Below are 113415 nucleotides of genomic sequence, written 5' to 3' on the forward strand. Positions count from 1 at the left end.
ACCAGTCGATGTCCTTGGTCTTGCCCAGATTGAGGAAGAAACGGCCCGGGGTGGAGCCCCCGCTGACGGCGATGGCGGCCTCGCCCCGCTCGGCGATCGCAGTGCGAATGCGGTCGGCCACGGCCTCGGCCAGTTCCATGGCCAGGGTGGGCTTGTCGGCAAAGCTGCGGCGCTCGAGCACGGGCTGGGTCATCAGTCTTCGCCTTCGTACCAAGTGCGGCCGTCGCGTTCGATCAGGGCATAGGAGCCGCTGGGGCCCCAGGTGCCGGCGACATAGGACTGTGGCGGCTCGGAAGCACGCTCCCAGGCCTCGCGGATCGGATCTACCCACTTCCAGGCGGCCTCGAGCTCGTCGCGGCGCATGAACAGGGTCTGGCTGCCACGGATGACGTCGAGCAGCAGGCGCTCATAGGCTTCGGGCGTGCGCTCGGTAAAGGTATCGGCAAAGCTCAGGTTGAGCGGGACTTCGCGCAGGCGCATGCCGCCCGGGCCCGGATCCTTGATCATCATCATCATCTTGACGCCCTCGCCGGGCTGCAGGCGGATGATCAGCTTGTTGGCCTTGGGCGCGCCCTCGGCATGATCGAAGATGGAATGGGGGATCGGCTTGAACTGGATGCAGATTTCCGACACGCGGCTGGCCATGCGCTTGCCGGTGCGGAAATAGAAGGGTACGCCGGCCCAGCGCCAGTTCTCGATCTCGACCTTGAGGGCGACGAAGGTCTCGGTGCGGCTGCCCTTCTTGTCGGCGGGCAGTTCGTCCTGGTAGCTGGCCACCGAGGTGGTCTCCGAGCTGACCCCCTTGTACTGGCCGCGCACGGTGTTCTTGGCGACGTCGCCATTGGTGATGGGCTTGAGCGAGCGCAGCACCTTGAGCTTTTCGTCGCGCAGCGCATCGGCATCGTCGCTGGCCGGCGGCTCCATGGCCACCAGGCACAGCAACTGCAGCATGTGATTCTGGATCATGTCGCGCAGGGCGCCGGATTCGTCGTAATAGCCGCGCGTGCCGGCGCCGACGCTTTCGGCGACGGTGAGCTGGACGTGGTCGATATGGGCGGAGTTCCAGATCGGCTCGAACATGGTGTTGGCAAAGCGCAGCGCCAAAAGGTTCTGCACCGTCTCTTTGCCGAGATAGTGGTCGATGCGGTAGACCTGATCTTCCTTGAAGATCTTGGCCACGCCATCGTTGATTTCCATCGACGAGGCCAGGTCATGGCCAAGCGGCTTTTCGATCACCACGCGGGAATCGCGCCGATAGACCTTGGTCTTGGAGAGCTGCTCGGCAATGGGCTCGAACAGGTCGGGCGCCACGGCCAGGTAGAAGGCGCGGATGATCTTGGGATCGTCGCGTAAGGCCTTCTTGATATCGCCCCAGCCGGCCGGATTGCTGACGTCGTTGACGATGTAGGAGAAGATCTTGACGAAGCGGTCAACGGTCCCCTTGTGGTGATATTCCTCTTCGACGAACTCTGTGACGGCATCGCGCGCCAGTTCCTGGAATTCGGCGTCGCTCAGCTTGGTGCGCGAGACGCCGATGATGCGGCTGGTCTCGTCGAACTGGCCATCCAGGAAGCGGTGATAAAGCGCCGGGATCAGCTTGCGCTTGGTCAGGTCGCCGGTGGCGCCAAAGACCACATAGTCGAAGGGCTGGACGGGGATGATGCGGCTGGACACTGGAATAAGTCCCTGGTTTGACGGTCGGGTCACGAGAAATTCTGCCTGGCAAGGATCACCGCGCCATGCAGCGGCTCGAAGCGCGGCAACATGACGAAGTCGCCATAGCGCTGCTGCAGGAGGGGAAAGAGCCGCTGGCCGAAGCCGCCGACAATGGCCATGACCCTGGCATTGCGCGCCTTGAACCATTGCACATAGGTTTCAATATAGCCCAGCTGCAGCTCGAGCAGTTTCTGGGCAACCGGATCGCCCTGCTCGAGGTGCTCGATGAACAGCGGCATCAGCTTTCCGAACTCCGCCGGGGCGCGGCCGATCAACACGTCGTCGCAGCCCTCCGAGCCGTCGCGGCTGATGATCTTGAGGTCCATGTCGGTGGCGAAGGACCAGGTCATGACGCCTTGGTTGCTGCCGCCGAGCGCGGCGATTACCGCCTTCGTCAGCGGCGAGGCCGCGACCAGACCGTCCTCGGCCTCCACCGCATAGCGCACCAGTTCGCGGCCGAGGATGGCGCCGCTCATCTGGTCACCGACCTGGAAGCCCCAGCCGCCAGCCTGGTGGCGCTGGCCATCGACCACGGCCATGGCCGCCGAACCGGTGCCGACAATGATGACCGCGCCCTCTTCGCCACCCAGGGCGCCAGCATGGGCGATATCGATATCGTCATAGACCTTGACCCCGGCAAAGGGCCAGGCGCGGGCGGCAAATTCATCGCGGGCGCTGTCCATGCGGCCACCGGCCATGCCGAAGCAGGCGTAGGTATTGGCGGTTTCAGCATAATCGAGCCCGGCGGCCGCGAAAGCGTCGCGCGTTCCATCAAGAATGGCCTTGTAGGCCGGCTCGCCATCGTCGATCTGCAGATTGGAGCGGCCGTTCTTGACCTCGGCCAGGGTCACCAGATTTTCATCGGCCAGACGCACGCGGCAATTGGTACCGCCGCCATCAACGCCAAGATAGTATCTGGTCACGCTCACAGTCTCCGACTTCAGCAAGGGGATTCTAGGGGGTCGTTTCGGCGCGGACCATAGTGCGAAAGCTGCTAAGACGAAAGTAGGATAAGCCACAAAATCGCCCTGCCAAGGGCTCAGGCCGCATGGCTTGCCTGCACGCGGCAGACAGGCGGTACGGTCCGGACGGTTTTGGTGCATTATCGCACCGATGAACAGATGGAGGCCGAAGATGACTCGACATGTGCTGGTGCTGGGTGGTGCCCGATCAGGCAAGACCGCCTTTGCCGAAAGCTTGGCGCTGCGCAGCGGCAACACGCCGGTCTATCTGGCTACCGCCGAGGTGCTCGATGGCGAGATGCGCGACCGGGTGGCGAGCCACCAGGCCGGGCGCGCCGGGCAGTTCGCCACCATCGAGGAGCCGCTGGCGCTGTCGCGGACCCTGGTCAAGGCAGCCAAAAGCCATGACGTCATCCTGGTCGATTGCCTGACCCTATGGATCACCAACCTGCTGATCGCAGGCGAAAATGTGTCCCACCAGGTCGAGAAGCTGGGCGAGACGCTGGGCCAGCTGCAGCAGACCCGGATCATCATGGTCAGCAATGAGGTTGGGCTGGGCATCGTGCCGGACAACGCCATGGCCCGCACCTTCCGCGACCTGGCGGGCAGCGCGCATCAGCGCCTGGCCGAGATCTGCGACGATGTCTATTTCGTCATTGCCGGGCTGCCGATGACGCTCAAGGGCGAGCCGCCGATCCCCACAATGGGGCTGACACAGTAGGCGCGCTAACCCAGCGCCATGCCGAGGGCAACGAGCAGGCTCACCACCGCCAGCACGGTCAGGGTCATGCGGTAGAGGTCGAGCGCGCGAGCGATGTGATAGGGACCAAGCACAGACTCGCCCTGCCCCATGGTCGGCAGGTCGATGACCTCGCCGTCATAGCTTCTGGGTCCGCCCAGCGACAGGCCGAGGGCGCCGGCAAAGGCGGCCTCCGGCCAACCCGAATTGGGCGAGCGGTGCTTGCCCGCATCGCGCAGCGCTGCCTGCCAGGCCTTGCTGGGACTGGCGCCGGGAACGAAGAAGCAGGCCATGGTGACCAGCACGGCGGTCAGCCGTGCCGGCAGCAGATTGACCAGATCGTCGAGCCGGGCGGCGGCCCAGCCGAAGTCGACATAGCGCTCGTTCTTGTGGCCGATCATCGAGTCGGCGGTGTTGATGGCCTTGTAGATCGCGATGCCCGGCAGGCCGAGCAGGACCAGCCAGAACCAGGGGGCCACCACGCCGTCGGAGGTGCTTTCGGCCAGGGTTTCGATGGCGGCACGGGAGACGCCGGCCGTATCGAGCTGCTGGGGATCGCGGCCGACAATGTGGCTGACCATGCCGCGACCGGCGTCAAGCGAGGTCAGCAGGGCATCGGCCACCGCCTGCACGGCGCGGCCGAGTTCCTTTTGCGCCAGAAAGGCCGTGGCCAGCACGGCTTCAAGCACAAAGCCCAGGGGAATGAGGCGCAGGATCTGCTGAGTGACGACCGCGATCACCAGAGTCAGGCCGGTCAGCAGCAGCATGGCCACCACGCCGCGCAGCCGCCGCTGCTGCGGGGTCTGGCCGACGCGGTAGAGGCGCGCCTCAAGCCAGCTGAGCAGGTTGCCCATCCACATTACCGGATGACCGATGCGGGCGAGGATAGCGGGGGGATAACCCAGCCAGCGCTCGAGCAGCAGAGCGAGGGGGGCGATAAAGGCGTGCATCACGGTAACCTGACCGGTTGGGCGAGCCCGAGCAGGGCGTCGAGATCGAGATGGCGTTCGAGATGGGCGGCGAGAGCGTCGAGCGTGGTGTCGATACTGGCCTCATAGGCGAAGTCGGGCGCGGCGACATTGCCCAGCATCGCCCGGCGGAACGCGTCGGCGGCAAACAGGCCATGCAGGTAGGTCCCGGACACGCGTCCGTTGCTACTGACCGCACCCTCATTATGTTCACCAATTCGGGCAAACGGTCGTGACACATCGAATCCCATGCTCATGCCCATATGCATGTGATAGCCGGCAATAGCGGTGCCCGAAGCCAGGTGAATGGCCTGTTCCACGCGCAGCTGCTTGACGGGGGTCAGCACGGTTTCGATGTCCAGGAGACCCAGGCCCTCGCTGGTGCCCGGCGCGCCCTCTATCCCCTCGGGGTCGGCTATCGAGCGGCCCAGCATCTGGTAGCCGCCGCAAATGCCCAGAATCTTGCCCCCGGCCCGGTGATGGGCGGCGATGTCGATGTCCCAACCATTCTCGCGCAGGGCTGCGAGGTCACTGCGGGTCGCCTTGGAGCCGGGCAGGATGACGAGATCGGCGTGACGCGGGATGGCCTCACCCGGTTGCACCAGCACCAGCCTTACCCCCGGCTCGGCCCGCAGCGGATCGAGATCGTCGAAATTGGCGATGCGCGGCAGTTGCGGCACGGCGATGGTGAAGGTGCCGGACCCGCCGGTGCCATAGTCGACCAGCGCCAGCACGTCCTCGGCGGGGAGCCTGGTCGCGTCGGCGAACCAGGGCACGGGGCCCAAGCACGGCACGCCGGTGCGCGCGGCGATGAACGCTATCCCCGTAGCAAAGAGGGTCGGATCACCCTGGAACTTGTTGATCAGGCTGGCGCGGATCAGGACCGCATCGGCCGGATCGATGACCGCAAAAGTGCCGACCACCGAGGCGATGACGCCGCCGCGATTGATGTCCCCCACCAGCACGACCGGCACGCCGGCGGCCTGGGCAAAACCGAAATTGGCAATGTCATTGGCGCGCAGATTGACCTCGGAGGCGCTGCCGGCGCCCTCGACGATGACGATGTCCACGTCGGAAGCCAGCTCGCGGAAAGCTGACAATACCTCGGGCATCAGCTTGCCGCGCTCGGCCCAGTAGGAGCGCGCGGTCATGGAGGCGCGGCGCTGGCCGCGCACCACGACCTGGGCACCGGTTTCCTGCTCGGGCTTGAGCAGGACCGGATTCATGGCGGTGAGCGGTTGGCGACGGGCAGCCCGGGCCTGCAGCGCCTGGGCCCGGCCGATCTCGCCGCCATCCATGGTGACGGCGGCATTGTTGCTCATGTTCTGTGGCTTGAACGGGGCGACCCTGAGGCCCCGATTGGCCAGTGCCCGACACAGGCCCGCCACCAGCAGCGACTTGCCGACATCCGAGCCGGTTCCCATGAACATCAGCGCCTTGGCCATGTTATCCCCGATCCACCACATGGGCATATGATCCCATCACGCGACCAATGACGGCGCCCATGGGGGGCATGGCATCGCCGCGGGCATCGGTGGCGGTGAACAAAGGAGGCAAACGCGACTGTTTGGCGGAGGAATAGTGGAATTCGTGACCGTTCAGATGTGATGGCCAGGGCAGATCGCCCGATTGCACCAGGCGCCGGTAGCCAAGAATGCGCTTGGGGCGATCGATGCGGGTGGTGACCGGCAAAAGGCCTGCCATGGCGTGGCTGGTACCCGACTTGTCGACCAAAGCCTCGCCCAGCACCATGAAGCCACCGCACTCGCCATAGATCAGCGCGTTGCGGTCGCGGGTGGCCAGCAGGCCCGCTTTGAAGGCGCTGGCAGCAGCGAGGGTGGCGCCATGCAGCTCGGGATAGCCACCGGGCAGAAAGACCGCATCGGCATCGGCGGCGGGCGCCTCGTCGGCCAAAGGCGAGAAGAAGCTTAGCTCGGCCCCCATGGCGCGCCAGCCGTCGAGCAGGTGCGGATAGGCAAAGGCGAAGGCATCGTCGCGGGCAATGGCGATGCGCTGGCCGAGCGGGGCGAGGCCGGTTGTGCCGGTCTCGCTGTCAGCGAGCGGGGCGGCGATGGCCCGGAACCTGGCCAGATCGACATAGTCACCCAAGGCCGTGGCTGCCTCGTCGAGAAAACCCGAAAAGGCGGAGACCTCACCGGGCAGGACCAGGCCGAGATGGCGCTCGGGCAGGACCAGAGCCGGGTTGCGCGGAATGGCGCCGAGGCAGGGGATGCCGGTGGCGGCCAGGGCATCGACCAGCATGCGCTCATGCTTGGTGGAGGCGACGCGGTTGAGGATGACGCCGGCGACGCGGACGCCAACGCGCCAATTGGCAAAGCCGGCCACCAGCGGCGCGACCGACTGGCTCTGGCGGTCCGCATCGACGACCATGACCACGGGGAGCTCGAGCAATTCCGCAAGGTCGGCGGTGGAGCCGAAGCCATCGGCGGCGCCATCAAACAGGCCCATGACGCCCTCGACCAGCAGCAAATCGGCGCCGGTGGCCTGCATGGCCGCCAACTGCTTGATGCGGCGGGGCGCCATCGACCAGGGGTCGAGATTGACCGCATCGCGCAAAGCGGCGCGACCGAGAAAGGTCGGATCAATATAGTCTGGCCCGGTCTTGGCGGGTGCCACGACGACCCCCTGGCGGCGCAGGGCGGCGAGCAGGCCGAGCGTGACCACGGTCTTGCCCGAGCCGGAGCGCGGCGCGGCGATGACGATGCCCTTAGCCAAAGATGTGTCCCCGCATTTCCCCGACATACCAGTCGAGCGAGTCGCGATACTGGCTGACGGGGCCGAGCACGACAATGGCCGGGGTCGGCACGTCGCGCAGGCTGGCCGCCTCGGCCAAGGTGGTTTCGATGACGCTCTGCTGCGGCGTGGCGGCATGGGAGACGATGGCGAGGCGCTCATCGCCAGGGCGGCCGGCGGCCAGCAGTTTTTCGGCAATCGGGCCGAGATGCTTGACCGCCATGAACATGACGATGACGGGCGCCGCCCCGGCAACGGCGGGCCAGTTGACGCCATGCGGCACGGCGCCGGTTTCGTCATGGCCGGTAAGGAAGAGCACCGCCTGGTTGGTATCGCGATGAGTGACCGGAATGCCGGCATAGGCGAGCCCGCCAAGCCCGGCGGAGATGCCCGGCACGATGCGGAAGGGGACGCCCGCCGCGGCCAGCGCACCGGCCTCCTCGCCGCCGCGGCCGAACATATAGGGGTCGCCCCCCTTGAGGCGCAGCACGCGCCTATTGGCCTGGGCCAGGGCGATGAGCTGCAGCGATATGTCGGTCTGCTTAGGCGACGGCCTGCCACCGCGCTTGCCGGCAAAGATGCGCTCGACATGGGTCGGAGCCATGGCAAGCAGGTCGGGCGAGACCAGCGCATCATGGACGATGACATCGGCCTGGCCCAGGGCGTGATAGGCCAGTAGCGAGACCAGGCCCGGGCCGCCGGGACCGGCGCCGACCAGCCAGACCGTACCAGGCTGCAGCGGCGGAAAGTCAGCATGGTCGAGCGCGGCGAAGTGGGCGGCGCGGCGCCGTTTGCGGATCCAGCCGAACATCAGAACGTGACCTCTTGAGACGGCCATGGCATGGGGGCACAATGACGCCGAAGCGAGACCGCGAGAGCATGAACATCCTGATCCTGGGCGGCACGTCGGAGGCGCGCGACCTGGCCAGTCGTCTGGTGGCGCTGGGCCATGCCGTGACCAGTTCGCTGGCCGGGCGCACGCAGGCGCCGATCCTGCCTGCAGGCGCGGTGCGGGTCGGCGGCTTTGGCGGCGCCAGTGGCCTTGGCGCTTTTCTGCGCAGCGCCGGGATCGAACGGCTGGTGGATGCCACCCATCCCTATGCCGGGACGATTTCCCGCAATGCCGTGGCGGCGGCGCAGGAGAGCGGCGTGCCCCTGGTGCGGCTGATGCGGCCGGCATGGGAGCAGTCCGAGGGCGCCGACTGGACCATTGTCGAGAGTGCCGCCGAAGCTGCCGCCATAGTGCCCGACGGCACCAACGTGCTGCTGACGACGGGCCATACCGGCCTTGAGGCATTTTTCGAGCGCAGCGATTGCCGCTTCGTCGTGCGGCTGATCGAGGCCCCGGCCCTGCCCGTCCCGGCGTATGCCAAGCTGCTGCAGCGCCGCCCGCCGTATGGGCTGGAGGACGAAATAGACCTGCTTGAGCGCGAGAGGATCACTCATCTGGTCAGCAAGAATTCGGGTGGCGCACAGACCGTGGCCAAGCTGGAAGCGGCCCGGCGGCTCGGGGTCAAAGTGATCATGATTGCCCGCCCCGCCTATGGACCGGCAATCGAGGTGAGCAGCGTCGAGGACGCCATCACCGCGCTGGAACTGGACGGCTGACCAAAGATGTCGAGGCTGAAGCCGGGGGCACAGCGCGCCAGGGCGCAGGTAGCGAAGGCGGACTGACGCCGGTAGAGATGCAGGGGGCCGGCCATCGATGCCACCGCTTCGGCGAGGCCGGGACCCGCGCCGCACAGATCATCCTCGTCGAACAGGCGCAGCGGCACGTCAAAATGCAGAGCCAGCGGCAGCAGCAGCGGGCTGGTCTGCCGGCGCCTGTGGGTGCCAATGGCGACCAGTTGGTCGGAGTGGAGACCGGATTCAGCCAGGCATGCCTGCAGCAGCGCAATGAGCTCGCCCGCACTGGCCGCCGAGGCAAAGCCCATGCCGGCGACAAAACTCTGGTGCGGGGCGTTTACCCCTGAACTGGCCGTCATCATCGCCTCTCACAGCAAGAGGCAGGTTCGCTCAAGACCGTTGCAGCTCCGGACTAGGTCCCCGATTTGGGTCGACCGCACCGAATTCTGTTTCAGTTCCGTCGGGGGAACTCTGCGCATTTTTCCGTTCTAGGCGGGGAGAAGCCCGTGGTCAATCAATGGCTTGGCCCGATCGGGCGCCAGATGGGAATGCTTCTGAAAATGATTTGCAAATTCAACGGCTTGCCCCGCCTTTAGCTTGGGGTTATGGGCCTGATCCACATGTCAGGGGCCAGCCAATGAAGTTCACCGCAAACCGAACCATGGTCGTGGCGGCCACCAGCCTGCTGGTCGGCCTCGTCGTGCTCGGACTCAAGCTGCTGGCCTGGTATGTCACCGGCTCGGTGGCGCTCTATTCCGATGCGCTCGAATCAATCATCAACGTCGTCACCGCCATTGTCGCGCTGATCGCGGTGCGCCTGGCGCAGCGGCCGGCCGATGCCGGCATGCCCTATGGCTATCACAAGGCGGAGTATTTTTCCGCCGTGGTGGTGGGCGTGATGATCATCGTGGCGGCGATCCTGATCATCCGCGAGGCGGTGCTGGGCTTTGCCGAGCCGTCCCTGCCGGACGCGCCCATGCAGGGCCTGGCCATCAGCATGGCGGCCACGGCGATCAATATCGTCTGGGCCCGCATGCTGACCGCCTATGGTCGCAAGGTGCGCTCGCCGGCCCTGGAGGCGGATGGCAAGCACCTGATGACCGACGTGGTCTCCACCATTGGCGTGCTTGCCGGACTGACGCTGGTGGTACTGACCGGCTGGGCCGTGCTCGACCCGATCCTGGCGATTCTCGTCGCGCTCAACATTCTGTGGTCCGGCTGGGGCGTGATCCGCGACAGCGTCGGCGGGCTAATGGATGTGGCCGTGCCCAAGGACAAGCAGACCGTGATCCGCGACGTCATCGCCATCAATGCCGACGGCGCCATCGAGGCCCATGACATCCGCACCAGGCAGGCCGGCAAGATGACCTTCATCGATTTCCACCTGGTGGTGCCCGGCGCCATGACCGTCGACGCCGCCCACGCCATCTGCGACCAGATCGAGACAAAATTGCGCGAGGCGGTGGAGGATGTGCAGATCACCATCCATGTCGAGCCGGAAGAAAAGGCCAAGCATACCGGCATCGTGGTGCTGTAGGGCGGCCGCACTCGATTTCAGTCCCGACCCTTGAACGCGCCCCTGCTGCACCGCACATTGCAGGCGGGAGGGATCATGGGAACAGCACCAAGTCTATACGAATGGGTAGGCGGCATAACTGCCCTCGAACGGCTGACGGAGCTGTTCTACCAAAAAGTGGCCGCCGATCCGCTGATCGGGCCTGTCTTTGCGCAGATGAACCCTGACCATCCGGCCCATGTGGCCGCCTTTCTGGCCGAGGTACTGGGTGGGCCGCCGCTCTACTCGGCGCTGCATGGCGGGCACCCTGAAATGATCCGGCACCATCTTGGCAAGCATCTGGGCGAGAGCCAGCGGCGGCGCTGGATCAACCTGCTCCTCGACAGCTACACCGAGCTGGAATTGCCGGCCGATCCGGAATTCGCCTCGGCGCTGGTCAGCTATCTCGAATGGGGCAGCCGCATGGCCGTGCTCAATTCGGTCGAGGGGGCGACCCCGGGCCTGGACGAGCCCATGCCCAAATGGGGCTGGGGCGAGGTCAAGGGGCCCTACCAGCCAGGGCAGGGATGAGCTTGCGGCGAGGGCTGGATGACGGCAGAGTGCCGACCATGCGTCTCGCCCTTGTCGTCTTCTTGCTGCTGATCGGTCCCGCCTTCGCCCAAAGCACGGAGCGCTATGACAATGCGCGCTTCGGCTACAGCATGAACGTGCCGGACGGCTTTGTCGGCCAGGGCGGGAGCGCCAATGGCGACGGTCAGGCTTTTGCCGTGCCCGGCCGCGCCATCGTCCTGCTGGTCTGGGGCGGTTCGCTCGCCGACTTCGAGGCGGAAGTCGCGATGCGCATGGCGCAGGACGCGGGCGAGGGCTGGAACCAGACCTATCAGGCGGTGACGCCACGCTGGGCCAGTTGGTCATCCGTGGCGGGCGGGCAAATCCTTTACCAGCGCATGATCCTGCTCTGCGACGGGCAGAGCTATGCCGCCTTCCGGGCGGAGTACGGCCTGCGCGACCGGGTCGAGATGGACCCGGTCGTCGAGCAGCTGGTAGCGTCTCTACAGGGCGCGACCTGCTAGAATTCGATGCCGAGCTGGGCTTTGACCCCCGAGCGGAAGTGATGCTTGATCTCGGTCATTTCGGTGACGAGATCGGCGATCTCGATCAGTTCGTCCTTCGCATTGCGGCCCGTGACGATGACATGGGTATCGGCCGGCTTGTTGCGCAGGAATTCCACCACTTCCTCGATCGGCAGATAGTCGTAGCGCAGCACGATATTGAGCTCGTCGAGCAGCACCATCTTGTAGCTGGGATCGGCGATCAGGCTCTTGGCCTGTTCCCAGGCCTTGCGGGCCGCGGCGAGGTCGCGCTGGCGGTCGGCCACGTCCCAGGTAAAGCCCTCGCCCATGGCGTTGATGGTCACCAGTTCGGGGAATTTCATGAGCACGTCGCGCTCGCCGGTTTCCCACACGCCCTTGACGAACTGGACGACCCCGACCTTGAAGCCATGGCCCAAGGCCCTGAAAACCATACCGAAAGCGGCGGTGGACTTGCCCTTGCCCTTGCCGGTATGGACGATGAGCAGGCCCTTTTCCTGGGTCTTGGTGGCTAGGATCTTGTTTCGGGCTTCGCGCTTTTTCTTCATTTTTTCAGCGTGATAGGCATCGCGCTCGGCCTCGGTCATGAGGTCGGTCTTCTTGATGGGCTTGATGGGGGGTAAGTCGGTCATGGGGTGTCCTCGAGCAGGGCATAGGCTGCGTTGGAGCGGGGGGACCAGAGGCCGCGCAGGCGGGCCTCGGCGAATTTGGCGAGGAGCTCGTCATAGCCATAGCGGTTGGCGCTCTGGATGAAGTCTCGCGTGGCGTCGTCTTCGATGAAGGCCTCGAAGGCCAGGTCGAAATGGTGGGTCTTGACGGCGCCGGTGGTGGCGGCGAAGGCGAACATGAAATCGACGGTGGCGATGATCTCGAAGGCGCCGCGATAGCCGTGGCGCTTGACGCCGTTGAGCCATTTGGGATTGACCACGCGGCTGCGCATAACGTGGCTGATTTCCTCTTCCAGCGTCCGGATCACGGGGCGCTCGGGGCGGGAATGGTCGTTGTGATAGGCAGCGGGCTTGAGGCCGGTCAGGGTTTCGGCGGCGGCGGAGAGGCCGCCCTCGAACTGGTAATAATTGTCGCTATCGAGCAGGTCGTGCTCGCGATTGTCCTGGTTGTGGACCACCGCATCGATGTCGGACAGGCGGGCGGCGAAGCGGGCGCGCTCGGGGGTGCCGGCGGCCTGGGCGCCATAGGCATATTGGCCCCAGTCGAGGGCCTGATTGGCCAGATCGGCCTTGCTGGTCCAGTTGCCATTGTCGATCAGCGCATTGAGGCCGGCGCCGTAAGTGCCCGGCTTGGAACCAAAAATCCGGTGACCAGCGGCAAGGCCTGCCTCGTCTTGACTCTGGCCGGCGGCCATCAGGCCGAGCGCATCGGTGCGCATGCGGGCGGCGATGGGGTTGTCGTCGGTGGGTTCGTCGAGGGCGCCGATGGCGCGGATGGCGCGGTCGAACAGCGCTATCTGGGCCGGGAAGGCATCGCGGAAAAAGCCGGAAATGCGCATTGTGACGTCGACGCGCGGGCGGCCGAGTTTTGGCAGCGGGATGATCTCATAGCCCGAGACGCGCAGCGAGCCCAGATCCCAGGTGGGGCGCGCGCCAATCAGGGCCAGTGCCTGGGCGATATCGTCGCCGCCGGTACGCATATTGGCGGTGCCCCAAACCGAGAGGGCGACCGAACGCAGGCTATGACCATGGTCCTGATAGTGCCGCAGGACCAGGCTTTCGGCCGATTTCTGGCCGAGCTGCCAGGCGGTGGGGGTGGGCACGGCGCGGTTGTCGAGCGAGAAGAAATTGCGACCGGTGGGCAAGACATCGAGGCGGCCGCGCGAGGGGGCGCCGGAGGGGCCGGGGGCGATGAATTTTCCGTCCAGACCGTCGAGCAGGGCCGCCATTTCGGCCGGACCGGAGGCGGCCAGGCGGGGGCGGATAAGGGTCTCGACCGTGGCGAGGACAGCTTTGGTGGCGGTCCAACCGGCAGCGGGGACAGATTTATGCGCGACCAGGTCGGCGGCAATGGCTTCGAGCTGTTCGACGACGTCGCCAAGGCTGCGCGTCGCCGCCATTTGGTCACCAGTATGAACGCATGATGACTGCGGCAGCCCCGGGCCGGACCAGGGATCGCCCAATTTGGCCGTCAGCGGGTCGATGCCGAGTTTGAGATCGTCGGCCAGGGCGCGGATCAGGGAATTATCCCCGGGCGCGTCGCCGCGTGGGACGCGGGCCAAAGCGACGATGAGATCGCGTTCGAGGTCGCCCTGGGGCGACTGGCCGAAAATGTGCAGGCCATCACGGATCTGGGCTTCCTTGAGGTCACAGAGGAAGTTGTCGATCTTGAGCAAAGCCGCGGTCTCGTCCTCGGGCAGGCCGATATCGCGATCGAGCCGGCTGTCGCGGGTGAAATCGAGGATGCGGCGCTTGAGGTCGGCGAGGCGGCGGCGGTCCATGCCGGAAGCGGCATAATATTCGTCGAGCAGGGCTTCGAGATCCTTGAGCGGGCCATAGGTCTCGGCCCGGGTCAGTGGCGGCACCAGGTGATCGATGATGACGGCGCCGGTGCGGCGCTTGGCCTGGGTGCCTTCGCCGGGATCGTTGACGATGAAGGGATAGAGATGGGGCAACTGGCCCCAAAGCGCGTCGGGATAGCTCGTGGCGTCGAGCGCCGTGGCCTTGCCGGGCAGCCATTCGAGCGTGCCATGCTTGCCATTGTGGATCAGGGCATGGGCGCCGAACTCGTGGCGCAGCCAGAGATAGGCGGCGAGATAGGCATGCGGCGGCACCAGAGCCGGATCGTGATAGCTCAGCGTCTCGTCGAGCTGATAGCCGCGGGCGGGCTGGATCAGGATGGCGAGGTTGCCGAAAATGAGGGCCGGCAGGTGGAAGGTATCGGTTCGTACAAAGGGATCGGTAGCGGGATCGCCCCAGCGGCTGGTGACCTCGGCCTGGATCTTTTCGGGGAGCGCGACGAGAAGTTCGCGATAGCGCGCGAGGCTCAGCGTAGCGGGCGAGGTGCCGCGCCCTGGACTGGCATTGGTGGGGCCGGACTGGAGACGATCGATCAGGGCGGCGGCGGTCAGGGTGCCAACCGACGTGCTGTAGCCCGCCCATTCCAGCGCCTGCAGCATGCGGATGGTGGACTCCGGCGCGTCGTAGCCGACGCCGTTGGCGAGGCGCCCGTCGCGGATGGGGTAGTTGGCGAGGACCAAAGCGACCTTGCGGTCGGCGCGCGGGGTGGTGCGGAGACGGGCCCAGTTGGCGGCGAGGCTGGCCGCGCGGGCGATGCCGGAATGATCGGGCGCATAGGCGGTGAGCGGGATCTGGCAGCGCTCGTGCCAGACGGCATCGGCGCGGTGGCCGACGATGAGGCCGCCGAGGCGACCGTCGATTTCTGGCATGACAAGGAACATCGCCATGTCCTTGGACGACAGGCCCTGGCTGTCGCTCTGCCACTGCCCCTCGGAGCGGCCGGCCTGGATCAGCTGGATGACCGGGGCGTCGCTGGTGGCAAAGGGGTTGGCGGCGGGGTCCAGACCATCAATGCCGAGGGCAAAGCCGGTCAGATTGAGCACGGCGGCAGGGGCGACGGCGCCGAGCACCTGCTGGACGAAGGCGATGCAGGCGGCCTCCTTGAGAGAGGAGACGAGGATCGGTACCGGCGCCAGGCCCTGCGCTTCGAGCGCGGCGATGAGCGCTTCAATGGTCGCGGTGCCGGCGCCTTCGAGGGCGGCGCGGTAGAAGAGGATGGGGATATGAGCAGGCTTGCTGCCGGGCGGCAGGCAGAGCGCGGCGCGGATGGCCCCGGTCGTCGTCACGCCCTTGCCGGGATACCAGAGGCCGAAGCGGGCGAAGGGCTGGGGCTCGCGGTCTGGCAAAGCCATGCGGGCATAGCCCACCTGGTCTGCCTGCTGCAAATCGTGAAACGCCCTCAAAATCGTGTCGGCATTATCCGGGCCGCCGGCGATGAAGAGCTGGTGCAGACGGGTCCAGTCGTCAGGGTGAATGGTGGAGCGGGACTGCAGGATGGCATCAGGATTGGTGTCGCCCGGCAGCAGGACGAGCGGAATCCTGCGGTTGGCGCAGAGCGCGGTCAGCTCATCGACGCCATATTGGAAATAGGCGGCGCCGCCGATGAGGCGGAGGACGACGAGGCGGGCATGGGCGACGGTCTGTTCGAGCCAGAGATCGACCGAGAGATGGTTGGAGAGGCGCAGCGTATTGGCGAGGCGCAGTTGCTCCTCCCCTGCCCGGTCGGCAGCGGCGGCCAGCATGGACAGCTCGCTATCGGCCGAGGAGGCAAAGACCAGAGCGCCGGGGCGCTGGTTGAGATCGATGGCCTCGCCCTCCTGCTGGATGGCGCCGGCCTGGGCGGACAGAAGGTGCATCAGCGGCGCTTTCGCAGACGGGGCTCGACCAGGCGATCAAACAGCAAGGTGCAGGAAGGCAAAGCCAAGGCGCCGGCCAGGGCCGAGATGAGGTAGAAGGGCAGGCCGAAATAATCGGTGGCCTGCAACTGCAGCACCACCACGAACATGCCGGCGACGCCAGCCAGTGCGCCCAGGGGGATGGCCGCGATATATTGGGCGCGGCGGCCGGCAAAGCGCGTGGCAAACAGCGCGGCACAGGCGCCGGCAATGCCAGACGGGGTCAAGCCGAAGAGGTAGCCGATGGCCAGCATCTGCAGCAGCTCAAAGGGCAGCGCCCCAGCTTCGAACTGCCAGCCCGTGACAAGAATAGCGGTGATGAAGACCAGCGTGCCCAGCAGCGGGCCAGCCAGCAGCACCGTCAGGAAACGGGCAAGCGGAAAGACAGCGGCACTGGCGGGAGCGGCGGTCATCAGGCCTTCTTGACGAACTCGGTGCGCAGGACCAGGCCCTTGACCTTTTCGGCATTGCACTCGATTTCGGCCGTGTCGCCGGTGAGGCGGATATTCTTGACCAGGGTGCCGCGCTTGAGCGTCACCGAGGTGCCCTTGACCTTGAGGTCCTTGATCAGCGTGACGGCGTCGCCGTCATTGAGCTGGGTGCCGTTGGCGTCCTTGGTGATTTCGGTCATCTGGTGGTCCTGTTGGTTTCAGTTTGGCGTGCACGGATGGCACTGGCCTGGGCGCAGGAGGCGCATTTCGCCTCCCGCGCCCAGAGATTATTCAGGCGGGATCGAGGCTGAAGACCGCCCGGACAATGCCGTGGTCATTGCTGCCAGTGGCCTTGTGGTCGAGGTCATTGAGGTGATCGTTGGCCAGGTCCATGCGTTCGAAGGCCCAGATGCGATCGCGCGAATTGTCGTAGAACTGTTCGCTGACCAGAATGTGGTCCAGCGATTCGCGTTCATTCTGGAAAATGTGCGTGTAGTAGACATCGCGCGTGCTGCGATATTGCTGCAGCGTCTGGACCGTATAGAGCGCATCGTCGCCGCCGCCCATGGACTGGCCGAACAGATAGTTCGGCTGGCCGGTAAGTACATTGGCGGTGTTGGAGAGCGTGGCATCGTTGATGTCGCCGAGCACGACCAGCGGATCGTGGTTGCCGCGCAGACGATCGGTGACCAGCATGCGGAATGCCGCCGCCTCGGCCGTGCGGCGGATGGTGGACAGTGCCGAACCGAGCGCCTTGGCGTGCGGGCCTTGGATTGCCCGATCATACCAGGCATTGCTGGAAATCCGGGTCGGCGCCTTGGATTTGAAATGCACGACAAAGACATGGATGGCAGCCTGACTGGCGACCGGCCGGATGGTGAAGTGCAGAATCGGACGGGAAAAGCCGCGAATCTGGACCAGGATATCGGGCGTCTGCTCGTCGTCGCCCTCGTCCTGCAGCTTGAAATTGTCCGGGAAGCTGGAAATCCATTCGGGCTCGTCCTCCAGAATGTCCTTTCGAACAGCGCCAGCGCAGACGATCCGGCCGCCATCGTGATCGGGGGGCACGAGCGGAACATGGCTATCGGCAATGCCGGCCCTTGCCATGAGATCGGCAAGCGCGTCGGCGTGCCAGAGCTCCTGAAAGCCGAAGACATCGGCCCGCATGTCGGTAAGGGACCGGCCGAGCCAGGCGATCTTGGCATTGTATTGGTCCGTGGTCCAACCGTCCGCATCCGAATAGATCGCCTTGCCGGGTAAGTTGAGATTGTAGAGGTTACAGGTAGTGAAACTGAGCAACTGTGCCATTGTGGGCCTCGCGCTTGAGTGTTTCTGCAAAACTGCAGCACAAGACTAGCATGCGAGGCCCACGCTTGCATGACGGGGCAATACCGATCAGGCGGCGATCTTGACGGCCCGTTCAAGGCTCGCGGTAATCGCCGTGCGGTCGAGGGGGCTTTCGCCGATGACGACCAAAGCGGTGTCGCGGCTTTCGCCGTCTTTCCAGGGGCGGTCGAAATAGGCGCTGACGCGGGGGCCGACGGCCTGGATGGCGAGGCGGGCATTGGCGCCGGGAACGGCGGCAAAGCCCTTTAGGCGCAGCACGTCATGCTCGCGCATGGTGGTCTCGATGATGGCGAGCAGCTCGTCCTTGCCGGCGATGGATGGCAGGCGGATGGAGAAGCTGTCGAAATCGTCGTGCTCGTGGGTCTGGCCGCCGTGCTCGAGCTCGTGATGGCTGGGGCGGTTGGCAATGTCGTCCTCGCTACCCATGCCCAGGCCGAGCAGAGCGGCGATATCGACATGGCCATTGCTGGCGCGAATGACGCCGACGCCGGGGCGCAGTTCGGCGCGGATATTGGCCTCGACCTTGTCGAGCATGGCGGCATCGAGCAGGTCGGCCTTGTTGATGACGACAAGGTCGGCCACCGAGAGCTGATCCTCAAAGAGTTCGCCCAAAGGGGTCTCGTGATCGAGCATTTCATCCTGGCGGCGCTGGGCGTCGACGGCGGCCTCGTCGCTGGCAAAGCGGCCTTCTGCCAAAGCGGCGGCGTCGGCCACGGTGACGATACCGTCAATGGTGACCTGGGCCTTGATCTCGGGCCAGTTGAAGGCGCGGATCAGCGGTTGGGGCAAAGCCAGGCCGGAGGTTTCGATGATGATGTGATCGAACTTGTCGGGGCGGGCCAGCAAAGCCTGCATGGTGGGAATGAACTCGTCGGCTACGGTGCAGCAGATGCAGCCGTTGGAGAGCTCGATCATATCCTCCTCGCGGCAGGTTTCATCGCCGCAGCCGGCCAGGATATCCTTGTCGACGCCGAGATCGCCGAACTCGTTGATGATCAGCGCAATGCGCTTGCCCTTGGGGGCATGGGCCAGCAGATGGCGGACCAGGGTGGTCTTGCCGGCGCCGAGAAAGCCGGTGATGACGGTGGTGGGGATCTTGCTCATGCGGACACACCCTCAAGGCGAGTGCGGGACAGAACTGAATTGGGGCAGCATAGGGTCTGCGTCATGACATCTCCTGGCCGTCCACCCGACGGCACAAAGGGTTAAGGGCTCTGCGCCCGGATGGTGTGATGGCAGGTCTCCTGGCTCGCGGTGATCACCACGCCCCTCGCCTTCCCGGCAGCTAGGCTGCCAGTGGCAATTGAGGGGAATGCACCGCTTACAGTTGCGGGGGCAGCCACGGTATTGCGCCCTGATGGGTACGTCGCACCGTGTTCCCTTAGTCCAGCACAGGCGCGTCAAACGCCTGAACCGGGTATCCCTCCGGCACGGGGCCTTCGGGAACCAACACGAGAGGTGGTGTGCCACCAAACGGCGGCAACTGCAATGTCTGGCCGGCCGTTGCACGGAAAACGCGGCTGGCGTCAAGCCGAGAGCGGCGCCGAAGCAGCAATTTCAGCCCCGGCAGCGGCAAGCGACTCGGGCTAGATCAGGACACAGCCAGGAGATGTGCGATGAAGCCGATCAAGTTCAGCAAGGACGAAACCAAGGCCATTGTCGGCGAGATCAAGGACTATTTCCGCGAGGAACTCGACCAGGAGATCGGCAGCATACCAGCGGAAATGCTGATGGCGTTCTTCGCGGAGAAGATGGGCGCCTATTACTACAATCGCGGGGTCTATGACGCCCAGAGCGCGCTCAAGGAGCGGATGGACAGCCTGCATGACGACCTCTACGCGCTCGAGCAGAAGACCAAGCATACCCGCTGAGCGGGCGAGACCTGCAAGAAACCGACTTTCCGGGGGCAGACAGTGCGGCTAGATAGCGCCGCCGGTTCTGACCGGTTTGTTCAGGAGGAAGCCTTGGGCTTCAATTTCGCCACGCTGGCCCCGATCGGGCTGCTGCTTGCATCCAATGTGTTTATGACCTTTGCCTGGTACGGGCATCTCAAATGGCCCGGCGCGGCGCTGTGGGCGGCGGTGCTGATCAGCTGGGGCATCGCGTTTTTCGAATATTGGCTGGCCGTGCCGGCCAACCGGATCGGCTATGGCGTCTATTCGGGGGCCGAGCTCAAGACCATCCAGGAGGTGATCTCGCTGTCGGTCTTCGTGCTGTTTGCGGTGTTCTATCTCGGCGAAAAACTCACCTGGAACCACGGCATCGGCTTTGCCATGATCGCTCTGGGGGCGTTCTTCATCTTCAAGGGGCCGCTGAAATAGCCAGCCCGGCGGACCGGACTGGCGGAGTCATTTAGCCCAGGCAATCGACCAGGCTAGTGGCAAGGCCGCGCAGCAGGGTGGGATAGAGGTCGGCGCCTTCGGTCAGCGCGCCGCCTTCGGGGTCGAGCACACCGGCCTTGGCCGAGGTGCCCTCGATGATGGCCGAGATGATGGTCGGCTCGAAATTGGGTTCGGCAAAGACGCAGGTGGCGCCGAGCGTGCCGACCTTGGCCTTGAGTTCGTCAATGCGGGCGGCGCCGGGCGCCACTTCGGGGCTGACGGTGACCGAACCGGCCACGTCGAGGCCGAAGCGGGCCTCGAAATACTGATAGGCGTCATGAAAGACGATGAAGGGCTTGTCGGCGACCGGCGCCATTGTGGTGACCAGCTCGGCCTGCAATTCGTCGAGCTTGACCAGCTCGGCCTCGGCATTAGCCTGGTAGGCCGTGGCATTGTCCGGATCGGCGGTGGCCAGGGTGGTGGCGATCTGGGTGACCATCAGCTTGGCATTCTGCGGATCGAGCCAGAAATGCATATCGCCCTCGCCGTGCTCGTCATGGTCGTGGCCCTCATGATCGTCCTCGGCGGCGTGGTCGGTGTGCTCAGCTGCGTCGGCATGGGCAGCGTGCTCTTCAGCGGTTTCGCCGCTGTGGTCGTGCTCCTCGCCTTCATGCATATGCGCCTCGAAGGCGCCGCCTTCGCGCACGGGCAGTAGGGTGATGCCGGGGGCGTCGGCGAGCTCGACCACAGCGGCATTGGTGGCAAGGGTGTCGAGCGCATCGGCCAGGAAGAGCTCCATGCCGTGGCCGGTCCAGAAGACAATGTCGGCAGATTCCAGCGCGCCGGCATCGGAGGGGCGCAGCGCATAAGTGTGCGGCGAGGCCGAGCCCTTGACGATGAGGGTGGGCTCACCGACGCCGGCCATGACAGCAGCAACCAGGGAATGGACCGGCTTGATGGAGGCCACGACATTGGGGGCGGCAAAGGCGGTGGAGGTGAGGAGCGCCGTGGCCAGCAGGGTGAGCGGGGCGAGCAGTTTCATCGGCGGAACCTCTTGGCAACAGGATGGGGGGCAGCATATGTAATGTTGTTACGCTTGCGGCGGTGTTATGCTATAACGTATTAACAGCCGTCAAGGGGGCTGTGGATAGCGCATGGCGACGTGGCACCCGGGCGCCCCAACAACAGATGGACTGGTTTATGGACGCGCGGGCACACAAGGAAATCCTCATCACGCTGAGCAATGCCGGCGTGTCACGCGGCGGGCGCCGGCTGGTCAGCGGGGTCGACATGACCATTGCGCGCGGCGAGATCGTGACGCTGATTGGGCCAAACGGGTCGGGCAAATCGACCACGGCCAAGCTGGCGACCGGCGTGCTCAAGCCCGATACCGGCAGCGTGACGCGCCAGCCGGGCCTGCGCATCGGCTATGTGCCACAAAAGCTGACGATCGACTGGACCCTGCCGCTGACCGTGGAACGGCTGATGACGCTGACCGGTCGATTTTCGGGGCCAGAGATCGATGCGGCGCTGGAGGCGGTGGGTGCCTTGCGGCTGCGCGGGGCCGCGGTGCAGGAACTGTCGGGCGGGGAATTCCAGCGCGTACTGTTTGCCCGGGCGATGATCCGCCAGCCAGACTTGCTGGTGCTCGACGAGCCGGTGCAGGGCGTCGATTTTTCCGGGGAGCTGGCACTGTACGAGCTGGTGCGGCAGATTCGGGACACGACGCGCAGCGGGATCCTGATGATTTCCCATGACCTGCATGTGGTGATGGCGGAGACCGATACGGTGATTTGCCTCAATGGCCATGTGTGCTGCACCGGCACGCCCTCGGCGGTCAAAAGCAGCCCGGAATATCTGGCACTGTTCGGCGAGCGGGCGGCGCATACGCTAGCCATCTATGAGCACCATCACGATCACGAGCACCATGACGATGGCTGCGTGGTGGGCAAAGGCGAGACGCATGAGCACGCCCATGGGCATGAGGGACACAGCCATGTTCGGTGACTATTTTTCCCGTGCGCTGATAGCCGGGGTCGGGCTGGCGCTGGTGGCCGGGCCGCTGGGCTGTTTCGTGGTCTGGCGGCGCATGGCCTATTTCGGCGACACCATGGCGCATTCGGCACTGCTGGGCGTGGCGCTCAGCATCATCCTCTCCATCAACATGACGCTGGGCGTGTTTGCCGTGGCGGCGCTGGTCGCCGGGGCCCTGATCGTGCTGCAGCGCCAGGCGACCCTGTCGACCGATGCGCTGCTGGGGATTTTGAGCCATTCGACGCTGGCGGTGGGGCTGGTGCTGGTGGGGTTCCTGACCACGGTGCGGATCGACCTGATGGGTTTTCTGTTCGGCGATATCCTCGCCGTGTCGGTGGAAGACATCGTCATCATCTATGGCGGGGGCGTGGCCATCCTCGCCATCCTGATCCTGGCGTGGCGGCCGCTGCTGGCCTCGACGGTGAGCCCGGAACTGGCAGAAGCCGAGGGGCTGCGGCCGGAGGCCAGCCGGCTGGTACTGATGATCCTGATGGCCTCGGTGATTGCCATTGCCATGAAGCTGGTGGGCGTGCTGCTGATCACCTCGCTGCTGATCATTCCGGCGGCCACAGCGCGGCGGCTGAGCGCGACGCCCGAGATGATGGCGGCGGTGGCCGCGGTGCTCGGCGCCATTGCGGTGGTGGGCGGGCTGTTCGGGTCGCGAACCTGGGATACCGCGTCCGGACCCTCTATCGTGGTGATGGCGCTTGTTATATTTCTGGTGTCGCTGACCGTGCCGGTCACGCGGCTGTTCGGGCGGAGAGAAAACCATGGCGCATAGTCACGACGTACCAAGCGACCTGACGCGCAATCAGGGACTGGTGCTGGGCGCGCTCAACCATTCGGTGGGGCCGCTGAGCGCCTATGACATTCTCGACAAGCTGCGCGGCGACGGGCTGCGGGCACCACTGCAGGTTTATCGGGCCCTCGACAAGCTGGTGGAGCGCGGGCTGGCGCACCGGCTGGAATCGCTGAATGCCTTCGTTGCCTGTGCGGACGAGCATTGCCACCGCAAGGGGCTGATCGCCTTTGCCATCTGCGCCAATTGCGGCAAGGTCGACGAGTTCGCCGATGCGGTGATCGAGGAACGGCTGGGCGAATGGGCCGGCGCCAAGGGCTTCAAGGTCGAGCGCACGACGATGGAAATCCGCGGGCAATGCGCGGACTGTGTCGCCCCGGCAGCTTAACCCCTCGGGTCAAGCCCGAGGGGTGGCGGCCGGTGGGGTAAACGGGTCTAGGCGCTTTCGCCAAAGCTCAGGAAATGGACGGCGGCTGAACCGTATTCGCGGCGGTCTTCAAGGGTGAAGGGCGCGGGGATGGTGATCTCGGCCGTGGCGCTTTCCTCAAAGACCAGGGTGGCGCCGGGGGCGAGCCAGCCGCCCTTGGCGAGGCCTGCCAATGCCAATTCGCCCAGACCCTGGCCATAGGGCGGATCGAGGAAGACCAGATCGAACTTGCCGAAGGTGCCGGTGGGGCCCAGGTCAATGGCGTCGCGGCGCAGCAGCTTGGTGACGCCGCCGACGCCGAAGGCCTCGATGTGATCGCGGATCAGGCCCCGGGCTTCGGCGCCCATATCGACAAAAGTGGCGTGGGCAGCGCCGCGCGACAGGGCTTCAAAGCCCAAAGCGCCGGTACCGGCAAACAGATCGAGCACACGGATGCCCTCGAAGACCGGCCCCAGGCGCGAGGCCAGGATATTGAACATGGACTCGCGAACCCGATCGGCCGTCGGACGAATGGAATCGTCCGACGGGGAGATCAGCTGCCTGCCCTTGAACTTGCCGGCAACGATGCGCACGGCTTAGGCCTTGGGACGACGCGGCGCAGCGGGGCGACCACCGCCACCGGACGGACGACCGCCCGAGGAGGGACGGCCTGCGCCACCTGAGGGACGGCCACCACCAGCGGGGCGCCCTGCCCCACCGGCAGGACGGCCGCCCGGCTTGCCGAAGCCACCGGGCTTGCCATAACCGCCCGGCTTGGGACCGCGCTGCGGCGCGGCGCCATCGCGCTTGGGATAGGGCTTGCCATCGGGACGCATCTTGGGCTTGCCATAGGTCTTGGCCTCGGAGCCGAGATTGTCGCGACCCGGGCGAGAAGAACGGTCGGGACGCGGCGAGGATGCGGGGCGCGGGCGATCGGCATAGGACGGCCGGTCGGCACGATCGGCAAAGACCGGACGATCGCCTTCCGGACGATAGGCGCGGACCGGCTTGTCGGAGAAGTTGCGGCCGGGACGCTTGGCCTCGCCGGTAAAGGCGGCGCCAGCGCCGCGCTCATTGTCGGGACGCAGACGCGGCTCGAAGGCCGGACGTTCGCCACCGCCGGCATCGCTGCGACGCGGGCCGCGTGGCGTGCCGGTGAACTCGCGGTCACGCGGCGGACGCGAACCGCCCTCGGGACGGGTGCGGGGGGCAAAATTGCCCGGACGGCCGCCACCAGCGTCGTCGCGGCGCGGGCCGCGCGGGGTGCCGGTGAATTCACGGTCACGCGGCGGACGCGCACCACCTTCGGGCCGCGTGCGCGGCTCGAAGCTGCGGGCGGGACGCTCAGCGAAATCGCGGGCGGGACGTTCGGCGGAGGGACGGCCAGGGCCAGGGCGGGTGCCAGCGGGACGATCACCATAGGGCTTCTTGTCGCCATAGGGCTTCTTGTCGGCGTAAGCCGGCTTGTCGCCATAGGGCTTGCGATCACCGGCATAAGCGGGCTTGTCACCATAAGGCTTCTTGCCGGCAAAGGCGGGCTTGTCGCCATAGGGCTTCTTGTCACCGTAAGGCTTCTTGTCGCCATAGGGTTTCTTGTCGCCAAAGCTCTTCTTGTCGGCGAAGGGCTTCTTGTCGCCCGGCTTGCCGCCGCCGGCGGCACGCGGGGGGGCCTTCTTGCCATAGTTGGCAGCGGACTGGTCGTCAGGATCGCGCCAGGTCGGGGCCTTGCCGAGGTTCTTTTTCACAAATTCTTCCGGCGCACGGCCGTCCTCATCAAAATGGATATGGCGCGGGGGTGGCGCCTCTTCTTCGTCGCGCGGATCGAGCCGCTTGCCGGTGGGTTTGCGGGAGTCAAAGCGACCGGGGCGATCCTGGCGCGGCCGTTCGGCGCGACGCTCTTCCTCGGTCTGTTCGGCGCCATCGGTAAAGCGGAAGCGCTGGCGGGCGATTTCCACGGTATTGGTGCCGCGGCCGGTGAGGCGATCGCGCGTGGGCTTGCCTTCGAGCGCGCTGGGCTCGGGCATCTCGCTGTCGAAGTCGACATCGGCCGCATCGGCGAGCTTCTTGCCGAGCTGGTCACGCAGCATCTTGGCCTTGATGGTCTCGATGCCGCCGACGGGGATATCGCCGAGCTGGAAGGGGCCATAGCTGACGCGGATCAGGCGGTTGACCTCAAGGCCGAGGGCGCCCAGCACGTTCTTGACTTCGCGGTTCTTGCCTTCGCGCAGCGCCAGGACCAGCCAGACATTGGCACCCTGCTCGCGCTCAAGCGTGGCTTCGATGGCGCCATAGCGGACGCCGTCGATTTCCATGCCGTCCTTGAGCTTGTCCAGCGCCGCCTGGGTGACCGAGCCATGGGCGCGCACGCGATAGCGGCGCAGCCAGCCGGTGGCAGGCAGTTCGAGGACGCGCTTGAGGCCACCATCATTGGTGAGCAGCAGCAGGCCTTCGGTATTGATATCGAGGCGACCGACGGTGACGACGCGCGGCAGGCCATGGGTTTCGAGATGCTCGAAAATGGTCTCGCGGCCTTCAGGGTCCTTCTCGGTGACCACGAGGCCCGCGGGCTTGTGGTAGAGCCAGACGCGGGTGCCCTGGCGAGCGGCGAGCGGGGCGCCATCGACCATGACCTTGTCGCGGTCGGTGACGTTGAAGGCGGGAGTCATCACCTTCTTGCCGTTGACCACGACGCGACCCTCGGTGATCCACACCTCGGCATCGCGCCGGGAGCAGAGCCCGGAGCGGGCAATCACCTTGGCGAGACGGTCGCCGGTATCGGGCTTGGCGGGGGTGGCGTCGTTCAGTTCGCGCATTGCGTGCGGCTTTCATGTCATGCGGGACCCATAGGGGCGGCGCAGAAAGGAGAAAGCGGCCGGATCATCCGGCCGCCTTGCAGAAAGTAGTAGCAGTGAAACCTAGTCGAGCGTGGTTTCTTTCTCGCTCAGGCCGACGCCAACGCTGGTCATCGGGCTCGAGATCACTTCACCCGAGCCACGACGCAAGGCATTGCGCACATCGGCAGGGCATTTCGGATCATTGATCGAGACCAGTTCACCACCAGGCGTCGAGCAGATCAGTTCCGCATTGCCGACGCGGGTGAAATACTCATCAGGTGGCATATAGAGCGGCCGCGACGAATTGTCGACACGCACATCGCGGTTGGCTGCACGCATGCGGGCGGTCAGCGCGCGGGCCTCTTCCTCGGTCAGGGGACGACCGGCGACGGAGCGCAGATCGACGACGCGGGCATTGCGCAGGCGCTGGATGTCGGCATCGGTCAGGTTGCTGGCGTCGATCTGGACGCTATCGCTATCCTTGGGCAGCTGGGCGGCGACAACGGTGGTGGTCGGGGCCGGCAGGGCCTGGCCGGATGCCGGCAGCACCAAGGGCGCACGGGCATGGGTCAGGTCTTCCTTGGGCGCCTCGCCGGGGATCAGGCCGATGCCGTGGGCAGTCGAGCTCATGACCTCGCGCTCGAAGGTGCCCACATCGGTGAGCGCATTGGTGCCTTCCACGGTGGTGCAGGCAGCCAGCGCCAGGCCCAGCACGATGGTCAGGGCGACCGAACCGGCCCGCCAGGCAGCACCAAGAGCAGTCTGCTGCCCCGTCATTGCAATACGCATGAAACGTCCTTCAAGATGTCCGCGGCGCTTATAGCGCATCTCGTGCCCTAAGGCCAGATTCTGGCAGCAAGGTGTTCGCCGGCGTCAAACCGACGTTTTCGGGGGTCGGCCGAGGCCGAGCAGATCGGCGATCAGCAGGATGACGCCGACGGTGATGGCGACATCGGCGATGTTGAAAATATAGAACGACCACGTGCCCCAATGCAGGTGGAAGAAATCAGCCACCGCGCCATAGAGCAGCCGATCAAGCGCATTGGACAGGGCGCCGCCGATGCAGAGGGCCAGGCCCAGGCGGATCAGTGCGGTGTCGGCGCGGACCCACCAGATCGAGAGCGCGACAATGGCCACCAGCATGATGACGCCCAGGGTCCATACCGGCAGGCCATCGAGCAGGCCATAGGAGACGCCGGTATTCCAGACCAGGACATAATCGAAGAAGTCGGTGACGCGGACCACTTCGCCGCCGCGCCAATTGGTCATGGCGAAGGGGACGAAGCTGGTAAAGATTTCGACGCAGGGTGCCGCGCCGATGGCAATGCAGTCGGCCGAGACCTGGAAGGCCTTGTGGGCGCGGTCGAGGCCAAAGACCAGCACGGCCATGACCAGCGAAACATAGATCGAGGGGTCGGTCAGCGATTTCAGGTTCACGTCGGGTATCCCCTCCTGGCCTCCCCCTGGACAGGGGGAGGGATCACATCGAGTTTGCGGGGCTATAGCCCAGCCGCGGCGCGTTCGCGCAGGGCCTGGGCGTCGCGCGGGGAGACGTCGGGGTATTCCGGATCGCTGCCGACTTCGGGCAGCACCTTCCATGAGCGGGCGCAGCGCTGGCCCTGGGCGAGGCCCGGCACCACGGCAATGCCGGCAGCGTCGTCGAGGCGGAAGGCCTCGGCGGGGCCCTCGCCGGCCGCGACCGTGATGGCCGACGTGATGGCGATTTCGGCCAGATCCTGGCCGGCCAAGGCCGTCAGATAGCGCTCATCGGCAATGAAGACGGTGGGCGCGGCTTCGAGCGAGGAGCCGATGGCCTTGTCGCGGCGCTCGACTTCGAGCGAACCGGTGACGACGCGACGGACGGCGCGGATCAACTGCCACTTGGCGGCCAGATCATTGTTGAGCCAGTCGCCCGGGACCTCGGGGAAGAGGCGCAGATGCACGGAGGAGCCGGGGCCCGGATGGCGCTCGAGCCAGACCTCTTCCATGGTGAAGACCAGGATCGGGGCCAGCCAGGCGGTGAGGCAATCGAACAGGTGATTGAGCACGGTCAGCGCCGACTTGCGCTTGAGCGAGCTGATGGGCTCGCAATAAAGCGCGTCCTTGCGGATGTCGAAATAGAAGGCGCTGAGCTCGATATTCATGAAGTTGGTCAGCAGGGTGACGATGCGGCGATAGTCGTAGGACTTGTAAGCGTCGCGGACCTGGGCATCGAGCTGGGCCAGGCGATGCAGCATGAGCTGCTCGAGCTCGGGCATGTCCTGGGCGTCGACGGCATCACCGGGCTGGTAATGGGCGAGGTTGCCGAGCAGCCAGCGCAGGGTATTGCGCAGCTTGCGATAGCTATCGACCGTGGTCTGGATGATCTCCTTGCCCAGGCGCAGATCCTCGGAATAATCCGAGGAGGCGACCCAGAGGCGCAGGATATCGGCGCCATACTGCTTGATGATGTCCTGCGGGGCGACGGTATTGCCCAGCGACTTGCTCATCTTCTTGCCGTCGCCATCCATGGTGAAGCCATGCGTGAGCACGCTTTCATAGGGGGCGTGGCCATTGGTGGCGCAACTCTCGAGCAGCGACGAGTGGAACCAGCCGCGATGCTGGTCGGAGCCTTCAAGATACATCGAGGCCGGGAATTTCAGATGCGGCCACTTTTGTTTATTGCGCAACACGAAAGCGTGGGTAGAGCCGGAATCGAACCAGACGTCGAGCACGTCGCGGATCATTTCATAGTCGTCGGCTCGGTAGGCATCGCCAAGGAAGCGCTGTGCGGCGCCATCCTGATACCAAGCGTCGGCACCCTCGGCCTCGAAGGCGTCGGCGATGCGGTGATTGACCACCTCGTCCTTGAGGATTTCGTTGGTCGCCTTGTTGACGAAGACGGTGATCGGCACGCCCCAGGCGCGCTGGCGGCTGAGCACCCAATCGGGGCGATCGGCGATCATGGCGCGCAGGCGGTTCTGCCCGGCAGCGGGATAGAATTTGGTGGCGTCGATGGCGTTGAGGGCGCGGTGGCGCAGCGTGTCGCCGGCCGCACCCATGATGTCGCGGTCCATATAAACGAACCATTGCGGGGTGTTGCGGAAGATCACCGGCTTCTTGGAGCGCCAGGAATGGGGATAGGAATGCTTGACGCGGCCGCGGGCGACCATGGCATGGCGTTCGGCCAGCGCTGCGATGACGCGGTTATTGGCGTCGCCCTTCTTGCCATTGTCGTCGATGACGCGGGCGGGACCGCCCTCGGCATCGGGGCCGAGACCGGGGGCATCCTTGGTGTAGAAACCATCGTCGCCGACGACATAGGGGACGTCGGACGAGATGCCCTTGTCGGCCAGCAGGCGCGTCGAATTCATCCAGATCTCGAAATCGTCGAGGCCATGGCCGGGCGCGGTATGGACGAAGCCCGTGCCGGCATCATCGGTGACGTGATCGCCATCAAGCAGCGGGACGTCAAACTGGTAGCCGCCGCCGAGGCCGCGAAGGGGGTGGTGGCACAGCAGGCTGGCGAGGGGGCCCACTTCGGTATCAAGGCGGCGATAGGCAGCAACCTTGGCCTTGGCGAAAACTTCAGCGGCCAGATTGTCGGCCAGCACATAGCGCTCGCCAACCTTGGCCCAGTTATCTGCCGGCGCGTCGGTGATCTCGAACAGGCTATAGGCGATCTTTGACGAAAAGCTGATGGCGCGGTTGGCCGGGATCGTCCAGGGCGTGGTGGTCCAGATGACGACAAAGGCGCCATCCAGTTCGCCAAGAGCGCCGGCCCCCAGGGACTCGAACTGACCATTTCCGCCCACGCGCTTGGCCTGCCGGGCTGCCACCGGGAACTTCACCCAGATGGTGTCGCTCTCGTAGTCGGCATATTCGATTTCGGCTTCGGCGAGGGCCGTGCGCTCGACGACGGACCACATGACGGGCTTGGAACCGCGATAGAGCTGGCCGGTGGTGGCCACCTGCATCAGCTCGCGGGCGATCTGGGCCTCGGCGTCAAAGCTCATGGTGAGGTAGGGATTGTCCCACTCGCCGAGAATACCGAGGCGCTTGAATTCCTCGCGCTGCACATCGACCCACTGCTCGGCAAAGGTGCGGCATTCCTGGCGGAATTCCACGATCGGGACGTCATTCTTGTCCTTGCCCTTGGCGCGGTACTGTTCCTCGATCTTCCATTCGATGGGCAGGCCGTGGCAATCCCAGCCCGGCACATAGGCCGAGTTGAAGCCGAGCATCTGCATGGAGCGGCTCACCAGATCCTTGAGCGTCTTGTTGAGCGCGTGGCCGATATGGATATTGCCATTGGCGTAGGGAGGGCCGTCATGAATGGTAAAGAGCGGCCGATCCTTGGCCTGCTCGCGCTGCAGCGCGTAGATATCCATGTCTTCCCAGCGCTTGAGCCAGTCGGGCTCGCGCTGCGGCAGGCCGGCGCGCATCGGAAACTCGGTCTCGGGCAGGAAAAGGGTAGCCGAATAGTCGGTTTCGGCGGCGCCTGTGACGGTATCGGTCATGGGAAACGGCAATCATGCTGGAGATTTTGGCTGCCTTTTAGCAAGGCAGGGCCCACGGGGCAAAGGCTGATTTGGGACAGCGGGCGGCAGCGGCAATCAGCCAAAGAAGCCCAGTTTGCTGTCGAGCGCGCCCAGGGGACGCGCGGTGCTAATCAGCGCCCGCGCCTTGCGGCTGTCGCGGTCCATGGCGGCGATCAGTTCGTCGAGGCCGGAGAAGACTTCCTGGCCACGGATATGGCCGATCAGGGCGACGGCAATGGTCTGGCCATAGATGTCGGCATCGAAATCGAACAGATGGGTCTCGAAAGGCGGGCGCTGATTGTTGAACATGGGCTTGCCGAAGGCGGCGACGCCATCAAGCAGGCGCCCAGCCACCTTGGCGCGGACGGCATACACGCCTTGGGCAAGCTGGAAGCCGGCATGGGTGACGGTATTGGCGGTGGGATAGCCGAGCTCCCTGCCCCGCTGGTCACCCTGGACGACGCAGCCATCGAAGAACCAGTGATAGCCGAGCAGGCGATTGGCGGCGGTGACGGCGCCTTCGGAGAGGGCAGCGCGGATGCGGGAGGAGGAGATGACCTCGTCGCCCTCATCCATCAGGTCGAGGGTTTCAACGGCAAAGGCCTGGGCATCGCCGGCGGCTTTGAGAAAGGTCGGGGTGCCCCGGCGCTGGCGACCGAAGTGGAAATCGGCACCGACGATGACGCCGGTGACGCCCAGCGCCTTGACGAGGAAACGGGACACGAAATCCTCGGCCTCGATCTGGGAAAAGCCGCGGTCGAAATCGAGGATGGTGATTGCATCGAGTCCGAGAGCTTCGGCAAGGCGCGCCTTGGCATTGCCATCGGTGAGGCGGAACATGAAGGGGGCTGGCGCGAAGACATCGCGCGGATGGGGCTCGAAGGTCAGCACCATGGCGGGGACACCGGCCGCATCGGCGCGCGCCTTGAGCGTGGACAGCACCATCTGGTGGCCGCGGTGGACGCCATCGAAATTGCCGATGGCCACATAGGCGCCGCGCAGGGACGCCGGCACGGCATCAAGGTTGGACAGGCGGACGAAAGCGCTCATCCAGGCTACCAGGTCAGGCGTGGCAGGAATCCCGCCAGGCGGGCGCCACTGGGCGCTACCAGATCGAGAATGGCCTGCGGATCGGGCTTGCCGAAGGCATCGAGTTCGGCGGCGTGGATTGAGCCGGTGACGAAGAGCAGGTCGAGCCCGAACTGCGCGGCGCCAGTGGCGTCGGTGCGCACGCTGTCGCCAATGGCCAGTACGCGGGCCTTGTCGAGCGGCTTGCCGGCGGCAGCCTCGGCCATGCGGAAGGCCTCTTCATAGATGGGGCGATAGGGCTTGCCGGCCATCAGCACCATGCCGCCCATTGCGGCGTAGAGATCGCCCAGGGCGCCGCCGCAATAGATGATCTTGTCGCCATGTTCGACGACGCGATCGGGATTGGCGCAGATCATGGGCAGCTTGCGTTCCAGCCAGTGGCGGGCACGCTCGCGATACATTTCGGGGGTGTCGTCATCGCTGTCGAGATCGGTGACGACGACGGCCTGAGCCTCGTCGGCACTGCTGCGCCGCACGTTGAGGCCCTCGTAGAGCGCATCATCCTCGGTGGGCGGGCCGACATGGTGGATGGCCTTGCCGGAATATTTGGCGATCATGACGCGGGTGGCGTCGCCCGAGGAGACGATGGCGTCATAGGCGTCACGGGTGACGCCCAGGCGATCGAGCATATCAATCAGCGGGGCCGAGGGGCGCGGCGCATTGGTGATGAAGACCACCTTGCCGCCTGCCTTGCGGTATTGCACCAGCGCATCGACGGCTGATGGGAAGGCCGCCACGCCATTATGGACCACGCCCCAGACATCGCTCAGCACGGCATCATAGTGGCCGGCGAGTTCGGCAAGGCCGGAGATCGAGGGGAGCGGGCTGGTCATCGCGACTTTCCGATGCGGACGGGTGAGGGTTCTATGTGGCAGCTTGCGCCTGGGGATCAAGTGGAAACACGCCGGTGGATGGCTGCCGTGCGGCCAACGGGAGCTTAAAGGACCTGGCAATCTCGGCCGCCGTCGCTTGTGCACCGGCCATATCAGTGACGATCAGGTCGCTGAAGGGCCGGTCGGCATAGCCCTCCTCATGCATCTGACGGGCGCGCTCGACTTCCCCGGACGAGAGCGGCCGGTTGCCCCGATTGGAGAAGGCGATGGCGGGCGGTGGCGCCAGCGTAACGACGCGCAAAACCGCGCCGCGGGCAGCGCCAGCAACCAGCAGACGGCGATAGTCGACGTCGCGCAGCGGCACGGCGACGACGATAAAGCCGGCAAGGGTGGTGGCGATCAGCTGCTCAATATGGGCAAAGGACGCCTCGATTCGCTGTTCGAGCGGCGCGTCGTCAGCGGCCTCATGGTCATCGCCATCGATGAACAAGGCATCTGGCAGCAAAGCGGCGAGTGCCCGACCCGTTGTCGTCTTGCCGGCATTGATCGGCCCGTTGAGCACCAGGATCTGCACGACAGGCTAAAGCTCGGCGCGGCGCAGCTGCGGCCGCGCGGGGCGGCTGGGTTCCACCATGAGATCGGGGCGCACCGGGCCGGGGGCGGCGATGTAGGGACCCTGGACCAGGGTAATGCCATCCTCAAGCAGTTCGATGATCTGGCGTTCGCTGGCAATGCCGGTGGCGAGCAGCAGAACGTCGAAGCGGGCGATATAATTGGCGATGTCGGCGGCGTGGAAATCGGTGAAGCTCTCGGGCGCCTCGATGAAGCGGGCCGCGTCGATGCGCAGCGAGCGGATATTGCGGGCGGCGAGGTCGGCGACATCAATGCGCAGCGAACGCACATTGAGAATGGAAAAGCCTGCGCCCTTGCGGGCGATGGCGTCGGTGACGGCGCGCTCGGGGGTAGTGAGGCTCTGCCAGTCGGTCTCGCTGATGGCAAAGATCATGCCCTCGGCAATCAGCCGATTGGCCTCGAGCGAGGCAAGCAGCTGCTCAGAGGCGGCCGAATCGCTCAGGGTGGCGCGTGACAGCGGAATATAGAGCTTGATGGGCTGGCCGCCCGCGCGTGCCCGACGGCCAATGGTGATGGCCTCGACCAGGCCCACGCCCTCGATATTGCGCATGACGTCGGGGCCGCCGCGGCGCGGCAGGAAATCGACGCCGTCGGCGAGGTCGCCATCCTCCAGTCGCAGCCGGGGAACCAGATCATAGCCCTGCGGCCGGCGCTGGGGCAGCGTGACGACGGGCTGGATATGATAGACGAGGCGGTTGTCGTTGAGCGCTTGGCGGACCATTTCGACCGGAATGGTCGGCTCGGGCTCGCGCACGGGGGGCAGCGGCGCCTGGACCTGCTGGGTAGCTGCGATCATGCGCTCGCGGGCGGCGGGCTGGGCCTTGGCGACCCGCTCCTCGATTTCGGCAACGGCCTCGGCAACCTGGCGGATGACCGTGCCGAGCACGGAAATGTCGGCCTCGACGCCCTCGAGGCGCTGATCGGCATTGATATCGGCCATGGCATTGATGCGCTGGCCCAGCACGGCGCCGGCCTGGGCATCGGTGGCGAGCAGGCGGGAGAGATCCTCGATGGCGCGTTCAAGGCGATTTTCAGCGCGCTGGCGCAGGGAACGCTCAAGCAGCACGACGCAGACACAGCCGAAGACTATGGCGGCAAGGATGGCCTCTGCGGGCGTGAACGTCAGCCCGAAATACGCCGTGGCACCGACGCCGGCCGCAGCAAGGGCAATGAACGTGTAGACCAGTGCCTGCACGGGCAAACCTATAAACCCACTTCAAGTGCCGGGATTCGGCATATCCTCTTAGCACCGTGAACGGGGCTGCAAAAGCCGCAGGCCGGCTCTTCCAAGGCTAATTGCGTGTCCTCAGGTGGAAAACAGCTTCCAGGCCCGCGAGAAGAAGCGCTGGAACAGAACCAGCTGGGCGGCGCCATTGGCGGCCGCCGAAGCGCCCAGGTGGCCCATTTCCACCGGGGGATGGTCGGCCGTCAGAGTCGGCAGGGCCGCCAGGTGCACCCGCACGCGTTCCAGCAGGCGCTCGACAATCGGGCGCGGCATGACGCCGTCGATGATCGACTTGTCCAGTTCGAGCACGGCATGGGTATTGACGATGGCCTTGGCCAGCGCCAGGCCGGCACTGTCGAGCCATTGGGTCACCACCGGCTCCATCGCTGCCCAGTCCCAGTTGAAGGGGCTACCGCCGGGCACGGTCATGCCGGCCGCGGTCAGCTGATCCTGCAGGGCGGTAATGGAGGCCAGCAGATGCACGAAGGTCGGCTGGCCCTGGGCATCGGAAACCAGCATCGAGCCGAGATTGGCGGCGTGGCCATTGCCTTCCCAGAGCTCGCCATTGGCCACCAGGCCGGCGCCGACGAAGGTGCCGATCTGGAAATAGGCAAAGCCCTGCGGCCGCGGCGAGGGCTGGGCAATGACTTCAGCCCAGCAGGCGGCATTGCCATCGTTGAACCACTGCACCGGCAGGCCGGTATCGGCGGCGATGCGGGCGACCAGATCAATATCGCCCCACAGAGCCGCCTGCTCAACAGGCGCCTGCACCAGGCCGATATTGCGCCCGATCTTGGACGGCGTGGCCAGGCCAATGCCAGCGAGTCGGGCCCGCTGCAGATCGGTGAGACCGGAGGTAATGGTGGCCACTTCGGCGGCGATATCGCCAAAGATGGTGCGTGCATCCGGCCAGAGGTAGCTGCGTCGCACGCTGGCCAGGGTCTTGCCGGACATTTCGAGGACCAGCACCTCATAATGGCGCCAGCCAATTTCAATGCCGATGGAGACAGCGCCCTGTGGATTGAGGAAGAGCGGGGTTGCCGGCTGGCCGCGCCGGCCGCGCAGCACGTCGCCACGCATGACCAGGCCGCGCGACTCAAGTTCGGCAATGATGCGGGACGTGGTCTGGGGACCCAGACCCGACAACCGGGCGACATCGGCGTTGGAGGCGCCAGGATTCACCGTGATCAGCGTCAGCACGGCCCGCTCATTGGTGATGCGCACACCAGACTGAGCAACGCCGCGAGACAATGGATTGAATTCGGCCGTCTCGGAATTCTTTTGCATGGCGTGACTTAACCGACTGGCGTGACTGCAATCAAGTCCAATGAAGTATTGATTTTCGTGAATACGGAACGGAAAATTTACCCTGTTGGGAAACAATCGGTTCATACCCGGAAGCGCCGCGATGGCGGTCAGACATCCGGCAAGCATCCAATGAAGACGTGAGGACCGGGCCGCATGGCGATGCAGAATCGAAGCGATGGCGACCCAAGCGGCCGGCTATTGCTGATCGACCGGGACCAGGAACAAGCACAACTGGTTGCACACGCCCTGGCCCAATGCCTCGACCAGGCCGCTGCCATTACGGTCGTCTCGGGCGGCAAGCGGGCCGCAGAGCTGCTGCGCGACAGCGAATTCGACATCATCCTGGCCGATCTTTCCAGCCTGGGCGACCTGGCGAGCCACAGCGACGAGGCCGTGCTGCGGCTGGTGCGGCTGGCGGACGGGGCGCTGATGGTGGCGCTGTCGGACGGGATTTCGGTATCGGCCGCGGTAGGCGCGATGCGCGCCGGGGCACATGATTATGTGGCCAAGCCGATCAACGGACCGATCATGGCGGCGCGGATCGGCGAACTGGCGCAGCGGCATGGCAAGTGCCGCTCGCTGGGCATCGAGGGCCGCATCCCGGCAGGTCCGAGCGATTTTGCCGGCTTTATCGGCGCCTCGAGCGCCATGCAGTTTGTCTATGAGCAGATCGGCCGTATCGCCGCCTCGTCGGCGCCGGTCTTCATCACCGGGGAAAGCGGCACCGGCAAGGATGTGTGCGCCGAGGCGCTGCATGCCAAGGGACACCGGGCCGGCAAGCGCCTGGTGGCCATCAATTGCGCCGCGATTCCGCGCGACCTGATGGAGAGCGAACTGTTCGGCGTGGCGCGCGGCGCCTTTACCGGCGCGCATGAAGACCGCAAGGGCGCGGCCGAACTGGCCGATGGCGGCACGCTGTTTCTCGACGAAATCGGGGAAATGGACCTGTCGCTGCAGAGCAAATTGCTGCGCTTTCTGCAGACCGGAACGCTCAGCCGGGTCGGCGACGGGGCGGTGCGGCGGGTGGATGTGCGGGTGATCTGCGCCACCAATCGCAACCCGATGCAGCTGATTGCCGAAAAGAAATTCCGCGAAGACCTGTTTTACCGGCTGCATGTGCTGCCCATCCACCTGCCGCCGCTGCGGCAGCGCCCGAGCGACATCATGGTGCTGGCCCGGCATTTCCTGACGCGCTATGCCGCCGAGGAACACAAGAGCTTTGGCGATTATAGCAGTGAGGTCGCCAGCCTGCTGTCGGCCGCCGAATGGAAGGGCAATGTGCGCCAGCTGCAGAACCTGGTGCGGCGCCTGGTGGTGATGTTCGATGGCGGGGACATTACTGCCGCCATGCTGGCAGCGGCCGATATCGAGACGCGCGGGCTGCCGACCCCGGCCGAGATACCGTCACGTGGCGACCGACGGGCCGCCATCCTGCCGATGTGGCAGCAGGAACAGCGCATCATCGAGGACGCCATTGCCAGCTTTGGCGGCAATGTCTCGCTGGCGGCAGCGGCGCTCGAAATCAGCCCCTCAACGATCTATCGCAAGCGGCAGGGCTGGGCAGAGCTAAGCCATACCGGCTGATCCAGGGTCAGGGCGTACTAGCTTCGCGGGCCTTGATGCGGTCGAGGCCGAGATAGTGTTCGCGCAGGATGACAGCGATGCCGGAGGCGACGATGATCAGCGCGCCGCTCAGCATGGCCAGGGTGGGCACTTCGGCGAAGACTACCAGGCCGATAATGATGGTCAGGATCAGCGAGACATATTCAAACGGGGCAATGACCGACATGTCGGCATAGCGGTAGCATGAGGTCAGCAGCAGCTGACCGATACCGCCGGCAAAACCGGCGCAGACCAGCAGCACGGCCTGCTGCGGGGTCGGCATCTGCCAGCCGAGCGGGATGGTCAGCAGCGAGAGCAGGCTGGCGCAGACGAAGAAATAGATGACGATGGTCTCGGTGCGTTCGGTCTGCACCAGCTTGCGCACCTGCATCATGGCAAAGGCCGACATGACCGCCGCGCCCAGGGCCGCGATCGCGCCGACGGTTTCGCTATTGCCCAGCGGCGTGCCGCCGGAAAACAGGGTGAGGCGCGGCCAGAGGATGATCACGACGCCGAGCATGCCGATGAGCACGGCGGACCAGCGGAACAGATGCACCCGCTCCTTGAGCAGCAGCGCGCTGAACACGACGATAAGCAGCGGCGACGCATAGCCGATGGCGGTGGTTTCAGGCAGTGGCAAGCGCGTCAGGGCGAAAAAGCCCAGGCCCATGGAGGTGACGCCGATAAAGGAGCGGACCACATGGCCCATTGGGTTGGCGGTGACCAGCGCAGTGCGGAGCTGGCGCGTGAACGTCAGATAGACGACCACGGGCAGAATGGCGAAAAAGCAGCGGAAGAAGACCAGTTCACCGGCCGGGATGGTTTCGGTGGCCTTGAGCAGCGTGGCCATGACCACGAAGCAGCAGACCGAAAGCACTTTTAGCGTAATGCCGCGTAAGGGACCGGCCGCGACGGGCACGGGGCTGGTCGGCGTGGCGGAAGCAGAAGGGGACACGACGGGCTCGTGGCTCGGAAAGCGGCAGGACGGCAGTGCCCGGCGCAGCAGAGGCTGGCGCGCCGGGTCGGGAAATCAGTTTTTGGCCGATTCCAGCTTTTCCTTGGCGATGCGGGCGGTCGTGAAAGCCTTGCTTTCGGGACCTACGGCACTGCCGGTCTTGACCACCTTGCCGGTGGCGTCGTGAAGTTCCCAGTGCCAGTTGGCATTGGGGCCGCTGCCGCCCTTGAGGCGCAGCTTGATCTGAAGTGTGTTGTCCTGGGTCATGGATGCCTTATGCCGCAGCTTGGCGCGGCGTGGAAGGGGCTGAGCGAAAAAGATGCACCATGGGCGGGGCCCCTGCCCCGGACGGTGCGGCTAGACTTTTGAATAGCGGATTTCGATGCGATCACCCCAGAAGGCCAGCATATCGGCAATGGGGGCGACCAGCGGGCACGGATCGGGATAGTACCAGACCTGGTCGGTGCCGGTGGCTGTAAGGGTCTTGATGGTGCAGTACCAGGCCTCGCCCTTGTAAGGACAATGGGTGCGGGTCTCGGTTTCTTCGAGAATGCCGGGCTGGATATCGTCAAGGGGAAAATAAACCCGCAGCGGCGAACCGGGCTCATCGAGCTCAAGCGCATTGATGGAGCTGGCGATCTCGGCCCCGTCGAAGATGACGTGGACACGGCCCGTGGCCGGGGTGATCCTGATATCCTTGTCGAGACATTGACGCGTCATGATTACCTGCCATGGATGGTTTGGAAGCGTGAACTCTATCAACGCGCGAGCACAAAGTCAGTTCACCCGCGCTTGACTCCGACAGGGCCCAATCCTATATCCCCAGCACCTGTTAGCACTCTCGTATGGTGAGTGCTAACAGCTCAAAAATTGCATTCAAATGCTGCTATAGGAGCAAGTCATGAGCTTCCGTCCCCTGCACGACCGCGTGGTCGTCCGCCGCCTCGATGGCGAAGAAAAGACCAAAGGCGGGATCATCATCCCGGACAACGCCAAGGAAAAGCCCAGCGAAGGCGTGATCGTCGCCGTTGGCCCCGGCGCCCGTGACGAAGGCGGCGCGCGCGTCGTTCCCGACGTCAAGGCCGGCGACCGCGTGCTGTTCGGCAAGTGGAGCGGCACCGAGGTCAAGGTCGACGGCGAAGAGCTGCTGATCATGAAGGAAAGCGACATCATGGGCATCGTCGAAGGCTAAGCCTTCAGCGTCCCCATTCGCCCTCAACCATTTCAAGGAGCGCCTCACATGGCTGCCAAAGAAGTAAAGTTTTCGACTGAAGCCCGCGACAAGATGTTGCGCGGCGTCAACATCCTGGCCAACGCGGTCAAGGTAACGCTCGGCCCCAAGGGTCGTAACGTCGTTATCGAAAAGTCGTTCGGTGCCCCGCGCATCACCAAGGACGGCGTGACCGTTGCCAAGGAAATCGAGCTGGAAGACCGCTTCGAGAACCTGGGCGCACAGCTGCTGCGTTCGGTCGCCTCCAAGACCAATGACATTGCCGGCGACGGCACCACCACCGCGACCGTGCTCGGTCAGGCCATTGTTGTCGAAGGCGTCAAGGCTGTTGCCGCCGGCTTCAACCCGATGGATCTGAAGCGCGGCATCGACATGGCTGTCGAAGAAGTCGTGGCCTCGCTGAAGGCCGCTTCGTCCAAGATCAAGTCGTCGAGCGAAGTTGCCCAGGTCGGCACCATTTCGGCAAATGGCGAAACCGCCATCGGCGAGATGATTGCTGAAGCGATGCAGAAGGTCGGCAACGAGGGTGTCATCACCGTCGAAGAAGCCAAGACCGCCGAGACCGAACTCGAAGTCGTCGAAGGCATGCAGTTCGACCGCGGCTACCTGTCGCCCTACTTCGTGACCAATGCCGAGAAGATGACTGCGGTTCTCGAAGATCCCGTCATCCTGCTGCACGAAAAGAAGCTCAGCAACCTGCAGGCCATGCTGCCGATCCTCGAAGCAGTCGTGCAGAGCCAGCGTCCGCTGCTGATCATTGCCGAAGACATCGACGGCGAAGCCCTGGCGACCCTGGTCGTCAACCGTCTGCGTGGCGGCCTCAAGGTTGCTGCCGTCAAGGCACCAGGCTTCGGCGATCGCCGCAAGGCAATGCTCGAAGACATCGCCATCCTGACCGGTGGCCAGGTGATCTCGGAAGATCTCGGCATCAAGCTCGAGAACGTGACCATCGACATGCTGGGCACTGCCAAGCGCGTGGAAATCACCAAGGAAACCACCACCATCGTTGATGGCGCTGGCACCAAGGAAGACATCCAGGGCCGCGTTGGCCAGATCAAGGCGCAGATCGAAGAGACCACTTCGGACTACGACAAGGAAAAGCTGCAGGAACGTCTGGCCAAGCTGGCCGGTGGCGTTGCGGTGATCAAGGTCGGCGGCTCGACGGAAGTCGAAGTCAAGGAGCGCAAGGACCGCGTCGACGACGCGCTGAACGCAACCCGCGCCGCCGTTGAAGAAGGCATCGTTGCCGGTGGTGGCGTCGCGCTGCTGCGTGCTTCGGCTTCCATGAAGTCCAAGGGCATCAATGCCGATCAGGACGCCGGCATTGCCATCGTCAAGCGCGCGCTGCAGGAGCCTGTCCGCACGATCGCCAACAATGCCGGTGCCGAAGGCTCCGTGGTTGTCGGCAAGATCCTCGAGAACAGCTCGATCACATTCGGCTACAATGCCGCAACGGGCGAGTATGGCGACCTGGTCGCCCTTGGCGTCATCGATCCGGTGAAGGTGGTTCGCACCGCCCTGCAGGACGCAGCTTCGGTTGCCTCGCTGCTGATCACCACGGAAGCCCTCATCGTCGAGGCTCCCAAGGATGCGGCTCCCCAGATGGGCGGCGGCGGCGGTGGCGGCATGGGCGGCATGGGTGGCATGGACTTCTAGTCCAGCCCTCCACAGAGTTTGGAGTTCGTTACTTCCCAGTCACGAACTCCATGGAAAAGGCGCGGTGGCAACATCGCGCCTTTTTCTTGTCCTGAGCTCCGGCAAACCTTACCGGCACATTAAACTTGCTATGGCGCGGGCTGACCGGGCAAATGTTAAGACCGGATTAACCATGTTGCGCACTCTGTTGTGATGGCCGAGTTCCCTCGGCTGCAACCGCCAAGGAGTGGAATGTCAACAACCAGCGGCATCGGCGCCCAGTCAGCCTCCCAGCTGATGCGCACTGCCTTCAAGCCACCAAGCTTTGCCAGCCTGGACAGCAATAGCGACAACAGCCTGACGCTGGACGAGATCAAGCTCAACGCGCCCAAGGATGCGTCGAGCGCCCAAGCCAACAAAAGGGCAGAAGCCCTGTTTTCCGCCATGGATGGCGATGGTGGCGGCAGCGTCACCAGCAGCGAAAAAGATATCTTCGACACGAAGATGGCCGAGCAGGGCCAGTCGATGGCGTTCATGACCCAGCAGCTGGCCGGGCCAAGCAATGCCGACATCTTCGCGGCGACCGACAGCGATGGCGACGGCGCCGTGACCCTGGCCGAACTGGGGGACGACGAGGGCGCCGGCGCGATCAGTGACGAGAACCTGCAGAAGCTGTTCGACATGATCGACGGCAATGGCGACGGCTCGATCACCGAAACGGAAAGCTCGAGCTTCCTGGATGCGGTCAAGACCGCCCTGCAGGACAGCGCCAGCAGCACCGGCAGCCAGCAGGCTTCCGGCCCACCGCCAGGCGGTCCGCCGCCCGGAGGACCGCCCCCGGCCTCGGACGACGCGGAAGAAGACGATACGACCACCAGCGCCAGCCTGCTGGCGACCGCGCAGATTGCCTACAAGGCCAGCCAGCAGCAGACGCTGCTCGAGCAGCTGGCCGCCGTCTTCAGCGCGGCGGCATAAGCCTGGCGGGGGCGCATGCGCCCCTGCCCCATTGCGGACGCTGTCTGGTGCAATCGGTGTCGCGGACCGCGCCCGCGGCCAGAATGGCCAATTCAAAGGACTAGAGGAATGCGACCACCAAGACGAACCGGCAGCGCGATGGACCAGGCGGAAGCCGCCTTCAAGGCTGCCACCAGCAAGCCGGTCGCTGCCGCGCCCAAACCCAAGGCCATTCCGGAAGGCAAGGACATGGTTACGCTGCGGCTGGACCGGGCGGTGCTCGAGCACTTCCAGGAGGACGGCCCGGGCTGGCAGGAGCGCATCAATGCCGCTTTGCGCGCGTCAGCCGGGCTCGATGCCGAATAGGTCCTGGCTTTAACGGAAGATCAGCAGCCGCAGGGCCAGCGCGATCGAGATCACGACAACCAGCGGCCGGATCAATCTGGCGCCGAAGCGAATGCCGGTGCGGGCGCCGATATAGCCGCCCAGCAGCTGGCCCACGGCCATGGCCATGGCTGCCGGCCAGACCACGTCGCCGGACGGTATGAAGATGGCCAAAGCGGCCAGGTTCGACACCAGATTGAGGACCTTGGTATTGCCCGAGGCGCGGGTCAGGCCCAAGCCGAACAGCAGAACAAAGCCGATGGTGAAAAAGGAGCCGGTGCCCGGACCAAAGATGCCGTCGTAAAAACCGATGGCAAAGCCCAGCAGCGGCACGAAGCGCGCGAAGGGCAGCCGGGCCACCTTGTCGACATCGGACAGGTTGGGCGCAAACAGGAAGTAGAGTGCAATGCCGATCAGCGCGATCGGCACGGCGATGTTGAGCAGGCTGGTATCGAGCTGCTTGACGACCAGCGCACCGGCAAAGCTACCGGCAAAGGTCAGCAGGATGGCCGGCAGCAGGGCCTGCAGCGAGACATAGCCGCGCCGCCAGAAAGTGACCGCCGCCATGGCCGTGCCGATGGAGCCCTGCAGCTTGTTGGTGGCCAGGGCTGCCACGGGCGGCAGACCCGCCGCCAGCAGAGCGGGCAAGGCAATCATGCCGCCGCCACCGGCGATGGCGTCAACAAAGCCGGCCAGCAGGCCGACAGCGGCCAGAGCCAGCAAAACCAGAGGTTCAAGCATAGAGGGTCAGGTCCGATCCTGTTGGCGGCGGCGCTGCATGGGGTCATCGGGCGCGGGCATGTCGGCAATGCGCCGCTCGTAGATGGGGATATTGATCATGGAGGACATGAAGCCGCTCATCATCAGCTGGAAGCCGGAGACCAAAGCGGTGAGGGCGACAATCACCGGCCGCATGGTGATGCTGGGATTGAGGTCGCCGAAATCGCGCGCGGCCCATTCGCCAACGCCCCAGAACAGCGCCGTCAAGCCGCTGAGCATGAGTAGCACGGCCACCAGCAGGATGCGCTCGAGGGTCAGGGCCTCGAGCAGGCGATCGTAGCTGCCCGAGCGGGGGATGAAGCCGTAGCGGGAGGCGAACCGGCGGCCGATGATGGCAAAGGAAATCGACTGCAGGCCGACGATGATGCAGAGCGCGGCAATCAGGAAGGTGTGCACGTCAAAGCTGACGCCGCCAATGCGGGCGGGGCCGGGCAGCAGAATGCCGCCGACGATCAGCCCCAGCCAGAGCAGGACAAATCCGGGATAGAGAAACAGCCAGCGCGGCGAGAACAGCAGCAGGAAGCGCAGATGGCGCCAGCCATCGCGGAAGGAGCGCAGATGGGGCGGGCGCGAGCGACCGTCCTTGGCCAGGGTCGTGGGCACTTCGCGCACGTCGAGCTGGGCCAGGGTGGCCTTGACCACCATTTCGGAGGCGAATTCCATGCCGATGGTGCGCAGATTGAGGCTGACAATGGCCTCGCGCGAAAAGCCGCGCAGGCCGCAGTGGAAATCGCTGATCGGGGTATGGAAGAAGCGCCGGCCCAGGGTGCTGAGCACCGGATTGCCGATATAGCGATGATGCCAGGGCATGGCGCCGGGCGCGATGCCGCCGGCAAAGCGGTTGCCCATGACCAGATCGGCGCCGGCGCGCAGCTGGGTCATGAAGGCGTCGAGGTGGGAGAAGTCGTAGCTGTCGTCGGCATCGCCCATGATGATGTAGCGCCCGCGAGCCGCGGCGATGCCCCCGGCCAGGGCGGCGCCATAGCCGCGCTGCGCAATGGGCACAACACGAGCGCCGGCCGCCTCGGCAATGGCAAGGGAACCGTCAGTCGAGCCGTTGTCGGCGATGAGAATTTCGCCTTCAATGCCGCTGATGGCGAGGAAGCTGCGGGCCTTGGCAATGCAGATGGCCAGGGTCTCGGCTTCGTCAAGGCACGGCATCAGGATGGTCAGTTCAACTTGCTCAGCCACGGCGCCCCCCAGGCCATTTTGGTCCCTTGTGCCGCGAATCGTACGCCTGTTGCAATGGCGTCCCCGCCGACTTCAGAGGCCGGACGTTACGCCGATGCGGGCGAGCAGATGGTCGAGCGTGGCACGGCGCTCGGGCGACCAGTCGGCGGTGCGCGAGACGACGAGACAGGCCTGGCTGTGCAGCATGATGCCATCCTCGAGCACGCGCAGGCCATTGGCGGCCAGGGTGGAGCCTGTGGTGGTGATGTCGACGACAATATCGGCCACGCCCGAGGCCGGTGCCGCCTCGGTGGCGCCCAGGCTTTCCACCGTGCGGTATTCGGCGATGCCGGCTTTGGCGAAATGCTGGCGGGTGATGGTGATATATTTGGTGGCGATGCGCAGCCAGCGGCCGTGGCGAGCACGGAAGTCGGAAGCGACATCGGCCAGATCGTGCATATGGGTGACGTCGATCCAGGCCTCGGGCACGGCGACGACGCAATCGGCCCTGCCGAAATCGAGCTTGCTGGCGATGGAGACGCTGGCCGGGCCGGCCTCGCTGGTCTCGTGGACGAGATCGAGCCCGGTGACGCCGATATCGATGCTGCCGCGGATCAGTTCGCGGGCAATTTCGGAGGCGGGAAAGAAGCGCACGGTGATGTCGGGCTGGCCGTCGATGGCGCCGAGATAGGAGCGCGCGCCGCCCGGGCGGGTGATCGTCATGCCCTTTTGGGCGAACCAGTCGCGGGTGAGTTCTTCAAGGCGCCCCTTGGAGGGAACGGCCAGGGTAATGCCAGTCATGGGGTGACCTCAGCTTCAAGGCGATCGACCCAGACCGAGCAGCCGGAGGCCGCGATGGGAGCCCTGGCGCCGAGGCGTTCGAGCAGGCGATCATATTGACCGCCCGAGGCAAGGACCTCGCCACCCGGGCCAGTCAGTTCAAAGACAATGCCGGTATAGTAATCGAGCCGGGGCGAAAAGCTGGCGTCAAAGCTGACCTTGGCTTCGCCCAGGCCATTGAGATGACGGCGGATGGCGCGGATGGGCGCCCCCAGCATCAGCCTGTGGCTTTGCGCCAGGGCCTCGACCTGGGTCAGGGCCTGCAGCACGGGACCGGAAATGGCGAGATAGTCGCGCAGCAGCTTGAGCGTGGTCGGCGGGACATGGGCAGCGTCGAGCGCCTGCTGTTCTAGATAGCGGTCGGCGATCTCGTCGGGGGTGCGGCCTTCGGAAAGGCTGAGACCGGCCGCGACCATCTGGGCCGTGACATCCTCGATCAGGTCGTCGCGGCTCGGCTGGGCCTCGCGCGCCAGATCGGGGGCGGCTTCGAGGCGGGTCAGCAGGCGGTCGAGCGCCTCGGTATGGCCGAAGCGGTTGCGGATGCGGGGGCGCCAGGCATCGGGCATGTCGGCCTGGGCCAGCAGACCCTCGAAGAGGCCAACGCCACCGAGGCGGATCTGAGGCGCGACGCCGAAGATGGAGGCGGCGGCGCGGGCAAAGGTCAGCACCTGATCGAGCGCGATATCGCCATCGGGCTGGGCCAAGAGCTCAATGCCGGCCTGATCGAATTCGGCGGCGCCGGTATCGCGCTGGCGGAAAATGGGCCCGAGATAGGAAAAGGCGGCCGGTTTGCCGACGCCATCGGCGATATAGGCCTGGACGATGGGCAGGGTGAAATCGGGGCGCAGGCAGTGTTCAGCACCCGTGGCGTCGGTGGTCAGCAGCAGGCGGCGGCCGAACTCCTCGCCGGCCAGATCGAAATAGGGATCGGCCGAGAGCAGTAAAGGCGGTGTGGAGCGCGTGGCGCCCTGGGCTTCGACCAGGGTTTCGAGATTGGCGCGGCGCAGCCCGGCTCCGGTCATGGCTGGCTCAGCAGGGTCTGGATGGCGGTGACCAGGTCTTCGCGCTTGATCTCGAACTGGCCGGGGCGTGCGGCCTTCCATTCGGCATTGTCGGTGATGGCGGCGGCAGCCTGCTTGCCGGCGACCAGATCCTTGACCTGCAGGATGCCCTGCTCACGCTCCTGGCTGCCCTCGATGATGACAGCGGGGGCATTGCGCTTATCGGCATAGGCGACCTGCTTGCCGAAATTCTTGGTATTGCCCAGGAACATTTCGGCGCGGATACCGGCGCGGCGCAACTCGGCAACCATGGCCTGGTAGGCAGGGGTCTGGTCCTTGTCCATGACGAGGACGACGACCGGGCCCACCGGCTCGGCGGCGTTGAGATTGCCGGTGAGCTTGAGGGCGCTGGCCAGACGCGAGACGCCGATGGAAAAGCCGGTGGCGGGGACGGGTTCGCGGCGGAAGCGGGAGACGAGGCCATCATAGCGGCCACCGCCACCAACCGAACCAAAGACCACGTCCTGGCCCTTTTCGTTCTGCACCTTGAAGGTCAGCTCGATCTCAAAGACCGGGCCGGTATAATATTCGAGGCCGCGCACGACCGAGGGATCGAGCACGACGCGATCGGCAAAGCCGCCGGCCTGGACGAGACCGAAAATGCTGGCCAGTTCCTGGACGCCTTCAAGGCCCGTGGCCGAGCCGCCGATGAGGCCGGCCAGGGCATTGATGGTGGACACGACATGGGCATTGCTGCCGCGGGCGACGCCGGGAGCCGGTTCGCCGCTGGCGACATAGGCCAGGAGCGGCGCGATCTGGTCTTCGGTGAGACCGGCGCCCTTGGTGAAGTCGCCGCTCTCGTCCTTGCGGCCGGCGCCGAGCAGCAGGCGGACGCCTTCGGGGCCGAACTTGTCGAGCTTGTCGATGGCGCGCAAGACGGTGAGCTTTTGCCCCTCGCTGGAGACGCCGGCGGTGGCCAGCACGCCGTCGAGCACCTTGCGATTGTTGACGCGCACGATGTACTGGCCCGACAGGCCCAGCGCATCCATGACATCGGCCATCATCATGCACATTTCGGCATCAGCCTCGGGGCTGGCGGCGCCGACGGTATCGGCATCGAACTGCATGAACTGGCGGAAGCGGCCGGGGCCGGGCTTTTCGTTGCGGAAGACATAGCCCTGGCGATAGGAGCGATAGGGCTTGGGCAAGGTCTCGAAATTCTCGGCGAAATAGCGGGCGAGCGGCGCCGTCAGGTCGTAGCGCAGGCTCATCCACTGCTCGTCATCGTCCTGCAGGGAAAAGACGCCGGCATTGGGCCGGTCGGTATCGGGCAGGAACTTGCCGAGGGTTTCGGTGAACTCGAGGAGCGGGGTTTCGACCGGATCAAAACCATAGCGCTCATAGACTTGCCGGATCGTGTCTATCATGGCGCCCACGGCGGCGATGTCACCGGGCGTACGGTCTTCAAAACCGCGTGGCAAACGCGGGGCGATCAGCTTGGTTTTTTCGGTCATTTTGGCAGTCCTGCTCGGTCGCCGTGTTGTTAGACGATCAAAGGGGTGGAGACAACAGGCGCGCGGAAACGCCGCCTGCATCGCGGTTGTCACAGAGGAGCGGACCCCGAGGCGGCTTTCGCCTCTGGTAAGTTAAAATAGTGAGACGAAGACCGCCTCGGGGCTTGCCATTCGAGCGCAGCTCTCATGGCCTTCTCGCCTAAAATCGCTCCACCGGAGCGATTTTGCCTGCGGCCGGTTCGAAGTTATTGGAACTGTTCGGCGGCATGGGGATCGCTCGTCCTCGCACGGCCGTCTCGGAACCTGTGGGAGAGGCAAAACCCCCACCCGGCTCACCCCACCACTGTTCGCCTGCAGGCCGCCGTGTGGAGCGATGGCATGATTATGCGCACAGGTTTGGGGTCCGGGGATAAGCGGCAGAAGCAGCGGCCGGGGGGACCCCGACCGCCATGGCAGTTCATTGGCGTCTCCGCCTGTCCAGACTGGGGACCGCCGAGACCGACGGGACCGAATACCAGAGCAGCGGGCCGTAATCCAACGGCAGGCCGATATCGGCCCGCAGGTGGTTGGGCAGGTTCTGCGGCAGGCGGGGCCGGTTCCACCAGGCAGCGATGGCCGTGCCCAGAACGGAGAGCAGGCCGCGCTGCTGGACAGCGTCGGCGATGGAGAATTCAAGGCGCAGCACGACGCTGCCCTCGGGAAGGGTTGCATTGGACATTATGATTTCCGGGTGCGTTGCGACGCAGTCCGGCCTTCTGGGTTGGTGGGTGATCGTTGGCTGGCCGGGGGACGCAAGACGACCCGGTTTCAGCGTATCAATCGGTTGGCTTGGGATTGTCCACGGTCACGACGCGAAACGAGAATGACCGAGTGGGGCTTGGGAACCGACGCCTAGCGTCGGCTGCAATGCCGCATGGCTTCACCCAGATGGAGCGATACAAACTTGACTGTCATGTAGCTGCCTCCCTCGGGTTGGCGGTTGTGGACAATGCGCTTCTAGCTCACGGATTCGTGACTCGCAAGAAGGCGTGTGGCGGGATGTCGCACTTGGCGAACAATGTTGCGCAATGGCAACAGGTTGCCGAAGGTCAGCGCGCCGGCACGGGACGCGTGAGGGCGGTGCGTTCGGCTTCGACATCGGTCCGGCAGAAGCACTCATTGGTATGGTCGTTGACCAGGCCCATGGCCTGCATGAAGGCATAGCAGGTGGTGGGGCCGACAAATTTGAAGCCGCGTTTGCGCAGATCCTTGCTCAGCGCACGGGAGGCATCGGTCTGGGCCATGAGGCGCAGGGCGGCCCAGCTCAGGTCATCGGGTCGATGTTCGGGCCGGGTCTCGAAGCTCCAGAAATAGGCGGCGAGGGAGCCGAACTCGGCCTGCAGCTCGAGCGCGCGGGCGGCATTGTTGATGGTGGCGGCGATCTTGCCGCGGTGGCGGATGATACCGGCGTCCTGCAGCAGGCGCTCGATATCGGCTTCGTCCATGGCGGCGACGCGGGCAATGTCGAAGCCGAAGAAGGCGGCGCGGAAATTCTCGCGTTTGCGCAGGATGGTGATCCAGGACAGGCCCGACTGAAAGCCTTCGAGGCAGATCTTTTCGAACAGCCTGACATCATCGACCACGGGGCGACCCCATTCGGCGTCGTGATAATGCCGATAGAGCGCATCGTCGCCGGCCCAGGGGCAACGGGGCAAAGCGGATGCTGGCAGATCGGACATGATGTCGGTCATGGGTGACGCCCCTGGCTGGGAAGGATGGACCTTGCATAGCGCGGGAATCAGGCCTTGGGAATGGCGGTGTCGGCGCTTGCCAACAGCGCGTTTACCCGGTGCTAACCAACGGACACAGCCATGATTTAACCATGCCGGTTCACCGCAGATTGGGCAATTTACGGCAGGCTGATTGCCAAGCGCCGGCATGTTGCCGGTCATCATGCGCGGGTGGGACAATGGGAAAGACAATCGCAGCAAGAGGCGCATTGGCGCTACTGCTCAGTGTGGCGGCAATGCTGCCGGCCATGGGTCAGGGCCTGCAGCCGGGATGGCGCTTCCTGCCCCCGCCGGGCATTACCATCACGCAATCGGCGCCGCGCCACGCCTTGGCCATGCAGGCCAATATGGCGGTGCATCCGATGTTCCTGCGCCAGGTCGTCTCCTACCCTACCAGCGAACGCAGCGGCACGCTGGTGGTCGATACCGGGGCGCATTTCCTCTATTTCGTGCTCGGCGACGGGCGCGCGCTGCGCTATGGCATCGGCGTGGCCAAGACGGGCTTTGAATGGCGCGGCACGCACCAGGTGTCGCGCAAGGCGGAATGGCCGAGCTGGACCCCGCCGGCCGAAATGCTCAAGCGCCGGCCGGAGCTGCCGCGCCACATGGCGGGTGGACCGGACAATCCACTGGGCGCCCGGGCGCTCTATATCGGCGCGACGCTCTATCGCATCCATGGCACGACCGAGCCCTGGAGCATCGGGCAGAACGTGTCCTCGGGCTGCATCCGCATGACCAATGCCGACGTCATCGACCTTTACGAACGCGTCAAACTTAATACCAAGGTGGTCGTGCTTTAATAAGGAATTTTGGCGACACTCGGCACGCCCCGGTATGGGGCAATCAGCCGATAGGTACCTGCGTCATGCGTCAACTTGCCAGCCTGCTTACCCGCTTTGGACGCGACGAGCGCGGCGCCTTTGCCGTCATCTTCGGCCTAATGGCCATCGTGCTGGTGGCGCTGAGCGGGGCAGTGGTCGACTATGTCTCGCTCGAGCAGGTGCGCAACCGCGCCCAGATCGCGCTGGATGCGGCCACGCTGGCGTTGCAGCCGGAAATCTTCAAGACACCGCTCAATATCGGCGACATCAAGAGCCGGGCCCAGGCGCTGGTGCTGGACCGGCTGGGCACCGACGCGGCGCTTTCGGCCAGTCTCGAAACGCCTGTGGTGGATGTGACCAATGGCACGTTGACGCTCGAGGCGGAACTGACCGTCAAGACCATTTTCGTGTCGCTGGTGGGGGTTCCGGAGCTCAAGGCGCGGGTCAAATCGCAGGCGACGCGCAAGAAGCTGGCGCTGGAAGTGGCCTTCGTGCTCGATAATTCGGGCTCGATGTCCTATACCGGCGCTGGCGCCAATGGCACCAGACAGCGCATGCAGTTCCTCAAGGACGCGGCCAACTGCGCCACCTATACGCTGTTCTACGACGCGGTCGAAACCAAGTCGAATGCGCCCGACAGCTGCGTCAACACCGCGACCGCCAAGAAGGTGGAAAATGTCCGCCTCGCCGTGGTGCCCTTCACCATGTTCGTCAATGTCGGCGCCGGCAACTCCAGCGCCGCCTGGATCGACAAAACGGGCGCGTCGGTCACCTCAAATGACAATTTCGACACCGATGATGATGAAACCACGCTGCCAGGCAGCCCGCCGGCGTCTGCGGTCCCTAATCGCTTGACACTATTTGGTCGGACCGGGGTGGCCTGGCGCGGCTGCGTCGAAGCGCGTCCGCACATCAAGACCGGTTCAACAAGCAACGAATATCTGGATACCGACGATACCGCCCCCGTGGGGAGCAACACGCTTTATGTGCCCCTGCTGTCGCCTGACATGGCTGATGGTCTGGGCGCTGCCAATGACTATCTGACGGACAGCCCCGCCATTTGTGACAGGCCTTCGACGGCTGGCTCGGCCCAGTGCACACAGACCCAGCAGAGGACAAGCTGCAACAGCGGCCAATCTAACGGTTCCTGCACCACGCAGAACGCCGGTGCACCGACGCCTTCCGGCCAGACTGATTTTACGAGCAATGAGAAGTATAGCTCCGCGTGGTATGGCCCGCACGCACCGAGTTGCGACTGCCGGACCTGGACAAGCTGGAGCAGCTACACGCAGGTCAGCGGCAGCGGCAATAACCGCACGTTCGAGCGGTCGCGCAACTGCCAAGGTGGCGGATACAAACCCACCGGCCTTTCGGACCGCGAGCTGCAGGAACGCGTGTGCAAGTATAGCCAGACGGCAGTCAACGACTTCTCGAAGGGCCCCAATGCCGACTGCACGCGCACGGCCATCCTGCCACTGACGGATGCGCCGGCGACCGTCGTCGCGACTATCAACAGCATGCAGGCGGAAGGCGGGACCAATATCCACGAGGGCACCGCGTGGGGCTATCGGGTGCTGACGCCCAGCCTGCCCTTCGACCAGGGCGGCGCCTTCGACACGGCCACCTCCAAGGTGCTGATCGTGATGACCGACGGCGAGAACACGGCCTATAACCTGAGCAGCCATTGCGGCGACGCCCTACGCGCGCTCAACGGCAACTGCTACAATTCAGCCTATGGCTTGCCGTATAATTCGCGCAATGCCAGCACGACGTCCTCAAGCAGCGGCACTGTCGAGCGCATGGGCACGCTGAACACCGCCAATGCCTCTCTGGTCAACGAGATGAACACGCGCACCAGCCAGACTTGCGAGAATGCCAAGAAGGCCGGCATCACCGTCTATACGATCGGACTGGCGACCAACCAGGCGACGCAGAGCAGCCAGGCGACAGTGGAAAAGATGCTGCGCGACTGCGCCAGCGCCAGCGAGAAGGCGTTTTTTCCCCAGACCCCGGGCGAATTGCGGGCGGTGTTTGCCAGCATTGCCAACGAGCTGTCAGCACTTCGGCTATCGCAGTGATGGGCGGGGAGAATGGTACCACCTCTCGGGATCGAACCGAGGACCTCTAGATCCACAATCTAGCGCTCTAACCAACTGAGCTAAGGCGGCACAAAAGCCATGCGAGGGGTGAGGCGAAGCCGCATCCCGACAGCGGGCGGAACATAGGGCGAGAAATCCGGTATGACAAGCACCCATTTCACCCTCTTCCCAAGCCATTTTGTGCGCTGGCAAAACCGGCCCGGACCACCCCTGCCCGCGCGGCGCAGGGCAAGGCCAACCGGGCCCGGCTTAACCATGCGGGGCAAAGCCGGGGCCCAAGTGCCCGGCTGCTCTGGACCCTGCGCACCCCGCCCTATATTGAAGAAAGCTTAAGGTTCCGGGAACAAGTGTGCCGAATTGGTACAATTGGCCACCGTCCCGGAATGGAGAAGACGGCAGCTTATGAATGCTGAGTGGACCACATTGCCCCATGCACCGCGTGTGCTGCAGCATGCCGATGACCCGCGGCCGGCCTGGCTATGGTCCCATGACGGGCTGACGCTGATCTGGCAGAACCGGGCCGCCGGGCTGTTTCTGGCCAAGCTGAAAAAGCATGGGTTGAAGCTGGCGCCCCCAGCCGTGCCGATCAAGGGACAGGTGGCGCGCAATATAAGGCTGGGCTCGCCTGGCCGCACCAGCCTGGCGCGTATCCAGTTCCTGGCCGGCGACAAGCCGACATCGAGCACCTGCGCCACTACACCGCTGACCTGGCAGGATGGCCAGAGCGCGCTGCTGATTGTCGGCGTGGACGCGATCACCGATGAGATCATGGCCGCGGCCGCGGAGGCCCAGGCCCAACGTCAGGATGAAGACAGCGGGATGCTGCCGCGGGACGCCGGGATGGCGACTGCAGCGCCGGATGACGAGGCGGCCGTGGACGCGCCCATGCCGGATGAGCCTGTGGCAGATGGCGGCGAAACGCCGGCACCCTATGAGAACGATGCGGGACTGTCCGATGCGGCAGCGTGGACGGCGGAAGATGACCACGGCTCGACCGAGCCAGAAGCATCGCGCCCGGACGAATCCGAGGAAGCTGCAGCTGATGCGCGGGATGATTCGGCCTATGCGCAGGAACTCGACAGCTGGCGCGCCGCCGACCAGGATGGCCCGCCGGCGCTGAGCCTGGTGGACACCGCGCCGGCAGCCGAGGCTATGCCGCAGGCCGAGGACGAGGCGGTCGCGGAAGCTGGCGCAGAGTCCAACCCGGCCAGCAGCCGGCTAAGCCGCCTGGTGGACAGGATGGCCGCGGACGAGGCGCTCTATGCGCCGCTGACCGAGGCGGATGATGGCCTGGTGGCGAGCGCCCCCGAGCAAGCCGATGCGCCCGGGGCGCCGCTGGCCGATGACACGGTGCCGGAGACGACCGGCAGCCTGTTCAAGGTGACCGGACGCGGCTTCATTGCCGATGACGTGGTGGCGGAAGCGCAGACGGACGCCGATGCGGATCTTGCCGATCTGAGCCGGCTCGACGCTGCCGATGACACCGCCGCGCCGGAAGAACCGGACGCGGCAGAACGGCTGAGCGCGGCGCTGGCCGAAATTGCGCCGCCGCCCACAACCGATCCGGAAATCGTCGAACGGGTGTCACGCTACAATTTCGACGAGCTGTCGCGCATTCTCAATGACCGCGTCGGCGAGGGCAGCCAGACGCCGCAGCCGGCCATGCCCACCGCGCAGCGCGGGGCGCTGATCAATCTGGGCGGCGAAACGCTGGTGCTCAACCGGCTGCCACTGGGCATTCTGGTGTTCCGCGACCAGCAGGTGCTGTTTGCCAACCGGGCCATCACCGAAATGGTGGGCTATGACTCGGTCGAGGCGCTGCGCCAGGCCGGGCTGGCTGCCGTCTTCCCCGCTGCCGGCCCCGAGGGGCAGGAGGCCGGGCCGGTCAACCATCTGGTGCAGCGCGACGGCACCATGGTGCCGGTGACCGCGCGGCTGCAGTCGATCTCCTGGCATGGGCGCCCTGCCCTGATGCTGTCGGCCAGCACGACCGAAGTGCGGACGGGACACGAAGGCGCCGTCAATGCCTTTGCCCAAGCGCTCGCCGAAGTCCGCGGCGACGGATTTTTCGAGGCGACGCGGACCGGCGTCATCAGCCGCTTGACGCCCAAGGCGGCGGCGCTGCTGGGCCAGACCGGCCTCGTCGACGGCAAACCGCTGACCGGCGTGATCGCTGGCGGCGAGGTGGCGGCGCTGCGCAACTTTCTCGACCGGCCGGCGCGCTTTGCCGAAACGGAACGGCCGTGGTTGACGCTGCAGTCGAGCTCGGGGCGGGCCGAAATCACCCTGTTTGCGCAAGGCCAGGCCGGCGTGGTGACGGGCTATTTCGGGCTGGTGCGCGGCCGCGAAGCGGTGCCGGTGCGACTGGCCGGCCCGAGCGATGTCGACCCGGCCCTGCTGGGCCGGATCAGCCGCGGCATCCGCCGGCCGCTCAACTCGATCATCGGCTTTGCCGACCTGATCGGCGCCAGTGCGGGCGCGGCGGACACCGCCCAATTGCTGGCCTATGCGCGCGATATCAGCGCCGCCGGGCAGGACATTGCCGCGCTGGTCGATGAGCTGGAAGACTATGCAAGGCTGCGTGACGGCCGCTATCTGCCGCAGCGCGCCAGCATCGACCTGACCGAACTGCTGGAAAGCTGCGTGCTGCGCATCCGCCAGCAGGCCAGCAATGCCCGCGTGTTCGTGCGCAATGCCATTTCGGAATCCCTGCCCCGGCTGATCGCCGATCGCGCCTCGCTGGAGCAGGCGGTGCTCAACCTGTTGGCCAGCGCCATCGACCAGAGCCCCAATGGCGGGGCGGTGGTGATATCGGCGCAGCCCGCAGACAATGGCGGGATTGCCGTGCATGTGCGCGACAATTCGGTCAATGCCGTGGACATGGCAGAGCGCTTCGTGGTGTTCCGCGACGGGGTGGACCGCGACGGCAAAATGCGGGCGCCGGTGCGCTCCAGCGTCGGGCTGGCGCTGACGCGCTCGCTGCTGGCGGTCAATGCCTTTTCACTGACGGTCGATCCGGCGGGCGAGCAGGGCATGCTGTTCACGCTCAAGATTCCCGCCGATCTGGTGGAGCGCGACGAGGCCACCGACATTGCCGAATAGCCGGCGGCGCATTTGTCGCAGCACTAAAAGTGGATTGTTCCAATCAGCTAAAAGCCTGATTTCACTGCCTAAATTTGGTGCAGTTTTGAACGCTTCTAGTATTCAAGTCATTGATTTTGTTTGCAAATATTGACTTGTCCAAGACAATGGGCCAGAACGCGGCACCTGAGGCATGACCTCGCCCATTGCGCATTGGAGACCGCCATGACCCATTCCACACGCCTTGCGGCCGCCCTGCTGACCTCGGTCGTCATGGCTGGCGCCGCTGTCCCAAGCTTTGCCCAGAGCGGGGAAGTCAATATCTACAGCTATCGCGAGCAGAGCCTGCTGCAGCCGCTGCTGGACCGGTTCAGCGCCGAGACGGGCATCAAGGCCAATGTGCTCTATGCCGGCGACGGCCTCTTGGAGCGCCTGGCGGCCGAGGGCGAGCTGTCGCCCGCCGACGTGGTGCTGACGGTCGATATCGGCAATCTGGTCGGTGCCGAAGAGCAGGGCCTGACGCAGCCCATCACCAATCCGGCGCTGGCCGAGCGCGTGCCGGCCGCCTTCCGCGATGACGACAGCAACTGGACGGCGCTGTCGCTGCGCAGCCGCGTGTTCTATGTGTCCAAGGAGCGGGTCGACGCCACGGCGCTGACCTATGAGGATATTGCCGGGCCCGAATGGAAGGGGCGCCTGTGCACCCGCCCTGGCGACCATGCCTACAATATCGGCTTGATTGCCCATTACATCGCCGTCAATGGCGAGGACAAGGCCCGCGAATGGCTGACCAAGGTGCGCGACAATCTGGCCTTCGCTCCCGACGGCAATGACCGCGGTCAGGTCAAGAACATCCTCGACGGCACCTGTGACCTGGCGATCGTCAATACCTACTATATGGGCGCCATGCTCAACAACGAGGCCGAGCCGGAGCAGAAGGACTGGGCCAATGCTGCCCGGATCATCTACCCCAATGCCGAGGAAGATGGCACCCAGGTGAACGTGGCCGGTGGCTTCATCGCCAAGAATGCCCCGAACGTGGACAATGCCAACACGCTGATCGGCTTCCTGCTGTCGGACGAGGCCCAGGGCATCTATGCCGACACCAATTACGAGTTCCCGGTGGTGGCCAGCGCGCCGATCAACGATCTGGTGCTCAGCTGGGGTACATTGAAGCCATCGCCCGTGCCGCTGACCGAAGTGGCCGCCAATCGCGGCGCTGCGGCAGCGCTGGTCGATGAGCTGCGCTTCAACGAAGGCCCGCAGAACTAGAGGGACAGGCCCATCACGCAAGCAGTCGCCGATCGCCGTGATGGGCAGACCGGCAGGGCCCTGGCCCTGCCGGTCGTTCCGCTTTTGCTGGCCGGCTGCATGGGCCTGCCCATTGTCTGGCTGGGTTGGTCGGCGCTGGGGTCGATCGCCTCAGGCAGCAATGGACTGGCGGCTACCATGCTGCCGACCGCCCTGCGCGAGACGGCGCTGCTGATGGGCTCGGTTGGGGTGCTGACGGGGTGTGTCGGCCTGATCGCCGCCTGGCTCGTGACGCATTACGAGTTTCCGCTGCGGCGGCTGTTCGACTGGGCGCTGGTGCTGCCGCTGGCCGTGCCCACCTATCTGGCCGCCTATTGCTATGTCGAGGTGCTGGGCTTTACCGGCCCGCTGCAGACGGCGCTGCGGGCGGTGAACGGGGCGACGACGCTGCGCGAATACTGGTTTCCCGACATCAGGAGCCAATGGGGCGCCGCGCTGGTGCTCTCAAGCGTGCTCTACCCCTATGTCTATGTGGCCTGCCGGGCGTTTTTCCTGATGCAGTCGGCCTCGCTCAATATTGCGGCCCGTACACTGGGCGCGGGCGGCATGCGCACCTTCTTCACGGTGACGCTGCCGCTGTCGCGACCGGCGCTGGTGGTGGGCGTGACGCTGGCGATGATGGAGGTGGTCAATGATCTGGGCGCGGTGCAGTATTTCGGCATCAACGCCATTACCGCGATCATCTATTCGACCTGGATCAACCGGTCCGATTTCGGCGGCGCCGCGCAGCTGGCAGTGACGGTGGTGCTGGTGATTGGCCTATTGATCGCCGCCGAACAGCGAGCCCGGCGGGACCGGGTCTATCTGGCGCGCCGCGACAGCCGGGTGCCACCGGCGCGCGAGCCGCTGGCGGGGATGCGACGCTGGAGCGCCTTTGCCTTCTGCCTGATGCTGCTGGCGCTGGGCTTTGGCATTCCCGTGGGGCAGCTGACCTATCTGGCCTTCCGCATGGTGCTGCCCGAAACGGTGGGCCTGACGGTTTCTGCCCTGATCCCGACGCTGATCCTCGCCGGTACGGGGGCGCTGATCACGGTGTGTATCGGGTTGGTGGCGGCCAAGCTGGGGCAACGCAGCGGCAGCACGGCCCGCGGCGCGATCCGGCTGGCGACGCTGGGCTATGCCATACCCGGCACGGTGCTGGCGCTAGGCCTGCTGCAGCCGCTGGGCCAGGCCGACCTGTGGTTCAACCGAATAACCATGGCGCTGGCCGACTGGCGACCCGGGCTGATCCTTTCCGGCTCGATGGCGGCGCTGCTCTATGTCTATACGATCCGCTTTCTGGCGGTGAGCCATTCGACGCTGGACGCAGCCATCAAGAAGCGCGGCGACGCCATGCTCGACGCGGGACGGGTGCTGGGCGAGCGGCGGCTGGGCCTGCTGCTGCGCATCGACCTGCCGACGTTGATGCCGGCCATCCTGAGCGCCGGCACGCTGGTCTTTGTGGAAATCGTCAAGGAATTGCCGGCGACGCTGCTGTTGCGGCCGCTGGGCGTCGAGACGCTGGCGACGCTGGTCTATGCGCGGGCAAATGTCGGACTTTTTGCCCAGGCAGCGCTTCCCGCACTGGTTATCGTGCTGGCCGGGCTTATCCCGGTCATTCTTGCTACGAGACTGGGCGATCGTAGGAAAGTATAACAAGAGGGCATGCTGCCATGTTAGCGGCGATCCCCTATATGGTGCGGCATGGGAGCCGGTGCCTCACGCCCCGGCATGATTTCGACGCGATGGGCTTGCAGGTTGGACCCTGAATGCGGCCCCCCGCTGCGGATCGAAGGCGACAGTGTCGCCGCAATAGGAGCTACCCTATGAACAAGACGTTGCAGGCAGTCGGGCTCGCCGTGGCATTGACCGGCGCGCTGACCGGCATGGCGCTGGCCCAGCCGAGCGAAGTGCGGATCGGCGTGGCGCTGGAGCCACCGGCGCTCGATCCCACCGCCGGGGCCGCCGAAGCCATCGACATCGTCGTGTATCAGAACATCTTCGAGGGCCTGACCCGCGTGGACCAGAATGGCGCCGTGCAGCCGGGGCTGGCGAGTGCCTGGACGATCTCGGAAGACGAACTCACCTATACCTTCACGCTGCAGGACGGCGTGACCTTCCACGACGGCAGCACGTTCGATGCCGAGGACGTCAAGTTCACCTTCGATCGCATCCTGGCCGAAGACAGCGTCAATGCGCACAAGGAATTCTACACGCCCATCACCAGCGTGACAGTGATCGACCCGCTGACCGTGCAGATGACGCTCGACCATGTCATCGGGCGGTTCCTGTTCGATCTCGGTCGCGGCGACGCCGTGATCGTGGCGCCAGAGAGTGCCGACAACAATGCCAATGAGCCGATCGGCACCGGGCCATTCGCCTTCGTGCAGTGGGACAAGGGCAGCCGTGTGGTGCTCGAGGCCTACCAGCCCTATTGGGGCGAGCCCGTGCACCTGACCAAGGCAACCTATCTGTTCATCGGCGACACGGCGACGATGACCAATGCGCTATTGGCCGGCGATATCGACGGCACCAATAATTTCGCGGCCGAAGCGCTGCCGGTGTTCGAGAGCAATCCGCAGTTCAAGGTGCTGGTGGGCACGACGGAAGGCGAGACCATCCTGACGCTGAACAACAGCAAGGCGCCCTTCGACAATCTCAAGGTGCGCCAGGCCATTGCCCATGCCATCGACCGGCAGGCCATTATCGATGGCGCCACCTATGGCTATGGCGTGCCGATCGGGGCGCCGTTCGCGCCACACAACCTCTATTATGTCGACCTGACGGGCACCTATCCATTCGACCCCGAAGCCGCCAAGGCGCTGCTGGCGGAAGCCGGCTTTCCCGATGGCTTCAGCGCGACGCTGAAACTGCCACCGGTGGGCTATGCCAGCACGTCGGGCCAGATTCTGGCCAGCCAGTTTGCCAAGGTGGGCATCACGCTCGAGCTGATCAATGTGGAATGGGCACAGTGGATCGAGGACGTCTATACCAACAAGGATTATGACCTGACCATCATCAGCCATGTCGAGCCCTTCGACATTGGCAATTATGCCAACCCCGACTACTATTACGGCTATGACAATCCCGACTTCCAGGCGCTGATCGAGACCCTCAATGGCACGACCGACGAGGCCAAGCGCAAGGAACTGGCCATCGAGGCCCAGACCATCCTCGCCCAGGACGCCGTCAACGGCTATCTGTTCGAGCTGGCCCAGACCGGGGTCTGGAATGCCAAGCTCACCGGCATGTGGCAGAACTCGCCCATCGAGGGCCTGGTGCTGCGCGACATTGCCTGGACAGAGTAGTCGCTCCAGCATCGCGCGCGTGACCACCCCCACCCTCAATCCCTCCCCACAAGGGGGAGGGAGGCGCTGGGACGACGCTCAGCGGCACAATTTCGGCCTCCCACAGGCCAGGCTTCCCTCCCCCTTGTGGGGAGGGAATGAGGGTGGGGGTCGTCTGGCCCCAATCTCCATATGATCCTCTTTATCCTGCGCCGTTTGCTCGGCTTTGCCGCGACGCTGCTGGTGGCGGCGCTGGTCATCTTCGTGCTGCTCGATCTGCTGCCCGGCGATCCGGCGCAGTTCATGCTCGGGCTCAATGCCACCCCTGAATCGGTGGCCCGGTTGCGGATGCAGATGGGGCTCGATGTCCCGGCGCCACAGCGCTTCCTGGGCTGGATCTGGGGCATGCTGGGTGGCGATTTCGGCATGAGCTATACCCAGCGGGCGCCGGTGGGCGAACTGATCTGGGGGCGGCTCGGCGTCACGGTACCGCTATCGCTGCTGGCCATGGGCGTTTCCATGGCCGTGGGCCTGCCGCTGGGCATTCTGGCGGCACGGCGGCGGGGCAAGGCGCTCGATACCACCATCATGATTGTGGCCCAGACCGGGATAGCCGTGCCCGGCTTCTGGCTGGGCATGCTGCTGGTGCTGGCCTTTGCGGTGAACCTGCGCTGGCTGCCGCCGGGCGGGTTCACGCCCTGGGACGAGGATGCCGGCGCCGCGCTGCGCGGCCTGATCCTGCCCAGCCTGGCGCTGGCGCTGCCGCAGGCCTCGATCCTGGCGCGGGTGATGCGCACCGCGCTGGTCGATGTTACCGGGCAGGACTTCATCCGCACCGCGCGGGCCAAGGGGCTGACCATGGGCGAGGCCGTGTGGCGGCATGGGGTGCGCAATGCGCTGCTGCCGGTGCTGACCATTCTGGGGCTGCAATTTGCCTTTCTCATCGCCGGGACGATCATTGTCGAGAACGTGTTCTACCTGCCCGGGCTGGGGCGGCTGATCAATACGGCGATCTCGGAACGCGACCTGATCCTGGTCCGCGGCGCCACGATGATCCTGATCATCGCGGTGACGCTGACCATGCTGCTGACCGACCTTGCCTATGGGCTGGTGGATCCGCGGCTGCGCGAAGGCGCCAGTTCATGAGGCGGCTGCTGGCGCATCCGAGCCTGGTTGTCGGCATGGGTATAAGCGTGCTGTTTGCCCTGCTGGCGATGGTCTCTCTGGTATGGACGCCCTTCCCCATTGCCGACATCGATATCGGGCGGCGGTTCCTCGGGGTGACGGCCGAGCACTGGCTGGGCACCGACAATCTGGGCCGCGACATGGTCTCGCTGCTGATGGCCGGTACGCTGACCAGCTTTGTCGTGGCAGCCGTCGCGGTGGCGATCGGGGTGGGCGTGGGCGTGCCGCTGGGGCTGGCAGCGGCAGCCTGGGGCGGGCCGGTGGAATGGCTGGTGCTGCGCCTGTCGGACTTCATTTTCGCCTTTCCCGCCGTGGTCGTGGCCATCCTGATAACGGCGCTGATCGGGCCGGGGGCGATCAATGCCATCATCGCCATCGGCATATTCAACATCCCGGTCTTTGCCCGGGTGGCACGGGGCGGGGCGCTGAGCATTGCAACGCTCGATTTCGTCGCCGCCGGGCGGCTGGCCGGGCTGGGCAATGCGGCCATCGCCTATCGCCACCTGCTGCCCAATATATTGAGCCTGATCATCGTGCAGGGCACGATCCAGATGTCGCTGGGCATTCTGGCGGAGGCGGGGCTGAGCTATATCGGGCTCGGGACACAACCACCGGAAACCAGCCTCGGCCTGATGCTGAAGGACGCGCAAAGCGTCTTCCTGATCCATCCCTGGCTGGGCCTGGCGCCGGGCCTGGCCATCGTGCTGATCGTGATCGGCCTCAACCTGGCGGGCGACGGGCTGCGCGACGCCGTGGATCCACGCCTGCGGCAGGTACAGACCAATGTTGCTTGAGGTTGAGGGCCTGTCGGTCCGCTTTGGTGCCACCGCTGCGGTGGCCGATGTGAGCCTCGTGCTGGGGCGCGGCGAGCGCTTCGGCATTATCGGGGAAAGCGGCTCGGGCAAGACGCTGACGGCGCTGGCGATAACGGGCCTGCTGCCCGAAGGCGCCGAAATGGGCGGCGACATCAGGCTGGACGGAACGCCCCTGCCCCGCGATGAACGCGCCATGGCGCGGCTGCGCGGCAAGCGGATCGGCATGGTGTTCCAGGAGCCGATGACGGCGCTCAACCCGCTGATGCGGATCAGGGCGCAGATTGCCGAGGCCATCGCGCTGAACCCGGGCGCCATAACCGATAGCGATGTACCGCAGCTGCTGGCAGAGGTCGGGCTGACCGAAAGGCAGGGCGAGCGCTTCGCGCATCAGCTATCGGGCGGGCAAAGGCAGCGGGCGATGATCGCCATGGCGCTGGCCGGGCAGCCCGACATATTGATTGCGGACGAGCCGACCTCGGCGCTGGACCTGGTCACGCAGCGCGTGGTGCTCGACCTGATCGCGGCAATCTGCGCGCGCCGGCAGATGGCGCTGATCTTCATCAGCCATGACCTCAAAGCCGTGGCGGCGCTGTGTTCACGCGTGGCGGTGCTGCACGAGGGCCGACTTGTGGAGACCGGCCCGGTGGCGGCGGTGTTCGGGGCGCCGCGCGAGGCCTATACGCAACGGCTGGTGGCGGCATCGCGGCTGGCGCTGCCGGTGGTGGCGCGTGCGGCATTGGGCGAGACGCTGCTGCAGGTCGAGAACGTGACGCGCAACTATCGGCAGGGCGGCGGGCTGTGGTGGCGACACCAACAGGTGCGTGCGGTCGATGGCGTCAGCCTCAGCGTCAGCGCGGGGGAGTGCCTGGCGCTGGTGGGACCATCGGGCTGCGGCAAGACCACCCTGGCCAAGATCATCGTGGGGCTCGACAGTGCCAGCAGCGGCAGGATCGTGCTGAGCGGGCAAGGCTATCGCGGCAAGGACCTGCCCAAGCCGTTGCGGCGCGATGTGTCGCTGGTATTTCAGGACCCGTTCGGGAGCTTCAACCCGCGGCTGACGCTGGGGGGCTCACTGGCCGAGCCATTGCGGCTCGAGCCGGAACTGGATCGTGCGGATGTGCAGGCGCGGGTGGTGGAGGCGATCGAAGCGGTGGGGCTCGATGCCGGCATGCTGGCGCGCTATCCGCATGAATTTTCCGGCGGGCAGCGGCAGCGGCTGGCGATTGCAAGGGCCCTGGTGACGCGGCCCAAGCTGGTGGTGCTGGACGAACCCGTGTCGGCTCTGGACATGTCGGTGCGCGGCGAGGTGCTGGCGCTGCTGGCGCAATTGCAGGCCCAATATGGGTTGACCTACCTGCTGATCAGCCATGACCTCGACATGGTGGCAGCGATGGCCGACCGCGTGCTGGTGATGGAAGCGGGCAAGATCATCGAAGAGGGCAAGCCGGCGCAGATTTTCGCGCAACCGCAGCACCCGCTGACGCGCGACCTGGTGGCCGCGCGCCTGCCTGATATCGGCTAGCCGGAACAGGCTGCGTCACGCCCGTACCTCCCCCTAATGGGGGAGGTGCCGCTTGCCGGACAGGTCATGATCTGACTAGGCCAGCACGCCGATATAGGCGCCGAAGGGTTCAAGATCGATTTCGCCATCGATCGATGCCGCGATGACGCCGGGGCAATCAGCGCTGGTGGGCTGCATGCCATCGGGCAGGTGATAGACGGCAGCGGCTTCGGCCATGTTGAAGACGCAGACCAGGCGCTCGTCGCCATGCTGGCGGATGAAGGCCAGCACATCGCCCTGCAGCGGCAGCAGCTCGATGCTGCCCTTGGCCAAAGCCGGATGGGCTGTGCGGAAGGCGAGCATGGTGCGGTAGAATTCGAGCACCGAGCCTTCCACGCCGTGCTGGGTATCGACCGCATGGGTCAGGTGCTCGGCGGGCACCGGCAACCAGGTCCGCTCGGCGGTAGAGAAGGCGCCGTTGCGCACATGAGCCTGCCAGACCATCGGGGTGCGGCAGCCATCGCGGCCCTTGAACTCGGGCCAGAACTCGATGCCATAGGGATCCACGAGGTCGGAGAAGGACAGATCGGCCTCCTTGAGGCCAAGCTCCTCGCCCTGATAGAGGCAGACCGAGCCGCGCATGGACAGGATCAGCGTGGCGGCAAGGCGGGTGAATGCCTCTTCCTGGCCATGGCTGGCCCAGCGGCTGACATGGCGCACCACGTCATGATTGGAGAAGGCCAGGCAGATCCAGCCGTCCGGCGCCTGCGCCTCGGTCAGTTCGATGGCATTGCGGAAGTGGCCGGCCGAGAATTCGCCGCCGAGATAATCGAAGGTATAGGCCATGTGCAGCATGTCATCGCCCGAGGTGTACTGGGCCATGATTTCGAGCTGGTGCTGGCTGTCGCCGATTTCGCCCACCGTGGTGCGGCCGGGATATTCATCGAGCAGCGCGCGGAGGCGACGCAGGAAGGCCAGGTTTTCCGGGCGCGACTTGTCGTAGAGGTGTTCCTGGAAATTGTAGGGGTTCACCGCTGGCGCAGTCGAGGCATTGAAATCCTCGGCCTTGACCACCGGATTGGATTCGAGCCCGGTCGAATGGAAATAGAAGTTGACGGTGTCGAGACGGAAGCCGTCGACGCCGCGCTCGAGCCAGAAACGCATCTCGGCCAGCAGGGCATCCTGCACGGCGGGGTTGTGGAAGTTCAGGTCGGGCTGGGAGACCAGGAAATTGTGCAGGTAATACTGCATGCGGCGGCTGTCCCAATGCCAGGCGGAGCCGCCAAAGATGGAGAGCCAGTTATTGGGCGGGGTGCCGTCGGGCTTGGGATCGGCCCAGACATACCAGTCGGCCCTTTCATTGGTGCGCGACAGTCGGCTTTCGGAGAACCAGGCGTGCTTGTCGGAGGAGTGGGAAATGACCTGGTCGATGATGACCTTGAGGCCCAGCGAATGGGCCTTGTTCACCAGATGGTCGAAATCTTCGAGCGTGCCGAAGGTGGGGTCGATGTCCCGGTAATTGGACACGTCATAGCCGAAATCCTTCATCGGCGAGGTGAAGACCGGCGACAGCCAGATGGCGTCAACGCCCAGATCGGCGACGTAATCGAGGCGGCTGGTAATGCCCACCAGATCGCCAATACCGTCGCCATCCTGATCCTGGAAGGACCGCGGATAGATCTGGTAGATGACGGCGCCGCGCCACCAATCAGGGTCGGTGATGGTGTCGACCGTCTTGGGTGAAGACATAAAGGGACTGGCAGTCATGGCGGGCTCCGGGTCGGCGTTTGACGCCAACCCTTAGCACCACGACTATGGCAGCCGAAAGTCCGTCTCACCTTGTATTGGCAATAGGCCCTGAAAGGCGCGGTAGCTGGCTTTGGGGGTGCGCTGCTGGGTTTCGTAGTCGACATGGACGATGCCGAAGCGCTTGTTGTAGCCCTCGGCCCATTCGTAATTGTCGAGCAGCGACCAGGCGAAGTAGCCTCTGACATCGGCGCCCTGGGCACGGGCATTGAGCACGGCCTTGAGGTGTTCCTCGTAATATTTGACGCGGCGCGGATCGTCACTGCCCTCGACCTCGGCCATGCCGTTCTCGGTGACGTAGATGGGCAGCTTGGTATAGTCATTGGAGACGCGAACGAGCAGGTCGCTGAGCCCCTTGGGGTAGATCTCCCAGCCGATATCGGTCTTTTCGAGCGGACCCTTGACCTGCTCGGCCGGCACGCCGGGCTTGGTCGAGGCCTGGTAGAGGCCGCGGGTGTAGTAGTTGATGCCCAGCCAGTCGAGCGGGCGCGAAACCACGGCCATGTCGTCCTGGTAATTGGCCGGCAGGTAATCGGCCAGCCACTCGGTCATGCGCTGGGGATACTTGCCCTTGAGCACGCCTTCGATATACCAGCGGTTGAACACGGCATCGCCGAAATCGGCCGCGGCCAGATCTTCGGGCTTGTCGGAGGCGGGTTCGGACTTTTCGAGATTGAGCACGATGCCCAGGTTCCTGGCGCCATTGGCGCGCAGGGCATCGATGGCGGTGCCATGGGCGAACAGCACGTGGTGCATGGCGCGGGCGGCGGCGCGCTTGTCGCGATAGCCGGGGGCATGGGCTCCCAGATAATGGCTGAGGAAAGCGACGCACCAGGGCTCATTGATGGTGGCCGTGGCCTCAAGGCGATCACCGAACTTCTGGGCGACAAGAGCGGCATAATCGGCAAACCAGGAGGCAATATCGCGGTTCATCCAGCCGCCCTTGTCCTGCAAAGCCGAGGGCAGATCCCAATGGTAGAGCGTGGCATAGGGCTTGATGCCGCGCTCAAGCATGCCGTCGACCAAGCGGTCGTAGTAGTCGACGCCGGCCTGATTGACGGCGCCGGTGCCCTCGGGGATCAGGCGCGGCCAGGCAAAGGAGAAGCGGTAGGCGTCAAAGCCGCCGTCGCGGATGAGATCGAGGTCCTGTGGCCAGAGTTCGTAGTGGTTGCAGGCGACCGCACCGGTATCGCCATTGTGCACATTGCCCGGGGTAGCCGAGAAACTGTCCCAGATCGAGGGACCGCGACCATCGCGCTGGCCGCCCTCGATCTGATAGGCCGCCGTGGCGACGCCAAAGGTGAAATCGGGTCCAAAGTCCTTGCGGTCGATCGAGAACATCTACGCTCCTTGGCGGCGCTGCACCGTGAATGGGTGAAAGCCGATAGCGCAGAAAAGGCGGCTGTGCAATCGATTGCGGAGGTCAGATGGGAGAGATCAGATGTACCACTTGGAGGGCTGGGCCTTGGCCTTGGCCTCTTCCGCCATGCGGGTGCGGATGAGCTGGGAGGTCAGCTGAGACTGGTCGGCCCCGGTATTGGCAATGGTGGTCGCCAGGGTGCTGCGCAGGCCATCGGACTTGGCCATGGTGTTCTGGGCGGCCTCGCGGCGGGCCTGCGAACGGGCCTCGGCGATGGCAGCCGCGTCGGCGCGCCTGGCGCGCTGCGCCAGGATAGCGTCGTAACCGCTGACTTTCTGGATGATGGCCATGTGGCAATAATGCCGCCAGCCGGCTTAACAAATCCCTAACGGGGCGCGGCCAGCTGGGCCAGGATGTGCCGGGCGATGGAACGATAGGCCGCCGCTTCCGGACCGTCAGGGGCGGAGACTACCGGCGGGATGCCGGCGTCGGAGCCCTCGCGGATCGACATGACCAGCGGCACGGCACCGAGAAAGGGCAGGCCCAGATCGACTGCGGCCCGCTCGGCGCCGCCGCTGCCGAAGATGTCGTAGCGGTTGCCAGTATCGGGGGCGATGAAATAACTCATGTTTTCGACCAGACCCAGCAAGGGGACGTCGAAGCGGCGGATCATGTCGATGGCCTTCTTGGCGTCGATCAGCGCCAGGTCCTGGGGCGTCGAGACGATGACCACGCCATCGACCACTGCCTGCTGGAACAGCGAGATCTGGATATCGCCGGTGCCGGGCGGCAGATCGATGACCAGGACGTCAAGCTTGCCCCAATCGGTTTCGCGCAGCAGCTGGCGCAGAGCCGAGGTGGCCATGGGGCCGCGCCAGACCACGGCCTGGTCCTTGACCAGCATGGAGCCGATCGACATGGCCTTGAGGCCAAAGGCCTCGTGGGGCGAGAAGATGCCGTCATCGCGGATGGCGGGCTGGCCCTCGAGGCCAAGCAGCTTGGGAATGGAGGGGCCATAAAGGTCGGCGTCGAGAATGCCGACACTGAGACCCTCGGCCTGCAGCGCCAGCGCGAGGCTGACGGCAGTGGTCGACTTGCCGACGCCGCCCTTGCCCGAGCCGACGGCGATGATGCGCCTAATGCCGGGCACCGCGGTCTTGCCGGGCGGGACCGGCTTGCCATGGGAGAAGGTGGGACCGGCCTTGGCCGGGGGCCTGCCGCCGGTGAGCGAGACCATGATCTTGCGCGTGCCGGCCACGGCCTGCGCCGCCTGCTGGGCGGCCTCGCGGGCGGGACCGAAGGCGGCCTCCATGCCCGGCGCTACCGCAATGGCAAAGGCCACGGCCGAGGGGGTGACGATGATGTCGGAAAGGCCGGCATAGGTCGCCAGGTCGCCCCCGCCCGGAATTTCGACAGCGATGAGCGCGGACTTGATGGCGGCGGCAAGATCGGTATCGGCCATGGGCTTTGGGAGGGCGCTATGGCGCCACAACTCCAGTGTCATTGCGGCGCAGGCCGCAATCCATCCTGAGATTTATCCCCACACACACCTCTCAGGATGGACCCCGGCCTGCGCCGGGGTGACATCGCGTGTGTGGGGACTTCGATGACTAGAGGATCGACTGGCCGGTGCCCTTCCAGTCCTTGAGGAAGCCTTCAATGCCCGCATTGGTCAGCGGGTGGTTGGCCAGCTTGCGGATCACGTCGGGCGGAATGGTGGCGACGTCCGAACCGGCCAGGGCAACCTGGGTGACGTGGTTGGGCGAGCGGATCGAGGCGGCCAGGATCTGGGTCTCGAAACCATAATTGTCATAGATCTGGCGGATGTTCTCGATCAGCTCGACGCCATCGAGGTTGATGTCATCGAGCCGCCCGAGGAAGGGCGAGATATAGGTCGCGCCGACCTTGGCGGCCAGCAGGGCCTGATTGGCCGAGAAGCACAGGGTGACGTTGGTCTTGATGCCCTTGTCGAAGAAGTACTTGGTGGCCTTGAGGCCAGGCAAGGTCAGGGGCAGCTTGATGACGACGTTTTCGGCGATCTTGGCGAGGTGTTCGCCTTCGGCGACCATGCCGTCATATTCGAGGCTGGCGACTTCGGCCGAAACCGGGCCGGGGACCAGCGCACAGATCTCGGCAATGACTTCCTTGAAGTCGCGGCCGGACTTGGCGATCAGCGATGGGTTGGTGGTGACGCCGTCGAGGAGACCGGTCTCATAGAGCTCCTTGATGTCCTTGATTTCCGCAGTATCGACAAAGAACTTCATGGTTCCCTCCTAATTGTCTTCAAACTTGCCCGTCGGGCAAAAGGTGTAGCACGGCAATGACTTGCCGCAAGGCCCGGACCGGACCTATTTGATGGCGGCCAGCAGGGCATCGGCCAGGTCGCCAACACGATCCTCGGGGATGCCGGCGACATTGATGCGACTGTCCCCAATCATATAGATGCCGTTGGCGGCTTTTAAATGTTCAACCACCGCATTATCGAGCCCGAGCAGCGAAAACATGCCGCGATGGGCGGCGATGAAGTCGAAATCGGCCGAATTGGACTTGTTGCGGATCGCCTCGCTGAGCTTTTCGCGCAGGTGAATCATGCGGTTGCGCATCAGGTCGAGCTCGGTCTCCCATTCGGCGCGCAGCTCGGCATCCTCGAGAATGGTGCGGATGATCTCGGCACCATGATCGGGCGGCTGGCTATAGGCGCCGCGGATGATGTTGAGCAATTGCGACTGGGTCACGTCCGCCTCTGCCCCGTCACGCGCCACCAGGATGGCCGCGCCGATGCGCTCGCGATAGAGACCGAAATTCTTCGATCCCGAGAATGCTACCAGCGCTTCGGGGACCGTGGATAGAATTTTGCGCGTGCCATAGGCATCGGCATCAAGACCATCGCCAAAACCGAGATAGGCCAGATCGATGAAAGGCAAAGCGCCGGTGCGGACGAGGCTCGAGGCCACCATATCCCATTGATCGGGCGTGAGATTTGCGCCGGTCGGGTTATGGCAGCAGCCATGCAGCAGCACGACATCGTCCTTGCCCAGGCCGTCGAGCGCGGCCAGCATCTGGGCGAATTTGACGCCGCGTGTCTGGGTGTCGAAGTAGGGATAAGTCTTGACCACGAGGCCGGAATTTTCGGCGATGGGGTTATGGTTGGGCCAGGTCGGGTCGGAGACCCAGACGGTGGCGCCGGGGCGGGCGCGGTTGATCAGCTGCATCAGCACCCAAAGCGAGCCGGTGCCGCCGGGGGCCTGGGCGATGCGGACGCGGGCGCGGTCCAGCGTATCGCCGAGCACCAGATCGAGCACGGCGGCGCCGAAGCCCTTGTTGCCGGCAATGCCGAGATAGGTCTTGGTCTTGCCCTGGGCCAGGATGCGCGCCTCGGCCTTTTTCACCGAGCTCATGATCGGGGTGGTGCCCTGCTCGTCCTTATAGACGCCGACGCCGAGATCGATCTTGGTGGGGCGCGGATCGGCCGCGTATTCGCCCATGAGCGCCAGAATCTTGTCGCCGGGGGCCTTGGTGAGAGTCTCGAACATGGTGGGAGTCGTTCCGGTGGGAGGCGGGTTTGTTATAGGCGGCGGGGCAGATTTTGCAATCGGGGTGCGGCTCAGCGGGAAATGCCGAGCCGCTCCAGTTCGGCGGTCAATTGGGGAATGATTTCAAAGAGATCGCCGACCAGTGCCAGATCGGCCAGCTGCATCAGCGGGGCCCCGGCATCGCTGTTGATGGCGACAATTTTCTTGGCGCCCTGAATGCCGGCCAGGTGCTGCAGGGCGCCGGAAATGCCGATGGCGATATAGAGATCGGGGGCGATGATCTTGCCGGTCTGGCCGATCTGCCAGTCATTGGGGGCGTAGCCGGCATCGACGGCGGCGCGGGTGGCGCCGACCGCGGCACCGAGCGTTTTGGCAAGCTTTTCGATGAGCCCGAAGTTTTCCGCCGAGCCGAGGGCGACGCCACCGCCGATGACGATCTGGGCGGTGGCCAGGTCGGGGCTGTCGCTTTGCGTACGGTGGCTGGCCAGCAGGGTGACGACGGAATTGAGCGCCATATCAAGCACTTCGATGGGCGCCGCGGTGTCGGTGGCAGCGGCGGCACGGAAGGCCGAGGCGCGCAAGGTGAGGATGTGCCTTGGCTGGTTGTCGGTGACGGTCTGCACCGCATTGCCGGCATAGATGGGCCGCTCGAAGCGGTTGGGGCCGAGAATGGCGACGACGTCGGTGACCGGCATCAGATCAAGCTTTGCCGCAAGGCGGGGCATGCGATCGCGACCCACACTTCCCGCACTTTGGATAACGTACTGGTAACGTTGAGCCAGCATTTCGATCACCGCAGTGTCGGCATCGGCAGCGGAAACGCCGGTAACGACTTGCACTTTCCGAACATGGGAAATCGACGCGGCCGCGGCGGCGACGGTTTCGGTGCTGTCGCCGATGACCAGGAGGTCAATTGGCCCCAGGGTTGAGGCGCCTTCGACCACGCGGGCGGTGGCGGGTGAGAGCAGGCCGGCATCGTGATCGGCAATGACCAATACGCTCATTACAGCGCCTCCATCTGGGAAATGTCAGCGGCGATGAAGGCGGCCAGTTCGGCAACCGAGCCCACGACCTTTCCTGCCACGCGCTCGGCGGGCGGGGATATCTTTTCGATGAGCAGGCGCGGGGCGAGATCGACGCCGAACTCGGCGACCGGCCGGACAGCCAGCGGCTTGGAGCGGGCCTTCATGACCATGGGCAAAGCGGCATTGCGCGGGGTGTTGAGGCGCAGGTCGGCCGTGACCACGGCGGGCAAAGGCAGCGCCAGGGTCTCGCGGCCGGAATCGATCTCGCGGGTGACTTCCAGGCCGTTGCCAACAATCTTGATTTCCGAGGCAAAGGTGGCCTGGGGAAGGTCGGTGAGGGCGGCGAGCATCTGGCCGACATGGTTGCTGTCATCGTCGACGGCCTGCTTGCCGAGCAGGACGAGGTCCGGCTGCTCCTCGGCCACGACTTTGGCCAGCAGCTTGGCAATGGCCAGGGTTTCGAACTCGGCATCGGTTTCCACCAGGATGCCGCGATGGGCGCCCATGGCCAGCGCCGTGAGGATGACGTCGGTGGCGGGTTTGGGGCCGATAGAGACAACGACGATTTCGGTAGAGGGGCCGCCCTGCCCGGCCTCGGCCAGCTGCACGGCGGCTTCCACCGCATGCTTGCAGAAGGGGTTCATCGACAGGCGCACGCCGGCGGTTTCGACGCCGGTGCCATCGGGGCGGACGCGGATGCGGACATTGTGATCGACGACGCGCTTGATGGCGACCAGGATTTTCATGGCAGACTCCGGGCTGTTGGGCGGTGTCATGACAAATCGCGGGGGGTGGGACAAGCCGCGATGGGGGAAATTTGGGCCAAGGATCGGGGTAATGTTGGAAAAGGCTGCCCGGCGACCGCCGGCGCGGGCGGCAGCGAGGGCTTGTGGCGCCCGCATCGGCCGATGCCGGCGCAAGCGCAGTTGTGATCGCCAGGGGCGCAACCATAGGGCGCGGTGTCCGTTCGATGCTTTGCGGGGGCAATCATCAAGGATGATCCGCATGAACACCTTTTCCCTTCTCAGCCTGACGGCTGCACTGATGCTTTCAGCTACCCCACTCGCACTGGCCCAGACCAGCGCTGCCGGTACGGTAGATGCCGGAACAACTGTCGAGAGCACGACTGGCGGCAGCGTCACGGGCAGCGGCAGCGTCAATGCCGGCGCCACTGTCGATGCCAATGGCGTCGATCTCTCGCTCGATACCAATGCTGACGGCACGGTGGACGCCGACGAGACCGCCGCCGGCGCCAATGCCCAGACCGAGGTCGAGGTCGAGACCGACCTGTCGTTGGATACGGATGGCGATGGGGTCGTCTCCGCTGAGGAAGCCCGCGCCGGCCAGGCTGCCATGGGCGACATGGACTGCTCCAGCATTGACCTTGGGGCCACCGTGTCGGCTGAGGGCCTCGCCACCATCCAAAGCGCCACCACAGCCCAGATCCAGAGCGTCAGCGACTGCAATGAAGATGGTGCAGGGATCGGTGGCGATGTCGCCACGGCCGTGTTCGGCAATGCAGCCATTGCCGCCATGCTCACGGCAGATGGCATTGCCGAAGGTGATGTGATCGGCGTCAATGTCAGCGACGCCGCCGTGATCCTTTATGTGGACAATGGCGACGACATGTCGGGCAGCGATGACTCGTCGGACGCCGACACCACGACTGAAGGCACCACGGCCCAGTAAGACCAAGGAGGCCCGGCAATGCCGGGCCTCCTTTTCATCAGTAGCCGGTGATTGCCGCGGTCCGCAGTCCGCCGCCGGCTAGGCCGGCTTTGCGGTGCGCCACAGGGAATAGAAGATGCCGCTGGCCAGGATCACGGCGGTGATGCCGAGGGACCATTCGGCCGGAAATTTCTCCCAACCCAGCAGATCGGCGACAAAGATCTTGGCGCCGATAAAGACCAGCAGCACCGCCAAAGCCTGCTTGAGATAGGCGAAACGGTGCAGGATGGCGGCGAGGGCGAAGTAGAGCGCCCGCAGGCCGAGAATGGCAAAAATGTTGGACGTGTAGACGATGTAGGGATCGGTGGTGATGGCAAAGATGGCCGGCACCGAATCCACGGCAAAGATCACGTCGGCGATCTCGATCATGACGAGGGCCAGGAAGAGCGGCGTCATGTAGCGTTCGAGACGCCCCGTTTTGGGATCGGTCTGGCGGACGAAGAACCTGTCGCCATGCAGCTGTTCGGTGACGCGGAAGCGCCGCTTGATGAACATCAGCACCGGATTGCGGCCAAGATCGGTTTCGCCGTGTCCGGGCAGCATCATGCGGATGCCGGTGGCGATGAGGAAGGCGGCAAACACGTAAAGCACCCAGCCGTATTCGGACACCAGGGCCGCGCCGAAGCCGATCATGATCGCGCGCAGCACGATGACGCCAAGGATGCCCCAGAACAGCACGCGGTGCTGCAGGTGCCGCGGGATGGCCAGATAGCCAAAGATCATGGCAATGACGAAGACATTGTCCATGGCCAGGCTCTTTTCGACGACGAAGCCGGTCAGGTACTCAATGCCCGACTGCGCCCCCAATTGCCACCAGACAAAGGCGCCAAAGACGAGGCCGAGGGTGACGTAGAAACCTGACAGCATCAGGCTCTCGCGCACCTCGATCTCATGGCCGTCGCGGTGCAGCACGCCCAAGTCAAAGGCCAGCAGCAGGGCCACGAGGCCCAGAAAACCCAGCCACATCCAGAGCGGCTGGCCGAGGAAAAGGCCGGTCAGCATGTCCATCTGGCATGCCCCCCGAAGCTTGTGCACAGCAGGAAATTACTCATCTGTCGCCTCCTCCAGCCCGAGGGCGCGCTCGACACGGTGCAGCGCCCCCAGTTCGACGGGATGAACAAGGCCATCGGCGGTGATCACCTGGTGGCAGGCATTGCGGATGGATAGCCGGTCCGCCGTGCCGAGCGCGCTGATGTTCAGCGTGGCCAGCGCCTGCCGTTCGGCTAGGTCGGGGGCATAGCCATAGGCGCGGGCATGGTGGGCCAGCTCTTCGGCCAGGTCGGCGACGGAAAAACCCGCCATGGCGGGACTGGCCAGAAAGGCTTCAACCAGCTTGCGTCTTTCCGCCAGGTCGAGCCGGCCATCGGCGTGGGCGATGACGGCCACGGCAGCGACCAGCGCCTGGAAGAAATCCTCCGCGCCAGCGCGGCTGGCTTCGGCATGCAGGTCTCGCCCATCGGCTTTGTGGCGGGCACGCAGGCGCGCGCCGCGCATGAACAGATCGTCTCGGGGTGATGGGGTGGACGCCCCCCGGCGGCATCGATGTGCCAAAGTGGAGTCGTTCAACACACCACTTGAGGAGGCGCCCATGTTGGAAGTTACCACAATCGGTCTGGATATCGCGAAGAACGTTTTCCATGCGCACGGTGCAGATTCAAGCGGTCGAGCTCTGTTTAGCCGCAAGATCAGCCGCACGAAGTTGCTGGAGTTCTTCGCTCGGCAGCCACAGTCCCTAGTGGCGTTGGAGGCGTGCGGCGGTGCGCACCATTGGGCGCGCGAACTCACGCTGTTGGGTCACAAGGTCAAGCTTATCCCGCCAGCCTATGTGAAGCCCTTCGTAAAGCGGAACAAGAACGACGCGGTCGATGCCGAAGCCATCTGCGAGGCAGCGCAGCGTCCCAGCATGCGGTTCGTGGCGATCAAGAGCGAGGAACAGCAGGCATCAGCTTTGGTGTTTAGAACCCGCGACCTTCTGGTGCGGCAGCGCACCCAGTTGATCAATGCGATCCGCGGCCACCTCACCGAGTATGGCTGGGTCGCGCCAAAGGGTCCGTCACATATAGCGGTGTTGGCCGACATGCTCGATGGCGAGATGGGCTCGTCGCTTCCAGACACAGCCAAGCCCATGTTCCGCACGATGCTCGATCTGCTCGATCAACTGAACGCCAAGATAGGCGAGCTGGACAAGGAGATCGCACGGCGAGCCCGCGAGGATGTGGTCGCCCGGCGACTGATGACAATACCGGGCGTGGGTCCCATCACCGCTACGGCGATTGTAGCCCTTGCTCCGCCAGCCGAGACGTTCAGCAAAGGTCGAGACTTCGCCGCCTGGTTGGGTCTGGCGCCACGTCAGCTCTCAACCGGTGGCAAGCAAAAGCTGGGCTCGATCACCAAAATGGGTGAGCGAACCTTGCGGCGGCTTCTCATCATTGGCTCCAGTGCGGTGGTCTTGCAAGCGAGCAAGCGAGGTGCGCCCGCAGGCTCATGGCTTGAGCAGATGATGGCTCGCAAGCCGCGCATGCTGGTCACGGTCGCACTGGCCAACAAGACGGCGCGCATCGTCTGGGCGCTGCTCATCAAACAAGAGGAATACAAAGCTCCGGTCGCAGCTGCGGCGTAAGCCAAGGCGGGCCAGAGGTCGTCGGAGACGTAGTCGGTCGAAGGAAGGTATGGCACAACAGTCGGCGAGACGGGGTCGGAAAACCAGGGCAATCCACTGTGCCGAGAGCACGCCGTGGGTGATATGGATCCGGTCCGCGAACTCCCATACGGGCCCGCAGCCTCTGGTGCTGCATCAGAGGCCGGACAGATGGCAGCATCCGACTACGTGCAATCCTTCAAAAACCGCTTGCGTCTTACGGGGCGTCCACAGATGGGTTGTCTTTGGTCATGAATAACTCCTCTCAAGGTGCCGCTCGGCGGGCTGAGGGAGTGCGTTGGGAGACCATGACAGAAGCGGGCACCAACGCAGATGCCCTCGGGCCCTGCCAAGGTGATCCGACATCGCGTGGCGGCAGATGCCGCCGACGCCAGAGGGGCCCGGTCACGCCAGAGGAGATTGGCGTGGGCCAAAGCCGTTACAAGAGGGCATTCATAATTTTCTAGAGCGACCAATGCGCGGCAATGGCGATCAGTTCTTCAGCGACCGGGCTTTGGAACTGCCGGTTGAAGGTCAGCGCGTAAAAGGCTTCTTCGATCCCCGGCAGTCGCACCACTTCGCGCAAAGTGCCTGCCTCCAGTTCGTCGCGAACCACGATTGCGGGGAGCGGGGCCAGACCGATGCCCTCGCGCGCCATCAACCGGAGCATTGCCATGTCGTCGACTTCCGCAACCACGGAAGGAATGATGCCGAGGCGTGCACAGAGAGCGTCGAATTCGACCCGAATAGTGCTGGCGCCGGTCGGCAGGATGACGCCATGTGTTCTCAGGGCGTCCTGGGGGGTCGCGGCATGCGATTGCAAGGCTGCCGCTCCGAACAGGGCGATGGGTTGGCGGGCCAGCCGGTGCGCCACCAACTCATCGGCATGGCCAGCAGCGGGGGCCGCATTGCACAGCACGACATCAAGCTCGAGGCGGCGCAGCAGGCCGGTCAACTCGACGAGGCTGCCCGAGCTCAACACGACTTCAAGGTTGGCCCGACCCAGGCAAGGCCGCAGAAAATCGATCTGAAAATTGCGCGAAAGGGTGGCCAGTGCGCCAACACGCAGGACCTGTCGGCGCCCGGAGCCGACGCGTAGCGTCGTCAACAGGTCCTCACCCATGTCGAAGATGGCATCGGCATGGTCGAGCGCCACTTTGCCGGCCTCGGTCAGCACGAGCCGACGACCGACTCGTTCGAAGAGCGGGTGCCCCAACCGGGTCTCGAGAATCTGGATCTGGGTGGAGAGGGCAGACTGCGAGACAGCCAGCAGACGCGCGGCGCGCGTGAGGTTGCCCTCGCGGGCAACCTGCCTGAAATACCACAAGTGTCGGAAGTTCAGCGTCTTCATGGTTCTTACATACAGAACGATTTGATCTGATCAATGAATTTTATTGAACTATCGGTTCGCGCTAGGTCGGCCTTGCCCTCCCTGCAAACTGGCGATCCGATGGAAATCCTGCTCTCACCTGCCATCCTGTTCTTCGCACTCGGCATTGTCGCCGCCTCCATCCGCAGCAGTCTGGAAATCCCCGAGGCTGTCAGCAAGGGACTGGCCATCTACCTGATGACCGCGATCGGGCTAAAGGGCGGGGTCCAGGTTTCGACGTCCGGCGTAACGAGCGAGCTGGTGGTTGCCGGCCTGACCGGTATCGGCCTCAGCCTGTTGCTCCCGGTTCCCGCATTCTGGGCCATGCGGCGCCTGGCCAAGCTGGACACTGTCAATGCGGGTGCCATCGCGGCCCATTATGGGTCCGTGTCGGTGGTGACCTTCGTCACGGGGATGGCCATACTCGAGGCTGGCGGCCTGCCGGTCGCCGGCTACATGGTCGCTGTGCTCGCCATGATGGAGGCGCCGGCGATCATTACCGGCATCTGGCTCGCCAAGCGCGGCGAGGGTGCCGGGGCCCGGGCCCTGCGCGGACACCTTTCGCACGCGATGCGAGATGGCGCGGTGGTGCTGCTACTGGGTAGTTTCATCGTCGGTCTTGCGGTTGGCAAGAGCGGCTTTGATCCGATCCGGCCCGTCTTCGAGCACGCCTTTGGGGGTGTCCTTTGCCTGTTCCTGTTGGAAATGGGCCTGGTTGCCGCGCGCCATCTCATGCGGACCCGCAGCGTGACACCCGTCATCGCGGCGCTGGCGGTGGTTATTGCCTTCGTGAACGGGACGGTGGGGGTTCTGGCCGGCGCCCTGATCGGGCTCGACACTGGTTCGACCGCGGCGCTGGGTATCCTTGCCGGCAGCGCCAGCTATATTGCGGCGCCGGCTGCCATTCGGCTGGCCTTGCCGGAAGCCGACATTGGCCTGCCCCTGGCCATGTCGCTGGCCATCACGTTCCCCTTCAATGTGCTGGTGGGTATTCCGATCTTCACGACCCTGGCCCGACTTCTGACTTGAGCGTCACACAATCAGAGGATTTCCCATGGTCGCTTGTGCACGGCAGCTTTCAGCTTCTAGCTCTTGAGCCTCGACCGTCCGAGACGGGGTCGGCTGCGGCCTATCGCTGGTGACTGGTGGCAATGTCGCGTAGACAGGCGCGCGCCTCCCCTGCCGCCAAAACGCTCCGCTTGGTCGCATGGCGCGAGGATGGGGGATGGACTAGAGTTGACGGCTTGGATTGGGACAGCGACACTGACCCAGAACCGACCTATTGGACTTCCTTATGCCCGTGCTCAACCGTATTGCCGAGTTTGCCGACGAAATCGCCGCCTGGCGGCAGGATTTTCATGCGCATCCGGAGATCCTCTACGCGGTGGAGCGGACGGCGGGCGTGGTGGCAGACAAACTCAGGGAATTCGGCTGCGACGAGATCGTCACCGGGATCGGCGGCACGGGCGTGGTGGGGATCATCAACGGCCGCAGCAATGGCAGCGGGCGGACGATCGGGCTGCGGGCCGACATGGACGCCCTGCCGATCACCGAAAAGACCGGCGCGGCCTATGCCTCGACCGTGGACGGCAAGATGCATGCCTGCGGCCATGACGGGCATACCGCCATGCTGCTGGGCGCGGCGAAATACCTGGCGGAGACGCGCAATTTCGACGGCCGCATCGCTGTCATCTTCCAGCCGGCCGAAGAGGGCGGCGCCGGCGCCAAGGCCATGCTGGACGACAGGCTGGTGGAAAATTTCGGCATTGACGAGTTCTACGGCATGCATAACTGGCCGGGCATGCCGGCGGGGCAGTTCGGCATCCGTGCCGGCGGCATCATGGCGGCGACCGACCGCTTCTATATCGACATTACCGGCCAGGGCGGCCATGCGGCGCGGCCGCAGACCACGGTGGACCCGATCATCGTCGCGGCCAACATGATCGTGGGCATGCAGGCGATCGTGTCGCGCAATGTCGATCCGCTGGCCAGCGCCGTGCTGTCGGTGACGATGCTGGAGGCCGGCGAGGCGGACAATGTGATTTCGCGCACGGCCAAGATCACGGGCACGGTGCGCACGCTGGACCTGGGTGTGCAGGACCTGATCGAGCAGCGGCTGGCCGATTTCGTGCCGCAATTTGCCAAGAGCTTCGGCGCGACGGCCAGCGTGCGCTATGCACGCGGCTATCCGGTGACGGTCAATGCGCCCGAGCAGACGGCCTTTGCCGCCGCGGTGGCCAGCGAGATCGCCGGACCCGGTCGGGTCGATGCCGATGCGCCGCCCTCGATGGGCGGGGAGGACTTTTCCTTCATGCTGGAGCGCCGGCCAGGCGCCTATATCTTTGTCGGCAATGGCGACAGCAGCGAGCTGCATACCGACAGCTACGATTTCAACGACGCGATCATCCCGGCGGGCACCAGCTATTGGGTGCGGCTGGCGGAACGGGCTTTGCCCCTTGATGGGCGATAGTCGCATCATGGCGGCCCGCCCCTAGCGGGCTGCTGCAGTTTGCGGATCACGTCCCGGACCAGGCTCGGCTCGGGTTTTCACCGTCCACCAATCTGGCGCATCTGACGTGACTCTCATCCCAGCAAAAGCACTGCCGGCCTTGCGGCAAACCCTTGTCCCCATCCTGTTCACCCTGCTGGTTTCGGCGGCGGGGGGTGGGGTGGCAACCGTGCTGGGGCTACCGGCAGGGTGGCTCATGGGCGGGGCGCTGGCGGTGGCCGTGGCGGCGATTGCCGGCCTGCCCATGGTGATGCCGGACCGGCTGCGCGACCTGGCATTCCTGTTGGTGGGCATGTCGATGGGGGCCAGCGTGGCGCCCGACAGCCTGGCGCTGGTGGCCAGCTGGCCGGTGACGATCCTGGCGCTGGCGCTCGAACTGGTGATCATCGTGGCGGCAACCGGCTGGATGCTGGCAAAGGTGTTCAAGCTCGATACCGGCACGGCCTATCTGAGCTCGTTTCCGGGTCATCTCTCCTTCGTGCTGGGGATCGCCTCGTCGGGGGTGGGCGATGCACGGCAGATCGTCATCATCCAGGTGATCCGCATCATGATGCTGACCATCTGCGTGCCGATCGGGGCGCTGTTCCTGCCGATCGATCATTTTGCGCCGGCGGTGCCGGTCGGCTATCTCGACCTGGGGCAATTGCTGGCGCTGGCGGCGCTGTGCATTGCCGTCGGGCTGGTCTTCGTGCGGCTCAAGGTGCCGGCCGGCTTCGTGCTCGGCGCCATGGCGGCAGCGACCACGGCCAAGCTGGCGGGGCTCTATGTAGCGGCCATTCCGGGGCCGCTGGTGACCGCGACCTTCGTGCTGACCGGGGCGCTGATCGGCTCGCGCTTTGCCGGCATCACCCGGCGTGAGCTCATCACCGCCGCCAAGGGCGGCGTGGTGGCGACGGGCATGACGGTGGGGATTGTCAGCCTGATCGCGTTTCTGGCGAGCCTCGTCGTCGACATGCCCTATGGCCAGATCTGGCTGGGACTGGCGCCGGGCGCGCTGGAGGGCATGGGCGCGCTGGGCATTGCGCTGGGCTATGACACGGCGTTCATTGCCGCCCACCATGTGCTGCGCCTGCTGATGCTGACGCTGGCAATTCCTGCCGTTGTGGTACTGATCCGGCGGCGCGAATCTGCCACAATTGGTGGCTAGATTCCGGCCAAATGGAGACCATGACATGTTGCGAACTACTCTGGCGGCGTTGGCCGTGACCCTGCTGGCCACCGTGCCGTCCTATGCCGTGATGTGCCAGGACACCGGCAATGTGATTTCGTTCGAATACATGGACGGCGACCAGGTCAAGATCAACGAGGCCGACCGCAACGATTACGACATGACCGAACTGCGTCAGCGCGGTGTCGATGCGATACGCGTCGAGCGCTGGGGCAATTGCGTGCGGGCCTTTGTGCGCCTGGCCGACGGCACCGAAGAAATGCAGTTCTTCAATCCGGGCAGCTATACCCGCGCCTACGACTAAGCGGGTCGCAGACCCCCTACCCTGTTTGTCCCGGTCGGCGCCTTAAGCGCCGGCCGGGTTTTGTTTTGAGAACTAGGCCAGATCGCTGATGGTGGCCGTGCTCGAGACATCAATGGCGATGAAGGCATAGCCATTGGGCCCGAGGCGCAGGTTGGCATCGGCCAGCACGGCGCGTTCGGAGACCGGCTCGAGCATGGTGCCTTCATGCAGGCCGCTGACGGCAACGGCCCGCTCATGGGGCGAGAGGTTGAAGATACAGAGCATGGCACCGGTCTCGGTGGCGCGGCGGAAGGCCAGGATCGGCTCGGCCAGGTCGAAGAAGCCGATATCGCCCAGAGCCAGCACGGGATGGGCTTTGCGCCAGGCCAGAATGGTGCGGTAAAAGGCCAGGGTCGAGCCGGGATCGGCCTGCTGGGTGGCGACGTTGAGCATGGATTGCGGCGGCTTGACCGGCAGCCAGGGTGTGCCGGTGGTAAAGCCATTGGGTGGATTGCCCTCGTCCCAGGGGATGGGCGTGCGGCAGCCGTCGCGGCCCTTGTCCTGCGGCCAGAAGCGGATGCCGCGCGGATCGGTGAGTTCCTCAAACAGCAATTCGGTTTCGGGCAGGCCCAGTTCCTCGCCCTGATAGAGGCAGACAGAGCCGCGCAGCGACAGCACCAAAGCGGCGGTCTGGTCGGCCAGGTCGCGCGGGTTGAGCGCATGCTCGGCCCAGCGGGTGACATGGCGCGGCACGTCGTGGTTGGAAAAGCTCCAGCACGGCCAGCCATCGGGGCCGATGGCGAAGAACTTGTCGATGCGCGAGCGGAAGTGCTCGGCGGTGAATTCGTGGCCGAGGAAATCAAAGCCGTAGCACATGTGCAGCGTGTCGCCGCCCGAGGTATATTGCGCCATCAGCTCGACCGACTGGTGGCTGTCGCCGACCTCGCCCACCGAGGTGGTGCCGGGGAACTGATCGAGCAGGGTGCGGACGCGGCGCAGGAAATCGAGGTTTTCCGGCTGGCTCTTGGAAAACTGGTGGATCTGCATTTCGTAGGGGCTGGTGGCCAGCGGCAGATGTTCCTCGATCGGATTGGCCGGGTTGGAACGCAGCTGCTGGTCGTGGAAATAGTAGTTCACGGTATCGAGGCGGAAGCCATCGACGCCGCGCTCGAGCCAGAAGCGCATGACATCGAGCACGGCATCCTGCACGGCGGGATTGTGGAAGTTGAGGTCGGGCTGGCTGATCAGGAAATTGTGCAGGTAATATTGCCGGCGCGTGCCGTTCCATTCCCAGACGCTGCCGCCGAAGACCGCCGGCCAGTTATTGGGCGGTGAGCCATCGGGCAGCGGATCGGCCCAGACATACCAGTCGGCGCGGGCATTGGTGCGCGACAGGCGGCTTTCCTTGAACCAGGCATGCTGATCGGAGGTGTGGCTGACCACCTGATCCATGATGACCTTGAGGCCGCGGGCATGGGCCTGGGCCACCAGGGTATCGAAATCCTCGAGCGAGCCGAAGAGCGGATCGATCTCGCAATAGTCCGAGACATCATAGCCCATATCTGCCTGGGGCGACTTGGTGATGGGCGACAGCCAGATGCAGTCGACGCCGAGGCTCGCAATGTGATCGAGCCGGGCGATGATGCCGGGCAGATCGCCAATGCCATCGCCATTGCTGTCCTGAAACGAGCGCGGATAGACCTGATAAATTACGCCGCCACGCCACCATTGCGTCATCTGTCCGCTCCGTCATTGCTTTTCTGGGTCGGCCCCGCGGGCCGGAATTGGCGGGGAACCTATCTGGTCCGAGGCGCCAAGGGAATCCGTGCCCGACGCGGGGCAGCCGCCCGGACATGGCAGGGCAGCAGCCGCTAGATGACCCGGGCTTCAGGCCTGCGGATGGGTGGTGGCGAAGGCCGGCAAGGCGCGGCTGCGCCCGGACAATGCCAGCAGGCGCGGCATGGTCGCGGGATCGGTGAGGCCGGCCACGGTGCCGAGGAAATCCACAGTCGCCACCACGGCGGCATCGGCGCCATTGGGATGGGTGCCGCCGAACCAGGCCGTGGCGGGGGTCTGCGTCTCGAGCGCGGCCAGACCCTCTTCGAGCTGGCTGCGCAGGCGGGTGACCCAGTCGGGCCAGACGAGGTCGGGTGGGCGGCGCTCGGTTTCGTAGACAAAAGCGACGCCCTTTTCCGCCACGGCATGGGCGAGGGCGATGACCTGTTGGCAGGCAATGCGCTGCGGACCGGGTTCGGGCAACAGGCGATAAGCGGGCTCGGCAGTGGTTTCGAGATAATCGATGATGGCGTAAGTCTCGATCAGGTCGCCATCGGGGGTGGTCAAAACCGGTACCCGGCTGAGGGGATTGTGGGCGCGGAAGCGCTCGAAATCGGCGCCGAACAGCTCGACGGGACGCCGCTCGAAGGCGCGGTCCTGCAGGGCCAGCCAGATGGCGACGCGGCGGACAAAGGGCGAGCGCTTGCCGCCATGCAAGATCAGCATGATCAGACCACCGCTGAGATGAGCGGCTCGCCGGCAAAGTGGGCGTCGAGATTGGCGACGACCAGGGCGCCCATGGCATTGCGGGTCTGGGTGGTGGCGCTGCCCATGTGGGGCGAGAGCACGACATTGTCGAGGGCGAAGAAGCCTTCGGGCATGGAAGGCTCGTTCTCGAAGACGTCGAGCGCCGCGCCGCCGAGGCCGCCAGACTGCAGCAGTTCGAGCATGGCGGGCTCGTCGACCAGGGTGCCGCGGGCGACGTTGACCAGGTGCCCCTGGGGGCCGAGGGCTTCGAGGACCTCGCGCGACACGATGCGCTCGGTGCCCTGGCCGCCGGGGGCGATGATGACCAGCCAGTCGCTGTCGCGGGCCATGTCGACCAGGCTGTCGTAAAAGACATGCGGCTCGGATGGCTGGCGCTTCCGGCCGTAATAGACCACCCGCATCTTCATGGCCTGGGCGCGGCTGGCGATTTCCTTGCCGATGCGGCCGAGGCCCAAAATACCGACGGTCTTGCCGGTGAGTTCGGAGAAGAGGCCCATATTGCCCGCGGGCCATTTGCCCTGGCGCACAAACTGGTCGGCCTGGGGAATTCGGCGAGCCAAAGCGATCATCAGGCCGATGGTGAGCTCGGCCACCGCGTCGTTGAGGACATTGGGGGTATTGGTGACGCGCACATTGGCGGCGCGAGCGGCATTGGTATCGATCGAATCGTAGCCGACGCCGAAATTGGCGATGATCTCGAGCGCGGGGAGCTGGCCGATCAGCTCGGCGCTGACGGCGCCGCCGGCAATGGCGCGGATCGAAGGGGCATGTTCGGCGATGAAGGCCGCCCGGTCGGCGGCCTCATGCAGCTTGTGCACGGTGAAGCGCTCGGCCAGAGCCGCCTCGCAGGAGGCGAGCAGCTTGTGGGTCTGGAGGATGGCGATGGCTTTATCGGTCATTCGGCGGGCTCGCAGCAGGAAAGGGTTGCCCAAGGCGGTACCATACAAGCGGCGGACAGTGGCGCAAATAGTTGGCCAAAGCGCGTGATCGGCTGGACGGGGCCGCGCAAACGTGTAGCAATGTGAAGGCGATGGGACGAGCCGCATAACCAGTCGGAGCACAATGGGCGATCAGCTGCCGTTTGACGAAATGTACGAAGCGGACGGCAGTGTCCGCGAACCCTATCGAGCGCTGGCGCAGTGGCTGGAGGAACAGCCCGACAAGGCGCTCAACCTGATGCAGTCCGACGCCGAGGCGATCTTCCGCAAGCTGGGCATTACCTTTGCGGTCTATGGCTCGGCCGAGGGCACCGAAAAGGTGATCCCGTTCGACGTGATCCCGCGCATCATCGCGGCGCAGGAATGGCGCAAGATGTCCAAGGGCATCGAGCAGCGGGTCAAGGCGCTCAACGCCTTTCTCTATGACATCTATCACCGGCAAGACATCATCAAGGCCGGCAGGGTGCCGGAAAAGCTGATCCTGCAGAACGCCGCCTTCTGCCCGGAAATGATGGGGCTGGAGCCGGCGCGCGGCGTCTATGCCCACATTATCGGCGTCGATATCGTGCGCACCGGGCCGGACGACTTCTTCGTGCTGGAAGACAATCTGCGCACCCCCTCGGGCGTCAGCTATATGCTGGAGGACCGGGAAGCGATGATGATCCTGGCGCCGGACCTGTTCCAGCGCCAGAAGGTGGCGCCGGTGGAAAACTATCCGGAAAACCTGCGCCGGACGCTCGAAAGCGTGGCGCCGGAGAATTCGGGTTCGTCGCCCAATATCGTGGTGCTGACGCCGGGCATCTACAATTCAGCCTATTTCGAGCACTCGTTCCTGGCCGACCAGATGGGCGCGACGCTGTGCGAAGGGCCGGACCTCTTCGTCGATGGCGGCAAGGTCTATATGCGCACCACGACGGGCCCAGAACGGGTGCATGTGATCTATCGCCGGATCGATGATGATTATCTCGATCCGCTGACCTTCCTGCCCGGCTCGATGCTGGGCGTGCCCGGCCTGTTCGACGCCTATCGCGCCGGCAATGTGACGCTGGTCAATGCGCCCGGGACCGGCATTGCCGATGACAAGGCGGTCTATACCTATGTGCCGGAGATCATCGAATTCTATCTCGGCGAGAAGGCCATTTTGCAGAATGTGCCGACCTATAACTGCACCGATGACGAGCAGCGCAACTGGGTGCTGGCCAATATCGGCGACCTGGTGGTCAAGGAAGTACACGGCTCGGGCGGCTATGGCATGATGGTGGGGCCGACCTCGACCAAGGCCATGCACAATGAATTCCGCAAGAAGATCGAGGCGCGGCCGGACAATTACATCGTGCAGCCGACGCTGGCGCTGAGCACCTGCCCCACCTATGTCAAATCGGGCATTGCGCCGCGCCATGTCGACCTGCGGCCCTATGTGCTGGTGGGCGACGAGGTGCGCATTACCCCAGGCGGGCTGACGCGCGTGGCGCTGGAAAAGGGTTCGCTGGTGGTCAATTCGAGCCAGGGCGGGGGCACCAAGGACACCTGGGTGCTGGAAGATTGACCATGCTGGGACGGACTGCACAAAACCTGTACTGGCTCAGCCGCTATGTCGAGCGGGCCGAAAACATGGCCCGCCTGCTCGAGGTCGGCTATCGCATGAGCCTGACATCGCGCCGTGAAGGCGGGGTATCGGAACACCTGGTCTCGATGATGCAGGCGGCCGAGGTCGACGAGGAATTCGGCAAGAAGGACCGCGTCGCCGATGTCGACACGGTGGCCCATTTCATGATGTTCGACCGGGACAATCCGAGCTCGGTGTATAATTGCCTGAGCTTTGCGCGCAGCAATGCGCGCTCGGTGCGCACCGCCATCACCACCGACATGTGGGAGGCGATCAATTCGGCTTGGCTCGAATTTTCCCAGATCAAGCCGCGCGATGTGCGCGGGGCCAAGCTGCTGGGCCTGCTCGAATGGGTCAAGGATATCGGGCATCAGTTCCGCGGCGCGCTGCTGGGCACGATCCTGCGCGATGACGGCTTTGCCTTCCTGCAGGCGGGCAATTTCATAGAGCGGGCCGACAATACGGCGCGCATTCTCGACATGAAATATTACGTGCTGCTGCCGCGCGCCAAGATGGTGGGCGGGGATCTCGACATCCAGCAATGGACGCTGATCCTGCGGGCGGCCTCGGCGCATCGCAGCTATCGGCATGTCTATCACGACCGCTACAAGGCGACCAATATTGCCGACTTCCTGATCCTGCGGCCGGAAATGCCGCGCTCGCTGATCTTCTGCGCGCGATATCTGGAAGACAATGTGGTGACGCTGAGCAAGCTCTATGGGCAGCAGCAGAGCTGCAATGAAGCGGCCAGCCAGCTGCGCGCCATGGTGGAAAACACCAATATGGAAGCCATCTTCGCCTTCGGCCTGCATGAATTCCTGACCGAATTCATGGCGCGGGCCGATCACGTGTCGAACACCCTGTCGGAGAGTTACAACTTTTATTGATGCGTATCACCATAGACCACCAGATGAGCATTACCCCGCCAGCCGGCACGGCCCATGCCGTGCTGCACCTGCTGCTGACGCCCACCAATGGCCCAACGCAGCAGATTGAGGACTGGACGGTCGAGATGGCTGGCATCGAGAGCGCGGCGGTGTTTGCCGATGCCTATGGCAACACAGTGCATCTGGTGAACCAGAGCCGCCCGGAAGGCACACTGGTGGTGCGCGTCAGCGGGACGGTGGTGACGACGGACCGGGCCGGCGTGCTGGGACGGCCGGGGGGCGAGCCGGTGCCGGCGCTCTACAAGCGGACGACGCCGCTGACCAAGGCCTCGGTGACGCTTTATGGCAAGTTTCGCGGCAGCAAGGACAGCCGCATCGACGTGCTGCATGCTCTGATGGCGCGGGTGGGCGAGACGCTGGGCGTGGACAGCGAGGCGAGCCAGAGCCAGATGTCGGCTGATGGCGGGCGGAGCCAGAGCCAGTCGAGCGGGGCGTCTCCCGCCGAGACCGCACCGCCGACGGCCAGTGCGCTGGTGCATCTGTTCATCGGCGGGGCACGGGCGCTCGACATTCCGGCGCGCTATGTGACAGGCTATGTGGCCGCCGAGCCGGATGGCGACGATGACCTGGTGGGCTTTCACGCCTGGGCCGAGGCCTATGATGAGGCGCTGGGCTGGATCGGCTTTGACCCGCTGCTGCAGATCTGCCCCAGCGACCGGCATGTGCGGCTGGCCGTGGGGCTGGACGAGAGCTCGACCGTGCCGATCCGCGTCGTGCCGGCCGGCGACGGGGTGACGACAATCGCGGTATCGGTCGAGACCGTCGGCTGAACGGGCGCAAACCCCTCAGCGGCATCAGAAGCGGTGGCGGATGCCGATGACCTGGGCGTTGGCGCCGTCGCCCATGCCACCCAGAGTGCCCCAGGCGCCGGAGCGGTGATGCAGCCGGACGAAGATTTCGGTATCGGGATTGTCGAGGCTGGCAAAGCTGATTTCGGGGGCGAGGAAGAACAGCACCGAGGGATCGCCCTGGCGCTGCTGGGCGCGTTCGGCCTCCTTGCCGATCGGGTTGGTAATGGCGCTCAGCCCGAAGGTGAAGGAGGGGGAGACGCGCAGGTTTTCGCCGAGATGGAAACCGTCATAGCGCGCCACCGCGCCGGCCCAGATCTCGCCACTGACATCGGTGCCACCGCGAAAGGCGACGCCCACCTCCGCACCCAGATGCCAATCGGGCAGCGGCTCGGCAAAGAAGTTCTGGTAGCCGGCGCCGAGCACGAAATTGTCTTCATAGCTGGCCGAGAGCGGCATGAAGGAGCGGTCGAAATAGGCGTCGGTATAGCGGCCGGCAAAGAGGAAGATCGCCTCATCGGGGGCCGGCTCCTGGGCGGAGGCCGGGACCGACGGCAGGCTGAAAACGGCCAGCAACGCACAAAAAGCAATGAGACCAGAGCGCAAAGCAGATCACCACTATCAATAATAGTGGCGGCTCAATGATTTGCGTGGCGCCGGGTTCCGCCGGGGGCGAAAATGTGATCGGCGCGGCTAGAGCGTGAGGATGTAAAGCCAGGCCGAAATGGTCAGCGCCGAGGCGACTGTGGCGATGAGGATGGTATTGGCGGCGACGCTGGTGCCGCGGTTGTAGTAGGTGGCAAAGACATAGACATTGACGCCGGCCGGCATGGCGGCGAGCAGGATGCCATAGCGCGCGATCTCCATGGGGACATGGAGCACCCAGATCATCAGCACATAGGCGATGGCGGGATGGACGATGAGCTTGATCAGCGCGGCGATCAAAGCCTGCTGCCAGTTGTCGGAGAGCTTGAACTCGTTGAGCGCGCCGCCAATGCCGAACAGGGCCGCCGGGACGACAGCCTGGCTCATCATGCGCAGGAAGGCATCGGCCGGCTCGATCAGCTGCAGGCCGGCAAAATAGCCGATCATGCCGGCGGCAATGCCCCAGATCAGCGGATTGGAGGCGACGCGCTTGCCGGCCGTCAGGAGGGTGCGGCCGAGCGAGGCGCCGTCGCGCCGCATCAGTTCCATGGTGACCATGCCGGTGGTGAGCAGGATGGCGCCATGGAGGCCAATGATGGAAAGCACCACGGGCAGGGCATCAACGCCATAGGCGCGCTGCATGATGGGCAGGCCGACCAGCACGGTATTGGTGAAGGTGCCGGAAAAGCCGACCGAGACGGCGATGCCGGGCGTGTTGCCGAAGAAGCGCAGGGCAATGACGATGCCCAGCACGAAGCAGAGCACGGCGCCGATATAGAAGGGGCCGATGATGGCGAGGTTGAAGGCGGAGGCGAAGTCGCTGGTGACCAGGGAATGGAAAAGCAGGCAGGGCGTCGCAAAATTGTTCACGAAAGCGATCAGGCTCTTGATGCCTTCAGCGGGGAACAGCTTGAAGCGCACGGCGCCAAAGCCAAAGGCCATCAGCGCGAAAATGGGCAGAATGACACTGATGATGGAGAGCATGGCCGAAGGGTTCCGGGGCCGGAAGACACCCTGCCCTACGCCGCGCCTGGGGCGGGGTCAATGCCGATCTGGTATGGTAGATTGGGCTCGCCGATGCCGCCGATAATCGAAACAGAATTGTTTCATTCCGAAATCAAAACGCGTACAAACGAAACCAACATAGGGTGAAGTCCATGAGCGTGAGCGGTAGCGTCGACATTTTCGTCATTGGTGGCGGCATCAACGGCACCAGCGTGGCCCGCGACGCGGTGGGCCGCGGTTATTCGGTGGCGCTGGCGGAGATGAACGACCTGGCCTCGGGCACCTCCTCGGCCGCCACCAAGCTGGTGCATGGCGGGCTGCGCTATCTCGAACATTACGAATTCCGCCTGGTGCATGAGGCGCTGGCCGAGCGCGAAGTGCTGTGGGCGGCGGCGCCGCATATCATCTGGCCGCTGCGCTTCGTGCTGCCGCATCACAAAGGGCTGCGCCCGGCGGTGATCCTGCGCGCCGGGCTGGCCATGTATGACTATATGGGCGGGCGACGGCTGCTGCCGCCGACCAAGACGCTGGACCTGCGCAAGGACGTGACCGGCAAGCCGCTCAAGCCCGGCTACAAGCTCGGCTTTGAATACTCCGACTGCTGGGTCGACGATGCGCGCTTTGTGGTGCTCAATGCCCGCGACGCGGCCGACAAGGGCGCGGCGGTGCATGTGCGCACCAAGGTGACGAGCCTGCGCCGCGACGCGGGCGAATGGATTGTCGAACTGGATGGCGAGGCCGGGCGGCAGACAATACGGGCAAAGCTGGTGGTCAATGCGGCCGGGCCCTGGGTGGACCAGGTGATCACCGGGGCGATGGGCAAGAATGGCGCGCATAATGTGCGGCTGGTCAAGGGCAGCCACCTGGTGGTGCACAAGCTCTATGAGCATGACCGCTGCTATATCTTCCAGAATGGCGACGGGCGGATCATCTTCGCCATTCCCTATGAGAATGACTATACGCTGATCGGCACCACCGACGAGGACTATGAGGGCGACCCCAAGGACGTCAAGATTTCCGAGGCGGAGACGGATTATCTCCTGAGCGCAGCGAGCGAATATTTCGCCAAGCCGCTGACGCGGACCGATGTGCACTGGAGCTATTCCGGCGTGCGGCCGCTGTTCGACGATGGCGCCAGCGCCGCACAGGAAGCCACGCGCGACTATGTGCTCAAGGTGGATGGCGACGCGGCCACGGGCGCGGCGATCAATGTGTTTGGCGGCAAGCTGACAACGTCGCGGCGGCTGGCCGAGTCGGTGCTGGAAAAGATCGAGGATGTGCTGGGCAAGAAGGGCGCGCCCTGGACCAAGAAGAGCACCCTGCCCGGCGGCGATTTCGAGCCGCTGGCGTTTGACGCGGAAGTGCGGCGGCTGGGCAAGGATTATGGCTGGCTGCCCAAGGCGCTGGCGCATCGGCTGACCCGGCTCTATGGCACCAAGGCGCGGGTACTGCTGGGCGCGCGGCAAGATATCGAGAGCCTGGGTGTGCATTTCGGGGCGGACCTCTATGCGGCCGAGGTGGACTATCTGGTGGACCATGAATGGGCGCGCACGGCAGAAGACGTGCTGTGGCGGCGCACCAAGCTGGGCCTCAAGGTGGGTGCCGAGGATGCGGCCCGGCTGGAAGATTATCTGGCGCGCAAGGCGCACTAGCCACGTGCTATTCCCTTGCCGTGATGGGCAGGGTTAGGGTGGGCTGAGGCCGGAACGCCGCGGCGCGGCCTACCCCCACCCTTGATCCCTCCCCACAAGGGGGAGGGAGACGACAGAACCGAGAATTCGGCAGGCGAGGAGACATTGATGAGCGGTTATATTCTGGCCATCGACCAGGGCACGACATCGAGCCGGGCGATCGTGTTCGCCGGGGACCGCAGCATTGCCGGGGTGGGGCAGAAGGAATTCACCCAGATCTTCCCTAGGGATGGCTGGGTCGAGCATGATCCGGAAGAAATCTGGGAAAGCGTGCTCTGGGCGATCAAGACGGCGCTGAAAGAGGCCGGGATCACGGCCAGTGACGTGGCGGCCATCGGCATTACCAACCAGCGCGAAACCACGCTGATCTGGGACCGCCAGACCGGCAAGCCGATCCACAATGCCATTGTGTGGCAGGACCGGCGCACGGCGGCGCACTGCGCCTGGCTCAAGAGCGAGGGGCATGAGGCGCTGGTCACCGAGAAGACCGGCTTGCTGCTCGACCCCTATTTTTCCGGTACCAAGATCGAATGGCTGCTGAAAAATGTCGCGGGCGCGCGGGAGCGGGCCGAGGCGGGCGAGCTGGCCTTCGGCACGGTGGACAGTTTTCTGATCTGGCGGCTGACCGGGGGCAAAAGCCACGTGACCGACGCCACCAATGCGGGCCGCACGCTGCTGTTCGATATTGCGGCCAATGACTGGGACGACGAGCTGCTGGCGCTGTTCACAGTGCCCAAGGCGCTGCTGCCCGAGGTGCTCGACTGCTCCGATGATTTTGGTGTGACCGATGCCGCGCTGCTGGGCGCCGCCATCCCGATCCTGGGCGTGGCGGGGGACCAGCATGCGGCAACGATCGGCCAGGCCTGTTTCTCCCCGGGCATGTTGAAATCGACCTATGGCACGGGCTGCTTTGCGCTGCTCAATACCGGGCAGGACATGGTGCGCAGCCAGAACCGGCTGCTGACCACCATTGCCTATCGGCTGGACGGGCAGACGACCTATGCGCTGGAAGGCTCGATCTTCATTGCCGGCGCGGCGGTGCAGTGGATCCGCGACGGGCTCAAACTGGTCAAGCATGCCAGCGAGACGGGGCCCCTGGCGCGCACGGCCGACCCCAGCCAGAATGTCTATATGGTGCCGGCCTTTGTGGGCCTGGGCGCGCCATGGTGGGATGCCGATGCGCGCGGGGCGATCTATGGGCTGACGCGCAATTCGGGCCCGGCGGAAATCGCCAAGGCGGCGCTGGAAGCTGTGTGCTACCAGACGCGCGACCTGCTCGAGGCCATGCGCAAGGACTGGGGCGAGAGCGGACAGACGGTGCTGCGGGTGGATGGCGGCATGGTCGCCTCGGACTGGACCATGCAGTTTCTGGCCGATGTGCTGGACGCGCCGGTAGACCGGCCCAAGACGCTCGAAACGACCGCGCTTGGCGCGGCCTGGCTGGCCGGGTCACGGGCCGGGGTGTGGCCGGGCATGGACGAATTTGCCCAGAGCTGGGCGCTGGACAAGCAGTTTACCCCGAGCATGGACGCCAAGACGCGCGACGCCAAGGTGGCGGGGTGGAATGACGCGGTGAGAAGGACGCTGACGACGGGTTAGCGTTGGGGGGGCGTGGCGGAGATGGGGTGGATAGCAGGCTGACCGCCTTTGGGTCCGCGGGTCAAAGAGCAGCCGCCCGCTGAACTTTGGTGATATCCGGATTTGGGTTTGCTGTTAGGGACCGTAAAAGCCCCCTGCGGCTTAAGCTCAGAACGATAACTGCCTCCCATCAAACAATTTTTTGACCCAGTCAAATGGAATGGAGACACGCCTCCAAGGCGATACTTTACGAAACTTTAATACCGGCGAGGTATTAAATACTGAGCCTCAGTGATCGGCAAATGCGGCGCGCACCAAATCTAGTGATTTCCGCCGATAATCTGACGCGGGAGGTAGAATGAAACTCACAAAAACAATTTATGGCGCAGGTGGCATACTGGTCGCGGTCGCAGTAGCTGGGACCATTGCAAACTTCTTTATCGCTGGTGCCGCGCACGAGGGCGCTCGGTTAGCCCAACAGGACGCTGTGGCTTCGTTAACCGCCAGCCAACAGATTACAGCCGCCATCTACGACATTAAAATCGACATTGTGCAGGTCCAGCAGTGGCTGACCGACGTCTCGGCCACGCGTGGGCTGGATGGTCTGAATGACGGCTATGATCAGGCCAAGAAATTTGCAGACCGACTACCCGACGACGTGGCGCGCGCCAAGGCACTCGCTACAGATTTGGGCCAGGATGGACTGGTCGTTACACTCGATACCATCAGCACGCAGTTCGCTCCTTATTATGCAGCCGGCCAGAAAATGGCGGATGCTTACGTCGCCGGTGGGCCCGAGCAGGGCAACACCATGATGGGTCAGTTTGACGAAACTGCAAGCGCCGTTGGTGCATCGGTCGATGCGATGGTCGCAGCTCTAGATATCCTCAATGAGGAAATTCAAGGCACTTTGCGCGTGGAAGACGACGCCGCTGCGCAGTTGCAGCAGATCAGCACCTGGCTCGACTTTGCCAGCCATCTGGTGGCCGTGCTGGGCATTGTGGGTTTGCTGGCGTTTGTGGTCGACAAGTTTCGCCGCCTGCGCGATGTGGCCTTTGTCGCGACCGAAATCGCTGGCGGCAATCTCGATGCCCCCCGTCTTGGCAAGTCCAAATGGGATGAACTGGCCGCCGTGTTCAAGGCGATTGGTGTATTCCGGGACCAGGGCCATGAACTCAACGCCTTTAAGGAAGATACCGCGCGCCAGCTGCTGGTGGCCGCTGACAGCAATGGGCAAATCGACGCTATCGGTAAGTCACAGGCCGTCGTCGCCTTTGACACCCAAGGCGTTATCTTGGGCGCGAATAAGAATTTCCTTGATACGGTAGGCTATCGGCTCGACGAGATCGTGGGCAAGCATCATTCGATGTTCCTAGCCGCCGAGGACGGTCGCGCCCCGGACTATGCCGCCTTCTGGGAGCGTTTGCGCCAGGGCACATTCGATCAGGGCGAGTATCGCCGGATCAGCAAGACGGGCGAGGTCATTTGGCTGCAGGCCAGCTATAACCCAATTCTTGATCCCGGCGGCAGGGTGACCAAGATTGTCAAATACGCCTCCGACATCACAAAGCGCAAACAAGTGGTTACCCTGCTCACCGCTAGCCTGGAGCGGCTCGCCGAGGGCGATCTGGACGCAAGGATCGAGACGGTGTTCCGCGCAGACTTCGAGCCGGTTCGAGAGGCGCTCAACAGCACGGTTGACAGACTGACCAGCATCATCGGCCAGCTGCGCAATACATCGGGTTCACTCAAGACTGCCACGAGCGAAATCCTCAGTGGCGCCAATGATCTGAGCGACCGCACAACCAAGCAGGCCGCGGCGATCGAGGAGACCTCGGCATCAATGGAGCAGCTGGCCGCCACGGTCAACGCGAACGCTAAGCGAGCTGAACAGGCCAATGGCCGGACTAAGTCGGTGGCGCAGACGGCCGATGACACCGGCGAGGTGATGAGCCAGGCTACCGGAGCGATGGAAAAGATCACCAGTTCGTCGGCCAAGATCTCCAACATCATAGGGCTGATCGACGATATTGCTTTCCAGACCAATCTGCTGGCGCTGAACGCCTCGGTGGAAGCGGCCCGGGCGGGCGATGCAGGCAAGGGCTTTGCGGTGGTGGCCGTGGAAGTGCGGCGCCTGGCCCAATCGGCTGCCAGCGCATCGTCGGACGTTAAAAAGCTGATTGATGAATCGGCTGTGGAAGTCAGCTCAGGCAGCAGGTTGGTTGCAGAAGCTTCCACCAAGCTCAGTCTGATGGTGGACGGCGTGCGCGAGAGCGCATCGCTGGTACAAGCTATTGCCGAGGCCACCCATGAGCAGTCCAATGCCATTGCCGAAGTCTCCACGGCAATCCGCGAAATGGACGAGATGACTCAGCACAATGCGGCACTGGTGGAACAGACCAATGCAGCCATTGAGCAGACCGAGGCCCAGGCAGCCGATCTCGATCGCGTTGTGGACGTCTTCGTATTGCCCGGCCAAACCCGCGGGTCACGTGGTATGGTAGCCCACCCGATCCCGTCACCGTCTAAGGCCAATACACCTCGCCAGATGACATCCCGGACACTCCAAACGCACGGTAATGCAGCTGTAAAGCAGGACTGGGCAGAATTCTAGAATAGGCGCCGTTGGCAGACATCGAAGCGTCGCGGCTTGACTGCGGCGTTTCTTTTTCAGGCTGTTGCAGAAGCGGTTCTGATAGCATTTTCAGCAGACGGGTAAGACTTTGGCCGGCATGCAGTCGCAAACCAAACCTCGCAATGAAGTGTGCCTATGACCGCAAAGTGATGACACTGGGCGAGCCGCTAATCAACGTCTGCTTAAGGGTATTGGCAACGTTGGGCTTAGCGGCTGAAATGGGGTCGATAGCGACTGTTTAGCCGCTCCTGCCGGGCGGGTGCAGATGGTAATGGGACTGGGCGCCTCAAGCGCGCAGCTCGCGCCGGCGTCCAGCCTATTGGTGTCCCAAACAGTGTCGGCGGCAGGCGGGCGCTATCGCACGCCCGCCTATTGGTTCTACTGCACGGAACTGATCGGCGTTGCCGCTGGTGCGGTCGCCGCAACAGAGGTTTCGGGAAGCGAGGTGATATCAACCTCGGCCAGCCGGTCCGCGCAAAGGCCTGCGGCGCCATCCACCGGTTCTTCACGATCTCCGAATGTGACCCAGCCTGCCTCCTCAAGTGTCCCGTCGCGGCTGTAGGTGCTTTCTTCGATCAGCGCTGTCAGGCTGACCCTTGCATCGGGAGAAGCAAGATAGCGTTTCACGCAGATATCGGCCGCCAACTCGGCGACGGCTTGTTCCGCTGTCAAATCGGCTCTTTCCTGAGCCGAACCACCAGTGACCCAGCCGCCCCAGCTAAACCCGATCACCATTGTCGCCACGGCACATGCCGCGCCTGTCCAGAAAAGCGTTGCCTTGCCGGCTTTAAAATCACGAAATTTTTCTGAAACGGACATCGCTGCCTCCAATCAAATGTGTTTAAGGCCTTGGCCCCTTGATGGCGGCATTGTGTCATATCTACGGCTGATGCGCGAATTTCCAATATACTTCTATATTTGAGATTTATAAATCGACCAACTGATAATAAACTCTGGAATTTTTACCGATTGAATGCAAAATATATTATGTAAGCGCCTGATTTTTATTTGACTTGAATTATACTTCATTCTCACAAAAACGTGACCGCACTTTGCAGTTCATAGTTTTTGAGGCGCGATGTCGACAATTGCCCACAAGAATGGCGGGACGGCCAATGGCCTCAACTCCCGCAACCCTGCGCGCAAACGCTCGAACCTGACAGCTGGCACCGCGCCGGCGATGTCCGCTTTCAGACAGCCGTGCCCTGAGCATGGGGATTGAACAGGCGTTGGAAACCGACGTCCCGCGTCTCGCTGGACCAGGCTTGTCCGGTGGGCAAGCACCACCCACCCCTCACCCCGCGCGGAGCCAGGGTTGGAAGCTGCCGCCGGCGATCATGGCCCAGTAGAGCTTGCCGCTGGAGCTGCGGGCGGCGGCGAGGCCGAATTCGATGAACTTTTCGTTGAGCAGGGTCGAGCGGTGGCCGGACGAATTCATCCAGCCCTCGATGGCGCCGGGCAGGTCCTTGTAGCCCTTGGCAACGTTTTCGCCGACGGCGCCGATATAGCCCGCCGCGGTGACGCGTTCGCGCAGGGTGACGCCCAGATCGTGGCTGAGCGTATCCTTGCTGGCCATGAGGCGCGCCTGGGAGCGGGCGGCATTTTCGAGCACGGGATTATAGGTCCAGGGACCGGCGCCATTGGCGGCGCGCACGGCATTGATGGCGAGCAGGATCTCGGTATCGGTGAGAGTCTCGGGCGTGCTGGCCGATTTGGGCAGGACGGGAATGGTGGCCGAACAGGCGGCCAGGGCCGCGGCGGCGCTAAGGATGAGGACGGAGCGGCGGGTCAAGTCGAGCATCAAGCAATTCCTGTGGCACGCGGTTTGTGGCAGAATAATTGTGGCGCTTTGGAGTCGCGGCACTGCGCAACACCGCGATATTGCGCAGGGGGCGTTGCCAGTCCATGAAGATCGTCTGGGAAAGCTGGCAGTTCTGGGCCCTGATGTCGGCGGGCTTTGCAGCACTGACCGCGATCTTTGCCAAGATCGGCATCGAAAACATCAATTCCGACTTCGCCACGCTGGTGCGCACCTGCGTGATCCTGCTGGTGCTGGCTGCAATCGTTGCGGCGACGGGGCAGTTCCAGCCGCTCGACAGCATTTCGAGCAAGACCTACGTCTTCCTGGTGCTGTCGGGCCTGGCGACGGGCGCCTCCTGGATCGCCTATTTCCGCGCGCTCAAGATCGGCCAGGCGGCGCAGGTCGCGCCGGTGGACAAGCTCAGCGTGGTGCTGGTGGCGATCTTTGGCGTGATCTTCCTGGGCGAACGGCTGAGCGCTCCCAACTGGCTGGGCGTGGCGCTGATCATGGCCGGGGCGGTGCTGGTGGCCTGGCGCTAGGCCTGATCATAGGCGCTGAGCAGCAGCGGCAGCATGGTCAGTTGCCAGGTGATCGCTTCGCCATCGGCCAGCGACCAGCAGGCCGACAGGGCGGCATGGGCGCAGGCCCAACCCAGGATGCGCTTGCGATCATGGCCGAGCCGTTCGGCGATGATATCGGCCAGGGCCGCAATGCGCCGCGGATCCTTGACCTGATCGGGCGCGCCGACCGGGTTGATGAAGGCATTGGCCAGTTCATAAGCCGGATCGCCGAGCAGGCCCTTGGGGTCGATGGCCAGCCAGCCGCGATCGGAGGAGAGGATATTGTCATGGTGCAGATCGCCGTGCAGCGGAATCTGCGCGGTGGGGCGATCGAACAGCTTATGGGCAATGCCGGCGGCCCGGGCATACATGTCGCGGGCGGTATGGGGCCAGATGCGCACCTCGGTATCGAACAGCGCCTGAAAGCGTTCGCGCAGGGGCAGCAGGAATTCGGGCGCTTCGCCGCGCGGCCGCTGCAGACCGGCAACCAGGGTACAGAGCGCGATGCTGGCCTGGTCATCATGGCCGGCCCGCACGGCATCGCCCAGGGTGCCGCCATCAAGCCATTCCATGAAAATGGTGTCACCATGGATCTCAAAGATCGTGGCGGCGCCCTCCCCGCCATACCATTCCAGCAACTGGGCGCCGCGCCGCTCCTCGACGGCGCCAAGGGGCTTGAGAATCTTGAGCACGGCAAAGTTGCGCCCGTTCTGTTCGACCCGGAAGATTGCGCTGCGGCTGCTGTCGGCGATCGGCGTCGACTTGGTCAGCGACCAGCGGATCATGGCGCGGCTGAGCGCGGTTTCGACAGGCGACTGATTCATCATGGCGGCCATTAGATCAGAAGCAGGCGCCCGATTCGACTGGCAGCAGGGCGACCGGCGGAAAGTTGATGCCTTATGAGCCCCAATTGGTGGCTTTTGACACAAAAGCAAGCATAGCGCGCGAAAGGGCTGGGCCCGAAAGGCTTGTTAAGCAGGCGCGGGCGCATGATGGGGGCTTGCAGAGGCATGACCTGGGGAGGGCCTTCCATGACGAACCAAGAGTATAGCGAGCCGGACAGGACGACCAGCAGCGACGCCATCCAGGGCGGGCCCGGACTGTTGCGACAGCTCGGCAATGGCCTGGGTGGGCTGGCCGTACTGCTGCTGACCGGGCTGATCCTGATGATCGTGGTGGTGTTGAAGTCGCGATAGGGGCAGCCCCCACCTATCCTCCCCCTGAGCAACCGTGTTTGCGGTCAAGCTGTGTTGGTGTGCCAGGGGGTGTTGTTGGCAAGGACGGCATTGGCTGTCGTGATGAGTTTGCGCATGGCGGCGACGATGGCGAGCTTTCCCGGTTTGCCCTGGGCGCGCAGCCTTTTGTAGAAGTCGCGGATGGGCGGGTTAGCACGGATGGCCGACAGGGTGGCCATATAGAGAGCGCAGCGCACCGAGAGGCGTCCGCCGGCGATATGGGCCTGGCCGCGCATCTCACCACTATCGCGGTTGAAGGGGGCGACTCCGGCCAAGGCGGCCGCCTGCTTGTTGCCGATGCCGCCCAGCTCGGGCATTTCGGCCAGCAGCACGGCGGCCGTAGTCTGGCCGATGCCGGGGATGGTGGTGAGTAGTTCGGCCCGGCGCCGTAGCGTCGCATCGCTATCGATCTGGCGGGTAATGGCCCGATCCATCTCGCCGATCTGGCTGCTCAAGAAGCCTATATGAGCATCGATGCTGGCTTGCGCCAGCGCAGCTTCAGGGTGCTCGCGACGCTGCTTTTCCATGGCCAGCATATCCACCATCTGGCGGCGCCGGCGCACCAGATCGGCCATTTCCACGGCATTTGGATCGTAGAGGGGGTCGGGATCTGGGTGCATCAGGTGAGCGAAGCGCAGGATCGCCGCGGCGTCAATCGCATCGGTCTTGGCCAGCAGCCCGTCGGCCCGAGCCAGATCGCGCACCCGGCGCGGGTTAATCGTGCTCAGCGCGATGCCATGCTGGCTGAGCGAGCGGGCCATCAGCCGCGTATAGCTGCCGGTGGCCTCACAGACCAGATGGGGCCGGGTCAGGCTGGAGATCTTTTGCACCAACCGAGCCATGCCAGCCGGATTATTGGACACGCGCAACCTGCTCGAGCCGGTGATGGCCAGATCCAGGTGCTTCTTGGAGACGTCGACACCAACATAGTCTGGGGAAAAAATCATGATCGCTCTGCCTTGTATGCGGGCATGTCGCCCAACCAACCGTTCGAGACAGTCAAGATGGGCCGGACGCGTCTGCTCAGGGGCGAGCTTGCTGGCTCTTGGGGGACACACGCTATCCAGCCCGGGAGCCCGGTAAACCCAAAGCTCCCAGGCCGATCATCGCCAATCACGGCCTCCAAGCAAACATACAAGGGGGAGGGACAGATCGAGTTTGACGAACAACCTCACCCAACCCACTGCGCGGTCCCTCCCCCTCAGGGGGAGGATAGGTGGGGGTCATAAGACCTACTTGATGCGATAGGCGTCCTTGGCGGCCTGGTAGCTGAGGTGGCTGGCGATGTCGGCGGCGGTGGAGCGGGTCAGGCGGTTTTCGCCGACCCAGCGGCCGAGGAAGCCACAGACTTCGCGGCGCCAGACGTCGTGGCGGGCGGGGATGGAGAGCAAAGCCCGCGTGTCATCGTTGAAGCCGGCAAGATTATAGAAGCCGGCGGTTTCCACCACCTGGTCGAGATAGCGGCGGATACCCTGCGGGCTATCATGGAACCACCAGGGCGGGCCGACCATGAGGCTGGGCCAATAGCCGGCCATGGGGGCCAGTTCGCGGGCATAGGTGGTTTCGTCGAGCACGAACATGATGAGGCGCAGATTGGGCGCGTTGCCGCAGCGCGACAGCAGAGCGCGCAGACCGTTGACGTAGTCGGTGGTGCCCGGAATGTCGGCGCCCAGATCGGTGCCACGTTCGGCCAGCAGCAGCGGATCGGTATTGCGGCGCGAGCCGGCATGGATCTGCATGACCATGCCATCCTCGACGGCCAGGAGCGCCATTTCGGTCAGCATCTGGGCGCGGAACAGCTCGGCATCTTCGGGCGTGTGCTTGTTGGCCAGCACGCGGTCGAGCAGAGCCTGCTTTTCCACCAGCGGCAGGTCGGCGGTATTGGCACTGGGCACGCCATGGTCGGTGGCGACGGCGCCATATTGGCGGAAGTAAGCGCGGCGGTTGCGGTGGGCATTGATCAGCCCGGCCCAGGAGGACACGTCCTCGCCGGCCAGCTCGCCGAACCTGAGCAGGTTTTCGACGATGGCGGGACGGCTCGGATCGGTGACGTCGTCGGGGCGATAGGTGGTGCGGACGCGGCCGATATAGCCGTCGGCGGCCATCTTCTGGTGATGCGGCAGCGTATCGAGGGCAAACTCGGTGGTGGCAATGACTTCCACCCTGGCGCTGTCGAGCACGGCGCGTGGCAGCAAAGCTGGCGTGGCCAAAGCGGCGTCGATCCGGTCATAGATGGCGTCGGCCGTGGAAGCCGAAAGCTCTTCCTCAATGCCGAACGTTCCGTGCAGCGCGTGGTCGATCCAGGTCTTGGAGGGGGTGCCGGCAAAGAGATAATAGTTGGCGGCAAAGAGGCGCCAGGCGTCGCGGCCCTGGGCGACCGGCTTGCCATCCTTGCGGGGCACGCCGAGGTCATCATAGCTCAGGCCGCGGCTGCGCAGCATGCGCAGGACATAGTGGTCGGGCGTGAGGAACAGGCTGGCCGGATCGGCAAAGCGCTGATTGTTGGCGAACCAGGACGGATCGGTATGGCCATGCGGGCTGATCAGCGGCAGGTCTCTGACGGCAGCATAAAGCTCGCGCGCGATGGACTGGGCGGGCTCGGATGCGGGCAGCAGGCGGTCTGGGTGCAGATGGGTCATGGCGTTTTCTGCCATGATCCGCGGCCGGAATCAATCATCTTCCATACAAGATCAAACTCTGTGCCCTTTTATGTAAATTAACCCCGTTAAGAGGATCGCATTCGTCGCCGACGGAAGCGGGATTACCCTCTGAGGACGGGGTGAGAAGAGCGCAAAGCGGCGACCCACGAGCACGCCGATCCATGACGGATCGGCCGGCAGAGGGACGATTGCGATGGCACAACTGGACATTGAGCATGCGCGAGACGGAATGAGCCACACGCGGCTGCAGGCGCGACAGGCGGGTTATGTGCATCACGCACAGATCATGCTGGTGGCGGCGAGCCTGGCGGCGGCCGGCATCGTGGCGGTTGCCGCGACGATGATGACAACTCTGCTTTAGACAGGACGGGCGCAAGTCCTTACTGTGCGGCCGGGGAGAGCCGGCCGCCATGCGTATTCTGCTTGTTGAAGACAATGAAGACCTGGGCGAGGCGATCGAGAAGCGCCTGCGCAGCGCCGGCCATTCGGTGGAATGGGTGCGCGACGGCAATGACGTGGTGCCCACGGCCGAGGGCGATGACTTCGATGCGGTGGCGCTCGACCTTATGCTGCCCAATCGCGACGGCATCAGCCTGATCGCCGAATTGCGCCGGCGCAAGTTTGCCGCGCCAATCCTGGTCATTACCGCCCGCTCGGAAATCGACGACAAGGTGAGCCTGCTCGACCTGGGCGCGGACGACTATCTAGTCAAGCCATTCGACCTGCGCGAGCTCGAGGCGCGCTTAAGGGCGCTGATCCGGCGCACCGGCGGGCAGACCACGAGCACGCTGGCGGTGGGGAACCTCGAAATGGACCTGGCCGGGCTCAATGCCAGTGTCGACGGGCGTTCGCTGGAGCTGGGGCGGCGGGAATTCAGGCTGCTCGAAATCCTCGTCACCCATGCCGGCAAGGTGGTGCCCAAGGAGCGGCTGATGAACCAGCTGTTCAATTTCGACGAGGCGGTGTCGGTCAATGCGCTCGAGCTGCATATCTCGCGGCTACGCAAGAAGCTCGAGCCGGCCAATATCGAGATCGGCACGGTGCGCGGGGTGGGTTACGTGGTGCGGGCCCCGCATGGGTAGAGACCGCTTGGAAACTCTACTGCGTCGGCCAACTGTCGGCGTTTTCTCCGCTTCCGGTGCTCACGTACACATGTACGCTGCGCTCCGGTTCTCGAAAACACCGACATTTGACTCGCCGCAGCGAATTTCGAAACGGTCTCTCACCACGACCACCGCGCGCCACCCTCCCCGCGAGGGGGAGGGTGCCCATCTCAATTGCGGAGGCGGCGGTGCCGGTCGGTAAGTCGTTTTCGATCCGCCGGCGCATCCTGGCGCTGGCTTTGGTGCTGCTGCTGGCGGCGGCGGTGGTGCTGATCGTGTTTATCCGCGACTATGCCGAGCGCTCGGCCGACCGGGCCTTTGACCGGCTGCTGGCGGCCTCGGCCCTGACCATTGCCGGGGCGGTGCAGGTGGAGGGCGACACGGTGATCGTGGAGCTGCCCTTTGCCTCGTTCGGCATGTTTTCCGGGCGCGACCGGGTATTCTATGCGGTGGAGACGCCGGGCGGGACGGCGGTGACCGGCTATGCGGACCTGTCGGCCGACCTGCCGGAGCTGACTTCGGCGGGGCCGGTCTTTGCCGATACGATGTATCGCGGCGAACTGGTGCGGGTGGCGAGCGTGGGACGGCTGACCTCGTCGGGCGGGGACGCGGACTGGGTGACCATCCATGTCGCGGAAACCCAGAGCGAGCGCGAGGCGCTGGCGGCGGAAATCCTGGGCAATGCCATCGTGCCGGTGGTGGCGCTGACGCTGCTGGCCATTGCCCTGGTCTGGTTCGGCATCGGACGGATGTTTGCGCCGCTCTATCAGCTGGAGCAGGAATTGCGCGGGCGGGCGCCCGATGACCTGTCGCCGGTCACCGTGCCGGTGCCGGTGGAGGTGAGCCAGCTGGTGAGCGGGCTCAATGCCTTCATGAGCCGGCTGGGCAGTGCCATGGAGCGGGTGACCGGGCTGGTGGCCGAGGCGGCCCATGAGGTGCGCACGCCGCTGGCCTCGCTGCGGGCGCAGGCCGAGGTGGCAATGGATGAGCAGGATCCCGAGGCGTTGCGCCGCAGGATCGGCCGCATCCACCAGGGCGCGGTGCAGGCCAGCCAGCTGGTGAGCCAGCTGCTGATGGAGGCGACCATTACCCATCGGCTGGAAAACCAGGAGAGCGATGCCACGGTGCTGGGCGCGGTGGTGGAGGAGGTGCGGCAGCGGCTGGACCCCGACCAGGCGCGGCGGCTGGTGGTGGCCATGGACACGGTGGCGGCCGAAGCTGCCATCCGCGGCGACCGGGTGGCGCTGCGCGAAATGGTGCGCAATGTGGTGGACAATGCCCTGGTCTATTCGGATGGCGTGGTGGAGATCGATGGCACGGTGACCCAGGGCATGATGACACTGGCGGTGCGCGACCGCGGCCCCGGCATTGCCGATGGCGAAAAGACCAGCGTGCTGGAGCGGTTCAAGCGCGGCACGGCCAGCGGCAGCAGGGCGGGGTCGGGGCTGGGCCTGTCCATCGTCAAGCGCGTGGTGGAAGCCCATCGCGGCGCGCTGCGGCTGAACGACCGACCGGGCGGCGGGCTGGTGGTGGAAATCGACCTGCCGACCGTCGGGCGCAATCCCAAGGCCGAGCAGATGCGCAAGGCACTGGGGAGCCTGTCGGCCCTCGTGGTGTGCCTGATGCTGGCGCAGCCGCAGGAGGCCCAGGCCGCCGCCACGACCTATCCGGCACGCGATGGCAGCAGCGACAGGGTCCTCACCATTGTGGGGGTGACCGACACGCCGCTCTTCGCCCAGTTCATCGCCGGCTTCCAGGGCCTGCATGGCGGGGTGACGGTGGTCTATGAGGAGACGGACTCGCTGCCGCTCTATGAGCGCTATCTGGCTGGCACCATGGACCCCAAGCCGGACCTGCTGATCAGTTCGGCCGCCGACCTGATGATCAAGCTGGCCAATGACGGCCATGCCATGGCCTATGAAACGCCCTGGCTGGGCGCCCTGCCCGACTGGGCGCATTGGCGCAATGAGGTGTTCGGCTTCACCTTCGAGCCGGCGGTTATCATCTACAATCCCGACCTGATCGCAGCCGAAGAGGCGCCGCGCACGCATTTGCGGCTGGCCGAAATGCTGGAGAGCCAGACCGAGCGCTTCCGCGGGAAAATCGCCACCTATGACATTGCCCTGAGCGGGGTGGGCTATCTGCTGGCGGCGCAGGACCAGGTGATCTCGTCGAACTTCTGGCGGCTGGCGGCGGCCTTTGGCCGGGTGGAAGCGCAGTTCAGCGGCTCGAGCCCGGCGATCCTCAATGGCGTGGCCGACGGCTCGCTGGCGCTGGGCTTCAACGTGCTGGGCTCCTATGCCTTCGGGCGCAAGGCGGCGGGGGCCAATATCGACATCGTGGTGCCCGATGACTATGTGCTGGTGCTGACCCGCGCCATGCTGATCCCGCGCGATGCGCCGTTTCCCGAACTGGGCAAGGACTTTGTCGATTTCGCGCTGTCGCCGGCGGGGCAGAGCATTGCCGCGGGGCAGACGGCGCTGGGGGCCGTGGTCAGCGGCACGCGGGGGGAATGGACCAGCGAGAGTATTGCCGGCCAGGGGCGCGGGGTGATCCAGCCGATCGGCCTGGGACCCTCGCTGATGGTCTCGCTCGACCAGCAGCGGCGGAAGCGCTTCCTCGATACCTGGAACGAGATCGTGTCGCCGGGGCGCTAGAACAATTCACCGCGTCTTTGACGCGGTAAAATGTTCCAAGTCCTTGTTGGTCGCGTTTTCGAACCGCAAAACCAGTATCCACTTTTCCTGAAAACGCTCCAGGCGGCTGCAGGGCGACCCGGGGCTGGGCAGCCATGCGTCAAGCGCATGAGTATGGCAGAAAAAGCCCGAATCTGGCGCATGTGAGTACTTTGACTGAGACGCCTGAGGCATATTGCATGCAGCGCATGGCTGCGGTGTCCTCCGGGCCCTAGTATAACGGCCCGCATGCGCCCACCTGTCTAGTCATGAAAGCGACCCGGCAATTCGGTTGGGTCTTTTGAGGAACCGGACAAATGAGCACCCCCCGCAAGTCATTCTTTGCGACCCTTGGCACCTTCGTTGAAGTGTTTGGCAGCGCTGCTGCCGTCTCCAACGCCGTCGAGGCCGGCCGTGCTCCCAAGGCCCGGCACCTGAAGTCCCTCGGTATCGATGCCGACGCTTTCCGGTCGATCGGCAGGATCTAAGTCTCCCTGGCTGCAGGCCGCCTCCCCTCCGCGGCGACCTGCGCCGAGCCTGCCATCTGACATGAGAAAGCCCGGTTGCCAGCAATGGCATCCGGGCTTTTTCGTATCGGTTCGTATCGGCGATGGCAGGCGCTAGTCTTCGTCGCTGGCCAGTTGCCCGAGCACGGCGCCCTGGCCGCGCAGGCGGAACCAGAGCGGGATCAACACCGCAGCAGCCGCCAGCGTGTAGAGCACGATGGCGATAGGCGAATGCACCAGAATGCCCAGATCGCCCTGGGAAATCGCCAGGGCCCGGCGCAATTGCTGCTCGGCCATGGGACCCAGAATGAGGCCGATGACCACCGGGGCGATGGGATAGCCGAAGCGGCGCAGCAGATAGCCCAGAATGCCGAAGGCCAGCAGCATCATCAGCTCGAAGGAAAAGCGGATGCCCAACAGGTTGCCCGACATGGCGCCATTGGCGCCCAGCGTGCCCAGGGTGGCAAAGACCAGGATGCCGCCATAGAGCCAGGGCTTGGGAATGGCGAGCAGCTTCACCCACAGACCGATCAGCGGCAGGTTGAGCACAACCAGCATGAAATTGGCGACCAGCAGGCTGGCGATCAGCGCCCAGACCAGGCTGGCATTGTTGGTGAACAGCAGCGGGCCGGGCTGCAGGCCGAACTGCTGGAAGCCGGCCAGCATGATAGCCGCAGTCGCCGAGGTGGGCAGGCCCAGGGTCAGCAGCGGCACCAGGGTGCCGGCGGCCGAGGCATTGTTGGCGGCTTCGGGGCCGGCGACGCCTTCAATGGCGCCTTCGCCGAATTCTTCGGGATGCTTGGTCAGCTGCCGCTCGGCGGCATAGGAAAAGAAGGTGCCGATCTCGGCGCCGCCGGCAGGCATGGCGCCGATGGGAAAGCCGATCAGCGTGCCGCGCAGCCAGGGCGCCCAGGAGCGCTTCCAATCCTCAATCGTCATCCAGACCGAGCCTTTGACGGCCAGGATCTCGTCCTTGATGCTGCCCGAGGTGCTGGCGATCATCAGGGTTTCACCGATGGCGAAAAGAGCCACGGCCAGCGTCGTGACCTCGATGCCGTCGAGCAGATCGGGAATGCCGAAGGCCAGGCGGGCCTGGCCGGTCTGCAGATCGATGCCGATTATGCCCAGGCCCAGGCCAATGAACAAAGCGGTGACACCGCGCAAAGCAGAGTCGCCAAAGGCCGCCGAGACGGTGATGAAGGCCAGCACCATGAGGGCGAAATAGTCGGCTGGACCGAACATCAGCGCGAACTTGACGACGAAGGGGGCGATGAAGGCGAGCGCCAGGGTGGCGATCAGCCCGGCCACGAAGGAGCCGATGGCCGAGGTGGCCAAAGCGGGGCCGCCGCGACCCTTGCGGGCCATCTTGTTGCCCTCGAGCGCGGTGACGATGGAGGCGCTTTCGCCGGGGGTATTGAGCAGGATGGAGGTGGTCGAGCCGCCATACATGCCGCCATAATAGATGCCGGCAAACATGATGAGCGAGCCGGCCGCATCAAGCTTGTAGGTGACGGGCAGCAGCAGGGCCACGGTCAGCGCCGGGCCGATGCCGGGCAGGACGCCGACGGCGGTGCCCAGGGTAACGCCGATAAAGGCATAGATCAGGTTCTGCCACTGCAGCGCAGCCAGCAGGCCCTGTCCGAGCAGGCCGAAGGTATCCATTTCAGCGCGTTCCGATCACGGGAGAAGCCGCTCGAGAGGTCCGGCCGGCAGCGACAATTGCAGGCCGCGCGCGAAGATGAACCAGACGATGAGCGAAAAGAGGATGCCGATGGGAATGGTCTGCCACAGCGGGCCGCGGCCAAAGCCCTTGGCGGTGAAGGCAAAGAGCAGACCGGTGGCGATGGCAAAGCCGGCGGTTGAGAGCAGCAGGATCTGGGTGACCAGGCCCGCGACGATCCACAGCATCGGGGTGAAGCTGCCCTTGTCGCGGGCGGGAAAGCTGCCGCGCAGGGCCGAAACCAGCGTGCCGAGCGACAGCAGGACCAGGCCGCCGGCGATGACATAGGGAAAGACAGTGGGGCCGATACGCTGCTGCACCGGCGGCACGCGCATCAGGCTCATCTGCCAGATGATGACCCCGGCAATGATCGCCAGGATCGCCGCTATGACAAGCGCCGCCCCATCGGGGCGGCGCGAGAGATTGGGTGAGCCGGTGGTCATTGCACCAGGCCAACGTCTTTCAGGATGGCCGAGGTGGCTTCGATATCCTTGGCTAGCTGGGCGTCGAACTCGGCGCCAGCCAGGTACATGTCGACCCAGCCCTTGGTCTCCAAGGCGGTGGTCCAGGAGGCAGAGGTCACCATCTTTTCGATATCGGCGTTGATGGCAGCCTTCTGCTCGTCGGTGATGCCGGGGGCAGCGGCGACCATGCGCCAGTTTTCCACGACCACGTCGACGCCCGAATCCTTGAGGGTCGGGATGTCACCAAGCGGCTCTGCGCCGGTGACGGCCAAAGCGCGCAGGTCGCCGGCCTCGATCTGGGCAGCGAATTCGCCGGCACCGGAAATACCCACGGTCACCTGGCCGCCGAGAACGGCCGCGAGTGCTTCACCACCGCCCGAATAGGCAATGTAGTTGACCAGGGTGGGATCGACGCCGACGGCCTTGGCGACGAGGCCAGCAGCAATATGATCGACGCCACCGGCCGAACCACCAGCCCAGGACACCGCACCGGGGTCGGCCTTGAGCATGGTCACGAGATCGGCCATCGTCTGCAGCGGCGAGTTGGCCGGCACGACGATGATGTCGGATTCGCCGGTCAGGCGGGCGATCGGCGTGACATTGGCCAGCGAGACAGGCGACTGGTTGGTCAGCACGGCGCCGACCATGACATAGCCGCCGACGATGAGAGCATCAGGATTGCCGGCATATTGATTGGCAAACTGGGCCAGGCCAATGGTGCCGCCAGCGCCGGGCACGTTGGTGACCTGCACATTGCCCGAAATGCCTTCGGTCTGCAGGGCTTCCTGCATGGTGCGGGCGGTCTGGTCCCAGCCGCCGCCGGGAGCAGCGGGTGCCATGATGGCATAGTCGGCGGCATAGGCCGAAGTCGCGAGTGCGCCAGTGAGCAGCGCAGCCAAGAACAGCTTGTTCATAAGTCCTCCCAAAGAATCCGGAACGTCGTTGCGTTCGTGGGGAGGAACATAGACCGCGCTGCCTGTCACCGTCCTGTCGCGGACAGACCTGACAGGATCAGGCGGAGCGCTTGCTCGGCTGCCCGGGCTTGTCGGCCAAATCGAGATCGTCGCGCTGCTGGGCGAACATGGACAGCAGGTGGGTGGTGTCTTCGGTGGAACAGGGCCGGGAGAACAGGAAGCCCTGCCCCAGCTTGCAGCCAAGTTCGGACAGTGCATTGGCCTGGACGGCGGTTTCGACGCCCTCGGCAACCACGGTCATGTTGAGCTTGCGTGCGATCTCGATGATGCAGCCGACAATGGCGTCGCTGGCGGCGTCGGTGCAGATGCGGTCGACGAAGGACTTGTCGATCTTGATGACATCGACCGGAAAGCTCAGCAAATGCGTCAGCGAGGCAAAGCCGGTGCCGAAATCGTCGAGCGCCACCAGCACACCGCGGGCGCGCAGGGCCCGCACGGTGACCGGCACCTGATCGCTGCCGCCCATGAAGACGGCCTCATTGACCTCGAGCGCGATGTGATGGAGCGGCACATTCACCCGGTCGAAAGCCTCGACGACGCGGCGTTCCAGATCGCCGCGCAGGAAATCGCCGGAGGTGACGTTGATGCCGACATGCTGGACATCGATGCCCAGGTCGAGCCAGTAGCGGATATCGCCGGCGACCTGGCGCAGCACCTGGCCGGTCAGTTGCCAGGCAATGCGCGGATCGGCAAAGGCGGCGTGAAACTCGCCGGCGCTGGCAATGCGGCCATCGGGCATGCGCATGCGGGCGAGCGCCTCAAGGCCGATGATCTCGGCGGTGTCGAGCCGCACCACGGGCTGGTAGTGCACGAGGATCCGCCCCTGGCTGAGGGCGAGGTCGACATCGCGCACCATGCGGGCGCGTTCGAGCATGGAGGTGCGCAGATCGGGCGTGAAGCGGACATAGCCGCCGCGGCGGGTTTCCTTGGCGTGATAGAGGGCGAAATCGGCATTCTGGCGCAGCGCGTCGCCATCGGTGCCGTCGGGTCCATAAAGCGCGCCGCCCAGCGTTACATGCGGATCGATTGTCTGGCCGTCGGCTTCGATGAGGCCGCGCACGGCGCTGATGATCTGATGGGCGGCGTCGGCCAGGCAGGTGGGCGTGCCGCAGCCGGGCACAAGGACGGCAAATTCGTCGCCGCCCAGGCGGCAGGCCACCAGATCGGGATGGGCGCCGGCAATGCGCTGGGCAATGGTGCGGATCATCAGATCGCCGAAGACGTGGCCGACCGTGTCATTGACCACCTTGAGGTGATCGATGTCGATGAGCAGCAGGCCGAAGGGCACGCCGGCCGCTGCCGCATGGGCCAGCATGTGGACGAAGTTGCCGCGATTGGCCAGGCCCGTCAGGGCATCGAAATAGGCCAGGCGATGATTGCGCTGACGCCCCTGCTCGTGGTCGATCGCCAGGGTGCACAGGTGCAGGCAGGTCTGGACGATATCGCGTTCCATGACCGAAGGACCGCGACTGGTACGGTAATAGAAGGCGAAGGTGGCGACCACCAGGCCATCCCTGTCGCGGATGGGGCTCGACCAGCAGGCGCGCAGGCCCAAAGGCTGCGCCAGGGCCCGGTAGTCATCCCAGAGGGGATCGGTGCCGATATCGGTGACCAGCACCGGCTCATTGCGCCAGGCCGCCGTGCCGCAGGAGCCGGCCTTGGGCCCGATGGAGGCCCCATCCACGGCAGCGGAAAAGGTGGAAGGCAGGCTGGGCGCGGCGAGCGGATGGATCAGGCCCTGCGCATCGACCGCCAGCAGGGTGCAATGGGTGTCCGGCGCCAGGGCCTCGGCCCGGCGGCACAGCAGATCGGCAATGGCGGCAAGCGGCTCGCCGCGGGCTACCGCTTCGAGAACTTCGGTCTGCAGATGCAGCAGCAATGCACTATCGGTGACCATGGGGTTCCACTCGCCGGTCGCAACGCATTCCAGACGCTGTTCCACCACGCCTCATGAAGCGCCCAGTGTGCGCCATAAGGTTGAGACAGTCGTTAAAGGCAGTGGTTAGGTGAGCGTTACCGAAACGGCGCAGATGCTGAAGGACGCCGCAATACTCAATAGGTGGTGCGCCCGCCCGACAGGTCAAAGACGCTGGCGGTGGTGAAGCTGTTGTCGCGGCTGACCAGCCAGGCGACCATGGCGGCAGCCTCGTCGACCTCGAGGAAGCGGCCGCGCGGAATGCGCACCAGCATGTAGTCGATGAATTCAGGCGTGAGGGTATCGAGGATGCGCGTCTTGGCCGTCGCCGGGGTGATGGCATTGACGGCGATGTCGAAGCGGGCGAGCTCCTTGCCCAGCGACTTGGTGAGGCCGATGACACCGGCCTTGGCGGCCGAATAGGCCGAGAGGTTGGGATTGCCCTCCTTGCCGGCGACCGAGGAGATGTTGACGATGCGGCCATAATTGCGCGCCTTCATCGCGGTGATGACGGCCTTGTTGACGTAGAAGGTGCCGTTGAGATTGACCTCCACGACGCGGCGCCATTCCTCGGGATCGTAATCCTCAAGGCTTGAATTGGAGCCGGCAATGCCGGCCGAATTGACCAGGATGGAAACCGGGCCGATATCGCGTTCGACGGCGGCATGGGCGCCGATCAGGCCGGGATAATCGGTGATGTCGACAATCATGGAGGAGGCCGCGGCGCCGAGCGCCACGGTGGCCTGTGACAGCACATCGGCATTGGAGTCCCAGAGGCTGACCTGGGCGCCACTCTCGATCAGGCGTCTGGCGATGGCAAAGCCGAGGCCCTGGGCGCCACCGGTGACCACGGCAACCTGGCCGGCAAGATCGATCTGGTTCACAGCGCTGCACTTCCCTGGACGGATTGACCCCGTGCAGGATCAGCCAGCGGGCGACTCCCTGCACGGGCCCATTGTGAAGCCGCGACCGGCACCGACACAAGGCCCGATCGCGGCGACGTCGAGGGGATGGCCGCGGGTGGCGGCGTCAGCCTATTTCCAGGTGAAGATGCGGGTGACGGCGTAGTTGAAGACCGAGCTCATCAGCGCACCGGCCAGACCGGCAATGAGCGGCGCCGGGCGGGCTTCGTAGATCATCGAGGCGATGGATATATTGGCGACGCCGCCCATGGAGCAGACGACGTAAAAGCCCAGCAGGCCGGTCCACAGCTTGAGGCCGTGCAGCTTGCGATCGGCATAGGTCAGGGAGTTGTTGAGGAAGAAGTTCCAGGTCATGGCGGTGATGGTGGCCAGGATCTGGGCGACGATGAAGGTTTCGGGCACGACGCTGGTGAAGAGCCAGAGCACCGACAGATGCACCGCCACGCCGCTGAAGCCGACCAGGGCAAACAGCAGGAAGCTGGTGGGCAAGAGGCCGCCGGTGAGCTTGGACAGGAAAAGGCCGAGGAACTGCAGCACCACCAGCGGGCTCATCTTGCTTTCGCCGGCCTGGCGCTGGCGGAACACATAGGGCACCTGGGCGATGGCCGGCGGGGTGCCCTTGCGGGCGGCGGTGACTACCAGATCGAGCAGGATCTTGAAGCCCTCGTCGGAGAGCTGGGGGGCGACATCAACGAAGAGATCGCGGCGCACCATGAAGAAGCCGCTCATCGGGTCGGCCAGTTCCTGGCCGGCCACCAGGGTGGACAGGCGGGTGGCCAGATTGCTGCCCCACTGGCGGATGGGCGAGAGGCCCTCCCCCGAGGAGCCTTCGCCGCTATAGCGCGAGCCGACTGCGATATCGGCGCCGGCGCGCACCTTGGCCAGCATGGCCGGCAGAATGGATTCGTCGTGCTGCAGATCGCCATCCATCACCGCCACGAAGGGGGCATTGGTGGAGAGAATGCCTTCGGCGCAGGCCGAAGACAGGCCGCGCCGGCCCAGGCGCTTGATGCAGCGGACATTGTCATGCTGGCGGGCCAGGTCCCAGGCGGCATCGGCCGTGCCATCGGGACTATTGTCATCGACAAAGACCAGTTCCCAATCGATGCCTTCCAGCGCCACGGCGATCCGCTCGACAACGGCGGCCACATTGGCGCGCTCGTTGAAAGTGGGCACGATGACGGCCAGTTCGGGGCTGCGGCCACGGCGGGTGGCAAGCTGGTCGGGAGACGTCTTGATCAGGCTGTCCATGGTCATTTCCTAAGGGCGACATCCGCGCCGGTCCGGGCGGAGATTTTGAGTTGTGCAGTGCGATCGAGCATCCAGGCCAGGGCCAGCAAAGCCAGCAGCCCTCCGCCCAGGATCAACCCGTCAAACAGAGGATCGGGCTGGCGCGGCGTCTTGACCACCTGCAGGAACATGCTGATCACCGTGCCGGTGGCGAAGACCGCCAGGCCCTGGCGACCGAGCAGCCGGAAGGGCGCGGCAAAGACCGAACTGGCAACGGCGCGCATGACCGGCAGGTGGCCGAAGACATAGAACAGCGCCAAAGCATGCAGCAGGCGCGGCAGGGCCAGGAAGGTCTTGTCGAACC

Annotated in this window: 104 protein-coding genes, 1 tRNA gene, 1 pseudogene and 1 riboswitch (2 of these 107 running past the window's edge); of the genes and pseudogenes, 42 read left to right on the forward strand and 64 right to left on the reverse strand. The window is 64.6% G+C overall.

Going from position 1 to position 113415, the window contains the following annotated elements; genetic code table 11:
* The 3 genes in view from pgl to GDR53_RS03885 are tightly spaced (at most 29 nt apart) and all read right to left on the reverse strand, a layout consistent with a single transcriptional unit that may run on beyond the window.
* Nucleotides 1–193, reverse strand: partial view of a 6-phosphogluconolactonase gene (pgl, locus tag GDR53_RS03875; protein WP_193336786.1) — the 5' end (the start) only. 512 nt of this gene lie to the left of the window's left edge; 193 of the gene's 705 nt are visible here — the first part of the coding sequence; the start codon lies at nt 191–193; the stop codon falls past the left edge of the window.
* Nucleotides 193–1674: a glucose-6-phosphate dehydrogenase gene (zwf, locus tag GDR53_RS03880; RefSeq protein ID WP_193336787.1), complete on the reverse strand. Its 1482-nt coding sequence runs from the start codon at nt 1672–1674 to the stop codon at nt 193–195. The genes pgl and zwf overlap by 1 nt, the downstream gene beginning before the upstream one ends.
* 29 nt (nt 1675–1703) lie before the next feature.
* On the reverse strand, nt 1704–2639 hold the full coding sequence (locus GDR53_RS03885) for a BadF/BadG/BcrA/BcrD ATPase family protein (protein WP_193336788.1): 936 nt from the start codon (nt 2637–2639) through the stop codon (nt 1704–1706).
* A 211-nt stretch (nt 2640–2850) separates the two neighbouring features.
* On the opposite strand from GDR53_RS03885, the gene cobU reads away from it, so the two are divergent.
* Entirely contained in the window at nt 2851–3399 is a 549-nt protein-coding gene (cobU, locus tag GDR53_RS03890; RefSeq protein ID WP_193336789.1) for a bifunctional adenosylcobinamide kinase/adenosylcobinamide-phosphate guanylyltransferase, read from the forward strand.
* A gap of 5 nt (nt 3400–3404) precedes the next feature.
* On the opposite strand, the gene cbiB is transcribed toward cobU, so the two are convergent.
* The 4 genes from cbiB to cobA are packed head-to-tail and all read right to left on the reverse strand — an operon-like array spanning nt 3405 to nt 7950.
* On the reverse strand, nt 3405–4367 hold the full coding sequence (gene cbiB, locus GDR53_RS03895) for an adenosylcobinamide-phosphate synthase CbiB (RefSeq protein WP_193336790.1): 963 nt from the start codon (nt 4365–4367) through the stop codon (nt 3405–3407).
* The gene (locus GDR53_RS03900; RefSeq protein ID WP_232846722.1) at nt 4367–5830 is read right to left on the reverse strand and encodes a cobyric acid synthase; all 1464 of its coding nucleotides are present in this window, start codon (nt 5828–5830) and stop codon (nt 4367–4369) included. The genes cbiB and GDR53_RS03900 overlap by 1 nt, the downstream gene beginning before the upstream one ends.
* Nucleotide 5831: 1 nt before the next feature.
* Complete coding sequence (locus tag GDR53_RS03905) at nt 5832–7148, reverse strand: cobyrinate a,c-diamide synthase (RefSeq protein WP_193336791.1); 1317 nt, start codon at nt 7146–7148, stop codon at nt 5832–5834.
* Nucleotides 7114–7950 (reverse strand): uroporphyrinogen-III C-methyltransferase, encoded by an 837-nt coding sequence (gene cobA, locus GDR53_RS03910; RefSeq protein ID WP_193336792.1) that lies wholly within the window; start codon nt 7948–7950, stop codon nt 7114–7116. The genes GDR53_RS03905 and cobA overlap by 35 nt, the downstream gene beginning before the upstream one ends.
* Nucleotides 7951–7991: 41 nt before the next feature.
* Between cobA and GDR53_RS03915 the strand changes: the two genes are divergently transcribed.
* Entirely contained in the window at nt 7992–8747 is a 756-nt protein-coding gene (locus tag GDR53_RS03915; protein ID WP_193336793.1) for a cobalt-precorrin-6A reductase, read from the forward strand.
* Here GDR53_RS03915 and GDR53_RS03920 read toward each other — a convergent pair.
* A complete protein-coding gene (locus tag GDR53_RS03920) occupies nt 8681–9124 on the reverse strand; it encodes a cobalamin biosynthesis protein (protein WP_193336794.1) in 444 nt (147 codons plus the stop codon). The two genes, GDR53_RS03915 and GDR53_RS03920, sit on opposite strands and share 67 nt — an antisense overlap.
* Before the next feature lie 278 nt (nt 9125–9402).
* Between GDR53_RS03920 and GDR53_RS03925 the strand changes: the two genes are divergently transcribed.
* The 3 genes from GDR53_RS03925 (at nt 9403) to GDR53_RS03935 (ending at nt 11354) form a co-directional block, all read left to right on the forward strand.
* Nucleotides 9403–10302 carry a cation diffusion facilitator family transporter gene (locus tag GDR53_RS03925; protein ID WP_193336795.1) on the forward strand — a complete coding sequence of 300 codons (900 nt, stop codon included), beginning with the start codon at nt 9403–9405 and terminating at the stop codon, nt 10300–10302.
* 75 nt (nt 10303–10377) lie between these two features.
* Nucleotides 10378–10851: a group II truncated hemoglobin gene (locus tag GDR53_RS03930; protein WP_193336796.1), complete on the forward strand. Its 474-nt coding sequence runs from the start codon at nt 10378–10380 to the stop codon at nt 10849–10851.
* A gap of 38 nt (nt 10852–10889) precedes the next feature.
* Nucleotides 10890–11354: a hypothetical protein gene (locus GDR53_RS03935; RefSeq protein WP_193336797.1), complete on the forward strand. Its 465-nt coding sequence runs from the start codon at nt 10890–10892 to the stop codon at nt 11352–11354.
* On the opposite strand, the gene cobO is transcribed toward GDR53_RS03935, so the two are convergent.
* The 6 genes from cobO to cobW form a co-directional block, all read right to left on the reverse strand.
* Nucleotides 11351–11959 (reverse strand): cob(I)yrinic acid a,c-diamide adenosyltransferase, encoded by a 609-nt coding sequence (cobO, locus tag GDR53_RS03940; protein WP_193337953.1) that lies wholly within the window; start codon nt 11957–11959, stop codon nt 11351–11353. The genes GDR53_RS03935 and cobO overlap by 4 nt on opposite strands.
* A gap of 41 nt (nt 11960–12000) precedes the next feature.
* Complete coding sequence (gene cobN, locus GDR53_RS03945; RefSeq protein ID WP_193336798.1) at nt 12001–15756, reverse strand: cobaltochelatase subunit CobN; 3756 nt, start codon at nt 15754–15756, stop codon at nt 12001–12003.
* On the reverse strand, nt 15756–16208 hold the full coding sequence (locus GDR53_RS03950) for a hypothetical protein (protein WP_193336799.1): 453 nt from the start codon (nt 16206–16208) through the stop codon (nt 15756–15758). The genes cobN and GDR53_RS03950 overlap by 1 nt, the downstream gene beginning before the upstream one ends.
* Nucleotides 16208–16426, reverse strand: a complete 219-nt coding sequence (locus tag GDR53_RS03955; protein WP_193336800.1) for an alkylphosphonate utilization protein — start codon at nt 16424–16426, stop codon at nt 16208–16210. Before GDR53_RS03955 ends, GDR53_RS03950 begins: the two co-directional genes overlap by 1 nt.
* A gap of 91 nt (nt 16427–16517) precedes the next feature.
* Complete coding sequence (locus GDR53_RS03960; RefSeq protein WP_193336801.1) at nt 16518–17534, reverse strand: endonuclease/exonuclease/phosphatase family protein; 1017 nt, start codon at nt 17532–17534, stop codon at nt 16518–16520.
* Between the two features lie 87 nt (nt 17535–17621).
* Nucleotides 17622–18677: a cobalamin biosynthesis protein CobW gene (cobW, locus tag GDR53_RS03965; protein WP_193336802.1), complete on the reverse strand. Its 1056-nt coding sequence runs from the start codon at nt 18675–18677 to the stop codon at nt 17622–17624.
* A 130-nt stretch (nt 18678–18807) separates the two neighbouring features.
* Nucleotides 18808–18988: riboswitch (cobalamin riboswitch) on the reverse strand.
* A gap of 201 nt (nt 18989–19189) precedes the next feature.
* Between cobW and GDR53_RS03970 the strand changes: the two genes are divergently transcribed.
* Both GDR53_RS03970 and GDR53_RS03975 read left to right on the forward strand, forming a co-directional pair.
* Nucleotides 19190–19444, forward strand: coding sequence for a DUF2164 domain-containing protein (locus tag GDR53_RS03970; RefSeq protein ID WP_193336803.1), 255 nt, complete (start codon nt 19190–19192; stop codon nt 19442–19444).
* A gap of 153 nt (nt 19445–19597) precedes the next feature.
* On the forward strand, nt 19598–19894 hold the full coding sequence (locus GDR53_RS03975) for a DMT family protein (protein ID WP_193337954.1): 297 nt from the start codon (nt 19598–19600) through the stop codon (nt 19892–19894).
* A 31-nt stretch (nt 19895–19925) separates the two neighbouring features.
* On the opposite strand, the gene GDR53_RS03980 is transcribed toward GDR53_RS03975, so the two are convergent.
* Nucleotides 19926–20936, reverse strand: a complete 1011-nt coding sequence (locus GDR53_RS03980) for a zinc ABC transporter substrate-binding protein (protein WP_193336804.1) — start codon at nt 20934–20936, stop codon at nt 19926–19928.
* Nucleotides 20937–21094: 158 nt separating this feature from the next.
* On the opposite strand from GDR53_RS03980, the pseudogene GDR53_RS03985 reads away from it, so the two are divergent.
* The 3 genes and pseudogenes from GDR53_RS03985 to GDR53_RS03995 all read left to right on the forward strand — a co-directional run.
* Nucleotides 21095–21892 (forward strand): annotated as a pseudogene (locus GDR53_RS03985) (ATP-binding cassette domain-containing protein); the annotation flags it as partial.
* The gene (locus GDR53_RS03990; RefSeq protein WP_193337955.1) at nt 21891–22709 is read left to right on the forward strand and encodes a metal ABC transporter permease; all 819 of its coding nucleotides are present in this window, start codon (nt 21891–21893) and stop codon (nt 22707–22709) included. The pseudogene GDR53_RS03985 and the gene GDR53_RS03990, both read left to right, overlap by 2 nt.
* A complete protein-coding gene (locus GDR53_RS03995) occupies nt 22699–23115 on the forward strand; it encodes a Fur family transcriptional regulator (protein WP_193336806.1) in 417 nt (138 codons plus the stop codon). Before GDR53_RS03990 ends, GDR53_RS03995 begins: the two co-directional genes overlap by 11 nt.
* Nucleotides 23116–23162: 47 nt before the next feature.
* Here the strand turns inward: GDR53_RS03995 and rsmD are convergent, their stop codons facing one another.
* The 10 genes from rsmD to GDR53_RS04045 all read right to left on the reverse strand — a co-directional run bounded on the left by rsmD (nt 23163) and on the right by GDR53_RS04045 (nt 35554).
* On the reverse strand, nt 23163–23726 hold the full coding sequence (gene rsmD / locus GDR53_RS04000; protein WP_193336807.1) for a 16S rRNA (guanine(966)-N(2))-methyltransferase RsmD: 564 nt from the start codon (nt 23724–23726) through the stop codon (nt 23163–23165).
* 3 nt (nt 23727–23729) lie between these two features.
* A complete protein-coding gene (locus GDR53_RS04005; protein WP_193336808.1) occupies nt 23730–25946 on the reverse strand; it encodes a pseudouridine synthase in 2217 nt (738 codons plus the stop codon).
* A 102-nt stretch (nt 25947–26048) separates the two neighbouring features.
* Nucleotides 26049–26756: a hypothetical protein gene (locus GDR53_RS04010; protein WP_193336809.1), complete on the reverse strand. Its 708-nt coding sequence runs from the start codon at nt 26754–26756 to the stop codon at nt 26049–26051.
* Between the two features lie 84 nt (nt 26757–26840).
* The gene (gene lspA, locus GDR53_RS04015; protein ID WP_193336810.1) at nt 26841–27404 is read right to left on the reverse strand and encodes a signal peptidase II; all 564 of its coding nucleotides are present in this window, start codon (nt 27402–27404) and stop codon (nt 26841–26843) included.
* A gap of 62 nt (nt 27405–27466) precedes the next feature.
* Nucleotides 27467–30466: an isoleucine--tRNA ligase gene (gene ileS / locus GDR53_RS04020; RefSeq protein ID WP_193336811.1), complete on the reverse strand. Its 3000-nt coding sequence runs from the start codon at nt 30464–30466 to the stop codon at nt 27467–27469.
* A gap of 96 nt (nt 30467–30562) precedes the next feature.
* Complete coding sequence (locus GDR53_RS04025; RefSeq protein WP_193336812.1) at nt 30563–31537, reverse strand: bifunctional riboflavin kinase/FAD synthetase; 975 nt, start codon at nt 31535–31537, stop codon at nt 30563–30565.
* A gap of 5 nt (nt 31538–31542) precedes the next feature.
* The gene (locus GDR53_RS04030; protein ID WP_193336813.1) at nt 31543–32409 is read right to left on the reverse strand and encodes a TIGR01459 family HAD-type hydrolase; all 867 of its coding nucleotides are present in this window, start codon (nt 32407–32409) and stop codon (nt 31543–31545) included.
* Nucleotides 32410–32440: 31 nt separating this feature from the next.
* Nucleotides 32441–32983, reverse strand: a complete 543-nt coding sequence (locus GDR53_RS04035) for a shikimate kinase (protein ID WP_193336814.1) — start codon at nt 32981–32983, stop codon at nt 32441–32443.
* 6 nt (nt 32984–32989) lie between these two features.
* Nucleotides 32990–34237 (reverse strand): EAL domain-containing protein, encoded by a 1248-nt coding sequence (locus tag GDR53_RS04040; protein ID WP_193336815.1) that lies wholly within the window; start codon nt 34235–34237, stop codon nt 32990–32992.
* A gap of 111 nt (nt 34238–34348) precedes the next feature.
* Nucleotides 34349–35554 carry an ROK family transcriptional regulator gene (locus GDR53_RS04045; protein WP_193336816.1) on the reverse strand — a complete coding sequence of 402 codons (1206 nt, stop codon included), beginning with the start codon at nt 35552–35554 and terminating at the stop codon, nt 34349–34351.
* Between the two features lie 174 nt (nt 35555–35728).
* On the opposite strand from GDR53_RS04045, the gene GDR53_RS04050 reads away from it, so the two are divergent.
* Nucleotides 35729–37159, forward strand: coding sequence for a sigma-54-dependent transcriptional regulator (locus tag GDR53_RS04050; protein WP_232846723.1), 1431 nt, complete (start codon nt 35729–35731; stop codon nt 37157–37159).
* Between the two features lie 7 nt (nt 37160–37166).
* Here GDR53_RS04050 and GDR53_RS04055 read toward each other — a convergent pair whose 3' ends face one another.
* The 3 genes from GDR53_RS04055 to GDR53_RS04065 all read right to left on the reverse strand — a co-directional run bounded on the left by GDR53_RS04055 (nt 37167) and on the right by GDR53_RS04065 (nt 38852).
* On the reverse strand, nt 37167–38027 hold the full coding sequence (locus tag GDR53_RS04055; RefSeq protein WP_193337957.1) for a DMT family transporter: 861 nt from the start codon (nt 38025–38027) through the stop codon (nt 37167–37169).
* A 180-nt stretch (nt 38028–38207) separates the two neighbouring features.
* Nucleotides 38208–38399, reverse strand: coding sequence for a hypothetical protein (locus GDR53_RS04060; protein ID WP_193336817.1), 192 nt, complete (start codon nt 38397–38399; stop codon nt 38208–38210).
* A 90-nt stretch (nt 38400–38489) separates the two neighbouring features.
* On the reverse strand, nt 38490–38852 hold the full coding sequence (locus GDR53_RS04065; protein ID WP_193336818.1) for a DUF427 domain-containing protein: 363 nt from the start codon (nt 38850–38852) through the stop codon (nt 38490–38492).
* 181 nt (nt 38853–39033) lie between these two features.
* Here GDR53_RS04065 and GDR53_RS04070 point away from each other — a divergent pair, with 181 nt between their 5' ends.
* From GDR53_RS04070 to GDR53_RS04085, 4 genes are all read left to right on the forward strand, one after another.
* A complete protein-coding gene (locus GDR53_RS04070; protein ID WP_193336819.1) occupies nt 39034–39324 on the forward strand; it encodes a co-chaperone GroES in 291 nt (96 codons plus the stop codon).
* A gap of 48 nt (nt 39325–39372) precedes the next feature.
* A complete protein-coding gene (gene groL, locus GDR53_RS04075; RefSeq protein ID WP_193336820.1) occupies nt 39373–41019 on the forward strand; it encodes a chaperonin GroEL in 1647 nt (548 codons plus the stop codon).
* A 231-nt stretch (nt 41020–41250) separates the two neighbouring features.
* Complete coding sequence (locus GDR53_RS04080; RefSeq protein ID WP_193336821.1) at nt 41251–41973, forward strand: EF-hand domain-containing protein; 723 nt, start codon at nt 41251–41253, stop codon at nt 41971–41973.
* 108 nt (nt 41974–42081) lie between these two features.
* Nucleotides 42082–42318 (forward strand): BrnA antitoxin family protein, encoded by a 237-nt coding sequence (locus GDR53_RS04085; protein ID WP_193336822.1) that lies wholly within the window; start codon nt 42082–42084, stop codon nt 42316–42318.
* A 9-nt stretch (nt 42319–42327) separates the two neighbouring features.
* On the opposite strand, the gene GDR53_RS04090 is transcribed toward GDR53_RS04085, so the two are convergent.
* From GDR53_RS04090 to GDR53_RS04120, 7 genes are all read right to left on the reverse strand, one after another.
* On the reverse strand, nt 42328–43077 hold the full coding sequence (locus GDR53_RS04090) for a TSUP family transporter (protein WP_193336823.1): 750 nt from the start codon (nt 43075–43077) through the stop codon (nt 42328–42330).
* A gap of 6 nt (nt 43078–43083) precedes the next feature.
* Nucleotides 43084–44307 carry a glycosyltransferase family 2 protein gene (locus GDR53_RS04095; protein ID WP_210321385.1) on the reverse strand — a complete coding sequence of 408 codons (1224 nt, stop codon included), beginning with the start codon at nt 44305–44307 and terminating at the stop codon, nt 43084–43086.
* 72 nt (nt 44308–44379) lie between these two features.
* Nucleotides 44380–45087, reverse strand: a complete 708-nt coding sequence (gene hisG, locus GDR53_RS04100) for an ATP phosphoribosyltransferase (RefSeq protein WP_193336824.1) — start codon at nt 45085–45087, stop codon at nt 44380–44382.
* Complete coding sequence (locus GDR53_RS04105) at nt 45084–46148, reverse strand: ATP phosphoribosyltransferase regulatory subunit (RefSeq protein ID WP_193336825.1); 1065 nt, start codon at nt 46146–46148, stop codon at nt 45084–45086. The genes hisG and GDR53_RS04105 overlap by 4 nt, the downstream gene beginning before the upstream one ends.
* On the reverse strand, nt 46145–47641 hold the full coding sequence (gene hisS, locus GDR53_RS04110) for a histidine--tRNA ligase (protein ID WP_193336826.1): 1497 nt from the start codon (nt 47639–47641) through the stop codon (nt 46145–46147). Before hisS ends, GDR53_RS04105 begins: the two co-directional genes overlap by 4 nt.
* A gap of 457 nt (nt 47642–48098) precedes the next feature.
* Nucleotides 48099–48359 (reverse strand): hypothetical protein, encoded by a 261-nt coding sequence (locus GDR53_RS04115; RefSeq protein WP_193336827.1) that lies wholly within the window; start codon nt 48357–48359, stop codon nt 48099–48101.
* A gap of 370 nt (nt 48360–48729) precedes the next feature.
* Nucleotides 48730–49371, reverse strand: coding sequence for a DNA-3-methyladenine glycosylase I (locus GDR53_RS04120; protein ID WP_193336828.1), 642 nt, complete (start codon nt 49369–49371; stop codon nt 48730–48732).
* A 248-nt stretch (nt 49372–49619) separates the two neighbouring features.
* Here GDR53_RS04120 and GDR53_RS04125 point away from each other — a divergent pair, with 248 nt between their 5' ends.
* Both GDR53_RS04125 and GDR53_RS04130 read left to right on the forward strand, forming a co-directional pair.
* Complete coding sequence (locus GDR53_RS04125) at nt 49620–50210, forward strand: L,D-transpeptidase (RefSeq protein WP_232846725.1); 591 nt, start codon at nt 49620–49622, stop codon at nt 50208–50210.
* Nucleotides 50211–50275: 65 nt separating this feature from the next.
* Nucleotides 50276–52309, forward strand: a complete 2034-nt coding sequence (locus tag GDR53_RS04130; RefSeq protein ID WP_193336830.1) for a TadE/TadG family type IV pilus assembly protein — start codon at nt 50276–50278, stop codon at nt 52307–52309.
* Between the two features lie 13 nt (nt 52310–52322).
* On the opposite strand, the gene GDR53_RS04135 is transcribed toward GDR53_RS04130, so the two are convergent.
* Nucleotides 52323–52399 (reverse strand) — tRNA-His (locus GDR53_RS04135).
* Between the two features lie 333 nt (nt 52400–52732).
* On the opposite strand from GDR53_RS04135, the gene GDR53_RS04140 reads away from it, so the two are divergent.
* From GDR53_RS04140 to GDR53_RS04170, 7 genes are all read left to right on the forward strand, one after another.
* Complete coding sequence (locus GDR53_RS04140) at nt 52733–55432, forward strand: sensor histidine kinase (RefSeq protein ID WP_193336831.1); 2700 nt, start codon at nt 52733–52735, stop codon at nt 55430–55432.
* Nucleotides 55433–55636: 204 nt separating this feature from the next.
* The gene (locus tag GDR53_RS04145; protein WP_193336832.1) at nt 55637–56683 is read left to right on the forward strand and encodes an extracellular solute-binding protein; all 1047 of its coding nucleotides are present in this window, start codon (nt 55637–55639) and stop codon (nt 56681–56683) included.
* Between the two features lie 99 nt (nt 56684–56782).
* Nucleotides 56783–58357, forward strand: a complete 1575-nt coding sequence (locus GDR53_RS04150; RefSeq protein ID WP_193336833.1) for an ABC transporter permease — start codon at nt 56783–56785, stop codon at nt 58355–58357.
* 170 nt (nt 58358–58527) lie between these two features.
* Entirely contained in the window at nt 58528–60009 is a 1482-nt protein-coding gene (locus tag GDR53_RS04155; protein ID WP_193336834.1) for an ABC transporter substrate-binding protein, read from the forward strand.
* A 171-nt stretch (nt 60010–60180) separates the two neighbouring features.
* Nucleotides 60181–61134 (forward strand): ABC transporter permease, encoded by a 954-nt coding sequence (locus tag GDR53_RS04160; protein ID WP_193336835.1) that lies wholly within the window; start codon nt 60181–60183, stop codon nt 61132–61134.
* Nucleotides 61131–61967: an ABC transporter permease gene (locus tag GDR53_RS04165; RefSeq protein WP_193336836.1), complete on the forward strand. Its 837-nt coding sequence runs from the start codon at nt 61131–61133 to the stop codon at nt 61965–61967. The genes GDR53_RS04160 and GDR53_RS04165 overlap by 4 nt, the downstream gene beginning before the upstream one ends.
* Nucleotides 61957–63510, forward strand: coding sequence for a dipeptide ABC transporter ATP-binding protein (locus GDR53_RS04170; RefSeq protein ID WP_193336837.1), 1554 nt, complete (start codon nt 61957–61959; stop codon nt 63508–63510). Before GDR53_RS04165 ends, GDR53_RS04170 begins: the two co-directional genes overlap by 11 nt.
* Before the next feature lie 75 nt (nt 63511–63585).
* On the opposite strand, the gene bglA is transcribed toward GDR53_RS04170, so the two are convergent.
* From bglA to GDR53_RS04210, 8 genes are all read right to left on the reverse strand, one after another.
* Nucleotides 63586–65238 carry a beta-galactosidase BglA gene (gene bglA, locus GDR53_RS04175; protein WP_193337959.1) on the reverse strand — a complete coding sequence of 551 codons (1653 nt, stop codon included), beginning with the start codon at nt 65236–65238 and terminating at the stop codon, nt 63586–63588.
* A 63-nt stretch (nt 65239–65301) separates the two neighbouring features.
* Entirely contained in the window at nt 65302–66636 is a 1335-nt protein-coding gene (locus GDR53_RS04180) for a GH1 family beta-glucosidase (RefSeq protein WP_193336838.1), read from the reverse strand.
* A 96-nt stretch (nt 66637–66732) separates the two neighbouring features.
* The gene (locus GDR53_RS04185) at nt 66733–67005 is read right to left on the reverse strand and encodes a hypothetical protein (protein ID WP_193336839.1); all 273 of its coding nucleotides are present in this window, start codon (nt 67003–67005) and stop codon (nt 66733–66735) included.
* Between the two features lie 35 nt (nt 67006–67040).
* Nucleotides 67041–68117, reverse strand: a complete 1077-nt coding sequence (locus tag GDR53_RS04190; protein WP_193336840.1) for an Mrp/NBP35 family ATP-binding protein — start codon at nt 68115–68117, stop codon at nt 67041–67043.
* 148 nt (nt 68118–68265) lie between these two features.
* Entirely contained in the window at nt 68266–68919 is a 654-nt protein-coding gene (fsa, locus tag GDR53_RS04195) for a fructose-6-phosphate aldolase (protein ID WP_193336841.1), read from the reverse strand.
* A gap of 84 nt (nt 68920–69003) precedes the next feature.
* Nucleotides 69004–70188: an amino acid aminotransferase gene (locus GDR53_RS04200; protein ID WP_193336842.1), complete on the reverse strand. Its 1185-nt coding sequence runs from the start codon at nt 70186–70188 to the stop codon at nt 69004–69006.
* 71 nt (nt 70189–70259) lie between these two features.
* Nucleotides 70260–71192 carry an electron transfer flavoprotein subunit alpha/FixB family protein gene (locus GDR53_RS04205; RefSeq protein ID WP_193336843.1) on the reverse strand — a complete coding sequence of 311 codons (933 nt, stop codon included), beginning with the start codon at nt 71190–71192 and terminating at the stop codon, nt 70260–70262.
* Entirely contained in the window at nt 71192–71959 is a 768-nt protein-coding gene (locus GDR53_RS04210) for an electron transfer flavoprotein subunit beta/FixA family protein (RefSeq protein WP_193336844.1), read from the reverse strand. Before GDR53_RS04210 ends, GDR53_RS04205 begins: the two co-directional genes overlap by 1 nt.
* A gap of 259 nt (nt 71960–72218) precedes the next feature.
* Here GDR53_RS04210 and GDR53_RS04215 point away from each other — a divergent pair, with 259 nt between their 5' ends.
* The gene (locus GDR53_RS04215; RefSeq protein WP_193336845.1) at nt 72219–72902 is read left to right on the forward strand and encodes an EF-hand domain-containing protein; all 684 of its coding nucleotides are present in this window, start codon (nt 72219–72221) and stop codon (nt 72900–72902) included.
* 78 nt (nt 72903–72980) lie between these two features.
* Here the strand turns inward: GDR53_RS04215 and GDR53_RS04220 are convergent, their stop codons facing one another.
* Nucleotides 72981–73949 carry a TerC family protein gene (locus GDR53_RS04220; protein WP_193336846.1) on the reverse strand — a complete coding sequence of 323 codons (969 nt, stop codon included), beginning with the start codon at nt 73947–73949 and terminating at the stop codon, nt 72981–72983.
* Between the two features lie 36 nt (nt 73950–73985).
* Nucleotides 73986–74435 (reverse strand): TerB family tellurite resistance protein, encoded by a 450-nt coding sequence (locus GDR53_RS04225; protein WP_193336847.1) that lies wholly within the window; start codon nt 74433–74435, stop codon nt 73986–73988.
* Nucleotides 74436–74529: 94 nt separating this feature from the next.
* Here GDR53_RS04225 and GDR53_RS04230 point away from each other — a divergent pair, with 94 nt between their 5' ends.
* Nucleotides 74530–75561 carry an IS110 family RNA-guided transposase gene (locus GDR53_RS04230; RefSeq protein WP_193335689.1) on the forward strand — a complete coding sequence of 344 codons (1032 nt, stop codon included), beginning with the start codon at nt 74530–74532 and terminating at the stop codon, nt 75559–75561.
* Nucleotides 75562–76042: 481 nt separating this feature from the next.
* On the opposite strand, the gene GDR53_RS04235 is transcribed toward GDR53_RS04230, so the two are convergent.
* Entirely contained in the window at nt 76043–76930 is an 888-nt protein-coding gene (locus GDR53_RS04235; RefSeq protein WP_193336848.1) for a LysR family transcriptional regulator, read from the reverse strand.
* Nucleotides 76931–76963: 33 nt separating this feature from the next.
* Between GDR53_RS04235 and GDR53_RS04240 the strand changes: the two genes are divergently transcribed.
* From GDR53_RS04240 to GDR53_RS04255, 4 genes are all read left to right on the forward strand, one after another.
* Entirely contained in the window at nt 76964–77977 is a 1014-nt protein-coding gene (locus GDR53_RS04240) for a sodium-dependent bicarbonate transport family permease (protein ID WP_210321386.1), read from the forward strand.
* 265 nt (nt 77978–78242) lie between these two features.
* Complete coding sequence (locus tag GDR53_RS04245) at nt 78243–79418, forward strand: M20 aminoacylase family protein (protein WP_193336849.1); 1176 nt, start codon at nt 78243–78245, stop codon at nt 79416–79418.
* A gap of 139 nt (nt 79419–79557) precedes the next feature.
* Nucleotides 79558–80604, forward strand: coding sequence for an AbrB family transcriptional regulator (locus GDR53_RS04250; protein WP_193336850.1), 1047 nt, complete (start codon nt 79558–79560; stop codon nt 80602–80604).
* Between the two features lie 25 nt (nt 80605–80629).
* The gene (locus GDR53_RS04255) at nt 80630–80929 is read left to right on the forward strand and encodes a hypothetical protein (protein ID WP_193336851.1); all 300 of its coding nucleotides are present in this window, start codon (nt 80630–80632) and stop codon (nt 80927–80929) included.
* Between the two features lie 72 nt (nt 80930–81001).
* On the opposite strand, the gene GDR53_RS04260 is transcribed toward GDR53_RS04255, so the two are convergent.
* The 3 genes from GDR53_RS04260 to GDR53_RS04270 all read right to left on the reverse strand — a co-directional run bounded on the left by GDR53_RS04260 (nt 81002) and on the right by GDR53_RS04270 (nt 84351).
* Complete coding sequence (locus GDR53_RS04260; protein WP_193336852.1) at nt 81002–82645, reverse strand: alpha-amylase family glycosyl hydrolase; 1644 nt, start codon at nt 82643–82645, stop codon at nt 81002–81004.
* Nucleotides 82646–82795: 150 nt separating this feature from the next.
* The gene (locus GDR53_RS04265) at nt 82796–83410 is read right to left on the reverse strand and encodes a glutathione S-transferase family protein (RefSeq protein ID WP_193336853.1); all 615 of its coding nucleotides are present in this window, start codon (nt 83408–83410) and stop codon (nt 82796–82798) included.
* A gap of 2 nt (nt 83411–83412) precedes the next feature.
* Nucleotides 83413–84351: a 2-hydroxyacid dehydrogenase gene (locus tag GDR53_RS04270; RefSeq protein ID WP_193336854.1), complete on the reverse strand. Its 939-nt coding sequence runs from the start codon at nt 84349–84351 to the stop codon at nt 83413–83415.
* A 163-nt stretch (nt 84352–84514) separates the two neighbouring features.
* On the opposite strand from GDR53_RS04270, the gene GDR53_RS04275 reads away from it, so the two are divergent.
* Genes GDR53_RS04275 through GDR53_RS04285 form a run of 3 tightly spaced genes read left to right on the forward strand, consistent with a single transcriptional unit; the run spans nt 84515 to nt 87713 of the window.
* Nucleotides 84515–85936, forward strand: a complete 1422-nt coding sequence (locus GDR53_RS04275) for a circularly permuted type 2 ATP-grasp protein (RefSeq protein ID WP_193336855.1) — start codon at nt 84515–84517, stop codon at nt 85934–85936.
* A 2-nt stretch (nt 85937–85938) separates the two neighbouring features.
* The gene (locus tag GDR53_RS04280) at nt 85939–86883 is read left to right on the forward strand and encodes an alpha-E domain-containing protein (RefSeq protein ID WP_193336856.1); all 945 of its coding nucleotides are present in this window, start codon (nt 85939–85941) and stop codon (nt 86881–86883) included.
* Nucleotides 86883–87713 carry a transglutaminase family protein gene (locus GDR53_RS04285; protein WP_193336857.1) on the forward strand — a complete coding sequence of 277 codons (831 nt, stop codon included), beginning with the start codon at nt 86883–86885 and terminating at the stop codon, nt 87711–87713. The genes GDR53_RS04280 and GDR53_RS04285 overlap by 1 nt, the downstream gene beginning before the upstream one ends.
* A 24-nt stretch (nt 87714–87737) precedes the next feature.
* Here the strand turns inward: GDR53_RS04285 and GDR53_RS04290 are convergent, their stop codons facing one another.
* Both GDR53_RS04290 and GDR53_RS04295 read right to left on the reverse strand, forming a co-directional pair.
* Nucleotides 87738–88337 (reverse strand): hypothetical protein, encoded by a 600-nt coding sequence (locus GDR53_RS04290; RefSeq protein ID WP_193336858.1) that lies wholly within the window; start codon nt 88335–88337, stop codon nt 87738–87740.
* A gap of 87 nt (nt 88338–88424) precedes the next feature.
* Nucleotides 88425–89360 carry an AEC family transporter gene (locus GDR53_RS04295; protein ID WP_193336859.1) on the reverse strand — a complete coding sequence of 312 codons (936 nt, stop codon included), beginning with the start codon at nt 89358–89360 and terminating at the stop codon, nt 88425–88427.
* A gap of 173 nt (nt 89361–89533) precedes the next feature.
* On the opposite strand from GDR53_RS04295, the gene glpD reads away from it, so the two are divergent.
* The 3 genes from glpD (at nt 89534) to GDR53_RS04310 (ending at nt 95264) form a co-directional block, all read left to right on the forward strand.
* The gene (glpD, locus tag GDR53_RS04300) at nt 89534–91033 is read left to right on the forward strand and encodes a glycerol-3-phosphate dehydrogenase (protein ID WP_193336860.1); all 1500 of its coding nucleotides are present in this window, start codon (nt 89534–89536) and stop codon (nt 91031–91033) included.
* Between the two features lie 147 nt (nt 91034–91180).
* Nucleotides 91181–92671 carry a glycerol kinase GlpK gene (glpK, locus tag GDR53_RS04305; protein ID WP_193336861.1) on the forward strand — a complete coding sequence of 497 codons (1491 nt, stop codon included), beginning with the start codon at nt 91181–91183 and terminating at the stop codon, nt 92669–92671.
* Between the two features lie 337 nt (nt 92672–93008).
* Nucleotides 93009–95264: a methyl-accepting chemotaxis protein gene (locus GDR53_RS04310; RefSeq protein WP_232846726.1), complete on the forward strand. Its 2256-nt coding sequence runs from the start codon at nt 93009–93011 to the stop codon at nt 95262–95264.
* 399 nt (nt 95265–95663) lie between these two features.
* Here GDR53_RS04310 and GDR53_RS04315 read toward each other — a convergent pair whose 3' ends face one another.
* Together GDR53_RS04315 and GDR53_RS04320 are read right to left on the reverse strand one after the other, a co-directional pair.
* Nucleotides 95664–96104: a hypothetical protein gene (locus GDR53_RS04315; RefSeq protein ID WP_193336862.1), complete on the reverse strand. Its 441-nt coding sequence runs from the start codon at nt 96102–96104 to the stop codon at nt 95664–95666.
* Nucleotides 96105–96579: 475 nt separating this feature from the next.
* A complete protein-coding gene (locus GDR53_RS04320; RefSeq protein WP_193336863.1) occupies nt 96580–97086 on the reverse strand; it encodes a CAP domain-containing protein in 507 nt (168 codons plus the stop codon).
* 104 nt (nt 97087–97190) lie between these two features.
* On the opposite strand from GDR53_RS04320, the gene GDR53_RS04325 reads away from it, so the two are divergent.
* A complete protein-coding gene (locus tag GDR53_RS04325; protein ID WP_193336864.1) occupies nt 97191–97625 on the forward strand; it encodes an EamA family transporter in 435 nt (144 codons plus the stop codon).
* Here the strand turns inward: GDR53_RS04325 and GDR53_RS04330 are convergent.
* Entirely contained in the window at nt 97622–98470 is an 849-nt protein-coding gene (locus GDR53_RS04330; RefSeq protein WP_210321387.1) for an aminoglycoside phosphotransferase family protein, read from the reverse strand. The genes GDR53_RS04325 and GDR53_RS04330 overlap by 4 nt on opposite strands.
* A gap of 207 nt (nt 98471–98677) precedes the next feature.
* Between GDR53_RS04330 and GDR53_RS04335 the strand changes: the two genes are divergently transcribed.
* Nucleotides 98678–98842: a hypothetical protein gene (locus GDR53_RS04335; RefSeq protein ID WP_193336866.1), complete on the forward strand. Its 165-nt coding sequence runs from the start codon at nt 98678–98680 to the stop codon at nt 98840–98842.
* 44 nt (nt 98843–98886) lie between these two features.
* Here GDR53_RS04335 and GDR53_RS04340 read toward each other — a convergent pair whose 3' ends face one another.
* Together GDR53_RS04340 and uxaC are read right to left on the reverse strand one after the other, a co-directional pair.
* A complete protein-coding gene (locus GDR53_RS04340; RefSeq protein WP_193336481.1) occupies nt 98887–99828 on the reverse strand; it encodes an IS110 family RNA-guided transposase in 942 nt (313 codons plus the stop codon).
* 285 nt (nt 99829–100113) lie between these two features.
* Nucleotides 100114–101520 carry a glucuronate isomerase gene (gene uxaC / locus GDR53_RS04345; protein ID WP_193336867.1) on the reverse strand — a complete coding sequence of 469 codons (1407 nt, stop codon included), beginning with the start codon at nt 101518–101520 and terminating at the stop codon, nt 100114–100116.
* Nucleotides 101521–101734: 214 nt separating this feature from the next.
* Between uxaC and GDR53_RS04350 the strand changes: the two genes are divergently transcribed.
* The 4 genes from GDR53_RS04350 to GDR53_RS04365 all read left to right on the forward strand — a co-directional run bounded on the left by GDR53_RS04350 (nt 101735) and on the right by GDR53_RS04365 (nt 105807).
* Entirely contained in the window at nt 101735–101902 is a 168-nt protein-coding gene (locus tag GDR53_RS04350; protein WP_193336868.1) for a hypothetical protein, read from the forward strand.
* A gap of 49 nt (nt 101903–101951) precedes the next feature.
* A complete protein-coding gene (locus tag GDR53_RS04355; RefSeq protein ID WP_193336869.1) occupies nt 101952–102623 on the forward strand; it encodes a response regulator transcription factor in 672 nt (223 codons plus the stop codon).
* A gap of 182 nt (nt 102624–102805) precedes the next feature.
* The gene (locus GDR53_RS04360; RefSeq protein ID WP_210321388.1) at nt 102806–105301 is read left to right on the forward strand and encodes a sensor histidine kinase; all 2496 of its coding nucleotides are present in this window, start codon (nt 102806–102808) and stop codon (nt 105299–105301) included.
* Between the two features lie 335 nt (nt 105302–105636).
* Nucleotides 105637–105807 (forward strand): hypothetical protein, encoded by a 171-nt coding sequence (locus tag GDR53_RS04365; RefSeq protein ID WP_193336870.1) that lies wholly within the window; start codon nt 105637–105639, stop codon nt 105805–105807.
* A gap of 132 nt (nt 105808–105939) precedes the next feature.
* Here the strand turns inward: GDR53_RS04365 and GDR53_RS04370 are convergent, their stop codons facing one another.
* From GDR53_RS04370 to GDR53_RS04400, 7 genes are all read right to left on the reverse strand, one after another.
* A complete protein-coding gene (locus tag GDR53_RS04370) occupies nt 105940–107487 on the reverse strand; it encodes a tripartite tricarboxylate transporter permease (RefSeq protein ID WP_193336871.1) in 1548 nt (515 codons plus the stop codon).
* 15 nt (nt 107488–107502) lie between these two features.
* Nucleotides 107503–107988, reverse strand: coding sequence for a tripartite tricarboxylate transporter TctB family protein (locus tag GDR53_RS04375; RefSeq protein WP_193336872.1), 486 nt, complete (start codon nt 107986–107988; stop codon nt 107503–107505).
* Nucleotides 107985–108923, reverse strand: coding sequence for a tripartite tricarboxylate transporter substrate binding protein (locus GDR53_RS04380; protein ID WP_193336873.1), 939 nt, complete (start codon nt 108921–108923; stop codon nt 107985–107987). The genes GDR53_RS04375 and GDR53_RS04380 overlap by 4 nt, the downstream gene beginning before the upstream one ends.
* A gap of 97 nt (nt 108924–109020) precedes the next feature.
* On the reverse strand, nt 109021–110925 hold the full coding sequence (locus GDR53_RS04385) for a putative bifunctional diguanylate cyclase/phosphodiesterase (RefSeq protein WP_193336874.1): 1905 nt from the start codon (nt 110923–110925) through the stop codon (nt 109021–109023).
* A gap of 110 nt (nt 110926–111035) precedes the next feature.
* A complete protein-coding gene (locus GDR53_RS04390) occupies nt 111036–111782 on the reverse strand; it encodes an SDR family NAD(P)-dependent oxidoreductase (RefSeq protein ID WP_193336875.1) in 747 nt (248 codons plus the stop codon).
* 150 nt (nt 111783–111932) lie between these two features.
* On the reverse strand, nt 111933–113072 hold the full coding sequence (locus GDR53_RS04395) for a glycosyltransferase family 2 protein (RefSeq protein WP_193336876.1): 1140 nt from the start codon (nt 113070–113072) through the stop codon (nt 111933–111935).
* 2 nt (nt 113073–113074) lie between these two features.
* Nucleotides 113075–113415, reverse strand: the 3' end of a protein-coding gene (locus GDR53_RS04400; protein ID WP_210321389.1) for an OpgC family protein. 907 nt of this gene lie beyond the right edge of the window; only the last 341 of its 1248 coding nucleotides appear in the window; its start codon lies off the right edge, out of view; the stop codon is at nt 113075–113077.

The sequence above is a fragment of the Devosia beringensis genome, assembly GCF_014926585.1.
Classification (GTDB): domain Bacteria; phylum Pseudomonadota; class Alphaproteobacteria; order Rhizobiales; family Devosiaceae; genus Devosia; species Devosia beringensis.

Coding starts and splice junctions, on each gene's coding strand:
- GDR53_RS04350 (WP_193336868.1), top strand. CDS start 101,735: ATGGCACAACTGGACATTGAGCATGCGCGAGACGGAATGAGCCACACG.
- GDR53_RS04150 (WP_193336833.1), top strand. CDS start 56,783: ATGGGCCTGCCCATTGTCTGGCTGGGTTGGTCGGCGCTGGGGTCGATC.
- GDR53_RS04070 (WP_193336819.1), top strand. CDS start 39,034: ATGAGCTTCCGTCCCCTGCACGACCGCGTGGTCGTCCGCCGCCTCGAT.
- GDR53_RS03990 (WP_193337955.1), top strand. CDS start 21,891: ATGTTCGGTGACTATTTTTCCCGTGCGCTGATAGCCGGGGTCGGGCTG.
- GDR53_RS04230 (WP_193335689.1), top strand. CDS start 74,530: ATGTTGGAAGTTACCACAATCGGTCTGGATATCGCGAAGAACGTTTTC.
- GDR53_RS04160 (WP_193336835.1), top strand. CDS start 60,181: ATGATCCTCTTTATCCTGCGCCGTTTGCTCGGCTTTGCCGCGACGCTG.
- ileS (WP_193336811.1), bottom strand. CDS start 30,466: ATGACCGATACCGTCACAGGCGCCGCCGAAACCGACTATTCGGCTACC.
- GDR53_RS04280 (WP_193336856.1), top strand. CDS start 85,939: ATGCTGGGACGGACTGCACAAAACCTGTACTGGCTCAGCCGCTATGTC.
- GDR53_RS04010 (WP_193336809.1), bottom strand. CDS start 26,756: ATGCGTATTGCAATGACGGGGCAGCAGACTGCTCTTGGTGCTGCCTGG.
- GDR53_RS04165 (WP_193336836.1), top strand. CDS start 61,131: ATGAGGCGGCTGCTGGCGCATCCGAGCCTGGTTGTCGGCATGGGTATA.
- GDR53_RS04245 (WP_193336849.1), top strand. CDS start 78,243: ATGCCCGTGCTCAACCGTATTGCCGAGTTTGCCGACGAAATCGCCGCC.
- GDR53_RS04045 (WP_193336816.1), bottom strand. CDS start 35,554: ATGCAAAAGAATTCCGAGACGGCCGAATTCAATCCATTGTCTCGCGGC.
- GDR53_RS04120 (WP_193336828.1), bottom strand. CDS start 49,371: ATGACCGACATCATGTCCGATCTGCCAGCATCCGCTTTGCCCCGTTGC.
- GDR53_RS04140 (WP_193336831.1), top strand. CDS start 52,733: ATGAATGCTGAGTGGACCACATTGCCCCATGCACCGCGTGTGCTGCAG.
- GDR53_RS04005 (WP_193336808.1), bottom strand. CDS start 25,946: ATGCGCGAACTGAACGACGCCACCCCCGCCAAGCCCGATACCGGCGAC.
- GDR53_RS04270 (WP_193336854.1), bottom strand. CDS start 84,351: ATGACCGATAAAGCCATCGCCATCCTCCAGACCCACAAGCTGCTCGCC.
- uxaC (WP_193336867.1), bottom strand. CDS start 101,520: ATGACCCATCTGCACCCAGACCGCCTGCTGCCCGCATCCGAGCCCGCC.
- GDR53_RS04215 (WP_193336845.1), top strand. CDS start 72,219: ATGAACACCTTTTCCCTTCTCAGCCTGACGGCTGCACTGATGCTTTCA.
- GDR53_RS04225 (WP_193336847.1), bottom strand. CDS start 74,435: ATGCGCGGCGCGCGCCTGCGTGCCCGCCACAAAGCCGATGGGCGAGAC.
- GDR53_RS03930 (WP_193336796.1), top strand. CDS start 10,378: ATGGGAACAGCACCAAGTCTATACGAATGGGTAGGCGGCATAACTGCC.
- bglA (WP_193337959.1), bottom strand. CDS start 65,238: ATGTCTTCACCCAAGACGGTCGACACCATCACCGACCCTGATTGGTGG.
- GDR53_RS04355 (WP_193336869.1), top strand. CDS start 101,952: ATGCGTATTCTGCTTGTTGAAGACAATGAAGACCTGGGCGAGGCGATC.
- GDR53_RS04180 (WP_193336838.1), bottom strand. CDS start 66,636: ATGTTCTCGATCGACCGCAAGGACTTTGGACCCGATTTCACCTTTGGC.
- cbiB (WP_193336790.1), bottom strand. CDS start 4,367: ATGCACGCCTTTATCGCCCCCCTCGCTCTGCTGCTCGAGCGCTGGCTG.
- GDR53_RS04090 (WP_193336823.1), bottom strand. CDS start 43,077: ATGCTTGAACCTCTGGTTTTGCTGGCTCTGGCCGCTGTCGGCCTGCTG.
- cobW (WP_193336802.1), bottom strand. CDS start 18,677: ATGAGCAAGATCCCCACCACCGTCATCACCGGCTTTCTCGGCGCCGGC.
- GDR53_RS04080 (WP_193336821.1), top strand. CDS start 41,251: ATGTCAACAACCAGCGGCATCGGCGCCCAGTCAGCCTCCCAGCTGATG.
- glpK (WP_193336861.1), top strand. CDS start 91,181: ATGAGCGGTTATATTCTGGCCATCGACCAGGGCACGACATCGAGCCGG.
- GDR53_RS04155 (WP_193336834.1), top strand. CDS start 58,528: ATGAACAAGACGTTGCAGGCAGTCGGGCTCGCCGTGGCATTGACCGGC.
- GDR53_RS04380 (WP_193336873.1), bottom strand. CDS start 108,923: ATGAACAAGCTGTTCTTGGCTGCGCTGCTCACTGGCGCACTCGCGACT.
- GDR53_RS04325 (WP_193336864.1), top strand. CDS start 97,191: ATGAAGATCGTCTGGGAAAGCTGGCAGTTCTGGGCCCTGATGTCGGCG.
- GDR53_RS03900 (WP_232846722.1), bottom strand. CDS start 5,830: ATGGCCAAGGCGCTGATGTTCATGGGAACCGGCTCGGATGTCGGCAAG.
- GDR53_RS04220 (WP_193336846.1), bottom strand. CDS start 73,949: ATGGACATGCTGACCGGCCTTTTCCTCGGCCAGCCGCTCTGGATGTGG.
- cobN (WP_193336798.1), bottom strand. CDS start 15,756: ATGCACCTTCTGTCCGCCCAGGCCGGCGCCATCCAGCAGGAGGGCGAG.
- GDR53_RS04025 (WP_193336812.1), bottom strand. CDS start 31,537: ATGAGCGCTTTCGTCCGCCTGTCCAACCTTGATGCCGTGCCGGCGTCC.
- GDR53_RS04320 (WP_193336863.1), bottom strand. CDS start 97,086: ATGCTCGACTTGACCCGCCGCTCCGTCCTCATCCTTAGCGCCGCCGCG.
- groL (WP_193336820.1), top strand. CDS start 39,373: ATGGCTGCCAAAGAAGTAAAGTTTTCGACTGAAGCCCGCGACAAGATG.
- GDR53_RS03995 (WP_193336806.1), top strand. CDS start 22,699: ATGGCGCATAGTCACGACGTACCAAGCGACCTGACGCGCAATCAGGGA.
- GDR53_RS04265 (WP_193336853.1), bottom strand. CDS start 83,410: ATGCTGATCTTGCATGGCGGCAAGCGCTCGCCCTTTGTCCGCCGCGTC.
- GDR53_RS03925 (WP_193336795.1), top strand. CDS start 9,403: ATGAAGTTCACCGCAAACCGAACCATGGTCGTGGCGGCCACCAGCCTG.
- GDR53_RS04030 (WP_193336813.1), bottom strand. CDS start 32,409: ATGACCAGCCCGCTCCCCTCGATCTCCGGCCTTGCCGAACTCGCCGGC.
- GDR53_RS04060 (WP_193336817.1), bottom strand. CDS start 38,399: ATGACCCAGGACAACACACTTCAGATCAAGCTGCGCCTCAAGGGCGGC.
- GDR53_RS03960 (WP_193336801.1), bottom strand. CDS start 17,534: ATGGCACAGTTGCTCAGTTTCACTACCTGTAACCTCTACAATCTCAAC.
- GDR53_RS04260 (WP_193336852.1), bottom strand. CDS start 82,645: ATGACGCAATGGTGGCGTGGCGGCGTAATTTATCAGGTCTATCCGCGC.
- cobU (WP_193336789.1), top strand. CDS start 2,851: ATGACTCGACATGTGCTGGTGCTGGGTGGTGCCCGATCAGGCAAGACC.
- GDR53_RS04395 (WP_193336876.1), bottom strand. CDS start 113,072: ATGGACAGCCTGATCAAGACGTCTCCCGACCAGCTTGCCACCCGCCGT.
- GDR53_RS04365 (WP_193336870.1), top strand. CDS start 105,637: ATGAGCACCCCCCGCAAGTCATTCTTTGCGACCCTTGGCACCTTCGTT.
- GDR53_RS04375 (WP_193336872.1), bottom strand. CDS start 107,988: ATGACCACCGGCTCACCCAATCTCTCGCGCCGCCCCGATGGGGCGGCG.
- GDR53_RS04065 (WP_193336818.1), bottom strand. CDS start 38,852: ATGACGCGTCAATGTCTCGACAAGGATATCAGGATCACCCCGGCCACG.
- glpD (WP_193336860.1), top strand. CDS start 89,534: ATGAGCGTGAGCGGTAGCGTCGACATTTTCGTCATTGGTGGCGGCATC.
- hisG (WP_193336824.1), bottom strand. CDS start 45,087: ATGACTGGCATTACCCTGGCCGTTCCCTCCAAGGGGCGCCTTGAAGAA.
- GDR53_RS04055 (WP_193337957.1), bottom strand. CDS start 38,027: ATGGCCACGCTGCTCAAGGCCACCGAAACCATCCCGGCCGGTGAACTG.
- GDR53_RS04240 (WP_210321386.1), top strand. CDS start 76,964: ATGAATTTTATTGAACTATCGGTTCGCGCTAGGTCGGCCTTGCCCTCC.
- GDR53_RS04285 (WP_193336857.1), top strand. CDS start 86,883: ATGCGTATCACCATAGACCACCAGATGAGCATTACCCCGCCAGCCGGC.
- GDR53_RS03935 (WP_193336797.1), top strand. CDS start 10,890: ATGCGTCTCGCCCTTGTCGTCTTCTTGCTGCTGATCGGTCCCGCCTTC.
- GDR53_RS04275 (WP_193336855.1), top strand. CDS start 84,515: ATGGGCGATCAGCTGCCGTTTGACGAAATGTACGAAGCGGACGGCAGT.
- GDR53_RS03920 (WP_193336794.1), bottom strand. CDS start 9,124: ATGACGGCCAGTTCAGGGGTAAACGCCCCGCACCAGAGTTTTGTCGCC.
- GDR53_RS04085 (WP_193336822.1), top strand. CDS start 42,082: ATGCGACCACCAAGACGAACCGGCAGCGCGATGGACCAGGCGGAAGCC.
- cobO (WP_193337953.1), bottom strand. CDS start 11,959: ATGACCGAGGCCGAGCGCGATGCCTATCACGCTGAAAAAATGAAGAAA.
- GDR53_RS04145 (WP_193336832.1), top strand. CDS start 55,637: ATGACCCATTCCACACGCCTTGCGGCCGCCCTGCTGACCTCGGTCGTC.
- GDR53_RS04255 (WP_193336851.1), top strand. CDS start 80,630: ATGTTGCGAACTACTCTGGCGGCGTTGGCCGTGACCCTGCTGGCCACC.
- GDR53_RS04210 (WP_193336844.1), bottom strand. CDS start 71,959: ATGAAAATCCTGGTCGCCATCAAGCGCGTCGTCGATCACAATGTCCGC.
- GDR53_RS03950 (WP_193336799.1), bottom strand. CDS start 16,208: ATGACCGCCGCTCCCGCCAGTGCCGCTGTCTTTCCGCTTGCCCGTTTC.
- GDR53_RS03980 (WP_193336804.1), bottom strand. CDS start 20,936: ATGAAACTGCTCGCCCCGCTCACCCTGCTGGCCACGGCGCTCCTCACC.
- GDR53_RS04235 (WP_193336848.1), bottom strand. CDS start 76,930: ATGAAGACGCTGAACTTCCGACACTTGTGGTATTTCAGGCAGGTTGCC.
- GDR53_RS04105 (WP_193336825.1), bottom strand. CDS start 46,148: ATGACCGGAGCCGGGCTGCGCCGCGCCAATCTCGAAACCCTGGTCGAA.
- GDR53_RS03905 (WP_193336791.1), bottom strand. CDS start 7,148: ATGTCGGGGAAATGCGGGGACACATCTTTGGCTAAGGGCATCGTCATC.
- GDR53_RS03955 (WP_193336800.1), bottom strand. CDS start 16,426: ATGACCGAAATCACCAAGGACGCCAACGGCACCCAGCTCAATGACGGC.
- GDR53_RS04295 (WP_193336859.1), bottom strand. CDS start 89,360: ATGCTCTCCATCATCAGTGTCATTCTGCCCATTTTCGCGCTGATGGCC.
- GDR53_RS04335 (WP_193336866.1), top strand. CDS start 98,678: ATGACGAACCAAGAGTATAGCGAGCCGGACAGGACGACCAGCAGCGAC.
- cobA (WP_193336792.1), bottom strand. CDS start 7,950: ATGTTCGGCTGGATCCGCAAACGGCGCCGCGCCGCCCACTTCGCCGCG.
- GDR53_RS04370 (WP_193336871.1), bottom strand. CDS start 107,487: ATGGATACCTTCGGCCTGCTCGGACAGGGCCTGCTGGCTGCGCTGCAG.
- GDR53_RS04315 (WP_193336862.1), bottom strand. CDS start 96,104: ATGTCCGTTTCAGAAAAATTTCGTGATTTTAAAGCCGGCAAGGCAACG.
- hisS (WP_193336826.1), bottom strand. CDS start 47,641: ATGACCGAAAAAACCAAGCTGATCGCCCCGCGTTTGCCACGCGGTTTT.
- GDR53_RS04330 (WP_210321387.1), bottom strand. CDS start 98,470: ATGAATCAGTCGCCTGTCGAAACCGCGCTCAGCCGCGCCATGATCCGC.
- GDR53_RS04205 (WP_193336843.1), bottom strand. CDS start 71,192: ATGAGCGTATTGGTCATTGCCGATCACGATGCCGGCCTGCTCTCACCC.
- GDR53_RS04185 (WP_193336839.1), bottom strand. CDS start 67,005: ATGGCCATCATCCAGAAAGTCAGCGGTTACGACGCTATCCTGGCGCAG.
- GDR53_RS04170 (WP_193336837.1), top strand. CDS start 61,957: ATGTTGCTTGAGGTTGAGGGCCTGTCGGTCCGCTTTGGTGCCACCGCT.
- GDR53_RS03915 (WP_193336793.1), top strand. CDS start 7,992: ATGACGCCGAAGCGAGACCGCGAGAGCATGAACATCCTGATCCTGGGC.
- GDR53_RS03970 (WP_193336803.1), top strand. CDS start 19,190: ATGAAGCCGATCAAGTTCAGCAAGGACGAAACCAAGGCCATTGTCGGC.
- GDR53_RS04340 (WP_193336481.1), bottom strand. CDS start 99,828: ATGATTTTTTCCCCAGACTATGTTGGTGTCGACGTCTCCAAGAAGCAC.
- GDR53_RS04200 (WP_193336842.1), bottom strand. CDS start 70,188: ATGTTCGAGACTCTCACCAAGGCCCCCGGCGACAAGATTCTGGCGCTC.
- GDR53_RS04130 (WP_193336830.1), top strand. CDS start 50,276: ATGCGTCAACTTGCCAGCCTGCTTACCCGCTTTGGACGCGACGAGCGC.
- fsa (WP_193336841.1), bottom strand. CDS start 68,919: ATGAAGTTCTTTGTCGATACTGCGGAAATCAAGGACATCAAGGAGCTC.
- GDR53_RS04050 (WP_232846723.1), top strand. CDS start 35,729: ATGGCGATGCAGAATCGAAGCGATGGCGACCCAAGCGGCCGGCTATTG.
- GDR53_RS04115 (WP_193336827.1), bottom strand. CDS start 48,359: ATGTCCAATGCAACCCTTCCCGAGGGCAGCGTCGTGCTGCGCCTTGAA.
- GDR53_RS04190 (WP_193336840.1), bottom strand. CDS start 68,117: ATGGCCGATACCGATCTTGCCGCCGCCATCAAGTCCGCGCTCATCGCT.
- GDR53_RS04310 (WP_232846726.1), top strand. CDS start 93,009: ATGAAACTCACAAAAACAATTTATGGCGCAGGTGGCATACTGGTCGCG.
- GDR53_RS03975 (WP_193337954.1), top strand. CDS start 19,598: ATGACCTTTGCCTGGTACGGGCATCTCAAATGGCCCGGCGCGGCGCTG.